This is a genomic window from Achromobacter sp. 10T422, from assembly GCF_056394065.1.
Map to the genome: position 1 here is coordinate 336,378 of NZ_JBFTHD010000007.1, position 112,215 is coordinate 448,592.

107 protein-coding genes, 3 tRNA genes and 1 riboswitch (2 of these 111 running past the window's edge) are annotated in these 112,215 nt (G+C 64.4%); of the genes, 57 read left to right on the plus strand and 53 right to left on the minus strand.

All coding sequences use genetic code 11. The features are described from left to right. From AC1DB0_RS20695 to AC1DB0_RS20715, 5 genes are all read left to right on the plus strand, one after another. Positions 1-144: the 3' portion of a S41 family peptidase gene (locus tag AC1DB0_RS20695; protein ID WP_054420611.1), read on the plus strand. It extends 1,302 nt beyond the left edge of the window; the window shows 144 of its 1,446 coding nt (coding positions 1,303-1,446); the start codon falls outside the window, past its left edge; it ends in the stop codon at positions 142-144. Further along, on the plus strand, positions 141-896 hold the full coding sequence (locus AC1DB0_RS20700; RefSeq protein ID WP_054420610.1) for a HesA/MoeB/ThiF family protein: 756 nt from the start codon (positions 141-143) through the stop codon (positions 894-896). Before AC1DB0_RS20695 ends, AC1DB0_RS20700 begins: the two co-directional genes overlap by 4 nt. A 140-nt stretch (positions 897-1,036) precedes the next feature. Further along, the gene (locus AC1DB0_RS20705; protein ID WP_175171754.1) at positions 1,037-2,233 is read left to right on the plus strand and encodes a GGDEF domain-containing protein; all 1,197 of its coding nucleotides are present in this window, start codon (positions 1,037-1,039) and stop codon (positions 2,231-2,233) included. Positions 2,234-2,313: 80 nt separating this feature from the next. Then, positions 2,314-3,033, plus strand: a complete 720-nt coding sequence (locus tag AC1DB0_RS20710) for a FadR/GntR family transcriptional regulator (protein ID WP_054420608.1) — start codon at positions 2,314-2,316, stop codon at positions 3,031-3,033. Next, entirely contained in the window at positions 3,030-4,442 is a 1,413-nt protein-coding gene (locus tag AC1DB0_RS20715; RefSeq protein ID WP_342068083.1) for an FAD-binding oxidoreductase, read from the plus strand. Before AC1DB0_RS20710 ends, AC1DB0_RS20715 begins: the two co-directional genes overlap by 4 nt. A gap of 1,050 nt (positions 4,443-5,492) precedes the next feature. On the opposite strand, the gene thiC is transcribed toward AC1DB0_RS20715, so the two are convergent. Beyond that, positions 5,493-7,406, minus strand: a complete 1,914-nt coding sequence (gene thiC / locus AC1DB0_RS20720; RefSeq protein ID WP_427949495.1) for a phosphomethylpyrimidine synthase ThiC — start codon at positions 7,404-7,406, stop codon at positions 5,493-5,495. A 412-nt stretch (positions 7,407-7,818) separates the two neighbouring features. Here thiC and AC1DB0_RS20725 point away from each other — a divergent pair, with 412 nt between their 5' ends. Then, on the plus strand, positions 7,819-8,376 hold the full coding sequence (locus AC1DB0_RS20725; RefSeq protein ID WP_054426919.1) for a SecDF P1 head subdomain-containing protein: 558 nt from the start codon (positions 7,819-7,821) through the stop codon (positions 8,374-8,376). 84 nt (positions 8,377-8,460) lie between these two features. Here the strand turns inward: AC1DB0_RS20725 and AC1DB0_RS20730 are convergent, their stop codons facing one another. Next, a complete protein-coding gene (locus AC1DB0_RS20730) occupies positions 8,461-9,558 on the minus strand; it encodes a M14 family metallopeptidase (protein ID WP_476757535.1) in 1,098 nt (365 codons plus the stop codon). Between the two features lie 76 nt (positions 9,559-9,634). Beyond that, positions 9,635-10,063: a helix-turn-helix domain-containing protein gene (locus AC1DB0_RS20735; protein WP_054426921.1), complete on the minus strand. Its 429-nt coding sequence runs from the start codon at positions 10,061-10,063 to the stop codon at positions 9,635-9,637. A 101-nt stretch (positions 10,064-10,164) separates the two neighbouring features. Here AC1DB0_RS20735 and AC1DB0_RS20740 point away from each other — a divergent pair, with 101 nt between their 5' ends. Further along, positions 10,165-10,914: a response regulator transcription factor gene (locus AC1DB0_RS20740; RefSeq protein ID WP_476757536.1), complete on the plus strand. Its 750-nt coding sequence runs from the start codon at positions 10,165-10,167 to the stop codon at positions 10,912-10,914. On the opposite strand, the gene proB is transcribed toward AC1DB0_RS20740, so the two are convergent. From proB to AC1DB0_RS20765, 5 genes are all read right to left on the minus strand, one after another. Continuing rightward, the gene (proB, locus tag AC1DB0_RS20745; RefSeq protein WP_054426925.1) at positions 10,840-11,976 is read right to left on the minus strand and encodes a glutamate 5-kinase; all 1,137 of its coding nucleotides are present in this window, start codon (positions 11,974-11,976) and stop codon (positions 10,840-10,842) included. The genes AC1DB0_RS20740 and proB overlap by 75 nt on opposite strands. Positions 11,977-12,031: 55 nt before the next feature. After that, positions 12,032-13,168, minus strand: coding sequence for a GTPase ObgE (gene obgE, locus AC1DB0_RS20750; RefSeq protein ID WP_054426927.1), 1,137 nt, complete (start codon positions 13,166-13,168; stop codon positions 12,032-12,034). 172 nt (positions 13,169-13,340) lie between these two features. After that, entirely contained in the window at positions 13,341-13,601 is a 261-nt protein-coding gene (rpmA, locus tag AC1DB0_RS20755; RefSeq protein ID WP_050445798.1) for a 50S ribosomal protein L27, read from the minus strand. A gap of 34 nt (positions 13,602-13,635) precedes the next feature. Then, a complete protein-coding gene (gene rplU, locus AC1DB0_RS20760) occupies positions 13,636-13,947 on the minus strand; it encodes a 50S ribosomal protein L21 (protein WP_006216228.1) in 312 nt (103 codons plus the stop codon). A 277-nt stretch (positions 13,948-14,224) separates the two neighbouring features. Next, a complete protein-coding gene (locus tag AC1DB0_RS20765) occupies positions 14,225-14,983 on the minus strand; it encodes an IclR family transcriptional regulator (protein WP_175172161.1) in 759 nt (252 codons plus the stop codon). Positions 14,984-15,105: 122 nt separating this feature from the next. On the opposite strand from AC1DB0_RS20765, the gene AC1DB0_RS20770 reads away from it, so the two are divergent. From AC1DB0_RS20770 to AC1DB0_RS20780, 3 genes are all read left to right on the plus strand, one after another. Continuing rightward, positions 15,106-16,281 (plus strand): fumarylacetoacetate hydrolase family protein, encoded by a 1,176-nt coding sequence (locus AC1DB0_RS20770; protein WP_346552904.1) that lies wholly within the window; start codon positions 15,106-15,108, stop codon positions 16,279-16,281. A 227-nt stretch (positions 16,282-16,508) separates the two neighbouring features. Then, positions 16,509-17,474 (plus strand): octaprenyl diphosphate synthase, encoded by a 966-nt coding sequence (gene ispB / locus AC1DB0_RS20775; protein WP_054426933.1) that lies wholly within the window; start codon positions 16,509-16,511, stop codon positions 17,472-17,474. Between the two features lie 243 nt (positions 17,475-17,717). Then, positions 17,718-17,794: transfer RNA gene (locus tag AC1DB0_RS20780), tRNA-Pro, on the plus strand. Positions 17,795-17,984: 190 nt separating this feature from the next. On the opposite strand, the gene AC1DB0_RS20785 is transcribed toward AC1DB0_RS20780, so the two are convergent. After that, positions 17,985-19,013 (minus strand): RNA methyltransferase, encoded by a 1,029-nt coding sequence (locus AC1DB0_RS20785; RefSeq protein ID WP_476757537.1) that lies wholly within the window; start codon positions 19,011-19,013, stop codon positions 17,985-17,987. Positions 19,014-19,082: 69 nt separating this feature from the next. Further along, positions 19,083-19,631: a DUF3455 domain-containing protein gene (locus AC1DB0_RS20790; protein WP_476757538.1), complete on the minus strand. Its 549-nt coding sequence runs from the start codon at positions 19,629-19,631 to the stop codon at positions 19,083-19,085. A gap of 341 nt (positions 19,632-19,972) precedes the next feature. Between AC1DB0_RS20790 and gad the strand changes: the two genes are divergently transcribed. From gad to AC1DB0_RS20810, 4 genes are read left to right on the plus strand one after another with little or no spacing between them, the layout of a single operon-like run. Further along, positions 19,973-21,373 carry a glutamate decarboxylase gene (gene gad, locus AC1DB0_RS20795; protein ID WP_342067088.1) on the plus strand — a complete coding sequence of 467 codons (1,401 nt, stop codon included), beginning with the start codon at positions 19,973-19,975 and terminating at the stop codon, positions 21,371-21,373. A 60-nt stretch (positions 21,374-21,433) separates the two neighbouring features. After that, positions 21,434-23,008 (plus strand): glutamine/gamma-aminobutyrate antiporter GadC, encoded by a 1,575-nt coding sequence (gene gadC / locus AC1DB0_RS20800; RefSeq protein ID WP_476757539.1) that lies wholly within the window; start codon positions 21,434-21,436, stop codon positions 23,006-23,008. A 56-nt stretch (positions 23,009-23,064) separates the two neighbouring features. Beyond that, positions 23,065-24,000, plus strand: coding sequence for a glutaminase A (glsA, locus tag AC1DB0_RS20805; protein ID WP_427948021.1), 936 nt, complete (start codon positions 23,065-23,067; stop codon positions 23,998-24,000). 30 nt (positions 24,001-24,030) lie between these two features. Then, complete coding sequence (locus AC1DB0_RS20810; protein WP_476757540.1) at positions 24,031-25,392, plus strand: MFS transporter; 1,362 nt, start codon at positions 24,031-24,033, stop codon at positions 25,390-25,392. Positions 25,393-25,477: 85 nt separating this feature from the next. On the opposite strand, the gene hdeA is transcribed toward AC1DB0_RS20810, so the two are convergent. The 7 genes from hdeA to AC1DB0_RS20845 form a co-directional block, all read right to left on the minus strand. Continuing rightward, complete coding sequence (gene hdeA, locus AC1DB0_RS20815; RefSeq protein WP_175172199.1) at positions 25,478-25,780, minus strand: acid-activated periplasmic chaperone HdeA; 303 nt, start codon at positions 25,778-25,780, stop codon at positions 25,478-25,480. Positions 25,781-26,016: 236 nt separating this feature from the next. After that, positions 26,017-26,415 carry a type II toxin-antitoxin system tRNA(fMet)-specific endonuclease VapC gene (vapC, locus tag AC1DB0_RS20820; protein WP_175171609.1) on the minus strand — a complete coding sequence of 133 codons (399 nt, stop codon included), beginning with the start codon at positions 26,413-26,415 and terminating at the stop codon, positions 26,017-26,019. Next, positions 26,415-26,645: a type II toxin-antitoxin system VapB family antitoxin gene (gene vapB / locus AC1DB0_RS20825; RefSeq protein WP_175171608.1), complete on the minus strand. Its 231-nt coding sequence runs from the start codon at positions 26,643-26,645 to the stop codon at positions 26,415-26,417. The genes vapC and vapB overlap by 1 nt, the downstream gene beginning before the upstream one ends. Positions 26,646-26,793: 148 nt before the next feature. After that, positions 26,794-27,294 (minus strand): ankyrin repeat domain-containing protein, encoded by a 501-nt coding sequence (locus AC1DB0_RS20830; protein WP_054426939.1) that lies wholly within the window; start codon positions 27,292-27,294, stop codon positions 26,794-26,796. Between the two features lie 206 nt (positions 27,295-27,500). Beyond that, entirely contained in the window at positions 27,501-29,600 is a 2,100-nt protein-coding gene (locus AC1DB0_RS20835; RefSeq protein WP_476757541.1) for a PhoX family protein, read from the minus strand. Positions 29,601-29,938: 338 nt separating this feature from the next. Further along, positions 29,939-31,147: an ABC transporter substrate-binding protein gene (locus tag AC1DB0_RS20840; RefSeq protein WP_476757542.1), complete on the minus strand. Its 1,209-nt coding sequence runs from the start codon at positions 31,145-31,147 to the stop codon at positions 29,939-29,941. A 76-nt stretch (positions 31,148-31,223) separates the two neighbouring features. Then, a complete protein-coding gene (locus tag AC1DB0_RS20845; RefSeq protein ID WP_441372245.1) occupies positions 31,224-31,955 on the minus strand; it encodes an enoyl-CoA hydratase/isomerase family protein in 732 nt (243 codons plus the stop codon). Positions 31,956-32,126: 171 nt separating this feature from the next. Between AC1DB0_RS20845 and AC1DB0_RS20850 the strand changes: the two genes are divergently transcribed. Beyond that, complete coding sequence (locus AC1DB0_RS20850) at positions 32,127-33,749, plus strand: AMP-binding protein (protein ID WP_346552886.1); 1,623 nt, start codon at positions 32,127-32,129, stop codon at positions 33,747-33,749. 48 nt (positions 33,750-33,797) lie between these two features. Here AC1DB0_RS20850 and AC1DB0_RS20855 read toward each other — a convergent pair whose 3' ends face one another. After that, complete coding sequence (locus tag AC1DB0_RS20855; RefSeq protein ID WP_054426947.1) at positions 33,798-34,439, minus strand: TetR/AcrR family transcriptional regulator; 642 nt, start codon at positions 34,437-34,439, stop codon at positions 33,798-33,800. Between the two features lie 213 nt (positions 34,440-34,652). Here AC1DB0_RS20855 and AC1DB0_RS20860 point away from each other — a divergent pair, with 213 nt between their 5' ends. From AC1DB0_RS20860 to AC1DB0_RS20880, 5 genes are read left to right on the plus strand one after another with little or no spacing between them, the layout of a single operon-like run. Further along, entirely contained in the window at positions 34,653-35,132 is a 480-nt protein-coding gene (locus tag AC1DB0_RS20860) for a MaoC family dehydratase (RefSeq protein ID WP_476757543.1), read from the plus strand. 5 nt (positions 35,133-35,137) lie between these two features. Next, on the plus strand, positions 35,138-36,013 hold the full coding sequence (locus AC1DB0_RS20865) for an SDR family NAD(P)-dependent oxidoreductase (protein ID WP_476757544.1): 876 nt from the start codon (positions 35,138-35,140) through the stop codon (positions 36,011-36,013). After that, positions 36,010-36,471: an acyl-CoA thioesterase gene (locus AC1DB0_RS20870; RefSeq protein ID WP_476757545.1), complete on the plus strand. Its 462-nt coding sequence runs from the start codon at positions 36,010-36,012 to the stop codon at positions 36,469-36,471. Before AC1DB0_RS20865 ends, AC1DB0_RS20870 begins: the two co-directional genes overlap by 4 nt. 20 nt (positions 36,472-36,491) lie before the next feature. Then, entirely contained in the window at positions 36,492-38,069 is a 1,578-nt protein-coding gene (locus AC1DB0_RS20875; RefSeq protein WP_476757546.1) for an aldehyde dehydrogenase family protein, read from the plus strand. A gap of 16 nt (positions 38,070-38,085) precedes the next feature. Further along, the gene (locus AC1DB0_RS20880; RefSeq protein ID WP_054426950.1) at positions 38,086-39,291 is read left to right on the plus strand and encodes an acetyl-CoA C-acyltransferase; all 1,206 of its coding nucleotides are present in this window, start codon (positions 38,086-38,088) and stop codon (positions 39,289-39,291) included. Positions 39,292-39,326: 35 nt separating this feature from the next. Here AC1DB0_RS20880 and AC1DB0_RS20885 read toward each other — a convergent pair whose 3' ends face one another. The 5 genes from AC1DB0_RS20885 to AC1DB0_RS20905 form a co-directional block, all read right to left on the minus strand. Beyond that, the gene (locus AC1DB0_RS20885; RefSeq protein ID WP_054426951.1) at positions 39,327-39,716 is read right to left on the minus strand and encodes a SecDF P1 head subdomain-containing protein; all 390 of its coding nucleotides are present in this window, start codon (positions 39,714-39,716) and stop codon (positions 39,327-39,329) included. Positions 39,717-39,777: 61 nt separating this feature from the next. Next, positions 39,778-41,304 (minus strand): caspase family protein, encoded by a 1,527-nt coding sequence (locus AC1DB0_RS20890; RefSeq protein WP_476757547.1) that lies wholly within the window; start codon positions 41,302-41,304, stop codon positions 39,778-39,780. A 47-nt stretch (positions 41,305-41,351) separates the two neighbouring features. Continuing rightward, positions 41,352-41,960, minus strand: coding sequence for an anti-sigma factor (locus AC1DB0_RS20895; protein WP_175171599.1), 609 nt, complete (start codon positions 41,958-41,960; stop codon positions 41,352-41,354). 2 nt (positions 41,961-41,962) lie between these two features. After that, positions 41,963-42,628 carry an RNA polymerase sigma factor gene (locus AC1DB0_RS20900; RefSeq protein ID WP_054426954.1) on the minus strand — a complete coding sequence of 222 codons (666 nt, stop codon included), beginning with the start codon at positions 42,626-42,628 and terminating at the stop codon, positions 41,963-41,965. A gap of 111 nt (positions 42,629-42,739) precedes the next feature. Continuing rightward, positions 42,740-43,330, minus strand: a complete 591-nt coding sequence (locus AC1DB0_RS20905) for a hypothetical protein (RefSeq protein ID WP_175171598.1) — start codon at positions 43,328-43,330, stop codon at positions 42,740-42,742. Between the two features lie 174 nt (positions 43,331-43,504). On the opposite strand from AC1DB0_RS20905, the gene AC1DB0_RS20910 reads away from it, so the two are divergent. The 14 genes from AC1DB0_RS20910 (at position 43,505) to AC1DB0_RS20975 (ending at position 58,279) form a co-directional block, all read left to right on the plus strand. Further along, positions 43,505-43,966 carry a hypothetical protein gene (locus AC1DB0_RS20910; RefSeq protein WP_054426956.1) on the plus strand — a complete coding sequence of 154 codons (462 nt, stop codon included), beginning with the start codon at positions 43,505-43,507 and terminating at the stop codon, positions 43,964-43,966. 202 nt (positions 43,967-44,168) lie between these two features. After that, the gene (locus AC1DB0_RS20915; RefSeq protein WP_054427086.1) at positions 44,169-45,065 is read left to right on the plus strand and encodes a hypothetical protein; all 897 of its coding nucleotides are present in this window, start codon (positions 44,169-44,171) and stop codon (positions 45,063-45,065) included. 1 nt (position 45,066) lies between these two features. Beyond that, positions 45,067-46,671, plus strand: coding sequence for a hypothetical protein (locus AC1DB0_RS20920; protein ID WP_175171596.1), 1,605 nt, complete (start codon positions 45,067-45,069; stop codon positions 46,669-46,671). Next, a complete protein-coding gene (locus AC1DB0_RS20925) occupies positions 46,661-47,638 on the plus strand; it encodes a glycerophosphodiester phosphodiesterase (protein ID WP_454669921.1) in 978 nt (325 codons plus the stop codon). Before AC1DB0_RS20920 ends, AC1DB0_RS20925 begins: the two co-directional genes overlap by 11 nt. 179 nt (positions 47,639-47,817) lie before the next feature. Beyond that, positions 47,818-48,267, plus strand: coding sequence for a hypothetical protein (locus tag AC1DB0_RS20930; protein ID WP_175171595.1), 450 nt, complete (start codon positions 47,818-47,820; stop codon positions 48,265-48,267). Between the two features lie 159 nt (positions 48,268-48,426). Continuing rightward, the gene (locus tag AC1DB0_RS20935; protein ID WP_476757548.1) at positions 48,427-49,332 is read left to right on the plus strand and encodes an amidohydrolase family protein; all 906 of its coding nucleotides are present in this window, start codon (positions 48,427-48,429) and stop codon (positions 49,330-49,332) included. Between the two features lie 32 nt (positions 49,333-49,364). After that, positions 49,365-50,594: an MFS transporter gene (locus AC1DB0_RS20940; protein ID WP_054426959.1), complete on the plus strand. Its 1,230-nt coding sequence runs from the start codon at positions 49,365-49,367 to the stop codon at positions 50,592-50,594. 144 nt (positions 50,595-50,738) lie between these two features. Continuing rightward, a complete protein-coding gene (gene otnC / locus AC1DB0_RS20945) occupies positions 50,739-51,377 on the plus strand; it encodes a 3-oxo-tetronate 4-phosphate decarboxylase (RefSeq protein ID WP_054426960.1) in 639 nt (212 codons plus the stop codon). A gap of 107 nt (positions 51,378-51,484) precedes the next feature. Continuing rightward, complete coding sequence (locus AC1DB0_RS20950; protein WP_054426961.1) at positions 51,485-52,816, plus strand: MFS transporter; 1,332 nt, start codon at positions 51,485-51,487, stop codon at positions 52,814-52,816. 25 nt (positions 52,817-52,841) lie between these two features. Continuing rightward, positions 52,842-53,627, plus strand: coding sequence for a 2-oxo-tetronate isomerase (otnI, locus tag AC1DB0_RS20955; RefSeq protein WP_054426962.1), 786 nt, complete (start codon positions 52,842-52,844; stop codon positions 53,625-53,627). A gap of 10 nt (positions 53,628-53,637) precedes the next feature. Next, positions 53,638-54,612, plus strand: coding sequence for a D-erythronate dehydrogenase (gene denD, locus AC1DB0_RS20960; RefSeq protein ID WP_054426963.1), 975 nt, complete (start codon positions 53,638-53,640; stop codon positions 54,610-54,612). Between the two features lie 43 nt (positions 54,613-54,655). Further along, entirely contained in the window at positions 54,656-55,564 is a 909-nt protein-coding gene (gene ltnD, locus AC1DB0_RS20965; RefSeq protein ID WP_342067070.1) for an L-threonate dehydrogenase, read from the plus strand. After that, positions 55,561-56,814 carry a 3-oxo-tetronate kinase gene (gene otnK, locus AC1DB0_RS20970; RefSeq protein ID WP_476757549.1) on the plus strand — a complete coding sequence of 418 codons (1,254 nt, stop codon included), beginning with the start codon at positions 55,561-55,563 and terminating at the stop codon, positions 56,812-56,814. The genes ltnD and otnK overlap by 4 nt, the downstream gene beginning before the upstream one ends. A 115-nt stretch (positions 56,815-56,929) precedes the next feature. Beyond that, entirely contained in the window at positions 56,930-58,279 is a 1,350-nt protein-coding gene (locus AC1DB0_RS20975) for an amino acid permease (protein WP_476757598.1), read from the plus strand. On the opposite strand, the gene AC1DB0_RS20980 is transcribed toward AC1DB0_RS20975, so the two are convergent. Continuing rightward, on the minus strand, positions 58,260-58,967 hold the full coding sequence (locus tag AC1DB0_RS20980) for a FadR/GntR family transcriptional regulator (protein ID WP_476757550.1): 708 nt from the start codon (positions 58,965-58,967) through the stop codon (positions 58,260-58,262). The genes AC1DB0_RS20975 and AC1DB0_RS20980 overlap by 20 nt on opposite strands. A gap of 42 nt (positions 58,968-59,009) precedes the next feature. Continuing rightward, positions 59,010-59,960: a LysR substrate-binding domain-containing protein gene (locus tag AC1DB0_RS20985; protein ID WP_175171588.1), complete on the minus strand. Its 951-nt coding sequence runs from the start codon at positions 59,958-59,960 to the stop codon at positions 59,010-59,012. A 236-nt stretch (positions 59,961-60,196) separates the two neighbouring features. Here AC1DB0_RS20985 and AC1DB0_RS20990 point away from each other — a divergent pair, with 236 nt between their 5' ends. The 9 genes from AC1DB0_RS20990 to AC1DB0_RS21030 all read left to right on the plus strand — a co-directional run bounded on the left by AC1DB0_RS20990 (position 60,197) and on the right by AC1DB0_RS21030 (position 70,823). Next, positions 60,197-61,573, plus strand: coding sequence for an MFS transporter (locus AC1DB0_RS20990; protein ID WP_476757551.1), 1,377 nt, complete (start codon positions 60,197-60,199; stop codon positions 61,571-61,573). Further along, the gene (locus AC1DB0_RS20995) at positions 61,570-62,667 is read left to right on the plus strand and encodes a M14 family metallopeptidase (RefSeq protein WP_476757552.1); all 1,098 of its coding nucleotides are present in this window, start codon (positions 61,570-61,572) and stop codon (positions 62,665-62,667) included. The genes AC1DB0_RS20990 and AC1DB0_RS20995 overlap by 4 nt, the downstream gene beginning before the upstream one ends. Before the next feature lie 264 nt (positions 62,668-62,931). Next, positions 62,932-63,795 (plus strand): ABC transporter permease, encoded by an 864-nt coding sequence (locus AC1DB0_RS21000; protein ID WP_054426971.1) that lies wholly within the window; start codon positions 62,932-62,934, stop codon positions 63,793-63,795. A gap of 3 nt (positions 63,796-63,798) precedes the next feature. Further along, positions 63,799-64,845: an ABC transporter ATP-binding protein gene (locus AC1DB0_RS21005; protein ID WP_441372259.1), complete on the plus strand. Its 1,047-nt coding sequence runs from the start codon at positions 63,799-63,801 to the stop codon at positions 64,843-64,845. Positions 64,846-64,853: 8 nt separating this feature from the next. Further along, positions 64,854-65,735 carry an ABC transporter permease gene (locus AC1DB0_RS21010; protein WP_054426973.1) on the plus strand — a complete coding sequence of 294 codons (882 nt, stop codon included), beginning with the start codon at positions 64,854-64,856 and terminating at the stop codon, positions 65,733-65,735. A 25-nt stretch (positions 65,736-65,760) separates the two neighbouring features. Continuing rightward, positions 65,761-67,008, plus strand: a complete 1,248-nt coding sequence (locus AC1DB0_RS21015; protein WP_476758730.1) for a metal-dependent hydrolase family protein — start codon at positions 65,761-65,763, stop codon at positions 67,006-67,008. A gap of 5 nt (positions 67,009-67,013) precedes the next feature. After that, the gene (locus AC1DB0_RS21020) at positions 67,014-68,684 is read left to right on the plus strand and encodes an amidohydrolase family protein (RefSeq protein ID WP_476757553.1); all 1,671 of its coding nucleotides are present in this window, start codon (positions 67,014-67,016) and stop codon (positions 68,682-68,684) included. Between the two features lies 1 nt (position 68,685). After that, the gene (locus AC1DB0_RS21025; protein WP_476757554.1) at positions 68,686-69,681 is read left to right on the plus strand and encodes a CobW family GTP-binding protein; all 996 of its coding nucleotides are present in this window, start codon (positions 68,686-68,688) and stop codon (positions 69,679-69,681) included. Positions 69,682-69,773: 92 nt separating this feature from the next. After that, complete coding sequence (locus AC1DB0_RS21030; RefSeq protein ID WP_441372262.1) at positions 69,774-70,823, plus strand: ABC transporter substrate-binding protein; 1,050 nt, start codon at positions 69,774-69,776, stop codon at positions 70,821-70,823. Between the two features lie 274 nt (positions 70,824-71,097). Here AC1DB0_RS21030 and AC1DB0_RS21035 read toward each other — a convergent pair whose 3' ends face one another. Continuing rightward, positions 71,098-71,577, minus strand: coding sequence for a VOC family protein (locus AC1DB0_RS21035; RefSeq protein ID WP_054426978.1), 480 nt, complete (start codon positions 71,575-71,577; stop codon positions 71,098-71,100). Positions 71,578-71,905: 328 nt separating this feature from the next. Here AC1DB0_RS21035 and AC1DB0_RS21040 point away from each other — a divergent pair, with 328 nt between their 5' ends. From AC1DB0_RS21040 to AC1DB0_RS21050, 3 genes are all read left to right on the plus strand, one after another. Then, on the plus strand, positions 71,906-73,918 hold the full coding sequence (locus tag AC1DB0_RS21040) for a TonB-dependent receptor domain-containing protein (protein ID WP_476757599.1): 2,013 nt from the start codon (positions 71,906-71,908) through the stop codon (positions 73,916-73,918). Positions 73,919-74,071: 153 nt separating this feature from the next. Continuing rightward, the gene (otnI, locus tag AC1DB0_RS21045) at positions 74,072-74,857 is read left to right on the plus strand and encodes a 2-oxo-tetronate isomerase (RefSeq protein WP_447982743.1); all 786 of its coding nucleotides are present in this window, start codon (positions 74,072-74,074) and stop codon (positions 74,855-74,857) included. A 36-nt stretch (positions 74,858-74,893) separates the two neighbouring features. Continuing rightward, entirely contained in the window at positions 74,894-75,913 is a 1,020-nt protein-coding gene (locus tag AC1DB0_RS21050) for a Bug family tripartite tricarboxylate transporter substrate binding protein (RefSeq protein ID WP_054426995.1), read from the plus strand. 175 nt (positions 75,914-76,088) lie between these two features. On the opposite strand, the gene AC1DB0_RS21055 is transcribed toward AC1DB0_RS21050, so the two are convergent. Continuing rightward, positions 76,089-77,027, minus strand: coding sequence for an EamA family transporter (locus AC1DB0_RS21055; protein ID WP_054426996.1), 939 nt, complete (start codon positions 77,025-77,027; stop codon positions 76,089-76,091). A 63-nt stretch (positions 77,028-77,090) separates the two neighbouring features. Further along, positions 77,091-77,735, minus strand: coding sequence for a LysE family translocator (locus AC1DB0_RS21060; RefSeq protein WP_082387239.1), 645 nt, complete (start codon positions 77,733-77,735; stop codon positions 77,091-77,093). A gap of 238 nt (positions 77,736-77,973) precedes the next feature. On the opposite strand from AC1DB0_RS21060, the gene AC1DB0_RS21065 reads away from it, so the two are divergent. Then, positions 77,974-78,438: an Lrp/AsnC family transcriptional regulator gene (locus tag AC1DB0_RS21065; protein ID WP_054426997.1), complete on the plus strand. Its 465-nt coding sequence runs from the start codon at positions 77,974-77,976 to the stop codon at positions 78,436-78,438. Positions 78,439-78,557: 119 nt separating this feature from the next. Here AC1DB0_RS21065 and AC1DB0_RS21070 read toward each other — a convergent pair whose 3' ends face one another. Next, positions 78,558-79,565 carry a Bug family tripartite tricarboxylate transporter substrate binding protein gene (locus tag AC1DB0_RS21070; protein ID WP_175171577.1) on the minus strand — a complete coding sequence of 336 codons (1,008 nt, stop codon included), beginning with the start codon at positions 79,563-79,565 and terminating at the stop codon, positions 78,558-78,560. A gap of 113 nt (positions 79,566-79,678) precedes the next feature. On the opposite strand from AC1DB0_RS21070, the gene AC1DB0_RS21075 reads away from it, so the two are divergent. Then, entirely contained in the window at positions 79,679-79,816 is a 138-nt protein-coding gene (locus AC1DB0_RS21075) for a hypothetical protein (RefSeq protein ID WP_476757555.1), read from the plus strand. Here the strand turns inward: AC1DB0_RS21075 and AC1DB0_RS21080 are convergent, their stop codons facing one another. Continuing rightward, entirely contained in the window at positions 79,817-80,740 is a 924-nt protein-coding gene (locus AC1DB0_RS21080) for a LysR family transcriptional regulator (protein ID WP_054426999.1), read from the minus strand. It abuts the gene before it with no gap. A gap of 151 nt (positions 80,741-80,891) precedes the next feature. On the opposite strand from AC1DB0_RS21080, the gene AC1DB0_RS21085 reads away from it, so the two are divergent. Continuing rightward, positions 80,892-82,064 (plus strand): M20 aminoacylase family protein, encoded by a 1,173-nt coding sequence (locus AC1DB0_RS21085; protein WP_447982742.1) that lies wholly within the window; start codon positions 80,892-80,894, stop codon positions 82,062-82,064. On the opposite strand, the gene AC1DB0_RS21090 is transcribed toward AC1DB0_RS21085, so the two are convergent. The 11 genes from AC1DB0_RS21090 to AC1DB0_RS21140 form a co-directional block, all read right to left on the minus strand. Beyond that, on the minus strand, positions 82,061-84,559 hold the full coding sequence (locus tag AC1DB0_RS21090; protein ID WP_476757556.1) for a mechanosensitive ion channel family protein: 2,499 nt from the start codon (positions 84,557-84,559) through the stop codon (positions 82,061-82,063). The genes AC1DB0_RS21085 and AC1DB0_RS21090 overlap by 4 nt on opposite strands. A gap of 45 nt (positions 84,560-84,604) precedes the next feature. Then, positions 84,605-85,384, minus strand: coding sequence for an SDR family oxidoreductase (locus AC1DB0_RS21095; RefSeq protein ID WP_175171574.1), 780 nt, complete (start codon positions 85,382-85,384; stop codon positions 84,605-84,607). Position 85,385: 1 nt separating this feature from the next. Further along, on the minus strand, positions 85,386-86,399 hold the full coding sequence (locus tag AC1DB0_RS21100; RefSeq protein WP_476757557.1) for an ABC transporter substrate-binding protein: 1,014 nt from the start codon (positions 86,397-86,399) through the stop codon (positions 85,386-85,388). A gap of 20 nt (positions 86,400-86,419) precedes the next feature. Beyond that, complete coding sequence (locus AC1DB0_RS21105; RefSeq protein ID WP_476757558.1) at positions 86,420-87,184, minus strand: ABC transporter permease; 765 nt, start codon at positions 87,182-87,184, stop codon at positions 86,420-86,422. Further along, positions 87,181-87,927 (minus strand): ABC transporter ATP-binding protein, encoded by a 747-nt coding sequence (locus AC1DB0_RS21110; protein ID WP_346552812.1) that lies wholly within the window; start codon positions 87,925-87,927, stop codon positions 87,181-87,183. Before AC1DB0_RS21110 ends, AC1DB0_RS21105 begins: the two co-directional genes overlap by 4 nt. A gap of 14 nt (positions 87,928-87,941) precedes the next feature. Then, the gene (locus tag AC1DB0_RS21115) at positions 87,942-89,402 is read right to left on the minus strand and encodes an acyl-CoA reductase (RefSeq protein ID WP_476757559.1); all 1,461 of its coding nucleotides are present in this window, start codon (positions 89,400-89,402) and stop codon (positions 87,942-87,944) included. Then, a complete protein-coding gene (locus tag AC1DB0_RS21120) occupies positions 89,399-90,481 on the minus strand; it encodes a LuxE/PaaK family acyltransferase (protein WP_476757560.1) in 1,083 nt (360 codons plus the stop codon). The genes AC1DB0_RS21115 and AC1DB0_RS21120 overlap by 4 nt, the downstream gene beginning before the upstream one ends. A 69-nt stretch (positions 90,482-90,550) precedes the next feature. After that, positions 90,551-90,642, minus strand: a riboswitch (TPP riboswitch). 30 nt (positions 90,643-90,672) lie between these two features. Next, complete coding sequence (locus AC1DB0_RS21125; protein ID WP_476757561.1) at positions 90,673-91,731, minus strand: nucleotidyl transferase AbiEii/AbiGii toxin family protein; 1,059 nt, start codon at positions 91,729-91,731, stop codon at positions 90,673-90,675. Then, the gene (locus AC1DB0_RS21130) at positions 91,728-92,390 is read right to left on the minus strand and encodes a DUF6088 family protein (protein ID WP_054427009.1); all 663 of its coding nucleotides are present in this window, start codon (positions 92,388-92,390) and stop codon (positions 91,728-91,730) included. Before AC1DB0_RS21130 ends, AC1DB0_RS21125 begins: the two co-directional genes overlap by 4 nt. Positions 92,391-92,627: 237 nt before the next feature. Then, positions 92,628-92,703, minus strand: a tRNA-Phe gene (locus AC1DB0_RS21135). 86 nt (positions 92,704-92,789) lie between these two features. After that, a tRNA-Phe gene (locus tag AC1DB0_RS21140) sits at positions 92,790-92,865 on the minus strand. Between the two features lie 294 nt (positions 92,866-93,159). Between AC1DB0_RS21140 and hemA the strand changes: the two genes are divergently transcribed. The 5 genes from hemA to AC1DB0_RS21165 all read left to right on the plus strand — a co-directional run bounded on the left by hemA (position 93,160) and on the right by AC1DB0_RS21165 (position 97,465). After that, on the plus strand, positions 93,160-94,434 hold the full coding sequence (hemA, locus tag AC1DB0_RS21145; RefSeq protein ID WP_342067054.1) for a glutamyl-tRNA reductase: 1,275 nt from the start codon (positions 93,160-93,162) through the stop codon (positions 94,432-94,434). An 84-nt stretch (positions 94,435-94,518) separates the two neighbouring features. Continuing rightward, complete coding sequence (gene prfA / locus AC1DB0_RS21150; RefSeq protein ID WP_054427011.1) at positions 94,519-95,601, plus strand: peptide chain release factor 1; 1,083 nt, start codon at positions 94,519-94,521, stop codon at positions 95,599-95,601. A gap of 10 nt (positions 95,602-95,611) precedes the next feature. After that, positions 95,612-96,439, plus strand: a complete 828-nt coding sequence (gene prmC, locus AC1DB0_RS21155; RefSeq protein WP_054427012.1) for a peptide chain release factor N(5)-glutamine methyltransferase — start codon at positions 95,612-95,614, stop codon at positions 96,437-96,439. A 128-nt stretch (positions 96,440-96,567) separates the two neighbouring features. Further along, positions 96,568-96,894, plus strand: a complete 327-nt coding sequence (gene grxD / locus AC1DB0_RS21160; protein WP_006227137.1) for a Grx4 family monothiol glutaredoxin — start codon at positions 96,568-96,570, stop codon at positions 96,892-96,894. A gap of 7 nt (positions 96,895-96,901) precedes the next feature. Then, the gene (locus AC1DB0_RS21165) at positions 96,902-97,465 is read left to right on the plus strand and encodes a UbiX family flavin prenyltransferase (RefSeq protein WP_006227138.1); all 564 of its coding nucleotides are present in this window, start codon (positions 96,902-96,904) and stop codon (positions 97,463-97,465) included. Between the two features lie 133 nt (positions 97,466-97,598). On the opposite strand, the gene AC1DB0_RS21170 is transcribed toward AC1DB0_RS21165, so the two are convergent. Continuing rightward, the gene (locus tag AC1DB0_RS21170) at positions 97,599-98,681 is read right to left on the minus strand and encodes a DUF6817 domain-containing protein (protein ID WP_476757562.1); all 1,083 of its coding nucleotides are present in this window, start codon (positions 98,679-98,681) and stop codon (positions 97,599-97,601) included. 172 nt (positions 98,682-98,853) lie between these two features. On the opposite strand from AC1DB0_RS21170, the gene AC1DB0_RS21175 reads away from it, so the two are divergent. Then, entirely contained in the window at positions 98,854-99,648 is a 795-nt protein-coding gene (locus tag AC1DB0_RS21175; RefSeq protein WP_175171564.1) for a MetQ/NlpA family ABC transporter substrate-binding protein, read from the plus strand. A 70-nt stretch (positions 99,649-99,718) separates the two neighbouring features. Here AC1DB0_RS21175 and AC1DB0_RS21180 read toward each other — a convergent pair whose 3' ends face one another. Genes AC1DB0_RS21180 through AC1DB0_RS21195 form a run of 4 tightly spaced genes read right to left on the minus strand, consistent with a single transcriptional unit; the run spans position 99,719 to position 103,854 of the window. After that, entirely contained in the window at positions 99,719-100,534 is an 816-nt protein-coding gene (locus AC1DB0_RS21180; RefSeq protein WP_175171563.1) for an SDR family NAD(P)-dependent oxidoreductase, read from the minus strand. Further along, the gene (locus AC1DB0_RS21185; RefSeq protein WP_054427016.1) at positions 100,531-101,322 is read right to left on the minus strand and encodes a citryl-CoA lyase; all 792 of its coding nucleotides are present in this window, start codon (positions 101,320-101,322) and stop codon (positions 100,531-100,533) included. The genes AC1DB0_RS21180 and AC1DB0_RS21185 overlap by 4 nt, the downstream gene beginning before the upstream one ends. After that, the gene (locus AC1DB0_RS21190) at positions 101,319-102,845 is read right to left on the minus strand and encodes a class I adenylate-forming enzyme family protein (RefSeq protein ID WP_476757563.1); all 1,527 of its coding nucleotides are present in this window, start codon (positions 102,843-102,845) and stop codon (positions 101,319-101,321) included. The genes AC1DB0_RS21185 and AC1DB0_RS21190 overlap by 4 nt, the downstream gene beginning before the upstream one ends. Before the next feature lie 16 nt (positions 102,846-102,861). Then, the gene (locus AC1DB0_RS21195; protein ID WP_476757564.1) at positions 102,862-103,854 is read right to left on the minus strand and encodes a Bug family tripartite tricarboxylate transporter substrate binding protein; all 993 of its coding nucleotides are present in this window, start codon (positions 103,852-103,854) and stop codon (positions 102,862-102,864) included. 103 nt (positions 103,855-103,957) lie between these two features. On the opposite strand from AC1DB0_RS21195, the gene AC1DB0_RS21200 reads away from it, so the two are divergent. Beyond that, positions 103,958-104,764, plus strand: a complete 807-nt coding sequence (locus tag AC1DB0_RS21200; RefSeq protein ID WP_054427019.1) for an IclR family transcriptional regulator — start codon at positions 103,958-103,960, stop codon at positions 104,762-104,764. On the opposite strand, the gene AC1DB0_RS21205 is transcribed toward AC1DB0_RS21200, so the two are convergent. From AC1DB0_RS21205 to AC1DB0_RS21220, 4 genes are all read right to left on the minus strand, one after another. Further along, positions 104,712-105,257, minus strand: a complete 546-nt coding sequence (locus AC1DB0_RS21205) for a DUF934 domain-containing protein (RefSeq protein WP_054427020.1) — start codon at positions 105,255-105,257, stop codon at positions 104,712-104,714. The two genes, AC1DB0_RS21200 and AC1DB0_RS21205, sit on opposite strands and share 53 nt — an antisense overlap. Next, a complete protein-coding gene (locus tag AC1DB0_RS21210) occupies positions 105,250-106,992 on the minus strand; it encodes a nitrite/sulfite reductase (RefSeq protein WP_054427021.1) in 1,743 nt (580 codons plus the stop codon). Before AC1DB0_RS21210 ends, AC1DB0_RS21205 begins: the two co-directional genes overlap by 8 nt. A 154-nt stretch (positions 106,993-107,146) precedes the next feature. Then, the gene (locus tag AC1DB0_RS21215; protein WP_054427022.1) at positions 107,147-107,338 is read right to left on the minus strand and encodes a DUF2970 domain-containing protein; all 192 of its coding nucleotides are present in this window, start codon (positions 107,336-107,338) and stop codon (positions 107,147-107,149) included. Positions 107,339-107,412: 74 nt separating this feature from the next. Further along, the gene (locus tag AC1DB0_RS21220; protein ID WP_054427023.1) at positions 107,413-108,348 is read right to left on the minus strand and encodes a LysR family transcriptional regulator; all 936 of its coding nucleotides are present in this window, start codon (positions 108,346-108,348) and stop codon (positions 107,413-107,415) included. Between the two features lie 254 nt (positions 108,349-108,602). On the opposite strand from AC1DB0_RS21220, the gene AC1DB0_RS21225 reads away from it, so the two are divergent. Further along, positions 108,603-109,940 carry a DUF3100 domain-containing protein gene (locus AC1DB0_RS21225; protein WP_054427024.1) on the plus strand — a complete coding sequence of 446 codons (1,338 nt, stop codon included), beginning with the start codon at positions 108,603-108,605 and terminating at the stop codon, positions 109,938-109,940. A 247-nt stretch (positions 109,941-110,187) separates the two neighbouring features. Here the strand turns inward: AC1DB0_RS21225 and AC1DB0_RS21230 are convergent, their stop codons facing one another. From AC1DB0_RS21230 to AC1DB0_RS21240, 3 genes are all read right to left on the minus strand, one after another. Then, positions 110,188-110,778 (minus strand): hypothetical protein, encoded by a 591-nt coding sequence (locus AC1DB0_RS21230; protein WP_476757565.1) that lies wholly within the window; start codon positions 110,776-110,778, stop codon positions 110,188-110,190. Positions 110,779-110,983: 205 nt separating this feature from the next. Next, positions 110,984-111,592: a glutathione S-transferase gene (locus AC1DB0_RS21235; RefSeq protein WP_476757566.1), complete on the minus strand. Its 609-nt coding sequence runs from the start codon at positions 111,590-111,592 to the stop codon at positions 110,984-110,986. Positions 111,593-111,665: 73 nt separating this feature from the next. Continuing rightward, positions 111,666-112,215, minus strand: the 3' portion of a protein-coding gene (locus AC1DB0_RS21240; protein ID WP_054427027.1) for a carbonic anhydrase. Its footprint extends 101 nt past the window's final position; only the last 550 of its 651 coding nucleotides appear in the window; its start codon lies off the right edge, out of view; it ends in the stop codon at positions 111,666-111,668.

Consider the following 112,215-nt stretch of genomic DNA (forward strand, 5'->3'; position numbering starts at 1 on the left):
CAAGCGCTGAACGTGCTGGCCGGCAAGCCGGTGCAGAAGGGTTCGGCGCGCGCTCAGGCCAAGGCTGACGCCAAGCCGGGCGGCGGCACGGCAACGCGCATGAAGATCACGCCGACCGGAGTCGAGCCCAGCAAGGACAAATGAACGACGAGCAACTGCTGCGCTACGCCCGCCACATCCTGCTGGACGAGCTAGGAATCGAAGGGCAGGAAAAACTGCTGGCGGCGCGTGTGCTCATCGTGGGGGCGGGTGGACTCGGTTCACCCGCTGCGCTCTACCTGGCCACGGCCGGCGTGGGCGACATCACGCTCGCTGACGACGACATCGTCGAACTCAGCAACCTGCAACGCCAGATTCTCCACACCACGGCCAGCGTCGGCCGGCCCAAGGCCGAGTCCGGGCGCGACATGCTGGCGGCGTTCAACCCGCAAGCGCAGGTCCACGCCCGTGTCGAGCGCCTGAAAGACCAAGCGCTTTCCGACGCCGTCGCCGCAGCGGACCTGGTGCTGGACTGCACCGACAACTTCACCACCCGCCACGCCATCAACCGCGCCTGCGTGCAACACCGCAAGCCGCTGGTCTCCGGCGCGGCCATCCGTTTTGACGGCCAGGTCAGCGTGTACGACCTGCGCGATGACAACGCGCCTTGTTACCACTGCCTGTTCCCGGAAGCCGACGACGTCGAAGAAGCCAATTGCGCCACGATGGGCGTGTTTGCGCCGGTGGTCGGCATCATCGGCAGCATGCAGGCCGCCGAGGCGCTGAAATTGCTGTCTGGCATTGGGGAAAGCCTGTCGGGCCGCTTGTTGTGGCTGGACGTGCGCACCATGCAATGGCGCAGCGTCAATGTCCAGCGCGACCCGGAATGCGAGGTCTGCGGCCACCGCGGGCAATAGGCAGGCGCGACCCGCCTCGTTTGTTGTTTCCCCTCATCTTGTGGCCGAATTGCCCTGCCGGACAATGTTAAAGCCTTGAAATACCTGCTATAACGCCCTCCAGCCTACAGAATTCGGGTGATGGCTTTGGACGTGACGGTGTGGATACAGGACTGAAATTCAGTTTGCCTAAGTGGCGCCTGACGCGCTGGCTGACGCATGCTGGTCAGGACACGCCTGCTGATATCCGCGCGGCGCTGATCGCCAGCCTGTTCGGCACGCTGCCCATTTTTGCGGGCGGCGTGATCAACACCTTGATGATTTCCGGCGTGGTCGCCTGGCGCCGGCCCGAGCCCCTCTATATTTCGTGGCTGGTGCTGGAAGTGGTGCTGGCCATCATCCGCGTCACCATCCTGCGGTCCGCGTTACGCGCTGCGCCCAAGGGCGGCAACACCCACACCGACATCTACATTCTGCTGGCCCTGCTGTGGGCGTTCAGCGTGGGCTACGGCGTTTTCATCACGTTCATCAACGGCGACTGGCTGGCGGCAACCTTGGCAGGCGTGTCGTGCGGGGCGATGGCCGGCGGTATCTGCTTTCGCAATTACGGTGCGCCACGGCTGGTCGGCGCAATGATCTTCCTGAGCCTGGGGCCGATGTGCCTGGGCGCCTTGTTCACCGGCGAATACGTCACTGCCATCGTCTTCGTGCAGATCCCGTTCTACCTGGTCAGCATGAGCATCGCCTCGCATCGGCTGAACCGCATCCTGGTGTCGACCATGCTGGCCGAGCGCGCCAGCGAACGCCGCGCCAGCGAAGATGCGCTGACGGGCCTGGCCAACCGCACCGGCTTGCAGGCGGCGCTGGAACGGGTCTGCGCCAGCGAGCGCGGGCACGACAGTGACGCCGCGCTGCTGTACATGGACATGGACGACTTCAAGCGCATCAACGATACCTACGGCCATGCCGCGGGCGATCAGGTGCTGACGACCACCGCCCAGCGCATGCGCGCCATGCTGCGCGTGGATGACGTGGCGGCCCGAATCGGCGGCGACGAATTCATCGTGCTGGTGACGGGCATCGACGCCACGGCCGCGTTGCGGCTCGGCGAACACTTGCTGCGCGATGCCTCGCAGCCAATCGCATTGGCGGATGGCACGCGCGTCTGCGTGGGGTTGTCGATCGGCATCTCGATCATTTCGGGCGCCAATCGCAGCCCGCAAGCAGCGTTGGACCTGGCCGACGCGGCGCTGTATCGCGCCAAGGCGCGCGGCGGCCGCTGCTGCGAAATCGTGGGGGGCAGCGAAGCCGAAGACGCTGCGATGGCGCGCGGCAACGGCGAACCCGCGACCGCCTGACGCGATCAAGCAACGTTATTGAATCCGGATTCTCATCAAAAGTTATCAGATAACCTGAAAAGTAGGCCTATAATCCGCCCATGTTGACCAAGAGCCTCACCCTGACCGAACAGGTCGCCCGCCAGATCGCCACGGATATCGCCGATGGCGTGCACGCCGTGGGCGTCAAACTTCCCCCTGGCCGCGTCCTGGCCGAGCAGTACGGCGTCAGCGCCGCCGTGATCCGCGAAGTGACCGAACGCTTGCGCGCCCAAGGGCTGATCCAAAGCCGCCAAGGCTCGGGCAGCACCGTGATATCCCGCACGGGCGCTCAAGGGTTTCAGGTGTCCAGCGGCCTCGCCGTTGACCGCGACAAGCTGGCCGACGTCTACGAATTGCGGATGGAACTTGAAGGCGGCGCGGCGGCGCTCGCCGCCGTGCGGCGCAACGCCGCCGACCTGAGCGCCATGGCGCAGGCGCTGGCAGACCTGGAGGCCCATCTTGAGCACCCCGAGCAGGGCGTGGAACACGACATCGCGTTCCACGTCGCCATTGCCACCGCCACGCACAACCGCACCTACCAAGACCTGTTGCAGTACCTGAACCTGCAGCTGAGGCTGGCCGTCAGCACCGCCCGGTCGAATAGCCGCCTGCAAGACGGCCTGACCGCGGCCGTGCATCAGGAGCACGTCGCAGTCTTTGAAGCGATTCGCGCACGCAATCCCGAACGGGCCCGCCAGGCGGCGGTGCGCCATTTGCAGCAGGCGGCCAGCCGCCTGCAACTTGATTCCCTCTTTCCCGCAGCCACGCAGACATCATGAGCGCATCCGATTTCACGCAACGCCTCACCCAAGCCCTGGGTCCCGACACCGTCTACACCGCCGAGGCGGACATCACGCCGTGGCTGTCCGACTGGCGCGGCCTGTACAACGGCCACGCGCAAGCCGTGGTGCGCCCGCGCAATACCGCAGAAGTCGCCGCTTGCCTGGCCTTGTGCCAGCAAGAGGGCGTGCCGGTGGTGCCGCGCGGTGGCAACACGGGCTTGTGCGGCGGCGCGACACCAGACAGCGGAACGAAGAACGTCGTGCTGAGCCTGGACCGCATGAACGCCGTGCGATCCATCGACACGGTCGCCAACACGATGGTTGCCGAAGCCGGCGCCATCCTTGGCAACCTGCGCCGCGCGGCGCAGGACGCCGGGCGCTTGTTGCCCTTGAGCCTGGCGGCGGAAGACTCCAGCCAGATCGGCGGCAACGTCGCCACGAACGCAGGCGGCGTGAACGTGGTGCGCTACGGCATGGCGCGTGAATTGGTGCTGGGCCTGGAAGCCGTGCTGCCCACGGGCGAAATCTTCAACGGCCTGCGCACGCTGCGCAAGGACAACACGGGCTACGACCTGAAGCAGTTGCTGATCGGCTCCGAAGGCACGCTGGGCGTGATCACCGCCGTGGCGCTGCGCTTGTTCCCGCGCACCGATGTCCGTTCCGTGGTGCTGACGGCCGTCGAGTCACCGGCGCAGGCGTTGCAGCTGTTCGAGATTCTGTTCGAACAATGCGGCGCGCGTCTGCAAGCGTTCGAGTACTTCTCGGGCGATTGCCTGGACCTGGTGCTGACGCATGCCGAGGGTGTGCAGGAGCCGTTTGATCAACGCTATCCCGCGTATGTGTTGGTAGAGCTGGCGGATACGGCGGATGAAGCGGGTCTGACGACGTTGCTGGAGAACGTGATTGGCACGGCGCTGGAACGCGGCCTGTGCCTGGACGCGGCGGTGTCGGCGTCGTTGTCGCAGTTGCAGACGTTGTGGAAGTTGCGCGAAGAAATTTCGGAAGCCCAACGTGCCGACGGCCCGCACCTGAAGCACGATGTGTCGCTGCCGATTGAACGCATTCCGGATTTCATGGTGTCGGCGGAAGCGCGCGTGCGCGCGCTGTACCCAGATATCCGCCCCTTCATCTTCGGTCACTTTGGCGACGGCAACCTGCACTACAACCTGTCCCGCCCGGCAGGCGCGGCACGCGACTGGGTAGCGGTGAACGGCGCGGCGATTACGGATGCGGTGTTGGACGAAGTGAATCGCTATGGCGGGAGTATTTCAGCGGAACACGGGATTGGGCAGCTGAAGCGCGAGCATTTCTTGCATAGCAAGGATGCCGTGGAGTTGAGGTTGATGCGGGAGATCAAGAAGGTGATGGACCCGGCGGGGATTATGAATCCTGGGAAGTTGTTGTAGGCGGGATTTTGTTGAGTGGTCGAGGGGCTTCGTGAGCTTGGTTTCTTGGGGCGGTCGGTTGATCTTCGTAGGTCGCCCATCGTCGCGGTGGCCCTGACTGCGCGCGCCCACGATTGCGGTCCGGAGCCTTCGCTCCGGACGTCCCCTTCGTCATCTTCGTCACCCGCCTTCGGCGGGTTCCTTCAGATTCCCTCGGGCGCATCGAGGTTGCGCGCAGTCAGGGCCACCGCGCCGACGGGCTGCCGTTGTCTTGGGTCGTGGCGATGCTAGGGGGTGCCTTAGTGTCGAGTGCTGCGGGGCCCGCCGAGTGGCGGCCGCGCGGGCGGCCTTACTCGGCATACGCATTGGTGGGCGTTTGCGCGGTAGTCGCTTTCGCGAATGTGCAGAGCGGTTTTCTAATGCTCCCGCCGCAGGATTTTGGGGGGTAAAGGGTGGCGCGCGGCGCGAACTGTCTTGCGCATGCCGACCCATTGCGCGCCACGCACTGGGGTTTAAGTGGCGGTCACCGTTCGTAGGATGGATGAAGCGCATTAATGCAGTCAGACTGCACTTCTTCATGAATGCAGTCTGACTGCATTTTTAAGGGCTTCAAGTCACGAAGAAGAACTCGAACATCGCTGCCACACGCGAAGCGAACAGCGTGACGACGTACCTCTACGCGTAAGCCCCCCAAGGCCGCCTGCGCGGCCGGCCGGGGGCGGGCCCCGCAAGATACTTCTCCACTCCCTCGCCGTGGAGAAGAACCCTAAGCACACCGTTCCCCCCAGCGGCCGAGAGATTGCCGCTGAACGAGTCCGGTGTGGCGGGGGCCTGGGGTGGGCGGGGCGTCGATAAGCCCGAGGGAATCTGAAGGAACCCGCCAACGGCGGGTGACGAAGATGACGACGGGGGGGGGGCGCCTAGGCAAGTCCGGAGCGAAGGCTCCGGACCGCAATCGTTGCCCCGCCCACCCCAGGCCCCCGCCACATCGGACGTCTAAAGAACCCAAGACTCCACGAACCAACACCCTCAACCCTTCACCCAAACCTCAACCACCCCACCCCAAAACCCTCACTGCCGCTGATAAACCTCAGCCCCTTTCCGAACAAACTCCACCGACTTCTCCTGCATGCCCTTTTGCAAGGCTTCCTTCTCACTCACGCCCTGCGCCGCCGCATAGTCCCGCACGTCCTGCGTGATCTTCATGCTGCAGAAATGCGGTCCGCACATCGAGCAGAAATGCGCCACCTTCATCGAGTCCTTCGGCAGGGTCTCGTCGTGGAATTCCTTCGCGGTATCCGGGTCCAGCCCCAGATTGAACTGATCATCCCAGCGGAACTCGAAGCGCGCCTTTGACAGCGCGTTGTCGCGAATCGCCGCGCCCGGATGGCCTTTCGCCAGGTCGGCCGCGTGCGCCGCAATCTTGTACGTGATGATCCCGTCCTTCACGTCCTTCTTGTTCGGCAAGCCCAAGTGCTCTTTCGGCGTCACATAACAGAGCATCGCCGTGCCGTACCAGCCGATCAGCGCGGCGCCGATGCCGGAGGTGATGTGGTCGTAGCCCGGTGCGATATCGGTGGTCAGGGGGCCCAGCGTATAGAACGGCGCCTCGTGGCAATGTTCCAGCTGCAGCTCCATGTTTTCCTTGATCATCTGCATCGGCACATGGCCAGGGCCTTCGATCATGACCTGCACATCATGCTTCCACGCCACCTGCGTCAGCTCGCCCAGCGTCTTCAGTTCAGCGAATTGCGCTTCGTCGTTGGCGTCATAGCCCGAGCCCGGACGCAAGCCGTCACCCAGCGAGAAGCTGACGTCATACGCCTTCATGATTTCGCAGATTTCTTCGAAGCGCTCGTACAGGAAGCTTTCCTTGTGATGCGCCAGGCACCACTTCGCCATGATCGAGCCGCCGCGCGACACGATGCCCGTCATGCGGTCGGCCGTCATCGGGATGAACGGCAGGCGCACGCCGGCATGGATCGTGAAGTAGTCCACGCCCTGTTCGGCCTGTTCGATCAGCGTGTCGCGGAAAATTTCCCACGTCAGGTCTTCGGCCTTGCCGTCCACCTTTTCCAGCGCCTGGTATATCGGCACCGTTCCAATCGGCACGGGTGAGTTGCGGATGATCCATTCGCGCGTCTCGTGGATGTGCTTGCCGGTGGACAAATCCATCACCGTGTCGCCGCCCCAGCGGATCGCCCACGTCATCTTTTCGACTTCTTCCCCAATGCCCGAGCTCACGGCCGAATTACCGATGTTGGCGTTGATCTTCACCAGGAAGTTGCGGCCGATGGCCATCGGTTCCACTTCGGGGTGATTGATGTTGGCGGGGATGATGGCGCGGCCGCGCGCGATTTCGTCGCGCACGAATTCCGGCGTGATGGCGGCGGGGATGGCCGCGCCGAACGATTGGCCGGGGTGCTGGCGCAGCAGGCGCTTCACCATCTTTTCGCCGTCGGGGCCGCTGTCTCGCAGCGTTTGCAGATAGTGCTCGCGGCGCAGGCTTTCGCGGATGGCCACGTATTCCATTTCGGGCGTGATGATGCCGCGGCGCGCATAGTGCATCTGCGACACGTTGGCGCCGGCCTTGGCGCGGCGCGGCGGGCGTTGCAGGTCAAAGCGCATGGCCGTCAGCTTGGGATCGGTCAGGCGTTCTTTGCCGTAGTCACTGGTCGGACCCGACAGCACTTCCGTGTCGCCGCGCTCTTCGATCCAGCCGCGGCGCAGCTCGGGCAGGCCGCGGCGGATGTCGATCTTGGCGTCGGGGTCGGTGTAGGGGCCGCTGCAGTCGTAGACCGTCAGGGGCGGGTTCTTTTCCCCGCCGAACATGGTCGGCGTGTCGTCCTGCTCGATTTCCCGAAACGGCACGCGGATGTCGGGGCGCGAGCCCGTCTCATACACGCGGCGCGATTTGGGCAGCGGTGCGACGGCCGCCGCGTCGACTTCGGCGGTGGCGGCCAGGAATTTGGGATTGGCATTCATGGAAAGCTCCAAGCGATTGGTTGGAGCCGATTGGGAATGGACTTCCGCCACGCGTGCGGGGACACGTGGCGGAAATACGGCTCCCAGCATCGGCATTATCCGTACTGGTACGAAGGGACTCTCTCAACACGTCCAGCCGAAAAGGCGGGACGAGTACCCCTGCGCGAAAGCGAAGTATAGAGCCTAGCGGGCCAGTCGCTTCAACGATGCGATGTTGCGTGGCGCCAGCGATGATCAACCTGCATGAAGCCATTCTTAAAGTGCTCGTCATCCAGAGCTGGTATTACTGCTTTACATTTGGATTCAGACTGCGGCGACACGGTCATGCAGGTTCTGTACACTTTTTCCAACCAAACGCTGGGCGGGCTACCGACTCGCCGGGCATAGCTAACTAAAGAAGAAGGAATCGAGCATGCAACTGACCCTACGCAAATTGGCGCCCGCCTTGGTTGTCGTGACGTTGGCGCTGGCGGGTTGCAAGACCGCCCCGACAAAGGCGCCCGGCGCCGCGGCCACGCCCGATGCCAGCCAGCAATCGACGCAACCGGCCACCGCTTCGTCGGTGGACTTCTATCTGGCGCAACAACAACCGGCCCCCGGCATGCGCGAAATCTCGCTGCCCGATGGCAAGCTCTACATGCAGGAAATGCCCGTGCTGACGCGTGCCGACCTGACCGACGCCGCCGCGCTGGTTGATCGTCAAGGCCAGAACTTCGTGGGTCTGCGTTTCTCGGAATCCGGCGCTCGCAAGCTGACTGAAATCAGCACCAAGAACGTCGGCAAGCGCCTGGCGCTGGTGATTGATCAGGAACTGGTTGCTGCCCCGAGCATCGCCGAACCGCTGAACCGTGGCGTGCTGGCATTTGGTGTGGCCTCGGCTCAAGCCGCTTCTGAAATCGCCGCCAAGATCCGTGGCGATGCCGCACCGGCTCCGGCCAACGGCGCACCGGCCCCCGCGCCGAAGCCCTGATCGCGACACGCTCCGGTTAAATATCCGCGCCCATCGGCGCGGATATTTTTTTGCGCGCGGCCAACGCAAGGCCAATGCAAATCTTCAGGCGGATAGCGGCGTGGCCAAGCCCGCCAGCGACGCCTCCATGACCCGCCGCGCCTGGATCAGCACATCGTGTTTCCAGGCGTCGGTCTCGATATAGAACGCGGCGCGCAGGTCGCGCTTGATGCGATGGCGCAAAGCGGCGGGGGCGTCGGGATGGTTGTGCAGCCATTGTTCGGCGCGCAGCGCATTCAATACCTTCAGGCCAGGCAGCGTGCCGTATTCCAGCGTCAGCCCGTTGTATTCGGCTTGTGGGCATTCTTCCATCGCTGCCATGTCCAACGTGCCGGGGAGTTCGCAGGACGTTGAGCTGCCTTCTTCGGCGCTGGTCACAGCAGGCCCCCACCAGCGCCGTGCTCGCGCCAATGATTCGGGGCCCGCAGGCGTGCCTTGATAGATGCATTCCGCGACGCCTTGCGCGCCCAGGCCGGTGTGCACATCAATCCACGCGATGCGGGCGCAGCGCCGGCCGTGTTCGCGCAAGAGGGCGCGTAGCGTCAGGTGGCTCCAGGTAGGCGCGCGGCCCGCATAGAACAGCCCGTTGGGGTCAACCTGCTGGCCGCCCGATACCGCGGCTTGCAGGGCGCTGCGGCCATGGCGCAGCGCGCGCCACGCCAGGCTCAACTCACTGCCCAGGCCCGGCGGGTGATTCCCATCAGGCACCAGCAGCGAAGCAATCGCAAGGTAGTGGCGGTCGTTTTCCAGGGGCTGCGAGAAGTCGCGAAAGTTGCGGTTCAGGTCTACGTTGTCGTGCGTGGCGCGGCGGTCCCAAGAGAAGCCGTAGGGGTTCAGTGCATGCAGGTAGAGCACGGCCAGATCGTCGCGCGTGCATTGCGCGTGCCAGCGCGCGTCGCGCAGCAGCGCGGTTTGCACGGCGGAGCCGCAATAGCCTTCGATGCCATGGCAGCCGCTGCTGATCACGAGCAGGTTCGGGGCGTCGGGCGCACCCTGCCGGGCGACATCCAGCGCCAGCGTTTCGCCGTCGCGTCCGGGCAGGGGATGGATGTGGTGTTGCACGGCCAGATCGCGTTCGGCGCACGCGTCCAGAAACTTGCGGCGCGCTTCTGCGTACTGGCTTGAAAAACTGCTCAAGTCCATGGCTCACGATTCCTGCAAGTCGCCGCGCGCCAATTGCGCGCGGGTGATCATGAGCTTACTCGCGCGGCAGGAAAAATCAGCCGATCTTGCGGCCGCGCGGTTTGACGGTGCGGCGCGCCTGCGCCGTTTCAATAAAGGTTTGCGTCAATGCTTCGAGCATGGCTCGGTCATCGGGGGTCAAGCCGTCGAATTGCGACGGCGCAATGTTGGGGAACGGCCATGGCGCTTGGGGGCGAGGGCGGCGGGCCACGCGTGGCATGGTCTCGGCAATGCCAGCCGGAGGCAAAGTATCAGACAGGTCGTAGCCTTCCATGGGCAATTCCATGGGACCCTTACCTGTCTCCAGCCATTCAAGCTCAATCTTCAGAATCTGCGCGAGCTTACGGGTTGATCGGCTGGAGTGCCGAAGGCCGTTTTCGTAACTGGCGATTGCACTTTGCGAGATTCGCGCGAGACGAGCGAGCGTCTTCTGCGTGTGACCACGCAGAAGACGGGCTTGCTTCAATCGGTCTGAAAATGTCTTCACGCGTCGATTGAAGCTTGCTCAGGATTTACTTTGGTGGTTATAAGCATTACCTGAGTGATAGTTTTGGGAGGCGCGGTCACATGCTTGAACGGGGCTATGTGTTGGTCGTGCAACTTGATGAAATGGCGAGCAATAATTTTGTCGCGGCCTTGCGAGAATTTCAATGGCAGGTCAGCGCCTGTGAATCGCCGGATGAGCTGCTGGATCGGTTGCGCACGCAAGATGTCGACGCGATGGTGCTGCGTGGGCAGGCAGAAGGGGTGCCGAAGCTGATTGCGGCGTTGCGCCGCGCAGCGCCTGATGCGGCAGTCGTGTGGCAGGCGCCAGCGGCCTCAGCGCGCGAACGGGTCGAGGCCCTGGAGGCGGGCGTGGATGCCTATAGTTCAGCCCGCATGGGGGCGCTGGAGTGGGACGCGTTGCTGCGCAATCTGCGCCGCCGCATGTTGCCGCCCGCCACCGATGGCCCAGCATGGCGTTTGCATGAACGGGTGCTATCCGGCCCCGACGGCGAGCGCCTGCCATTGACGCTGACCGAACGTGCCTTTTTTGTCCGCTTGTTGCGGGCGCCAGGCCATTGCCTGCGTCGTGATCGCTTCTTTCCGCGTAATCCGCAAGAGGGCGCGCGTAGCGTCGATGTGCTGGTCTCGCGGCTGCGCAGCAAGGCGCGCCGCTTTGACATCGAACTGCCGGTGCTGGCCGTGCGGGGGTGGGGCTACATTCTGCTGCAGCACACGCCCGCCGTGGCCAGCGCGGGTTCAGAGAACGACGAGGTTGTCCCGATGCATGAGCTCGGGTTCGGTCATGCTGCCCAGAATGCGGGCGATCTGTGACGACGGCTGACGCAGGATGCGCCGGGTATCCGCAGACGAATAGTTGATCAGGCCGCGGGCGCATTCGCGTCCCTGGCTGTCCACGCAGGCCACGACGTCGCCGCGTCCGAACTCGCCTTCGACATCGGTCACGCCAATGGGCAAGAGGCTCTTGCCCTCGCGCAGCAAGGCCTGCACCGCGCCGTCATCCAGAATCACGCGGCCACGAAGACGCAGGTGGTCGGCCAGCCATTGTTTGCGGGCAGACCATACGGGCAGCACGGCGCGCAGTTCGCTGCCGATGCATTCGCCCTGCGCCAGACGCGTCAGCACATTGCGTTCACGGCCCGAGGCGATGATGGTGTGCGCGCCGCTGTGCGCTGCGCGTTTGGCGGCCAGCACCTTGGTCAGCATGCCGCCGGTGCCAATGCCGCTGCCGGCGCCGCCCGCCATGGCTTCCAGCGCGGGGTCGCCTGCTTGCGCGTGCGACATGAATTTGGCGTCGGGGTTTTTGCGGGGGTCGGCTTCGTACAGGCCGCGCTGGTCGGTCAGGATGATCAGCGTGTCGGCTTCGATCAGGTTGGTGACCAGCGCGCCCAGCGTGTCGTTGTCGCCCAGCCGGATTTCATCGGTGACGACCGTGTCATTTTCATTCACGATCGGCACGACGCCCAAACGCAGCAGCGCAAACAGCGTGCTGCGGGCGTTCAGGTAGCGGTGGCGGTCGGCCAGGTCTTCGTGGGTGAGCAGGATCTGCGCGGTGCGCAGGCCGTATTCAGCGAAAGCCGCTTCATAGGCCTGGCACAGCCCCATCTGGCCCACGGCCGCGGCGGCTTGCAGTTCGTGCATGACGGACGGGCGCTTGCGCCAGCCCAGCCGCGCCATGCCTTCGGCAATGGCGCCGCTTGAGACCAGCACGATCTGCTTGCCCTGCTTGTGCAGGGCGGCGATCTGTGCGGCCCAGTGCGCCACGGCGGCGCGGTCCAGGCCACGGCCTTCGTTGGTGACCAGCGACGAGCCGACTTTGGCGACAAGACGCTGGGCGTTGGTGACGACGGAAACGGCGGGTGTTTCAGCAGACATGTTGGGCGCCGGCTGCGGCGAGAAAAGACGTAATCGTAAGGACTGCGATTATGGCTTATTCGTCGCTTGCGCGCGGCGCGGCGGGCTTGTCGGCATCCGAGCGCGTGTCGTCAAAGCGGGGGTCCGGCGCCACATAGGTGCCTTCGGCCTGGTCGCGCGACAGGTGTTCCTTTTCGCGCTCGGCGTCCAGGTAGTCTTGCAGCGCGTACAGCAGGTCTTGCGTGCCTTCGCCGGTCAGGCCGGAAATGGCGAACACAGGGCCCTTCCAGTCATACAGCTCCAGGAAGCGGCGCTTGGTGTCTTCGGGGTCCGGCACCATGTCCAGCTTGTTCAGCACCAGCCAGCGCGGCTTTTGAGCCAGTTCCGGGTCGTAGCGGCGCAGTTCTTCAACGATGGCGCGCGCGTCGACGACGGCTTGCTCGACCGGATCGGCGTCGGGGTCGGGCGTGGACACGTCAACCAGGTGCAGCAGAACCCGGGTGCGCGCCAGGTGACGCAGGAACAAGTGGCCCAGGCCCGCGCCTTCGGACGCGCCTTCGATCAGGCCGGGAATATCGGCCACGACGAAGCTGCGCGACGGCGACGTGCGCACGACGCCCAGGTTCGGGTGCAGCGTGGTGAACGGGTAGTCGGCGATCTTCGGCTTTGCATTCGAGATGCGGGTGATTAGCGTCGACTTGCCGGCGTTCGGCAGGCCCAGCAGGCCCACGTCCGCCAGCACCTTCAATTCCATGCGCAGGTAGCGGTGTTCGCCTTCCTTGCCGGGCGTCCACTGGCGGGGCGCGCGGTTCAAGCTGGATTTGAAGTGGATGTTGCCCATGCCGCCCTGGCCGCCTGCGGCCAGCACGACTTTCTGGTCGTGCGTGTCCATGTCGAACAGGACTTCGCCGGTTTCGGCGTCATGGATGACCGTGCCCACGGGCACGCGCAAGGTGATGTCGGGGGCGGCTGCGCCGTATTGGTCAGAGCCGCGGCCGTTTTCACCGCCCTTGGCGCGGTGCAGGCGCGCGTAGCGGAAGTCGATCAGCGTGTTGATGTTGCGATCGGCCACCGCATAGATGGTGCCGCCGCGTCCGCCGTCGCCGCCGTCCGGGCCGCCTTTGGGGATGAACTTTTCGCGGCGAAAGCTCGCCACGCCATTGCCGCCTTTACCGGCGACCACTTCAATGGTGGCTTCGTCTACGAATTTCATGGTGTTTGCGCGTGTAGTGGGTAATGGGGCAGGCGCCCAGGGGGCGCCGCCAGGAGGCATTGGAAAGCTTACTCGCCAATTGCCTTAAAACAAAAAAGCCCTGCCGCATGCGACAGGGCTTTTGCCGTTCGGCAACGCGGTACACCGCGTTGCGCTGACCGTGCTTGTCCGATTACTCGGCAGCGACGATCGAAACGGTTTGCTTGTTCAATGCGCCCTTGAAGCCGAATTGAACCTTGCCGTCGATCAGCGCGTACAGGGTGTGGTCCTTGCCCATGCCGACGTTCACGCCAGCGTGGAAGCGAGTACCGCGCTGACGCACGATGATCGAACCAGCGGGAATCAGTTCACCGCCGAAAGTCTTGACGCCCAGACGCTTTGATTCTGAGTCGCGTCCGTTTCGCGTAGAGCCGCCGCCCTTTTTCTGTGCCATGTTTAGCTCCTGCTAAGTGGTACCGAGTCGCGTCTTAAGCCGTGATGGCTTCGATGCGGATTTCGGTGTAGTTCTGACGGTGGCCCTGACGCTTCTGATAGTGCTTGCGACGGCGCATCTTGAAGATCTTGACCTTGTCGTGGCGGCCTTGCGCAAGAACCGTTGCCTTGACCACAGCGCCGGAGACGAGGGGCGTGCCAACTTTCAGTTGGTCGCCTTCGCCCACGGACAGCACTTGGTCCAGGGTGATTTCTTGCCCAATGTCTGCCGGTATCTGTTCTATCTTGAGTTTTTCGCCAGCGGCAACGCGATACTGCTTGCCACCGGTTTTTACGACCGCGTACATGGGGTGTTCCTTAAATAGGTAAATGGGTTTATTTGCGCGGGGTCCCAACCCTGCTGGGCGGGATGTCCGTTTCTGGAAAGATCGCATTCCTGTCTAGTCGCCAGAAGACTGGCAAGAAGGAAAGGACCCTAGCGCTTTACAGCACAGCTTCCAGACGGGTTACGCAAACAACCGACGTAATTCGGGCATTGCTGACCGAATCCGGGATATTAGCGCGAGGCTTTTCAAAAGTCAAAAAGCCGTTGCAGGGTAAGGGCTTAGGTGTGGCGCGCACGCTTCACGCCGGGGGAACCACCCGCCGAGCGATGTCGCGCGCCACCTGGCGGATGCCTTCCATCACGTCGCGGCGGTGGGCGTCGTCCAGCCGGTCGGTGGGGATCGATGTGCTGACCGCCACCCGTTTGCCCAGCGGGGTTAGGCCCACATAGGCGGCGTAGCAGACCAGGCCCGTCGCCACTTCCTCAAGGTCCTGCCCCAGCCCCATCTGCCGGACAAGATCCAGCTCCTGATTCAGCGCCTGGCGGGTGGCGAGCGTGCGGTCGGTGACGCGCGGCAGCTCGTCCGGCACGCAGGCGGCCAACTCGTCCGGTTGCAGGTTGGCCAATAACGCCTTGCCCAGCGCGCAGGCGTGGGCCGGCAGCCGCATGCCCAGTTCAGACACCAGCCGCACCGGGCGGCGCGCGTCTTCGCGGGCGATATAAACCACGTCGAACCCGTCCAGCACGGCCAGTTGCACGACTTCGTTGTGGCGGGCCACGAACTCGCTGGCGGCTTCATGAAACGCGGTTTGCAGGCCGTCATGGCGCAGATAGGCGAAGCCCAGCGCCATCAATTCGATGCCGATGATGTAGCCGCCGTCTTTGCGTTCGATCCAGCGGCGGTGCTCCAGGCAGTCCAGCAGCAGGTACAGCGTACTTTTTGCCAGTTGGCAGGCTTGGCCCAGTTCGGCCGCCTTGACCGGGGTGCGGCGGTTGGCGAGCACGCGCAGGATGTCGTGGGCGCGCCGGATGGCGGGGACGTCGTATTCAGTGGCCATCGATCTCTTGTGTCCAATATATTGGACTTAAATTCATAATGTTGGACATGATAAATGGATTCCCCTAGACTCGTCGCACATCATTTTGAATGCCGCACAGAAGGCATACAGCGAGGAGACAAATGAACGAAGCAAACACTCTGCCTTCCGACTTGACGCGGGCGTTGCTCGTGGGCCGGGTATGGCGTCCGGCGCCGGTCAACGGCCCCAGCGTGGTGGTGGTGCGTAACGGTGAAGTCTTCGACATCACCGCCGCGGCGCCCACCGTGTCCGACCTGCTGGATCGCCCTGATCGCGTGGCGTTCGCGGCAAGCGCCGAAGGAGAATCGCTGGGCGATGTACGGGCCTTGATGGCCGCCACCCTGCAAGGCGGCGGCGGGCTGCGCCTGCTGGCTCCCTGCGATCTGCAACCCATCAAGGCGGCGGGCGTCACGTTCGCCATCAGCCTTCTGGAACGCATGATCGAAGAAGAGGCGGGCGGCGACGCCAGCCGCGCTGACGAGATCCGCGTGCGGATGCAGGCGCTGATCGGGTCGGACCTGTCTCGCCTGCGCCCCGGCTCGCCCGAGGCGGCCAAGCTGAAGACCGAACTGGTTGACCGCGGCCAGTGGTCGCAATACCTGGAAGTGGGCATCGGCCCCGACGCCGAAGTCTTCTCCAAGACGCCCGCTATGGCGTCGGTGGGGTTTGGCGCGCAGATCGGCGTGCTGCCCGAATCCCAGTGGAACAACCCCGAACCCGAAATCGTGTTGGCGGTGGACAGCCGCGGCGAGGTCGTGGGCGCCACCTTGGGCAACGACGTCAACCTGCGCGACATCGAAGGCCGCAGCGCCTTGTTGCTGACCAAGGCCAAGGACAACAACGGCTCTTGCGCCATCGGCCCCTTCATCCGGCTGTTCGACGACGCCTTCACTATGGATAGCGTGCGCCAGGCGGATGTGTCCTTGCGCATCGAAGGCGCCGACGGCTTCGAGCTGGACGGCGTGAGCCATATGCGCGAAATCAGCCGCGACCCGCTCGACCTGGTGCGCCAGGCTTACGGCGCGCACCATCAATATCCCGACGGCTTCATGCTGTTCCTGGGCACGATGTTCTCTCCCAGCCAGGACCGCAAAGGCCCCGGCACCGGCTTCACGCACAAGCTGGGCGACCGCGTCGTCATCGCGTCCGATCGCATCGGCGCGCTGGTGAATGACGTGCAGCTGTCCACCGAGATTGCGCCCTGGACGTTCGGCGTGCGTGCGCTGTACGCCAACCTGGCCGAGCGCGGCGTGTTTCCGAAAGCGCCGGCGGCATAAGTCCAGGCCGCTGGAAGCCGGGCGGGGAACAGGGCGGGGAATAAGGGCGGGGAATAAGGCGGGGGCAGGCAGGCGAAGTGCCGGGGGATGCTAGCGTCCCGCCCCGGCGTCTTGCCCTGCGTCCCGCTTCTGAACACCCCGTATAATCGCTGGTCGAATCCCCCGCCGCTTCCGGCGGCCCAGCGGTAAGAGCCCCCATGCGGCTCGTTTCACTTGTCGGATACGTCTTGAATCTCCCCGCGCTTATTGCCCCCATTGCTGACGATATGAAGGCTGTCGACGCGGTCATCCGCGATCGGCTGAATTCGGATGTGGTTCTGATCCGCACGATTGGCGACTACATCATTGGCGCGGGCGGCAAGCGCATGCGCCCGGCCATGGTGCTGATGGTGGCGCGCGCGCTCGGTTACGAAGGCACGCATCACCAACTGCTGGCCGCCGTCGTGGAATTCATTCACACCGCCACCTTGCTGCACGACGATGTGGTGGACGAATCCGACTTGCGCCGTGGCCGCGAGACCGCCAACGCCGTCTTCGGCAACGCGGCCAGCGTGCTGGTTGGCGACTACCTGTATTCCCGTTCCTTCGAAATGATGGTGGAAGCCGACTCGATGCGCATCATGAGCATCCTGTCCGAAGCCACCACCGTCATCGCCGAAGGCGAAGTGCTGCAACTCCTGAACGTGCACGACCCGGACGTCTCGCAAGAGCGCTACCTGCAAGTCGTGCGCTACAAGACCGCCAAGCTGTTCGAAGCCGCCGCCCAAGTCGGCGCCGTGCTGGCGGGCGCCACCCCCGAACAGGAAGCCGCCGCCGCTGCCTACGGCCGCCACGTCGGCACCGCCTTCCAATTGGTGGACGACGTGCTGGACTACAGCGGCGACGCCGCCGCACTCGGCAAGAACGTGGGCGATGACCTGCGCGAAGGCAAGCCGACCCTGCCGCTGATCCGCGTGATGGAAGTGGGCACCCCGGAACAACAGCAATTGATCCGCGACGCCATCAAGACCGGCGACGCCGACTTCGCCGCCGTGGCTGCCGCTATCCAGGCAACCGACGCGTTGGAACACGCCCGTCAGGCCGCCGTGGCCGAAGCCGACCGTGCCCGCGAAGCCCTGTCGATCTACCCCGTTTCCCCTTTCCTGAATTCTCTGTTAGAATTCTGCGCTTTCGCGGTGAATAGAGATCGCTAACGCGAACTAGGGCTGAAAAGCCAGAGAGCGCACTGATTCAGGGTTTGGAAGTTCGGTTGAAAAACCCGATTTTCAAAAAAACTGAATTTAGGTTCTAATAGCGGTCGCTGTTGATTGGCAAGTTCATCAACAAAAGTCATCAGCGAAAGATGTTTGGTTGCACTGAGCGTAGCCGAGCAGGTAGTTAGAGTAGAAGTGCTCGGGGTAGCAATATCTCAGCAGTGATACTCCAGTAGTAAGACTCGGGGCGTAGCTCAGCCTGGTAGAGTACTGCGTTCGGGACGCAGGAGTCGGAGGTTCGAATCCTCTCGCCCCGACCACTTGATGTGGTCGAATTCTTGAAAGTGTTTCCCGACACTTTCAGCTGAAAGCCGGTATCGCGCAAGCGGGCCGGCTTTTTTGCGTTTGCGCTTCCATTGTTGAGTGCGGGCAACGTCCCAAAGGGAAGCGCCAAAGGGAAGGAAGCCCTAAACAGAAGCGCTAAACGGCTTCCCGTCTCCTCCCACCCGATCAGCGGCGCAGCTCGATCACTTGCTCGGCACCCACGGCCCGAGCCCGCAACTGGCCACAACCGCCTTCCACGTCCTGCCCCGCGCTGTTCCTTACCTTGGTCAGCACGCCGTGGCGGTGCAGGGTGCTGACAATCTCGCGGATGCGTTCGGTATCGGGTCGCTCGTAGTCATCTCCCTCCAGGCTATTGAAGGGAATGACGTTGAGCACGCCGAACTTGCCCTTGAGCAGGCGCGGGATCGCGTCGAGTTCGTCGTCACCGTCGTTGACGCCCTTGAGCAGCGTCCACTGGTACTGCACCGGGTAGCCGGTATCGCGGGCATAGGCTTCACCCAGCTCGACCAGTTCTTCCGGCGTGATGTGCGGCGCGCGTGGCAGCAGGTGCCGGCGCAGATCGGCCTTGGTCGTATGAAGCGATAGCGCCAGCGCGGGCTTCACGCGTTGCTGTGGCAAGGCCTCGAACACGCGCCGGTCACCGACGGTGGAGAAGACCAGGTTCTTGTGGCCGATGTTGCCTTCCGTGCCAAGCAGGTCGATGGCTTCGAGCACGTTGGCCAGATTGTGCGCCGGTTCGCCCATGCCCATGAAGACCACTTTCTTCACCGCGCGCAGACGCCGCGCCATCACAAACTGGGCAAGGATTTCCATGCTGGTGACCTGGCGGATCAGGCCGCTCTTGCCCGTCATGCAAAAAAGACAGCCCACCGCGCAGCCGACCTGGGTAGACACACAGAGCCCGTCGCGCGGCAGCAGCACGCTTTCCACCATCTGGCTGTCGGCCAGTGAAAGCAGCAGGCGCGAACCATCGTTGCCAGCGTGTTCGGCGTGGATGCGGGCAAGGCCGTCCAGTTCCATCGCCAGCGCGGGCAGCGCGTCACGCACCGCCAGCGGCAGGAAGTTGTCGAAGCGCCGCCGCCATGTGTCGCTGTCGAACGCTTGCCCGCTCAGCCAGGCGCGCACGACCCGGCCGCGATGAGCGGGCTGGGCGCCAAGGGCCGCAAGGCGTAGGTCGAAGTCTGAAAAGCGCATGGGGAGCGGATTTTACTCCGCCCGGTATGGGCGCTCGCGAAGCGGGGCCGGCCACGCACTTTGTGAAACCTAGTTTGGCTTCCAGAAAACGTAATTTGCCTGATACGCCACTTTGACTTGCTCGCCAACGTTCGAATTCGCGCACGGTGTTTGAGGAGGCGCTCCGCCTGCGCTGACGAGTCTTTGAATGTACGTGACGCCTGTCAGTACTCCCACGCCCACGGACGGATTGGCGAGGACCAATTGGTCATATAGCCGGTCGGCGCCGGCGTGCGCGCGCACGATTTCCATTCCCGTCAATGCCGACCCGTCAGCACTTTTCCAGGTTTCTGGCGGGCTGGTGTAGGTGCCACTGAGGCGTTCGCTTGAATTGCCTAGCGTGGCCGAGGCGGATTTGATTATCCAGGCAAGCTTGGCGCCATCCGTGCGGATGGTTTGGCACACATAGGTAATGTGCCCGTTCGCAGGCGCATTCCACGCGATTGAGTTATCTGCCGGCACCTGCATCAGTGCCGGCAAACTGTTATTTGCCACGGCGAGCGGCGCGAGCGTAACGAGCCCGACGGACAAGAGCAAGCCAATTGGCGGCTTGAGGAAGTGCGAATCACGCTTTTGCATGGGTGTCCTTCGATTATCAAACCGCCTGAAAGGGCGAAAAAATCATACACAGTTTAAGTTCATAATTTCGGAACTAAACTATTTGGAACGATTGTATTAAACAGACACAACAATTAGTAAAAATATTATCCAGCTTGCTTAGAATCTCTCTGTAATCTTCCTGTCAGCTCACGTAACTACTTACATTTCAGCTGTCGCGGCGCCCGCGTTGCACCGCCTACAGGATTAATCCCCAGCTCGGATACGGGGGATTGCATGACCGCACACCATCTTCAAATTTTCGGGTAGTTCGCTGCACTGTTTAGTGCTTGTTTCAACGAAGATCGCAAGAGAGGTAGACCATGCAAGATAAGCCGCCCGTTCCGGGCCTGTCCGATTCCCTCGATTCCCGTTTTGGCTCGGAAGTCATGGGGCACGTCGCGGAATCAAAGGTCTTTCCCAAAGGCCAGATGCGGGAAGACGTTGCATACCAGATCATCACCGACGAACTGTATCTTGACGGAAATGCACGTCAGAATCTGGCGACTTTTTGCCAGACTTGGGACGATGAAAACGTCCACAAGCTGATGGATCTGTCGATCAACAAAAACTGGATCGACAAGGAAGAATATCCGCAGTCGGCCGCCATCGATTTGCGCTGCGTGAACATGATGGCGGACCTCTGGAATGCCCCGACGCCCGCGAACGGCCAGGCGGTCGGCACCAACACCATTGGTTCGTCCGAGGCATGCATGCTGGGCGGAATGGCCATGAAGTGGCGCTGGCGCAAGCGTATGCAGGCCGCCGGCAAGCCTACCGACAAGCCCAATTTTGTTTGTGGTCCCGTGCAAGTGTGTTGGCACAAATTTGCGCGCTACTGGGATGTCGAGATCCGCGAAATCCCGATGGAGCCCGGCAAGCTGTTCATGGACCCCGAGCGCATGATCGCCGCCTGCGACGAAAACACCATTGGCGTCGTGCCCACGTTCGGCGTGACGTACACCGGCAACTACGAGTTTCCGCTGGCCCTGCACGAGGCGCTGGACAAGCTGCACAAGGACAAGGGCTGGGACATCGACATGCATATCGACGCCGCAAGCGGCGGCTTTCTTGCACCGTTTGTCGCGCCTGAAATCGTTTGGGACTTCCGCCTGCCCCGCGTGAAATCCATCAGCTCATCGGGTCACAAGTTCGGCCTGGCGCCGCTAGGCTGCGGCTGGGTCATCTGGCGCGACGCCGCGGCGCTGCCCAACGAACTTGTGTTCAACGTGGACTACCTGGGCGGGCAGGTGGGCACCTTCGCCATCAACTTTTCCCGGCCTGCGGGGCAAGTCATTGCCCAGTACTACGAATTTCTGCGCCTGGGCCGTGAAGGCTATACCAAAGTGCAGACCGCGCTTTATCAGGTCGCGTCTTACATCGCGCAAGAAGTCGCCAAGCTGGGGCCTTACGAGATGATCTGCAGCGGCGATCCGAAAGAGGGCATTCCCGCTGTGTGCTTCAAGATCAAGGAAGGCGCAAAGATCGGGTACACGCTGTACGACTTGTCCGAGCGCTTACGGCTTCGGGGATGGCAAGTGCCGGCATTCGCACTGAACGGGAAGATGTCTGACACCGTCGTGATGCGCATCATGTGCCGGCGCGGGTTCGAGATGGATTTCGCAGCGTTGCTGATCGAGGACATGAAGGGCGCACTGGCCTATCTGGCTGAGCACCCGTCCTTGCACGGCGTCGCCAGTGAAGAAGGGTTCAACCACACCTGAACGTGGTCTGACGCTTTCCCATCCGATCGTCAATAGATCTCCATTCTGGGGGAATGATCTATGCCTGACTCGCTTCCAAACAAAGCGGTGAGCAAGCCTTCGCTCAAAAAACTCGGAATCGGCACCGTCGCGATCATGAACATCGTCGCGGTGGTCAGCCTGCGTGGTTTGCCGGCAGAAGCCGAATACGGTTTGAGCTCCATCTTCTACTACCTCTTTGCTGCGGTATTTTTCCTGATTCCCGTCTCGCTGGTTGCAGCTGAACTGGCAACGGGATGGTCCGAGAAAGGCGGGATCTTCCGCTGGGTGGGCGAGGCCTTCGGGCCACGCCTGGCCTTCCTCGCCATGTTCATGTTGTGGGTCGAGGTCACCGTCTGGTTTCCTACCGCGCTCACGTTCGGGGCGGTATCGCTGGCGTTCATCGGGCCCGACCAGCGATGGGATGAAGCACTGTCCGCCAACAAGTACTTCATCCTGGCCATCGTGCTCGGCATCTATTGGCTAGCCACATTCATTGCGTTCCGTGGCGTGGAGACCTTTGCAAAGGTCTCCAAGTGGGGGGGGATAGTCGGCACCATCATTCCGGCGATTATCCTCATCGTGCTGGGGTTCTCGTATCTGTTTGCGGGCAACACGCCGCAAATCAAGTTGTCTTGGGGTGAGGTGATTCCCGACTTCACCAACTTTGACAACATCGTGCTGGCGGCAAGCATCTTCCTGTTCTATGCCGGCATGGAAATGAACGCCATCCACGTCCAGGAAGTCGATAACCCGAAACGCAACTACCCCATCGCCATCATGCTGTCGGCGGTAGGCACGGTGCTGATCTTCGTGTTGGGTACGCTGGCGATTGCGTTTGTCATCCCTCAATCAGACATCAACCTGACACAGAGTCTGCTGGTGGCCTACAACGACATGTTCAAGTGGGCTGGCGTGGCCTGGCTGGGACCCGTCGTCGCCGTGGCCTTGGCCATTGGGGTGCTTGCGGGTGTGGTGACCTGGGTGGCTGGCCCATCGTCCGGCTTGTTGGTGGTGGCCAAGGCGGGCTACTTGCCGCGGTGGTGGCAGCACACCAATGCGCACGGCATGGCCACGCACATCCTGTTGCTTCAAGCGGTCATCGTGAGCCTGTTGGCGACGCTGTTCGTGGTGCTGCCTTCGGTGCAGGCGGTGTACCAGATGCTGAGCCAGCTGACGGTCATCCTCTATCTGGTGATGTACCTGTTGATGTTCTCCGCGGCAATTTATCTGCGCCGCAGCCAGCCCGACCGTCCGCGGCCTTACCGCATACCGGGCGGGGACATGGGCATGTACATCATCGGTGGCGCCGGATTCGTCGGTTCGTTGCTGGCGTTCGTCTTCAGCTTCATTCCGCCCAGTCAGATCTCCGTGGGCAGCCCCTCGACGTACGTTGAAATACTGGTGGGCTTGACCGTCTTCTTCTGCATCATTCCGTTCTTGATCTACATGGTGCGCAAGCCCGGCTGGCGTGATGAGGACAGTGATTTTGCGCCGTTCACCTGGCAGGCAAAACAGGCCGTACCCAGCACAACGGTGACGGGTACGCCCGTGGCTACAAGCAGCGCTTCGCCTGCGGCAAGCGGCTCGGCCACCTCGCCTTCCTCCAGATCCTGATAAGCGAATCCGGGAAATCCGCTCAACGGATTTCCCGGTTATCGCCGGAGATTCTCATGGCTATTGATCTCAATACGCTGAAGGCGGCGGTTGATGCTGCCTACGCTCAACATCATGCGGCGCCGGGTGGCGCCAACGCTGACTACATTCCCTACCTGGCAAAGGTGCCGTCCGACCTGTCAGGCGTTGTGGTCGTGACCGTCGACGGCGACGTCTTCGCCGCTGGCGACACGGACTATCCGTTCGCCATCGAGTCAATTTCCAAAGTCTGCACGCTGGCGCTGGCCTTGGAGGATGTGGGGCCGGACGCGGTACAGGAAAAGATAGGCGCGGACCCTACCGGGCTACCGTTCAATTCAGTCATTGCATTGGAATTGCATGGCGACAAGCCTTTGTCTCCGTTGGTCAACGCCGGCGCGATGTCGACGACTAGCGTCATCAAGGCAAGTTCCGTTGAAGAACGCTGGACGCGCATCCTCGACATGCAGTCGCGGCTTGCCGGCGCAAAGCTCGAGATGTCGCACGACGTCAACCAATCCGAGCAAAGCACGAATTTCCACAATCGCGCGATTGCCTGGCTGCTGTTCTCGGCCGACGCCATGTACTGCGACCCCATGGAGGCGTGCGACGTCTATACGCGTCAGTGCTCAACGCTGGTATCCACCGTGCAGCTGGCGACGATGGGCGCCACGATTGCTGGCAAGGGCGTCAATCCCATCACCAAAGAACGTGTTCTTACGGCGGCCAATGCCCCATTTCTTCTGGCGGAAATGACCATGGAAGGCATGTACGGCAGCTCTGGCGATTGGGCCTATACGGTTGGCCTGCCGGCAAAGAGTGGCGTTGGGGGCGGCATTCTTGCCGTTGTGCCAGGCAAGATGGGAATCGCTGCGTTCTCGCCGCCTTTGGACCCCGTGGGCAACAGCGTCAGGGGGCAACTGATGGTGGCGGCTGTGGCGAAGGCGATGGGATACAACCTGTATGCCGCATGACCTGACCGCCGTGGGTGATCAAGGACGCCGATGACCCAAACGCCGCCCACCCCTCGGTTAAGCGCCAGCGAGAAACTGGTGGTCGCCGGCGCTGCGGCGGCGACGTATGTTGGCGCGTCAATGGGCGGGGCGGTGAGCCTCGCGCTGCCGCATATCGCTGCTGACCTGCACTTCACCGCCGCGCAAGTGCAGTGGATTATCTCGGGCTATCTGTTGGCGCGGATTGCCGGTTTGCGGCCCGGCGGCGCGCTGTGCGACCGCCTTGGCGCACGCCGGATTTTCCTGTTGAGCATGACGGGGTTCGCCGTCACGTCAATCTTTTGTTCGCTGGTCAGCTCGGAAGCGCTACTGATCGGCCTGCGCTTTGTTCAAGGCGCATTCGCCGCGTTATTGTCGCCATCCGCGCTCGTGCTGTTGCGCTCTCACACGCCGCCCAGCAAATTAGCGGCGGCAATGAGTATCTGGTCCGCCGCCGGGATGGCGGGCTTTGGCCTGTCACCCGTGTTGGGCGGCATGCTGTTGGATGCCTGGGGCTGGCGGTCCATCTTCTGGGTGACCGCGCTTGCCACGATTCCCATCGTCTTTGTCGGCTTCCGGATTCGTGAGAAGGCCGCGCCGCAAAGCACGGCACGCAAGCCTTCGATTCTGGGTGAGCTGGCGGTGGCCGCCATGCTTGCGGCGGTTGCGTATTTTGTAGGCCAGTATGACTGGGCCATGCTTTGCTATGCGCTGGCCGCCGCGCTCATCCTCTGGCTGCTTGTCAAACGCGAAGCCGCGTTGCGGCCAGACACGTGGATGCGTGGGTTTGCGATGGCGCCGCAGGTATGCGTGGGCGTGTTCACGTTCGCGGCTATCGTCGGTTCGATGCTGTGGGCATCCTATTTCATTCAGGTCGACTTGCGCCAAAGCGGGTTGGTATTTGGACTGGGCTGCCTGCCGATGGCGGCGGCCGGCTTTCTCGCGTGCTTCATCACGGAGCCGTTGCTCGCCTCCAAAAGATCCAACCTGACCTTCTTGCTCGCCGGACTTTCGATCCTTGGCTTAGGAAGCGTGGCCTACATCGCCGAGCGCAATGCGTCGCTTCCTTGGGCGATATCCGCACTTGCGTTTGCCGGCCTTTGCTACGGCTTTGCCAATGCCTCGGTCACGGCAGTCATCATGAGCATCTTCCCGGCGGAGCGATCCGGGGATGCCTCTTCCATTGCAACGCTATCCAAACAGTTCGGCCAGTTGCTGGGCATTACCGTGGTGGCGAAATTTCGCGACTTGTCAGGAAAAGCGGGGGGATCTGACCCTGCGTTGTTCTATTTCCTGTTGATGTGCGGCGTGGCGGTTGTGGTGTGTGCGGCGTTGCACGCAATGCAGGGGCGTCGATTGGTCATCCGCGCTTAAGCGCACAAAAAAGACCGCAAGAGCGGCCTATGCAGAGAGGTTTGGCCCCACCTGTCACGCAAGTTCCAGGTGAGGCCCGTAGCGATTACTGCTTATTCATGCCGACGAGTGCGTCGCGCAGTTTGATTTTCGGATTTTCAGTGCAGTGCTTAACCAAAAGCGGGGTCTTGGTGGTGATGCCTTCGACATTGAGAACGGCGTCTTCGGGCTTGCCCTTGTGGTTGAGGGCTTCAGCGTAGCTGACGACGATGGGCCGATAGCTTTCTTGGACGCCCAGGAAATCCTGGCAATCCCACAAGGCGAGTGGCTTCTTTGCATCGGCCGCAATGCTGGCCCCCGAAAAGGCCATCGAACCGATAAGGCCAATCATCAAAAGCTGCTTCTTCATGGTCGAGCTCCTAATCGTACTAAGGATGAGGGTAGCTTTGTAAATATAGTGAGCTTTAACTCACATTTGAAGATTACTTAATCGATGGGTGGCGGTCAACGAAGATTATCTTTTTTTAAATCAATTTCGACGAAATTTATTATTTAGAGATTATCTGATTGATATTCAATCGGACTGTTTAATCATGCGCGATTAATACAAAGAAAATGCGAAGGCTACGGGTTAATGGTTCGATGTCAGGTCCAATCTTCCAGACGCAGCCCTGGCACGCGAGCGAACTCACGCGTGTTGTTCGTGACAAGAATCAAACCCCGAGAACGCGCGTGCCCGGCAATCATTGCGTCATAAGGTCCGATAGGAGTCCCTGCTCGGGCCAGCTCTGCGCGTAGTTGCCCCGTGCTGTCTGCTGCGGCCAAGTCATAGTCAAGAACATCCAGTCGCGCCAGAAAGCCCTCAACAACGGCTTGATTGCGTGCAACAGCTGCCGATTTTTCGGCGCCATAGGCGAGTTCCATCGCAGTAATTGCGCTGACGCAGAGTTGCGCGTGTCGTTGGTTGAATGCCTGCCGAACCACGTCTGGCTTGTTCTTGATAGTGAAGATGCAGATGTTCGTGTCGAGCATGAACTTGAGCATTACAAGTCCTCGCGCCTTTGATCTGCGGGTTGATCGCGATCATTAGAAAAGTCCGGCGTCACTGAATCGCCGGCAAACCAGGTGTCCCAGGATTCCCCAGCGGGGACCAAGAGTCGCGCGCGGCCGACCGTCACAATATCCACGCGCGTGACGTCGTCAGGAAAAGCGGCTGCTTTAGGCAGCCGCACGGCCTGGCTGCGATTGCTCTTGAAGATGGAGCCTTGTTCCATGTTGATCTCCTGGGGATATACGTATGGGATATGCCATTGTACCGAATAAGTGCTTACCCCTCATGCCCCCGAGATTCAAAAACGGATCAGCTTTTGTTCGCCTCGAATGTAAATATCTGCATGTCGATCCAAGGCGCCGGCTTTCCGTTTACTCCCCCGGAAACGCAGGTTCGGCGCCTGCCTCTTCCAGAAGATCGGCAAGTTCTTCGGCGCCTTTTTCGGTAGCCCAGGCCCAGGCGTTCCAGCCTTCGTTGTCACGCAGGTCTGCTTGGGCGCCATGGGCGAGCAGCAGTTGCGCGATCTTCAGATTGCCGCGCGCCGCGGCAGCCATCAAGGGCGTGCCCCCGTCATCCATGACGGCGTCGACGTCGGCGCCTGCCTCCAGCAGCAAGGCGACCACGGCTTCGCGGTCCCAGCTTGCCGCTTGATGCAGGGCGGTCAGCCCGTGGCCGGCGCGGCTGGATAGGCTGGCGCCGTGCGCGAGCAGGACGCGGGCGGCATCGGCCGCGCCGTCTGTGGCGGCGCAGAACAGCGCGGTGCCGCCGAAGTCGTTGCGGGTGTTCACGGACGCGCCCAGCGCCAGCGCCTGTTCGATGGCCGCGGTGTCGTTCTTGCTTGCCGCGTGCAGGAGTTGTTGGTCTGGAGTCATAGGGGATGTAGATGTCAGGAAAACGGATAGGCGAACGATACACGGTGGTGCGTTACCACGGTGGCGTGTGACCCCGGCGCCAGGCGGCTGGCCCGGTTCGAATCGCGTGGCACAGATCGCGGCGGATCGCAGCGGAACCCCCGGCGCCGCGTCCAAAGAGAAGCCGCCTTGCGGCGGCTTCTCTTTCTGAACGGTGGCCGTGTGGGTTACACCCCGATCGGCCCGCCATCGGCGCGCTGGATCACCACCGTGGATGAACGCGGGCGAACGGTGCCCGTGCTTGCAACGGTGGCGTCATCCGTGCCGTACGCCGGCCAGTTCACCGGGTGCTGGATGTTCAGGAAGATGCTGGTGTAGTCCGGCGTGAAGGCGAAACCGGTAACTTCGGCTTCGTTGGGGCCAACGAAGAAGCGGCGCAGGTCGGCCTGGTTGGACGCGTTGATGGCCGGGCCGGTGCCGGTGCTGTCGGCCAGCGATCCGGGGATCACGGCCAGCATCTGGTCGTTGGTGGCGCGGGCCACGTCGTTGTTGCGGCCGCCATCAATGCCGTTGTCGGTTTGAATCCACAGGATGCCGCGGGGGTCGAAGCCCAGGCCGTCGGGGCTGGCCAGCTGGTTCAGCGTGGTCAGGCCCGAGCGGTTGGTGTCGGCGTTGGCGGCGGCATTCGAACCGAAGACGAAGATGTCCCACTCGAATTGGGTCGAGCCGGCTTCGTCGTGCCAGCGGATGATGTGGCCGTTGACGTTGTTCAGGCGCGGGTTGGGCGGGTTGGTGCCGCTGGTGGCGTTGCGGCTGCTGTTGTTCGTCAGCGTCAGATAGATGTCGCCGTTGGTCGGGTGCGTGGCCGTCCACTCGGGGCGGTCCATCGGGGTGGCGCCCACGAAGTCGGCGGCGCCGCGCGTGTTGATCAGGATGGCGTCCAGGCTGCCGAATTCATCGGCCAGCGTGCGTCCGCCCGTGCCCTTGGTGGCGCCAATCAACGGCAGCCATTCGCCCGTGCCGTCTTCGTTGAAGCGCGCAACGTAGAGCGTGCCCTTGTCCAGGTACTTGGCGCCCACGGCCAGGCGGTCGGTGCGCTCGGCGTCCTTCGGGTCCCACACGGCTTCGGACACGAAACGGTAGATGTATTCAAAGCGCGAATCGTCGCCGCTGTAGAAGGCCAGCGGCTTGCCGGCTTCGGGCTTGCTGTAGGCGCAGCCTTCGTGGGCGAAGCGGCCCATCGACGTGCGCTTGGTGGCGATGCTGGCGGGGTCGTGGGGGTCGATCTCAACCAGGTAGCCGAAGCCGTTGACTTCATTGCGCCAGTCTTGCGTGGCGCTGGCGCCCGTTTCCGTGACATTGAAACGCGCGAATTCGCCCAGCACTTCCGACGGATCGCCTTGCGCGGTTTCCCATTGGTAGCGGCCGGCGGGGCCTGCGGACACGCCCACGCGGAGCTGGTGCGCAGGGCGCGTGCCGGTGTTCACGAAGCAGGCCGCCCAGTTTTCTTCGGCGGTAATGTAGGTGCCCCATGGCGTGTAGCCGTTGCCGCAGTTGTTGTTGGTGCCGCGCACTTGCGTGCCGTTGGGCGAGAACGGCGTCTTGACCCAGTCGGTGCCGGCGATGGGGCCGGCAATTTTCATGGCGGTGGCCGACGTGAAGCGGCGGTTGAAGCGCGAATTGTTGACGATGTTCCAGCGGCCGTTCTCGCGGCGCACGTGGACGATGGCCACGCCGTGCGCGTTGATTTCCTTGCGCACTTCTTCGGCGGGGCGCTTGCCGGCAACCGCGGTCGGGCCGTTCGGGTGCAGCGCAGCCGGGTCGATGTATTCGTGGTTGATGGCGAGCAGGCCTTCGGTGGAGCTGCCTTCAATCGGGAAGAAGTGCATGCCGTCGTGATGCATGCCCATCGAGTTGAGCAGGTCGTTCGACGAGTTGTTGCCGTTCTGGTCCCAGGGCAGGGCGTTGTCGTTCAGCGGCGTGCCCCAAGGCGCGAACACGTGGGCGACGTAGCCGTTGGGCACGACGCAGCCGTCGGTCATCGAGTTGGGCAGCGATTCGAAACCCAGCTTCAGCGCGGCGGGCGGCTCGGTGCCGCCACCGGGCACTTCAGGCGGTTGCGTCGGCGGCGTGTCGCCGCCCGAGATGTCGTCATCGTCGTCGCTGCTGTTACAGCCCGCCAGGCCCAGTGTCGTCATGGTGGCGAAGGCGGCCGCCAGACCGCCACGCATCACCATGCGGCGCGACATGTTCTTTTCCAGAATGTCGCTGAACGGGCTGTTCTGGCTGGGGTTGCGGACGGTCTTGTCGGAAATGGATTTGCTCATTTGGATTCCTGGCTTGGGGGCTGTGCCTTGAAGGGACGAGCAATGCTAGAAGTCGCAAATGAAAGGTTAATGACAGTCAGCTGAATGCGTGGAAGATTTGACGATTAGATTAAGGGCGAAGGACGCGGCGCGCACGGCGCCAAGCGATGGTGCGCGCCAAGCAAAAGGCCGACACCGTTTGCACGAGCCGGCCTTTTGTTGGGCGCGCGAGCGAAAGGCTACTTCGCAGCCTCTAGCGTTGGGTGCGCGAGCGAAAGGTTACTTCGCAGCCACCAGCGTTGGGCGCGCGAGCGAAAGGTTGCTTCGCAGCCTCTAGCGTTGGGCGCGCGAGTGAAAGGTTACTTCGCAGCCACCAGCGGGCAGCCGCCCTGGTTCAGCGGGCGGAACGCGTTGTCGCCGGGGATGGTGCGCAGAATCTTGTAGTAGTCCCAGCGCGCTTTGGATTCCGACGGCTTCTTCACTTCGACCAGGTACATATCGTGCACCAGCCGGCCATCTTCGCGCAGATAGGCATTACGCGCGAACATGTCGTCGATCTTCATGTCGCGAATCTGCTTCATCACCGCATCGCCTTCCAGCTTGCCGCTTTCCTTCACGCCCTTCAGAAAGGTCAGCACCGACGAATACACGCCGGCTTGCGCCATCGTCGGCACGCGGCCCTTCATGCGTTCGGCGTAGCGCTTGCTCCAGTCGCGCGTGCGGTCGTCCATGTCCCAGTAAAAGCCGGTCGTCAGCACCAAGCCTTGCGCCTGGTCCAGCCCCACGCCATCGACATCCGTAATGAACATCAGCAGGCCGGCCAGCTTCTGGCCGCCTTTGATCAGGCCGAATTCATTGGCTTGCTTGATCGCCATGGTGGTGTCGCCCGACGAATTGGCCAGCGCCACGATCTCGGCTTTTGAGGCCTGGGCTTGCAGCAGGAACGACGAAAAATCGTTCGAGGCGCGGGGGTGTTTGACGGCGCCCAAGGTCTGCCCGCCCGCTTGCTTCACGGCGTTTTCCGTGTCGGCCTGCAAGGCGTGGCCGAACGCGTAGTCGGCCGTCAGGAAGTACCACTTCTTGATGCCGGATTCGGTCAGCGCACGGCCGGTGCCGTTGGCCAGTGCGTAGGTGTCGTAGGTCCATTGCGCGGTTGACGCCGAACACGCCTTGCCCGTCAGGTCCGACGTGCCGGCGGTGGACGCCAGGAACGCGATGTTGGCGGTGCGCGTGATCTCTTGCACGGCCAGCGCGACGGAAGACGTCGGCACATCCACGATGGCCTTCACGTTGTCCTGGTCGATCCAGCGGCGCGCGGTGGCCGAACCCACGTCCGCTTTGTTCTGGTGATCGCTGACGATGACTTCGATCTTGCGGCCCAGTACGGTTGGCCCGAAGTCCTCCACCGCCATGCGGGCGGCTTCCACCGAGCCCGGGCCAGACAGGTCGGCGTTCATGCCGGACAGGTCGGTCAGAACACCGATGCGGATGGGCTTGTCGGATTGCGCGTGCGCAGCCGGCAGCGCGAAGGCGCCGGCCACAAGCAGGGCGCTAAGCAGTGGTTTCATGTCTTTCCTCCAGGATGGGTGCCCGTTTTGATCGGGTCTGAATGGCGTATCTAAAAGTGGGAGCTACAAGGTGGCGCTACACCGCCGCAGCGGGGGACAGCAAATGGCACAACAGGAATTGATCGGTCTGCGCGTGCGCGTGTGGGCTCGCGTCGAATTGCGCGTCGATGGCGCGCTTGGTCAGGCGCAACGCCAGCGTCGGGCAGGCGGCGGCATCCCGCGCCAGTGCCGTCGCGGCGTGAACGACTTCGCCTTTGGGGGCGACGCCGTCAGCCAGGCCCCAGGCTTCAGCCGTGGCGGCATCCAGCTGCAAGTCCGTGAACAGCGCCCGCTTCGCGCGTGCCGGGCCGACCAGGCTGGCCAGGCGCGGCAGCCCGCCCCAGGCTAGCGGCAGCCCCAGGCGCACTTCCGGCAAACGCAGAAACGCATCGGCGCCCAGCACGCGCCAGTCGCACGCCAGCGCCAGCACCGCACCACCGCCCACCGCCGCGCCCTCGATGGCGGCGATGGTCACCTGCGGCAGTTCGCTCCAGGCGCGGCACAGCGCTTCGCCACGCGCCAGCGCGCGTTGCGTGGCCAAGGGGTCGCCCTGCTGCCAGAGCGCAGGGTCTTTCAGGTCGATGCCCGCGCTGAAGATGGCGGGCGTGCCTGTCAGCACCACGGCGCGGATGCGGTCATCGCGCGCCAGTTCGTGCGCGGCGTCGATCAACGCTTCGATAGCCGCCAGATTCAGCGCGTTCGCCTTGCCGCCGCGGTCGTAACGCACCACCGCCACGCCGTCATCGCGCTCGATTGAAACCATGCTCATCCGCTGTCCTTCAGGTTTGTTTCGTGGATATACTACCAAGTATGTTGAAAGTCGCAAGACTCCGCGGGGCGTCTGGCAGGGGGTGTGCGGGTAAGTCCGCATCTGCCCGCGCTGGATGGCGGCGGAAAAGTCATGAAAAATAAGCGAAATAACAAAGCGAGGAGACAGTTGATGAACGACGAGGCTCGGGCGGCCGTTCCCGACCGCCAGGCGTGCGTGTTGCGCTATCTGCTGGAAAGCCAGGCGAAAAAGATACCGGACAGAATCTTTGTCCGTTTCCATGGGGGACCTACTTGGACCTATGCCCAAACGCTGGCGCAGGTTCGCCGCCGCGCGGCCACGCTGCGTCGCGAAGGCGTCAAGCAGGGCGACCGCGTGCTGTGCTGGATGGGCAACGGCCCAGAGCTGCTGACCAACTGGTTCGCCATCAATTACCTGGGCGCGGTGTATGTGCCGCTGAACACCGCTTTGCGCGGCCGGCCGCTGGAACATGTGCTGGACAACGCGCAGGCGCAGCTGATGCTCGCGCACCGCGCGCTGGTCGGGCGTTTGCAGGATCTGTCGCCGGGGGCGCTTAGCCGCGTGCTGCTGACGGGTGAAGGGGAAGCTCCCCCTGCGGCGCCCGCGGGCGTTTCGTTTGCCGCGCTGGTGGATGCATCGGGCGAACCGGGGGCGGACTTGTTGGCCACCGAAACGCCCATCGAACCCTGGGATACCCAATCCATCATGTACACGTCCGGCACCACCGGGCTGTCCAAGGGCGTCGTCACGTCATACGTGCAGATCTACACCATGGGGCCGGACGCGTTTGACTGCATCACGCCGGATGACCGCTGCATGATCGCGGGCCCTATCTTCCATTGCGGCAGCACGCTGTACGTGTATGCGATGCTGGCCTATGGCGGGTCGATCGCCATGGTGCCGGAGTTCCGCACGGCCGAATTCTGGGACGCCATCCGCGACACCGAGAGCACGGTCGTCCTGCTGCTGGGCGTGATGGCGAATTTTTTGCTCAAGCAGCCGCCATCGCCGCGCGACCACGAGCACACCTTGAAGAAGGCGTTCATCGTGCCCTTCGGCGAAGACGCGCCGGCGTTCAAGACGCGCTTTGGCGTGGACTTGTACACGGTCTACAACATGACCGAAATCGCCAGTCCGTTAAGCGCGGGCCCCGGGCTCACCGAAGCCGGGCGCTGCGGCAAGCCCCGCCCCTGGTTTGAACTGCGCGTGGGCGACGCGCAAGACCGCGCGGTGCCAGACGGCCAGGTGGGCGAACTGCTGATCCGCTCGCATCGGCCCTGGGCGCTGTTCTCGGGCTACTACCGCAACCCCGAGGCCACCGCTGCGTCCATGCGCAACGGCTGGTTCCACACGGGCGACGCGTTCCGGCGCGACGAAGACGGCACGTTCTTTTTTGTGGACCGTCTGAAAGACGTCATCCGCCGGCGGGGCGAGAACATCTCGTCGTTCGAGCTGGAAGGAGAAATCTGCGCGCACCCTGCCGTGCGCGAAGCGGTTGCCGTGGCGGTCCCCAGTGAACATAGCGAAGACGAAGTGCTGGCGGTGGTGACGGCGGTGGACGGCGCGGAAATCGAACCTGGCGCGCTGGTGAACTGGCTGGCCGAACGCGTGCCGCATTACATGGTGCCGCGCTACGTGCGGGTGGTGGAAGAACTGCCGAAGACCGCCAGCGGCAAGCTGCAAAAGCATGTGCTGCGCAGCGAGGGGCTGGCCGATGGCACGTGGGACCGTGACGCGGCGGGGATACGGTTGCGTCGTGAGCGGCTGGCCTGAAACCGATGGCAAGCGGCGCGCTTCGACGAGAAGCGCGCCGTGTTGCCCTCAGCCGCGCGTGCCCAAGCCCGCGATGATGGTGTGCACCACCTTGCCCGCCAGGATCTCGCGGTCATCGCGCGTTTCGCCCAGGCGCGGGCGATACCACACGGCCAGCCAGTTGATGGCGCCCAGCGCCGCCTTCACCGCAACGGAAACGTCGTCAATAGCCAACGACCCATCTTCCACGCCTTCGTACGCCACGCGCTTGAACAGCGCTTCGAAGTCATCCCGGATGGTCATCAGTTCGGCCAGCGTCTGGCGCTGGGCCGGGGTGGTCGCGCCCAGGCGATGCATATGCACGCCTTGCACCACAACAGTCTCAAACGCCAGGTTCTCCATCATCGACAGCGCGTGGTGCTTGAGCATCAGCGCCAGCCGGTGGGCGGCCGTGCCTTTTTCCTTCATGACCGGGCGCACGGCTTCGAAGTTGCGCCGCATGCCTTCGCGGTGCACGTCGAAGAACAGATCGGTCTTGGACCGGTAGTAGTGGTAGACGCGGCCCTTGGTAGCCCCCAGCCGGCGGGCGACGTCGTCGATGCTGGATGCGTGGAACCCTTGCTCCATGAAGCATTCAGCCGCCGCGGTCAGCAGTTCAATGTTGCCCATGCCGTCATCGCGTGCAGCCGTCACCGTAGGTTCCCCCTTCATGCGCCTTCCTCCATCCATGCGTTACGGCAAAGCGCCAGTTTAGCCAATTGCCCGCCGATACATGGCCGAACCCCTGGCTTGAACGCGTGGTGGGGGGCGGCCTCGTCCGTGTGGCCGAATGGCTGTACAAATCAGAAAATCGAAGTTTATACTACTCGGTATGTTTTCAGCATTTCAGCCTGCCATCCCTTCGCTTTCGACTCCCAGCAGCCCATGACCACAGACCTTGTTCACGCTACCGCAAGCCCCCAAGCCCTGGCCGATCAGGTGTCGCAGGAAATCGGCGTATCGGAATGGGTGACCATTTCGCAGGCGCAGGTGGATCTGTTTGCCCACGCCACCGATGACCACCAGTTCATCCATGTGGACCCGGCGCGCGCCGCACGCGAAAGCGCCTTTGGCGGGCCCATCGCGCATGGCTTCCTGTCGCTATCGCTGTTGACGGCCTTGAGCCAGAAAGTGCTGCCCGGGTTCGAGGGCGCCATCGGCATCAACTACGGTTTCGACAAAGTCCGCTTCCTGACGCCAGTGCCGGTGGGCGCGCGCGTGCGGGGCCGCTTCGTGTTGAGCGAATTCACGCCGCGCAACGCGCGAGAATTCACGACCCGGTACGCCGTCACCGTCGAGATCGAGGGCGCCCCGCGCCCCGCGCTGGTGGCCGACTGGATCACCATGACCATTCTTCAAGGATGAACTCCATGAGCATTCGCTTCGATGAACGCGTCGCCATCGTGACGGGCGCCGGCCAAGGCCTGGGCCGCAGCCATGCGCTGCAACTGGCCGCGCGCGGCTGCCGGGTTGTGGTCAACGACTTTGGCGGCGCCGCACAAACCGTAGTGGACGAGATCGTGGCCGCAGGTGGCCAGGCCATTGCTGACGACGGCAACGTGTGCGACAGCGCCAACGTGGACGCCATGGTGGCGCGCGCCATGAACGCCTGGGGCCGCGTCGACATCCTGATCAACAACGCCGGCATCCTGCGCGACAAGACCTTCGCGAAGATGAGCGCCGATGACTTCAACGCCGTGATCGACGTGCACCTGCTGGGCTCGGCGAATTGCGCGCGCGCCGTGTGGCCGATCATGCGCGAGCAGCGCTACGGCCGCATCCTGATGACGACCTCCACGTCTGGCATGTACGGCAACTTTGGGCAGTCGAACTACGGTGCGGCGAAGGCGGGCGTTGTGGGCTTGATGAACGTGCTGCACCTGGAAGGGCAAAAGCACGGCATCCACGTCAACGCACTGGTGCCTACCGCCGCCACCCGCATGACGGCCGAGATGTTTGATGCCGATGCGCTGCTGGCGCTGGACCCGGCGTTCGTTACCCCCGCCGCTTTGTTCCTGGTGGGCGAGGGCGCGCCCAGCCGCACGGCGTTGCTGGCGGGCGCGGGCACCTACGCGCGCCTGGCCATCGTCGAAAGCGAGGGCATGTATTTCCCCGAAGGCGAACGCACGCCAGAGAACATCGCTGCGAATTTTGACGAGATCGCCAGCCTGTCCCGCCCCATCGAACCGCCCGAAGGCCTGGCGCATGTGGCGCGCATCTTGAAGCGCGCACAGGAGGCCGCATGAGCGAGCACGCCCAACCCCAACGCGCCGCGCCGCACGTGCGCGCCGACTATTCGCGCTTGCTGCCGATGACCACGCGGCTGCGCGATATCGACGTCTACGGCCACATGAATAACGTGGTCTACAACGAGTACTTTGATACGGCGGTCAACCAGACACTCGTCGAGCTGGGCGTGCTGGACCTGGAAAAGAGCGACGTGATTGGCCTGGTGGTGCACAGCCAGACGTCGTACTTCCGCCCGGTGTCATTCCCCGACCGTGTCGTGCTGGGCCTGCGCGTGGGCCGCCTGGGCCGCACCAGCGTGACGTATGAATTTGCGCTGTTCGGCGGCGACGACGACAGCGCCGCCGCCCAAGGCAGCTACACGCACGCCTATGTCGACCGCGCCAGCAGCCGGCCCGTCGAATTGCCGCCGGCCTTGCGGCGCGCGCTGGAACCGCTGGTGCGCGCCTCGGCCTGAACGCCGCTTCGGGAGCGACTGTGATCGACCACACCCTGCCTCGCGTCACGTACTCGAATATCCACACCGACTTTTCAGCGGTGCACAACGTGCTGGACCAGCGCCTGCCCGATTTCGAATCGCGCATGCTGGGCCTGGATTACCGCCATCGCTTCGATGGCCGCGCGGTGGCGGGCGAGCCGTTGCAGGAATCGTATTCGCCGATAGATCACTGGCTGCTGATCGGCCGCTTTCCCAGCGCGGGCGCAGACACCGTCGACCAGGCCATCGCCTGCGCCCGCCACGCGCAGCCGGCGTGGGCCGGGCAGGGCTGGACGGCGCGCATCGCCGTGTTGCGCCGTTTGGCGATGGTGCTGTCTGAACGCAAGTACGACTTTGCCATGGCGACGATGATCGAGATCGGCAAGTCGCGCATGGAAGCGCTGGGCGAAGCCGAAGAAGCGGTGGACCTGATCCGCTATTACTGCGATCAGGCCGAACGCAGCGACGGCTATCGCCAGCCGCTTGCGCGCGCCTTCGACAATGAAAGCACGCACGATGTGTTGCGCCCTTATGGCGTCTTCGCCGTGATTGCGCCCTTCAATTTTCCCTTGGCCTTGTCGGTGAACATGGTGTGCGCGGCCTTGCTGGCGGGCAATGCGGTCGTCTACAAACCGTCGCCCCGCGCCGCCTTGACGGGCGCGCTGCTGCTCAGCGCCTGCGATGCGGCGGGCGTGCCGCCGGGTTGCGTGAATGGCGTATTCGGTGGCGCACAGACCGGCGCGATGCTGGCGCATCACGCGGATGTGGACGGCTATGCCTTCACCGGCAGCCTGGAAGTGGGCATGGACTTGCTGCAAACCGTGGCCCAAGGCCGCCATGCGCGGCCCGTGATTGCCGAGATGGGCGGCAAGAACCCCACCTATGTCACGGCCAGCGCCGATCTGGATGTGGCCGTGCAAGGCGTTGTGCGATCGGCCTTTGGGCTGCAGGGGCAAAAGTGTTCGGCGGGCTCGAAGGTCTATGCGCACACGTCCGTGCACGACGCCTTCCTGGAACGGCTGTGCGCCGCGACCGAAGCCGTGTCCGTGGGCGACCCGCGCGACCGCAGCGTGTTCATGGGGCCGCTGATCGATGAAGCCGCCTGGCGGCGCTACCGCACGGCGTGCGAAGACGTCAGCGCCGCGGGCCGGCTGCTGGCCGGGGGGCGCCGATTGAGCGCGGGCGAACTGGCCTATGGCCACTACGTGCGTCCTGCGGTGGCGGCCGGGTTGCCCTCTGATCACCGTTTGAATCGCAAGGAACTCTTCCTGCCCTTCGTCTCCGTGCTGCCGTTTACCGATCTGCATGCCGCTATCGACGACGGCAACAACGTCGACTACGGCCTGACGGCGGGCTGCTACGCGCAAAAGCAGGACGAGATCGACCTGTTCCTGCATCGCGCCCAAGCCGGCGCGCTGTACGTGAACCGGGCCAGCGGCGCGACGACCGGCGCGTGGCCGGGCATCCAGACGTTTTGCGGCTGGAAGGGTTCAGGCATGACCGGCAAGGGCGGCCTGGGGCCGTACTACGTCGCCCAATTCGCACGTGAACAAAGCCACACCGTCTGGCATCGCTAAGTCACAGGACCCAATCATGAGAGAAGCCGTCATCGTTTCCACCGCGCGCACGCCGATTGGCCGCGCTTATCGCGGGGCGTTCAACGACACCACCGCGCCTGCCTTGGGCGGCCACGCGATTTCACATGCGGTGGCGCGCGCGGGCATTGCGCCCGGCGAGGTGGAAGATGTGATCCTGGGCGCGGCCCTGCAGCAAGGCACGACCCACATGAACGTGGCGCGCCAGGCGGCATTGCGCGCCGGCTTGCCCGCGCACGTGGCCGCCATGACGCTGGACCGCCAGTGCGCGTCCGGCTTGATGGCCATTGCCACGGCCGCGCGGCAAGTCACGCAGGAAGGTATGGACATCGTGGTGGCGGGCGGCCTGGAATCCATCTCGCTGGTGCAGAACGACACGATGAACCGCCACCGCTGGTTTGATGATGCGTTGATGCGCGAGCAACCCGAAATTTTCATGAGCATGCTGGAAACGGCCGAGATCGTGGCCAGCCGCTATGGCATTCCGCGCGCCGCGCAAGACGCCTACGCGCTGCGTTCGCAACAGCGCACCGCTGCGGCGCAAGCCGCGGGGCGTTTCGATGACGAGATCGTGCCGCTTGCCGCCGTGATGCAAGTGACTGACCGCGCCACGGGCCAGACGTCCACGCAAGCCGTGACCCTGGCGCGTGACGAAGGCAACCGCCCGGACACGTCGCTGGAAAGTCTGGCGAAGCTGCAACCGGTGTTCAAGAACGGCCAGCGGCTTCAGACCGGGGAACACATCACGGCGGGCAATTCGTCGCAGCTGTCCGATGGCGCGTCGGCCTGCGTGATCATGGACGCGGCCGAGGCGCGCCGGCGCGGACTTACGCCGTTGGGCACGTACCGAGGCATGGCGGTCGCCGGTTGCGGCCCCGAGGAAATGGGCATCGGCCCGGTGCTTGCGGTGCCGCGCTTGCTGGCGCGCCATGGCCTGAAGATCGACGATATCGGCTTGTGGGAGTTGAATGAAGCGTTTGCCTGCCAGGTGCTGTACTGCCGCGATCAGCTGGGCATTCCGGACGACCGCTTGAACGTGAACGGCGGCGCCATTGCCATTGGCCACCCCTACGGCATGTCAGGCGCGCGCATGGCAGGGCATGCGCTGATCGAAGGCCGCCGGCGCGGCGTGCGCTACGCGGTCGTCACGATGTGCGTGGGTGGCGGCATGGGCGCGGCGGGCTTGTTCGAAATCACGAACTGAACCCGCTGCCCGCCTGCCAGCGTTGACTGCAAGGGCTACTTGGCCGTGTTCTCGTCGTCCACGGTCAGGCCGCCGTCTTTCATGATGCCTTGCGCGATGTCTTCGGCGCTCTTGCCGGCAAAGCCGTGTTCGCCTGCCGTGATGCGAAAGCTGTCGCCTTCCAGCGGGCTTTGCAAGGTGGCGGACGTAAGCAGCACGCCATTCGAACGCAGCTGAATGCGTTTGCCCACGCGGTTGCGCGTGAAGTCGGCCAGGGCCTTTTGGCTTTCGGGTTTCAAGGCCACATCGACGACGCGGGCGCCGGTGTGCGGGTCGGCGCTGGGCGTGGCGCTGGCGGCTTGCAGGGTGACGGTTTCGGCGTGCGCGGCCAAGGGCAGCGACAGGGCCAGGGCGGCGGCGCAGGCCAGATGTTTCATCAAGGGCATGGCGGTTTCCTTTGGCGGGACAAGTGCTCCATCCTAGCCGAAGTGCGCCGCGCCGACGAATTCAGGGCCGGCCGGGCGCACGCATGACCGGCGCGCGCATCCATGGCATATCCGGCAGCCCCTGTATCTGCGGCATGCCCGGCGTGGGCATGCCCAGGGGGTTGAGCGCGGCGTCTTGCAGCACGGTCATCCATTCGCGCGGGTCCATCGGCTCACCCATGCGCGCGCGTACATCCAGCAGATCCAGCGCGGCGCGGCGGTGGCCGGCTTCCGCGGCTTCGCGGAACAGGCGTTCGGCCACGTTGTAGTTCTTGGGTACGCCCCGGCCCATGCCGGTCAGTTCGCCCAGGTACGTTTGCGCGGGTGCGAAGCCCTGGTCGGCGGCGCGTTGATACCAGCGGGCCGCCGCCTTGTAGTCCTGCTCGACGTGTTCGCCGTTTTCGGCGATGAGGCCCAGCGTGGTCATGGCGACGACGTCACCGGCCTTGGCGCGCGCTTGCAGCGAGGCCAGGCGGGGCTCGTCCAGGTACTTCGCGCCCCGTTCAATCTCGAATTCCCACGCGCTCATGCGCGCCTTGATCAAGTCGCGGCCCAGCGTGGGCGACGGCCCGCGGCCGGCTTGCCCGGGTTTGCCGCCCGGCACAGCGGGCGTCTGCCCGTCGGCCAGCGTCGTGAACGTGACTGTGCCGACGAGGCTGCTGGCGTAGTGCGGAATCTGGCGGTAAGCGGTGGCGACTTGCACGTCGCCCGTCAGCTGCTTGAAGAAGTTCTCGACCGGGGCGGAGGCGGGCAGGTCGTCCAAGCCCTGCGCGAAGTAATACGCGTAGGGGCTATGGCGCGGGCCGTCGTTGCCAAAGCCGTCTTCGGCCGTGGCGCCGGGCTGCGTGGAGAAGGCGATCAGTTCACCCCCCGCCGGCACGGTGTGGACCAGCCCGGCCGAAGACGCGCCACGCGTCAGGTTCGTGCGGCAGGCGTCCAGCACCATCAGACGCGCGCGCACGTTGGCGCGGCGCATCGCTTGCGATACCCGCTTCAGGCTCAGCGAGCTTTGCTGCGCGGTGCGGATGCGGACTTCGCCCAACGGCAACGCCAGGTCCACGCCAAACAGATAGTTCACGTCGTCCACCGCCACCGCATGGCCGGCGAAATACACCAGCGCAAGGTCGGCGCCCGTTGCGCGCGTGGCGAACTCGTCGACGGCGTCTTCCATTTGCGCCGTGGTCAGGTCGGTCAGCAGCGTGACGTCGAATTGCCGCTTGCGCAGCGACTCGGCAATCAAGCGCGCGTCGTTGACCGGGTTGACCAGCGCGTTGGCCGGCACCGCGTAGCGGGCGTTGCCGATGACAAGCGCGTAGCGATGCTTGGCGGCGATGGGTGTCGGCGCGGCTTTGGGAGCGGGTGTGGTCGCGGGTGTGGGCGAGGGTATGGGCGAGGGTTTGGTCGCGGGTATGGGCGAGGGTGTGGCCGCGGGTGTGGGCGAGTCTGCCCCGGCCGGGTTGGCCAATACGCCAGCATGCAGCGGCAACAACCCCGCGCCCAGCATGGCGGCAAGCAGCCGCCGGCGCGTCAAAGGCACAGAGGAAGGCATAGGCAAGGGCATCGCAACCGAAAGCGGATTCGTCTTCATGCCGGACCTCAGGGACGGGGGCAAACGCCGGCCGGGCCGGGGGTGGCGGACAGCACGCCCAGCGCGCGGGCGGCATCTTGCAACGAGGACTCGCGCGCGGCGCTCAGCACGTAGCGGCCATCGGCGTCGGGGCCGTCCACAATCGACACGTCGTACTGGGACAAGGTGTTGCGCAGCTGTTTGGCGCTCAGCGCGTCAGGCAGGTCCACGACAAGCCGTGGGCAGGAGCCGCCACCGCGCGTCAGCACGCCGTCCGGCGCGGCGACGTCAAGCGGAGCTTGTTGCACCACGATGACCGACAACATGATGGCCAGCGCCCAGCCCAACGGCATCAGCGGGCTGGCGGGCGTGGGCCACAGCCATTGCCACAGCCGGCGCGCGCGCGAAGGCGCGGCGGGGGCAGGCTGCGGGCGTTCGGCCAGCGCGCGCAGGAACGCGGAGTCGCGGTCGGCCTGACCGATTTCGTTGTGGGCCAGCTGGCGCGCCTGGGACAGCGTGCGCCATTCTTCGACTTCGGCGTGCAGCGCGGGGTCGCGCGCCATGTCGGCTTCGAAGGCGCGGCGGGCGTCGTCGTCGAGCTCGCCCGACAAATAGGACAGCACTCGGTCTTCAGACATGATCAGTCCATTCCTTTGCGCGTGCACTCGGCCACGAGCTTGCGTGCGGCATGCAGGCGGCTCTTGACGGTAGGCACGTGCAGGTCCTGCTGCTTGGCGATCTGCTCCATCGGGACTTCGTCCAGATACAGGAACATCGTGGCGCGCAGGGTATCGCTGAGTTTGTTCAGGCAGTCGCGCATGCGCTTGACGAGCGACAGATGCTCGTAGGCGTGCGCGGGGTCGGCAAAGGGCGACGGGTCGCCCACGTCTTCCGCGTCGTCGAAGGCAGTGTCGTCGGGCCCGCCGTCACCGTCCGCCCCGGTCCATCGCACTTCGTGCCGGGTGCGCCGATGCATCTGGATCAGCTCGTGCAGCGAACCCCGATACAGGTAGCCGCCGAGCTTGCTGACCGCGAGCTCATGCGCGGCCCAGCCGCCCGGCGGCTGGCCATGCTGGAAGCCTTCGTCCTTGAACGTGCGCGTTTGCAGGAACTTCATCAGCGCATTATTGAAGGCGTCCACCACGCCTTCCGGCGAGGTGTTGAAGAACTTCTTGCGCAGCTTCAGCGTGATGTGCTGCTCGGCTTTGTTGCGGAATTCCAGCGCGTAGCGCGGGTCGGCATGCATGATGCGCAGCAACGCGTCGACGTTGTTGATGACGTAGCGCTTGGGATCGAGCGTGTTCATGGTTCAGATTCTTGGTGTCGAACTGGACGCGGAACGTCAGCCCATCGGCGGAAAATGCCGCAGCCCTCCAGGGCGAGGGCTGCGGCACCTTAGCCGTGCAGGGGCGGAAAATCAAGCGCGGCGCCGAAGCACGGCGACGCCGCGGACGGTAAACGCAATGACGATCGCCAGCGACAGGTAGAAGCCAAAACCGAAGCTCATGCTGTTCCACAGGTTCGACGCCATGTCGCCCGCCAGGTTGCGGCTGGCGCGCGAATTGCCCATGAAACCGGCGAACTGGCGCGTGGCGTTCATCACTTCACGCACTTGCGAGACCACACCGGCCAACGCGATGAGCCACAACACGAGCGGGGCGAAATAGCCCAGACGGCCGGCGCGATGGTTCAACAGCGACGGCAGCAACGGGCCCACAACCGCCAGCAGCCACAGCAGCGCATAGATGCCGGCGCCCGAGCCTTGACCGGCCATTGCGCCCTGCACGTTGCCGCCATTCTGCAAGCGCAGCAGGTCATAGAAGCTCAAGCTGGCGTTCGACCCCATCATGCGCACGGAAATCACCGAGAACATCGTGGTGGCCAGCAGGAACAGGACGGCGCCCACGGCGTCGCCCCGGTTCACGCGCTGGACGAAGAGGGATGCCCAGCGGGCGCCGTGCGCCTTGGCCTGGGTCAGTACGTCGCGCGGCTCTTTCGCTTCTTGCATGGTCTTTCCTTGTTAGTGGTGGCGGGGTGCCTGTACCCCTAGCTATGCATGGCGGCGAAAAAGGTTCGATTTATTTTTCGATAAAAATTTTTCGAACCTTTTCGCGGCTGGCGCGTAGCAGGGGACAAGGGCGCGCAATTCCCGCCGCCAACCATCCACCCGGAGAGTCCAATCATGTCGAACCCCACCCCGCTTGCCGCCCTGTACCAGACCGTCGTGCAAGAAGAACTGGGCCTGGTCGCCCGCGTTGACGACGACGGCGACGTGCAGTTCCGTTATCCCGACCTGGGCACCATGTTCTTCAGCCTGAGCGAGTCGGACCCGGAATTCCTGCGCCTGGTCTACCCGAGCTTTGTCGACGCCGAGGAACTGGGCATGACCCGCGTTCAGCTGCTGGAAGTCATCAACGCGGTGAACAACCGCTGCAAGGCCGTCAAGCTGAGCCTGCAACAAGACCGTGGCGGCAAGGCCGGCCGCGTGTCGGCCTCGCTGGAAAGCTTTGTGGCCGCGCCTGACACCTTGCCCGCCGAAGCGCTGCTGCGCGCCATCGTGGCGCGTTGCGTGTCGGTCATCCGCCACAGCGCTGGCGAGTTGGTGAAAGACGCGCTAGAGCTCAAGCAAGCGGCCTCGCAATAAAGGCCAAACCGGCAAGGCGGAATTGAAACAGCCCTGGCCCTGCGCTGTAACTTTGCGATACATTGCAGGGCTTTGACGGAAATTGCGCCTTGCCGCCGCCGGATTTCCCGCCACCACGATGATGTCGATGCGCCTGCCCTTATCCCGTTCGTCTTTGTCTCCGCAGTTCTTTTCCCGTTCTCTGCTCCTGCGCCTTGCGACCATGCTGCTGTTGCTGGGGACGCTGAGCGCCTGCGCGGTCAAGACCAATTCGCGGGGCGGGCTGGTCTATGGCGTGGATACCGCCGCCTTGTTCGGCACCGAGATCGGCCAGTTCCCCTTGCAGGACGGGGGGCTGGGCACGCTGCGCCGCGAGGGCAAGAACTTCTCGGTCAAGCTGTCGGGCAACCAGCGCGTGGTGCCCTTGAACAATGTGGATTCGGCCCGCATCGCGCGTACAGAGAACGTGGGGCCGCGCACCGTTGTCGTCATCGAAACGCAGCGGCGTAACTGCGACTACCGCTACACCGTGCTGGCGATTGAAGGGTCCGACGTGTTGTCGTGGGACCTGGGCAACTGCCGCGACCGGCCCGCCGTGCTGGTGCAGGACGACCGCAGCGCGTTGACGTTCGACTTCCCGAAGGGCTCGGTCATCGAGCGTTTCGTCTACACGCAGGACGGCCGCATGCGCCGGGGCGACGTCAAGACCGTGGCGGGCATGAACCCGCGCGCAAAGCCCTTTGCCGACGAATCGTTGTATCCGCCGGGGTACATGGATTCGCTGCGCCTGTATGGGGTGTATCCGCCACCGGCCGCGCCCGCCGCGAAATCGGGCCGATCGGGCAAATCGGGAAAGCCTGGCAAGCCGGGAACGTCAACGCCATCTGCCGCGCCGTCGCGTTCGGCCACGCCCGATGCGCCTGCGCCGATGCAGACCAGCGCCCAATCCGCAGGCCGGGTCATTCCGCCGCCACCGCAACGCGTGCCGGGCGGCGACGCGCCAACGGCCGCCGCCACCGGTGCTGCCTCTTCCCGCAGCGCCAGCGCATCGCGCACGCCGGCCAAGCTGGATCTGCCTGACGAGGAAATCACCTCGACTCGCCTTGATCTGAGGGATTGACGTGCGCCAAGCTCAGATTCGCCAGATTCTTTTCCTGATCGTGCTGACGGTGATTTACCTCAGCTTTGAATTGGGATTCAACGCCCGCCTGCTGGACGTGGTGGGCAGCCGCGCCACGCCGCACGACATCGAAGAGCTCGAGTTCTTTGGCCGCACGCTGTCCGGCATCGCGGCCGCCCTGGTCGTGCTGCAACTGCTGCTGACTCGGCGCTTGCGCACAGGTGGCCAGCCGTCGTATCTGAAGATCGCCGTCGCCTGCGCCGTGACCGCGCTGCTGGTGTTCAGCGCCATCAAGCTGATTGTGAATGTGCTGGTCGATACGCGTGATGGCGACTTCCGCCGCATCGCCACGAATTCCGGCTTGCTGCAACGTTCGCTGGTCCAGGGCGATCTGCATCTGGACGGGCTGGTCGACGACGAGGTCTATGCGCGGCCCGAGGGCAAGGCGTTCCTGGCGGTGTTCCAGGTGCTGCTGTCCAACATCGAGAACCTGGACGAGAAGGTCGAGCCCAAGAAGCGCCAGGTCATCCGCACCGATCTGCAACGCCAGATGAAGACCTTCACGTTCGATGACCGCGAAGTCCGCATGACGGCGCCGGGCATTCGGGGCTATCACCAGGTCTACACCAGCGTGATGCAGTCGGTGGCTGACCGCTGGAAGAAATACGCGGGCGTGCCGGTTGCGTCCGATATCGGTCTGGCGCGCGAGCAGGACAGCGCCTGGAGCGATTACCGCCGCAACCTGTCGCGCCGCGGCTGGACGCCGGAAAACGTGCCTGCCCGCTATCAAGGCCGGGTCGTGCAGGACGTGCGCAAGCGCATTCCGGTGCCGGGCGACTGGCAGCCGCATGACCGCGCCACCTTCAATGCCGCGGTTGCGCAGCAGTATTGGAAGACGATGCGCAGCCGCACCGTGCATGTGGAAGGCGACGCCATTCCGCCGGGCCTGTCGTACGAGGATTTCGTGGGGCGCCCCGGCGTGCAGAAACTGTTGCGCCAAACCTTGATGGTGCCGGTCAACATGCCTGTCGCGTCGAACTACACGGATGCCGCCAGCTTCAAACGCCTGTACGACAGCATGCTGGACCGCGCGGTGGACGAAGCGATGCCGCGATTCTCGGCCACGAATGCCGACTTCGCACGCGGCGGCCAGCATTACAAGCTGGGTGAAGACGCGGCGCGCGCGGCCATAGTGCCGCCGGTGGCGTTGTTGTTCTCGCTGTTGGGTGCGGTGGGCCACTTCGCCAAGCTGCTGTACCTGATCGCGAAACTGGTGGTGTGGTGGCGCACGCCGGCCGGCCAGGAGCCGGGCCGCACCGCCACGCGCGCGGCCGGGCTGGCGCTGGTGTTGACGCTCGCCTGCGTGTGGACGGCGTTCTCGTTCATGCAGAACGGGGTGACCAAGAGCGAACTCTTTCAGCAGATGTCGCGGGTGGAATCCGGCCGCGATGATGAATCGATCGGCCAGGCGCTGCGCCGCCGCGTGCTGGCCAATGTGGCGCACGTGGTGGTGGTGGGCCAGGCCTACACCTATCCGTTCAACGAAACGGTGCGCACGCGCGTGTTGGGCGGCATCAAGTACGGATATCACGGCGATGCGAGCTAAGTACTTGCTTGCGGCGGTGCGAGCTAAGCATTGGCTTGCGGCGTTGCGGGCTAAGCGTTTTGCCGCGGCGTCGCGGGCCAAGCGCGTGATCGCGGTGGGGCTTGCCGCTGCGCTGCCGTGGTCGGGCGCAAGCGCCGCCTGCCTGGGCATGCAGGTGCACGCGCACCGTGGCGCGCCCACGCTGCCAGAGAATTCGCTGGCGTCGATCAGCGCGGCGTATGCGGGCGGCTGGGACGGTGTCGAGATCGACATGCAACGGCTGAAGGACGGCCGCTGGGTGCTGCATCACGACATGCTGACGGGCCGCACGGTGGGCGGCGTCGGGCGCAAGGCGGTGCTGCAACTGAGCAGCGCGGATTGGCGCGGGGCCAAACTGTTGGGGCAGGGCGGGGGTTCACCGCCGCCGTTCCTGGATGACGCGTTGCGCGTGGCGGCGGCGCAGCCCGCCAAGACGTTCAATGCGGAACTCAAGGTGGTGTATCGCGACTGCGCGCCAGTGGGGCAACTGGTGGCGGGCATGAAGCAGGCGCTGCCGCATGGCAACTGGATGATCACGTCGGCCTTTCCCGAGGCGCTGCGTTGCGTGCGCGGCACCGATCGCCAGGGCTATCTGGGCCTGATCGTCTTTGACCCGCGCCACGCGGAGTCGGTCAGCGCCAACCCGCTGGGCAAGTACGTGGCGCAACGCGCCACCGCGCCCAAGCTCACGCGGCAATGGCTGGCCAACCTGGCGGCCAATGTGGGCGCGCCCGTGGGCGTGCATGTGGACGCAATGACGCTGGCCGCCAACCCGCAACTGTTGCGCGACGCAGCGGCCCAATCGGTGCGCGTCTTCGTCTACGCGGTGGGCGGGGATGCGGCCTTGGCGCAGCAACTGCGGGCCACGAAGCAGCGCGAAGGCTATCTGCCGTCGGGCGTGATCATCGATGGCGACGCGCAGGCGTTTTGCCGGGCCATGGGTGGCTGAACGCGGCTGAATGCGGTTGAACGCGGTTGAACGCGGTTGAATGGGGTTGAACGCGGCTGAACGCGGTTGAACGGGACTGATCGGGGCTGAACGTCGCGGAATCTCGCCCTCGTGCGCGGCCGCCGTTTCCGCATAAACTGGGCGCCTTCTTCCCGCTACCCATTCGCAAGGAAACGCCCATGACTGCACGCGCCACCTGGTTCCTGTCCTGCATGCTGCTGGCGGGCGTCGCCCACGCCGGCTCCGCGCCGGCCGAACTGTCTTGCGTATCGGAAAGCGGCAACGTCGCGTTGAAAGGCGTCATCCCGTCGCCGTCGTCGGAAGACCTGAACGTGACCCTGCGTTATTTCGACGCGAATCTGGCGTTCACGTCGGACACGAATTCCAACAGCTATGTCGTGTCAGATTTCCCGCAATCGGTGTTCACGCTGTTGGTGCCCGCCGAGGGCGTCGCGCTGACGTTGTACGCGCTGCCGTCCAGCGTGGCGATTGAAAAGAAGGCCGATGGCGAAGTCGCCGGCACGTTCCAGGCCAAGCTGACGGCGCCCCGTCCGCGCTCGGCGGCGGGTGCGCAAACCAACAGCCCGCTCAAGGCGACGCTGACCTGCGAATACCACTACTCGATTTAAAGACCGCCTCCCCGGCCATGCCGGCGCGGCGGTTTTGCGTTGACCGCCCGGCGTCAGTCGCCGGGCTTCAGGCATAAGGAAAGTGCGTCTTGCCTCTATCGCGCAGGGCATGCCTGCTGGCATGATCATGTTGCGATTGAGAATCAAGGAGACAAACGCATGACCTCGACGCCCTCTGGCCTGCCTCAGCAGGAACCGCCCCTTTGCCTTGCGCCGCTGCCCGACATGGACGCGGCCACGTTCGATATTCCCGCAGGCGCTTGCGACACGCACGCGCACGTCATCGCCACCGACGCCACCGCCTATCCGCTGGTGCCAGAACGCAGCTACACGCCGCCGCCGGCTTCCGAATCCGCCTATCTGGCCATGCTGAAGCAAACCGGCATGTCGCGCGGTGTGCTGGTGCAGATCAGCGTTTACGGCACCGATAACCGCTACATGCTTGAGGTGCTGCGCCGTCATCCCGACCAGCTGCGCGGTATCGGCGTGGTCGCGCCCACCGTCACCGACGCCGAGCTTGAAGCCATGCATGCCGCGGGCGTACGCGGCTTGCGCATCAACGTGTTGTTTGGCGGCGGCATTGGCTTTGATGCAATGGAAACGCTGGCGCACCGCATTGCAGACTTTGGCTGGCACATGCAGTTTCTGTTGGACGCGCGCCAACTGCCCGAGCTGCTGCCGCGCATGCGCAAGCTGCCGGTGCCGGGCGTGGTCGACCACATGGGCCACATGCCGGTTGCCGAAGGCATTCACAGCGCCGGGTTCCAGGCCTTGCAGCATCTGGTGCAGGATCACGGCTGGTGGGTGAAGTTGTCGGGCGCGTATCGCATCAGCGAACGCTTCGATGATTTCAGCGATGTCGTGCCGTGGGCGCAAGCGCTGATCGACACCGCACCCGACCGCATGCTTTGGGGCAGCGACTGGCCGCACGTGCATCTGACGCGCATGGTCAACACGGGCCGATTGCGCAACCAGTTGGCGCTGTGGGCGCCCGATGCAGACACCCGCCACCGCATTCTGGTCAGCAATCCGGAACGCTTGTACGGCTTCGCGCCGTCGAAATAAGCCCCTAACAACAACAACGAACGAGGCAAATCATGCAGTGGTACAGAGAATTGAACAAAACCGAACGCCGCACGTTTATTGCGGCGTTTGGCGGATGGGCGATCGACGCGTTGGACTTCATGGTGTTCACCTTCGTGATCGCCACGCTGATGACGCTGTGGGGCATCGACAAGGGCCAGGCGGGCATGCTGGGTACGGTCACGCTGCTGTTCTCCGCCATTGGCGGATGGCTGGCCGGTATTCTGGCCGACCGTTACGGCCGCGTGCGCGTGCTGCAATACACCATCCTGTGGTTCTCGGCGTGCACCGTGGCCATTGGCTTTGCGCAGAGCTTCGAACAGCTGTTCGTGCTGCGCGCGTTGCAAGGCCTGGGCTTTGGCGGTGAATGGGCCGTGGGCTCGGTGCTGATGGGCGAAATCGTGCGCGCGGAGCATCGCGGCAAAGCGGTCGGCACCGTCCAAAGCGGCTGGGCCGTGGGCTGGGGCGCGGCGGCGGTGCTGTACACCGTGGCGTTCTCGGTGCTGCCGTCCGAATGGGCGTGGCGCAGCCTGTTCTGGATTGGCGTGCTGCCCGCCTTCCTGGTGCTGTACATCCGCAAGAACGTGCCTGAACCCGAAGTGTTCCAGCGTGCGCAGGCCAAGGTGCAGGCGGGTGAGGCGCGCGCCTCGTTCTGGACGATCTTCTCGCCCGCGCTGATCAAAACCACGGTCATCACCGCCATCCTGTGCACGGGCGTGCAAGGCGGCTATTACGCCATCACCACCTGGCTGCCGACCTACCTGAAGGTGGAGCGCCAGTTGTCGGTGCTGAACACCGGCGGGTACTTGATGGTCATCATCTTCGGCTCGTTCTGCGGCTACATCGCGGGCGCGTATCTGGCCGACCGCCTGGGCCGCCGTGCAAACCTGTTGATCTTCTCGGTGCTGTCCACCATCAGCGTCTACGCCTACACGCAGCTGCCGCTGACCGATCATCAGATGTTGTTCCTGGGCTTTCCGCTGGGCTTTGCGGCGTCGGGCATCTTCAGCGGCATCGGCGCTTATTTGACCGAGCTGTTCCCGTCCGGCGTGCGCGCATCGGGCCAAGGCTTCGCGTACAACTTCGGGCGCGGCATTGGCGCATTGTTCCCAAGCTTGGTGGGCTTTTTGAGCCAGACGCATGGGCTGGGCTGGGCCATCGGCGCGTTCGCCACGGGCGCGTATGCGGTGGTGATCGTGACCGCGTTGCTGCTGCCTGAAACCAAGGGGCGCGTGCTGGAATAAACGTCGTTCGTCATCTGGAATGCAGGTCAGGCCCGGGCAGCAGTCCGGGCCTTTTTTATGTCTGACTAGGGTTTACCCGGTATGACAGGCAAAGCCAAAATTTGTATGATGACCCGATAACTTTTACTCAAGAGACACATCATCATGCAGGCCGAAAACCGCGTCCGCGAAGAAATCTGCACCGTCGGCGCCAGCCTTTACAACCGCGGCTACACCGTTGGTGCAGCGGGCAATATCAGCGCCCGCCTGGATGACGGCTGGCTCATCACGCCCACCGATGCCTGCCTGGGCCGGCTAGATCCGGCCGAGTTGGCCAAGGTGGATCTGGACGGCAACTGGGTGTCGGGCGCCAAGCCGTCCAAGACGCTCGTGCTGCATCAAGGCATCTACCGCGCCAGCCCCGAGTCGCGCGGCATCATTCACACGCATTCCACGCATCTGGTTGCGTTGACGCTGGCGGGTGTGTGGCGGCCAGATGAAGTGCTGCCGCCCATCACGCCGTATCAGGTGATGAAGGTGGGCCGCATTCCGCTGATCGGCTATCGCCGGCCCGGCGACGCGCAAGCGGCGGCCGACGTGGCCGCGGTCGCAAGCCAGGTGCGCGGCGCGTTGTTCGAGCGGCTGGGCCCGGTGGTATGGGAACGTTCGGTCGCCCACGCCTCGTATGCGTTGGAAGAACTGGAAGAGACCGCGCGCTTGTGGCTGATGTCCAACCCGCGCCCCGCGCCGCTGTCCGCCGAAGCCATCGAAGACCTGCGCGTGACCTTCGGCGCGCGCTACTGATTTCGCCGTACTGACCACCCTCGAATTACTCCCCATACCCGTACAAAGCCGGCAGGCCGCCACGCCAACACGCGCGGACCCGCACGGCGCATCCCTGGAGACTTTTCATGCCCCCGATGGACTTGGCGTCGACCGCCGCACCCGCTGCGGCCTCACAGCCTGAATCCCGCGAGACCGCCCGCGCTTATGCCAAGGTGTTCTGGCGGCTCGTGCCGTTCTTGATGCTCTGCTATGTGATCGCCTATCTGGACCGCGTCAACGTCGGTTTCGCCAAGCTGCAAATGTCGCAAGACCTGGGTTTCAGCGAAACGGTTTTCGGGCTGGGCGCGGGCGTGTTCTTCATCGGCTACTTCCTCTTTGAAGTGCCCAGCAACCTGTTGATGCACCGCCTGGGCGCGCGTATATGGATTGCGCGCATCATGATCACGTGGGGCATCTTGTCGGGCATGTTCATGTTCGTCGAGACGCCCACCGGCTTCTACATCCTGCGCTTCCTGTTGGGTCTGGCTGAAGCGGGCTTCTACCCCGGCGTCATCCTGTACCTGACCTACTGGTATCCGGCGCATCGCCGCGCGAAGATCATTGCGCTATTCATGTCGGCGATTCCGGTGGCCGGCATCTTCGGCAACCCGCTGTCGGGCTGGATCATGGAAGCGTTTCACGGCACGCACGGCCTGCAAGGCTGGCAGTGGATGTTCCTGATTGAAGCCATTCCGGCGCTGCTCATCGGCGTCGTCACCGTCATGTATCTGGACAACGGCATCTCCAGCGCCAAGTGGCTCACCGCCGATGAAAAACAGATCCTGACCCGCGAGATCGAACAAGACCAGAAGCAGACCGGCACGCAAAAGCATTCGCTGCGTGCCGTGTTTGCGGACGCGCGCGTGTGGTGGATGTGCCTGATCTACTTTGCTTTCGTCGCCGGCCAGTACGGCCTGACGTTCTGGATGCCCACGCTGATCAAGTCCACGGGCGTGACCGGTGCATTCAACATCGGCCTGCTTAGCGCCATTCCGTTCCTGTGCGCCATCGTCGTGATGAACCTGCTGGGCCACTCGGCCGACAAGCGCCGCGAACGCCGCTGGCACCTGATCGTGCCGGCGCTGGCGGGCGCCGTGGGCTTTACCGCGGCGGCGTCCTTTGCCGACAACACAGTGATTTCGCTGATCTGCCTGTCGATGGCCGCCGCCGGCGTGCTGACGTGCGCGCCATTGTTCTGGTCCTTGCCCACCGCCTTCCTGTCTGGCACCGCCGCGGCCGCAGGCATCGCCATCGTCAACTCGGTTGGCAACCTGGCCGGCTTCGCCAGCCCCTACATGATCGGCTACCTGAAAGACGTCACCAGCTCTACCGCGTCCGGCATGTACGTGCTGGCCGCCGTGCTGGTGGTGGGCGCCATCGCGGTCTGGTTCACGCCAGCCAAGCTGGTCAACCGCTGAATCGCATTATTCATAAGGAATCGCCATGCCGCGCCTGGCCGCCAACCTCACCATGATGTACGCCGAACACGCCTTTCTGGACCGCTTCAAGGCGGCCGCCAGCGACGGGTTCCAAGGCGTGGAGTTTTTGTTTCCGTATGAGTTCGCGGCCGCGGACCTGAAGGCGCGCTTGCAAGACAACGGTCTGACGCAAGCGCTCTTCAATGCGCCGCCGGGCGACTGGGCGGCTGGCGAACGCGGCATTGCGTCCTTGCCCGGCCGCGAGGCCGAGTTCCAGCGCGGGCTGGATCAAGCGCTGGAATACGCCGCACAGCTGGGCAACCGCAGCCTGCACGTCATGGCGGGGCTGATTCGCGCTGACCAGGACCGCGCGGCGCATCGCGAGGTCTATCTGAAGAACCTGGCGCGCGCCGCCGCTGCCGCGGCATCCGCCGGCATCACCATCGTGATCGAACCCATCAACACGCGTGACATCCCCGGCTTCTTCCTGAACCGCCAAGACGACGCGCAAGCCATTTGCGCAGAGGTCGGCGCCGACAATCTGAAGGTGCAGTTCGACTGCTATCACTGCCAGATCGTCGAAGGCGATATCGCCGTGAAGTTGCAGCGCGACATCGCAGGCATCGGCCATATCCAGATCGCGGGCGTGCCAGACCGGCACGAACCTGATCTTGGCGAATTGCACTATCCGTATCTGTTTGAGCGCATCGACGCGTTGGGCTACACGGGCTGGATCGGCTGCGAATACCGGCCGCGCGCCGGCACCTCCGCCGGCCTGGGCTGGGCCCGTCCTTACCTACACAATCAATGAGCATCCCATCATGAAGATCCTGATCACCGGCGGCGCCGGATTCCTGGGCCAGCGGCTGGCCCGCAAACTGCTGGAGCAAGGCTCGCTGACGCTGGACGCCATCGGGCCGCAACCCATCACGCAGATCGATCTGCTGGATGTGGTCAAGACGGATGCCTTCACCGACCCGCGCGTGCACTCGCTGGTGGGCGATATCGCTGACCCCGCCGTGCTGCGCCAGGCCATCGACAAGAATACGCGCGCCATCTTCCATCTGGCAGCCATTGTCAGCGGGCAAGCCGAGGCGGATTTTGATCTGGGCATGCGCATCAACCTGGACGCCTCGCGCGCCTTGCTGGAAACATGCCGGGCGCTGGGTCACCAGCCGCGCGTCATCTTCACCAGCTCGGTGGCGGTGTACGGCGGCGCGTTGCCGGACACCGTGCAGGACGACACCGCGCTGAATCCGCAGTCGTCCTACGGCACGCAAAAGGCCATTGCCGAATTGCTGCTGGCCGACTACACGCGGCGCGGCTTTGTCGACGGCCGTGTGCTGCGCCTGCCTACCATCAGCGTGCGGCCGGGCCGCCCGAACGCCGCGGCGTCATCGTTTGCCAGCGGCATCATTCGCGAACCGTTGAACGGCGAACCCGCCGTGTGCCCCGTGGGCGCCGACACGCGCTTGTGGCTGTTGTCGCCGCGCGGCGCGATCCAGGCCTTGATTGCCGGTTGCGAATTGCCGGCAGAGGCTGTCGCTGACCGCGCACCGATCAACCTGCCCGGCGTATCCGTTTCTGTTGCCGAGATGGCGCAGGCGCTGCGCGAGGTGGCGGGCGACGCCGTGGCCGACCGCATTACGTGGCAACGCGACGAGCGCGTCGAACGCATCGTTGGCAGTTGGCCGGGCCGCTGGGACACCACGCGCGCGGCGCGTCTGGGCCTGGCGGGCGACAAGGACTTCGCCGACATCATCCGCGCCTACATGGCCGACGACCTGACGCGTTAAGCGCAGCGCTCGCGCCCCGACGATCTACCCGGACGAACCCAACATGAACTCTTCGCAATCGACTTCCCGCCGCGTTGGCGTCATTGGCCTGGGGGCCATGGGCGCGGGCATCGCGCAAAGCCTGCGCCGCGCGGGCCACGACGTACACGTCTACGACATCCGCGCCGAAGCGGCCGCCGCCTTTGCCGCGCAGGGCGGCGTGGCCTGCGCCACGCTGGCCGAACTGGCCGCCGCGTGCGACATCATCATCAGCGTGGTCGTCAACGCGCAGCAGACCGAAGCCGTGCTGTACGGCGATGGCGGCATTGCCGCGGCCCTGCGCCCCGGCGCGGTGTTCGTGATGTGCTCCACCGTGGACCCCAACTGGTCTGTCGCGCTGGAAGCGCGGCTGGCCGAGCAGGGCGTCCTGTATCTGGATGCGCCGATTTCGGGCGGCGCGGCCAAGGCGGCGTCGGGCCAGATGACCATGATGACGGCAGGCAGCGCGGCGGCGTACGACGCCTGCGGCGCGGTGCTGGAATCCATGGCGGGCAAGGTCTACCGCCTGGGCGACCGCGCGGGCGCGGGCAGCAAGGTCAAGATCATCAACCAGCTGCTGGCCGGCGTGCACATTGCGGCCGCCGCCGAGGCCATGGCGCTGGGCCTGCGCGAAGGCGTGGACGCCGACGCCTTGTACGAAGTCATCACGCACAGCGCGGGCAATAGCTGGATGTTCGAAAACCGCATGGCGCACGTGCTGGCGGGCGACTACACGCCGCTGTCCGCCGTGGACATCTTCGTGAAGGACCTGGGGCTGGTGCTGGACACCGCGCGCCACACCAAATTCCCGCTGCCGCTGGCGTCCACCGCGCATCAGATGTTCATGCAGGCGTCCACCGCCGGGCATGGCCGCGAAGACGATAGCGCCGTCATCAAGATATTTCCGGGCATCACGCTGCCGGAGGAAAAATGAGCATCAAACTGGGCTGTATTGCCGACGACTTCACGGGCGCCACCGACTTGGCCAACAACCTGGTGCGCGCGGGCATGCGCACGGTGCAGACCATCGGCATTCCCGGCGCACCGCTGCGCGATGACGCTGACGCGGTGGTCGTCGCGCTGAAGACGCGCACGTTGCCCGCCGACGAGGCCGTCGCGCAGTCGCTGGCGGCGTTGGAATGGCTGCAACAGCAGGGCGCCGAGCAAATCTACTTCAAGTACTGCTCCACGTTCGACAGCACGGCGCAGGGCAATATCGGCCCCGTGACCGATGCGCTGATGACGCGCCTGGGCACGGACTTCACCATCGCCACGCCCGCATTCCCCGACAACAAGCGCACGGTCTTCAAGGGCTATTTGTTCGCGGGCGATGTGCTGTTGAACGAATCGGGCATGCAGCATCATCCGCTGACACCGATGACGGACCCGAACCTGGTGCGCGTCTTGTCTGCGCAGACCTCACGCAAAGTCGGCCTGATCGATTACACCGTGGTGGCGGCGGGCGCTGACGCGATCCGCGCACGCATTCAAGCGTTGAAGGAAGACGGCGTCGAGATCGCCATCGTGGACGCCGTGTCGAACCAGGATTTGCTGACTCTGGGGCCGGCGCTGCGCGGCATGCCGTTGGTGACCGCGGGTTCGGGTGTGGCGATCGGGCTGCCGGGCAACTGGGGGCTGAGCGCCGCGCAGGCCGCGACGCAAACCCGTTCAGCGGGCTTGCAGGCCGTGGTGGCGGGCAGCTGCTCCACCGCGACCAACGGGCAAGTCGCCGCATTCATCGACAGCGGCCGGCCGGCCTACGCGCTGGACCCGATGCGCTTGGCGTCCAGCGATGACGTGGTGGCGGACGTGTTGGCATGGGCCGAGCCGCGCATGCAAGACGGCCCCGTGCTGGTCTATTCCACCGCGCAGCCGGATCAGGTCAAGGCCGCACAAGGGCAGTTGGGCGTGGAACGCGCGGGCGCAATGATCGAAGCGGCCATCGCGCGCATTGCGGTGGGCCTGGTCGAACGCGGCGTGCGCCAGTTGATCGTGGCCGGCGGGGAAACGTCGGGCGCAGTGGTGCAGGCGCTGGGCCTGGAGCAGATCGCCATTGGCGAACAGATCGACCCCGGCGTGCCGTGGTGCGCGGGCTACACGCCGGTGGCGAATGCGGACGTCAGCATCGCGCTGAAGTCGGGCAACTTCGGCACGCAGGACTTCTTCATCAAGGCGTTTCGCTGACGACGCGATTCCGCTATTCAGACAGGCAGGAGACAGGGCATTGTCCAGAAACCAGAACCACCCGACCACCCCGAAAAATACGCTTAAAGGCGGTTTGAAATCGCGCCACCTGACGATGATGTCCATCGCCGGGGTCATCGGGGCGGCGCTGTTCGTCGGCTCGGGCAAGCAGATCGCACTGGCTGGCCCGGCCGTCATCCTGGCCTACCTGGGTGGCGGCATTCTGGTCATTCTGGCGATGCGGATGCTGGGAGAAATGGCCGTTGCGCAGCCCGACACGGGTTCGTTTTCCACCTATGCGGACCGCGCTATCGGGCGGTGGGCGGGCTTCACCATCGGTTGGCTGTACTGGTATTTCTGGGCGTTTCTGATGGGCTGGGAAGCCTATGTGGCCGGGCAGATCCTGCACGGCTGGTTTCCGCAGGTGCCGGACTGGGGCTACGCGCTATTCATCACCGTGTCGCTCATCATCGTCAACTTCATGAACGTTCGAAACTACGGTGAATTTGAATTCTGGTTCGCGCTGATCAAGGTGATCGCCATCGTGGCGTTCCTGGTCATCGGCAGCCTGGCCGTGGTGCATCTGTGGCCTTGGGGTGAAGCGCGCGGCGTGTCGCAATTGACCGCGCAGGGCTTCATGCCCAATGGCGTCAAGTCGGTGGTGGTGGCCATGCTGGGCGTGATGTTCGCGTTCATTGGCGCGGAAATCGTTACGGTGGCCGCGGCCGAATCCGCCGACCCCGCCCGCGAAATCATCAAGACCACGCGGTCGGTGGTGTGGCGGATCTGCCTGTTCTATGTGGGCTCGATCTTCCTGATTGTGTGCCTGGTGCCGTACAACGACCCGTTGCTGTCGCAACCCACCCACGGCAGCTACAACGTGGCGCTGAGCAGGCTGGGCGTGCCGCATGCGCAGGCCATCGTCAACTTCATCGTGTTGACCTCGGTGTGCAGCTGCTTCAATTCCGCGTTGTACACGGCGTCGCGCATGCTGTATTCGCTGTCGCGGCGCGGCGACGCGCACCGCATCATGCAAGTGACGGGGCGGCGCACCGGCACGCCATATGTCGGGGTGCTGGTATCCAGCGTGTTCGCGTTCGTGGCGATCTGGATGATGGCGACGTCGAAGATGGATCTGTACGACGTGCTGATGCAGGCCACGGGCACCATTGCGTTGTTCGTGTATCTGGCGGTTGCGTTGTCGCAGCTGCGCATGCGCTACCGGTTGCAGGCGCAAGGCGTTGAACTGACGTTCAAGATGTGGCTGTTTCCGTGGCTGACCTATGCCGTCATTGTGTGCATCATCGCCGCGCTGATCACCATGGTGGTCGAAGGCACGTACCGCAACGAAGTCGCCTACACGTCATTGCTGGCGGGGGTGATCGTCGTGATGGGTCTGGTCGCGCAGCGCTGGGAAATCGGTACGCGCAGGCGCGGCTTGCAAGTCAGCGGTGCGCCCGGCTAAGCCGCTTGGCCGCATTCACCATGTGGATGCGGGCAGCTTCGCGGGCGCCTTCCATATCTTGGCGGCGGATGGCTTCAACGATGGCATTGTGCTCTTGCAGCACGTCGCGCATCAGGTCCGCGTGGCGCGCTTCGTTGCCGCGCGTCACGCGTGTGGCGGCTTCCAGAAACTGGCTGACAAAGGCCAGCGTCGTCAGAAAGTACGGGTTGCCCGTGGCGCGCGCGATGCTGCGATGAAACGCCACGTCTTCCTTCACGCCGTCGCCGCCATCGGCCACCGCTTGTGAAATCGCGGCGAGCGCCGCGTCGATCTCGGCCATGTCGCGCTTCTTGCGCATGGCGGCCGCCTGGGCGGCGATTTCGGTTTCCAGCGCGCGACGCAGGTCCACGATGTGCAGCACGGCGTCCAGCGAACTCAGGTCGGCGGCGTCGATGCGCAGCGCACGGTTGCCCGTCAAGCCGGTGACATAGACGCCGCTGCCTTGCCGCGCTTCAACGATGCCATCCTGCCGCAGCCGCGACACGGCTTCGCGGATGACGGTGCGGCTGACGCCGAACTGTTCCGCCAGCGCGGCTTCGGTGGGCAGCTTTTCGCCGGGCAGCACGCGGCCCTCGTCAATTTCGGCGAGCAGGCGCTTGGCGACCGTGTCGGTCAAGGTGGGCGGGGAGGGAAGTCGTGGAAACGCCATGGATGAGAACCGCAGAGTGTGGGCGACTGGCCGGAAGGGACGTCATCGGCGTGGCCCGGCGCCAATGATAACCGGTCTGTCGGCGGCCTTTGGACGCTTGCCCGCCGGACTGGAACGCGCCGCCATCAGGCAGTCGATAAAACATTGCGCCGCCGGTGTGGGCGGCGAATCGGCCCGCGTCAGAATCGATACGCGGGCGGCGGGCAGCTCGTGCGAGAGCGGCATCATGCGCAGGGGCCGGGGCATCAGTTGATGGTCGAACAAGGCGCGCACAAAGATGCCCAGCGCATCGCTTTCGGCCATGATGGCCAACGCAATGGCGATGGACTGGCACGGGATGACGTCGCGCGGCGGCGGCAAACCATGCGCGTCGAACGCCAGGCGCAGCAGGTTCGACGGCGCTTGGATATTGCCCGGCAGCAGCCACAGCGCGCCGTGCAGGTCGGCCAGGCTGCGCGCATGGCGCAAGGGGTGGCCGGCGCGTGCGCCAATCGCCATCGGCAGCGTGAACAGGGTGCGGCGCGCGAAGCCGTCTTCGATGTCGCCGTCGTACTCGGTTTGCACGAGCAGGTCGTAGCGGCCCGATTCCAGTTGCTCGTGGCTATAGGGCGGGGCGACTTCGTTGAACGACACGGCCACGCGCGGCATGCGCGCGCGAAACGCCATCAACGCGGCGGGCAGCGCGGTCAGCGCCGACGAACTGATGGCCAGATTCAACGTGCCGCCTTCGCCGTCCAGCATCTGGCCGATCTCTTCCTGCGCGCGCCGCGTCTCTTGCAGGATGATGACGGCGCGTTTGTACAGCGCTTCACCGTAAGTGGTGAGCTCGACCCCGCGTGCGCTGCGGCGCACGAGCTCCGCGCCGACGCTTTGCTCCAGGTCGCGCAGGCTGCGCGTGGCGGCGGGCTGGGTCACGAACAGGGCGCGCGCCGCGGCGCGGATGCTGCGGTGTTCGGCAATCAAGACAAAGGCGCGCAACTGGCGCAGGTTCATGGGCGAGGTCTCAAGACGGGGTCGGACGTAGCCGCAGCCGTGGCTGCGGCCAGAGATAGGGCCGGGTGGTGGACCACGGGTCAGCGAACTGGGGGGATATAAGAAAAAGGTTTCACTGGAACAAAAATACTGTCTTTTCCTTATCGTGCGCCATCCGTATATTCATCCAGTCAGGGCGGCCACAGCGTCCGGTTCACGGACCGGCCGCCCGGAAAAACGGACATCAAGGGGAAAACATGTCTATCGCCATTGCCGCCGCGCCTGGCCGGCAGGATTTGCATTCGAGCGCCATGCGCCGGCGCGTGATCGCCGGCACCACCATTGGCAACGCGCTGGAATTCTTCGACTTCACCGTCTTCACGTTCCTGATGCTGGTGATCGGGCCGCTGTTCTTTCCGGCCGCCTCGGGGTACGGCCAGCTGCTGCTCACCACCGCCACGTTCGGTGTGGGCTTTCTGATGCGCCCGGTGGGCGGCATGCTGATTGGTTCCTATGCTGACCGCCACGGCCGCCGCGCCGCCATGACCTTGACGTTGTGGCTGATGGGGCTGGGCTGTGCGCTGATTGCTGCCGCGCCCACGTACGCCCAGATGGGCGTCGCCGGCCCGGTGCTGATGGTGCTGGCGCGGCTGATTCAGGGCTTTGCCGCAGGCGGCGAAGTCGGTGCGTCCACCACCTTGCTGGTGGAGCACGCGCCCGCGGACAAGCGCGGGTTTTATTCCAGCTGGCAGTTCGGCAGCCAGTCGCTGGGCGTGATGCTGGGCGCGCTGACGGTGGCGCTGCTGACGGCGGCGCTCAGCAAGGAACAGATGCAGGCCTGGGGCTGGCGCGTGCCGTTCGTGATCGGCATTCTGACCGTGCCGGTGGGCGCGTACATCCGCCGCAATCTGGAAGAGACGCTGGAGCCTGCGAAAACCTCCACATCCTCGCAGAACCCGCACACTCCGCGCACCCCGCACCCCTCGGCGCCCTCGCCAGCCACGGCACAACACCAGCCGCTGCGTTTGGTCTTTGCCGAACACAAGGCGCAAATCGTCAAAGGCATTTTGCTGGTGATCGGCGGCATGGTGTGCGCGCAAATCATCGGCTTCTACATGCCGGCCTATGCCAATAAGGAATTGGGCCTGCCCGCCACCTCCACGCTGTTTGCCAGCGTGGTGCTGGGCGCCATCGGCTTTGTCATCGCGCCATTTGTCGGCATGCTGGCCGATCGCGTGGGGCGCAAGAAGGTCATCTTCTGGTCGCGCGCCGCCACGGTGTGCGCCTTGCTGCCGTGCTTTCAATGGCTGGTATCCGCACCCAGCACCGAACGGCTGATGACGGTGATTGCGCTGCTGGCCGTTCTGCTGGCGCTACAGACCGCACCCGTCATCACGATGTTGCCCGAACTCTTTCCCAAGGCCGTGCGCACGACGGGGATGTCGGTCGTGTATGGTCTGGGCATCTCGGTCTTTGGCGGCTTCGCCCAGTTCTTCGTGACCTGGCTGCTGCACGTCACCGGCAATCCCATGGCGCCTGCCTGGTACTTGATGGTGACGGTGACGCTTTCCACCGTGGTGCTGTTCTGGATTCAGGACCGCACCGGCCACGTCATCGATACGCAGGAGCCATGATGCCCAGCAGCACGAGTTACTTCCCCCGCAGCTACGCCGAGTCCCGCGACCGCTTCCTGGCCGACGCTGCGCGTTTGGGCGCCGCCGTCGAGTCCTACCCCATTTCGGACGTGGGCAGCGAGGGCGAAGCCCTGGCCACCGACGTGGCGCTGCTGGGCGCGCCGGACGCGCAACGGCTGCTGATCATGACGTCGGCGACGCACGGCGTGGAAGGGTTCTGCGGCGCGGGCTGCCAGTTTTCGCTGATGGATGACGCCGCGATGATCAAGCGCGCGGCACAAGCCGGCGTGGCTTTGCTGCTGGTGCACGCAGTGAATCCGTATGGCTTCTCGTGGATGGCGCGCACCGATGAAGGCAACGTCGACCTGAACCGCAACGCCCAGCCCTTTGACGGCACGCCGCTGCCCACAAACCCGGGCTATGCCGCGCTGCATCCGCTGCTGTTGCCCGCGGAATGGCCACCTTCCGAAAGCAACCAGCGCGACATCGCGCGCTACGTCGCCGAGCACGGGCAGCCCGCCTTCGCGCAGGCCGTGTCGCGTGGCCAGTACACGCACGCCGACGGGCTGTTCTACGGCGGCGCGCGCCCGGAGGCGTCGCTGTTGAACCTGCGCCGCATCCTGGAAACGCACGCAAGCCGCTACGCGCACATCGGCTGGATCGACGTGCATACCGGCTTGGGTCCGCGCGGCCACGGCGAAAAAATCTACGCAGGGCGGCGCAACGACGCGGAAGTCGCGCGCGCGCGGCAGTGGTGGGGCGCGGATATTGCGGTGCCGTATCAGGGCAGCTCGGCGTCGGTGGACATCACCGGGCATCTGGCCGGCTTGATCTATCAAGCGTGCCCCGATGCCTCGCCCACGCTGATGGCGCTGGAATACGGCACGGTGCCGTTCGATGACATCGTGCTGGCGCTGCGCGGCCGCAACTGGCTGCGGGCGAATCCCGATGCGCCGCCTGCATTGCGGCGCGACATCCTGCAAGCCACGCAAGACGCGTTCTATTGCCACGCGTATGACTGGCACGGCATGGTGCTGGGGCAAAGCCGGGTCGCGGTGCTGCAAGCGTTGTGCGGCTTGGAAGCGGCGAAGTAACGCCCGTGTTTTGATCGCGCAGCAACCCGGTTCAACAACCCGGTTCAACACCCCGGGTTGCACCTATCTAAGGTGCTGCACTGCGGCAGGTTGCACCTGTTTTCGCTTGATTTCAGGGATTACCCGCGAGTTGCAAAGCGCGTGGGTTATCCCTAGTTGAGCCGAGCAGCAACCCATAGATATGCTTCGGTTAACCAAGTGAACCGAAGAGTTCCAGGAGGAGTTTCAAACCGAGCCGGCACCTCGCTGACAAGGAATCTGGATTTGCATAGCGCGCCTCCTTTGGACCCGGCCGTTGCGGCCACCCGGGTTACGCCCATCCGCGTGATCCCGTGGGCAACGTGGCTGCACCGGGTCTTCGTCGTCCTGATGTATGCGTTCATGCTCTGCCCCATCGTGCTGGTGGTTTGGCTGAGCTTCTTCAAGGACGCCATCCTCTACTTCCCCCCGTCCGGCTACACGCTGTCCTGGTACGTGAAAGCGTGGCAGAACCCCGCGTTCGCCAATGGTTTTCTGTTCAGCCTGCAAGTGTCGCTGGTGGCCGCCGCCATTGGCGTCGTGATGGGCGTGCTGGCCGCCGTCGGCATCGCGCGCTACCGCTTCCAGGGCAGCAAGGGCGTCAATACGCTGCTGTTGTCGCCGCTGCTGATTCCCGGCATCGTGGCGGGCGTGGGCATCTACCTGTTCTACCTGCGCGCTGAAGAGGTGCTGGACCAAGACATCATCGGCACCTTTGGCGGGCTCGTCATTGCGCACGTCTGCCTGACGATTCCCTGGACCGTGCGTTTGGTCACGGCCGGCATGGCCGGGCTGGACGGCTCCATCGAGGAAGCCGCGCGCAACCTGGGGGCAAGCGCACCGGTGGCCTTTCTGCGTGTGACCTTGCCCATGCTGCGCCCGTCGATTGTGGCCGCGGCGCTGTTCAGTTTCGTGGTGTCGTTCGAAAACCTGGAGCTGTCGCTGTCGCTGGTGGGGCCGGGCCGCACCACGCTGCCGATCGCCATCATGCAGTACCTGGAATTCAATCTGGACCCGACCATCGCTTCGGTGGCATCGGTGCAAATCTTGCTGTTGGGGATCATCATGCTTGTGACCGACCGCTACGTGAAACTCAGTCAGGTGGTGTAAGAAATGGCGAAGGTCTCAATCGAGAATATCCGCAAGCAATTCGGCTCGGCGGTGGCGGTATCCGACTTTTCCCTGGAGATCGCGGAAGGCGAGCTGGTGACGTTCCTGGGCCCCAGCGGCTGCGGCAAGACCACCACGCTGCGCATGATCGCCGGCTTCATCACCCCCACCGCAGGCCGCATCCGCATTGGCGACACCGACGTCACCCGGCTGCCCGTGCACAAGCGCGATACCGGCATGGTGTTCCAGCGCTATGCGCTGTTTCCCCACATGACGGTGGCCGAGAACGTGGCCTTCGGGCTGGAGATGCACAAGGTGCCCAAGGCCGATCGCGACGCCAAGATCCGCCGCGTGCTGGACATGGTGCGCATGACCGAACTGCGTGACCGCTATCCGCGCCAGCTGTCCGGCGGCCAGCAACAGCGTGTGGCGATTGCGCGCGCGCTGGCAATCGAACCCAAAGTCTTTTTGCTTGACGAGCCCTTGTCCAACCTGGACGCCAAGCTGCGGCTGGAAGTGCGCGAAGAGATCCGATCCTTGCAGCAGCGTCTTGGCCTGACAACCGTGTTCGTCACGCACGACCAGGAAGAAGCGCTGGCCATCGCCGACCGCATGGCCATCATGCATGACGGCATCGTGCAGCAGGTGGGCGCACCCGACACGCTGTACGAGCGCCCCGCCAATCTTTTCGTGGCCGACTTCCTGGGCAAGATGAACGTCTTCACGGGCCGGGGCCAGGCCGACAACCAGTTTCACACCGACGCGGGCCAGCGTATCGCCACGCCGGGCGGCGCGGGGGCAACGCACGTGGGCGTGCGGCCGGAACGCGTGCGGCTGTCCGAGCAGCCTTCGGGCGGCAACGCCTTGGCGGGCGTGGTGGAATCGTCGTTGTATCTGGGATCGGTGCTGGAAGTGCGCGTGCAGCTGGAAGGCGGCAACCGCATGATCAGCCAGGTCGTCAATGGTGGCGCAAGCCGCGCGCAACCGGCGCCGGGCGCGCGCGTGTACGCGTGCTTCGAGCCCGAAGACTGCGTGGCCTTCACGCAATAGGAGCCGCCATGACGACTGCAACACAAGACGGGCGGCCCAGCCGGTGGCTGGGGCCGGGGCTGGCGTTTCCAGCGTCGCTGGTGGTGCTGGTGATCATCCTGGTCCCCATTCTGCAACTGGCGCGCTACAGCTTCAATCATTTCGATCCGGCGGAGCTGATGCAAACCGCCTTCACCTTCGAAAACTACGCCAAGTTTTTCGGCGACCCGTACTACCGCGATATCTTCTTCACGACGCTCTGGGTGGCCGCGCTGTGCACCGTGCTGGCGCTGGTGCTGGGCTTTCCGGTGGCGTACTTCCTGGCGCGCACGCAAAGCAAATACAAGAGCCTGTTCGTGATTCTGCTGGTGTTCCCGCTGATGGTGGGCAACGTGGTGCGTGCGGCGGGCTGGATGGTGGCGCTGGGCAACGCGGGCGTGGTGAACGCGGTGTTGTTGGGGCTGGGGCTGGTGGATAAACCCATCACGCTGATGTACACGCCCACGGCGGTTGTCATCGGCACTACCGCCGTCGTCATGCCCTACCTGATCCTCACCTTGCAAAGCGTGCTGGAAGGCATGGACCTGTCGGTAGAAGAAGCCGCCCGCAACGTCGGCGCGAATTTCTTCACGACGTTTCGCCGCATTGTGCTGCCCATTGCCGCGCCCGGCGTGGCGGCGGGCACGATGCTGGTGTTCATCTTGTGCATGAACGCTTACGCCACGCCAGTGCTGCTGGGCGGCTCCGGCCTGACGATGATGGCGCCCGCGCTCTATGACCAGATCACGCGCGCATCGAACTGGCCGTTTGGCGCGGCGCTGGCCGTCATTCTGGTCTGCGGCACGCTGGTCATTGCACTGATTTCGAATTGGCTGATTCATCGGCGCTACATCAAGACCATGGCGTCTTGACCCGACTCCCCCTCAAGGAATATTCATGGCATCCGTATTGTTCAAGAACGCGAACCTGCTTGATCCCTTGCAGGCCGACCTGCTGGAAGGCCACCACGTGCTGGTCGAGGACGGCGTCATCAAGGAAGTGTCAGACAAGCCCATTACCAGCGCGTCCGCGCAGGTCATCGACGCGGCGGGCCGCACGCTCATGCCCGGCCTGATCGATCTGCACGTACACGTGCTGGCCACGCAGCTGAACCTGAGCACGCAAGGCGTGTTGCCCGACGCGCTGGTGATGATGCGCGCCGTGCCCATCATGGCGGCGATGCTGCGCCGGGGTTTCACCACCGTGCGTGACGCGGGCGGCGCGGGCTGGGGCCTGAAGTGCGCCGTCAACGAAGGCACGGTGAAGGGGCCGCGCCTGTTCATCTCGGGCCGCGCCATCAGCCAGACGGGCGGCCATGGCGACCCGCGTCCCCGTTCCGACCATCTGCGTCCGATGAGCTTCTGCGGCTGCTGCTTCCGCGCGGGCGACATCGGCCGCGTGGCCGACGGCATCGACGACGTGCGCAAAGCCGTGCGCCAGGAACTGCAAATGGGCGCGGACCAGATCAAGATGATGGCCTCGGGTGGCGTCGCATCGCCCACCGACCCCATCGCGTCCTATGGCTATTCGGAAGAAGAAAATCGCGTCATCGTCGAAGAAGCCGCCAGCCGTCAGACTTACGTGATGGCGCACTCTTACACCGCCGACGCCATCGAACGCGCCATCCGCAACGGCGTGCGCACGATTGAACACGGCAATCTGGTGGATGAGCGCGTGGCGCGCTTCATGGCCGAGAAGGGCGCGTTTGTCGTGCCCACGCTGGTGACCTACGAAGCCCTGGCCAACGAAGGCGCCGACTACGGCCTGCCGCCCGACTCGGTCGCAAAGATCGCCACGGTGCGCACCGCGGGCCTGCATTCGCTGGAAATCTACAAGAAGGCGGGCGTGAAGATCGGCTATGGCTCGGACTTGCTCGGCCCGTCGCAACGCCTGCAAAGCGATGAGTTCCGCATTCGCAACGAAGTCTTGTCCGCGCAGGAAGTCATTCAGTGCGCCACAACAACTGCGGCCGAAGTGCTGAACCAGGTCGGCCAGCTGGGCCGCATTCAGCCGGGCGCCTTGGCGGACGTGCTGCTGGTGGACGGCAACCCGTACCGCGACTTGTCCTGCCTGTTGGGGCAGGGCGAACATCTGGCGCTGATCATGAAGGGCGGCGTCATCGAACATAACGGGCTGGGGGTGTAAGCGCCATGAGCGATCCCACGTTTTCACAGTCGGAAGTCGGTGAGGAATCCCGCGACGTCAACGCCGCCAAGGGCTGGCATCCGCCGACGGCGCCGGTGTCGCGCGACCGCGGGCTGGGGCCGTTTCCCCGGCTGATCCTGCGCGGCGCGACGATCATCGATGGCACGGGCGCTCCGCCTTGGGGGCCGGTCGACATCGTGATCGAAAACGAACGCATCACCGCACTGGTCAACGTGGGTACGCCGCACAAGGCCATCGACCCCAAACGCCGCCCGGGTCCGGGCGACCACGAAATCGATTGCCACGGCAAGTTCGTCACCCCCGGTTTTGTGGATGCGCACGCGCACATCGGCACGCCGTATCACGCCATGAGCGGCATCGTGCCGCCCGCCGACTACATCTACAAACTGTGGCTGGCGCACGGCGTGACCACGGTGCGCGAGATGGGCGCGATGGGCGGGCTGGGCTGGACGCTGGAGCAGCGCGAGCTTTCCGCCGCCAACAAGATCGCCGCGCCGCGCATGATCGTGCATAGCGTATTCCCCGCCGTGAACGACCGCGTCAAAACCATCCACACGCCGGAGCAGGGCCGCGAATGGGTGCGCAAGCTGGCCGCGCGCGGCGCCGACGGTATCAAGTTCTTTGGGGCGCCGCCCGCCATCATGGAAGCCGCGCTGGACGAAGCCGCGCAACAGGGCCTGCGCTCGGGCTGCCACCATGCGCAGATGGCCGTCACACGCGTGAACGCGTTGAAGTCCGCGCGCTGGGGGCTGACCAGTTCCGAACACTATTACGGCCTGCCCGAAGCGTTGTTCGAAGACCGCGTGGTGCAGTCCTTTCCCACCGACTACAACTACAGCGACGAGTACTACCGCTTCGCCGTCGCCGGCCAGACCTTCATGCAGGCCGCCCAACCGGGCTCGGCCAAGTGGCGCCAGGTCATGGACCAATTCCTGGAACTCGGCCACACCTTCGTCCCCACCTTCAACATCTACGACGCCAACCGCGACCTGATGCGCGCGCGCCGCGCCGACTGGCACGACGACTACACGTGGAAGGCGGTGTGGAAGTACTTCCAGCCGCAGCGCGGCGGGCACGGCGCGTACTGGTATCGCTGGAGCACCACCAACGAGATCGAGTGGAAGCAGAACTACCGCTTGTGGATGCAATTCATCAACGAATACAAAAACCTGGGCGGCCGCGTATGCGCCGGCAGCGATTCCGGTTTCATCTTCCAGATTTACGGCTTTGGCTTTGTGCGTGAACTGGAACTGCTGCAAGAGGCCGGCTTCCACCCCATTGAAGTGCTGCGCGCGGCCACGTCGCAAAGCGCCGCGTTGCTGGGCATTGATGACGACACCGGCTCCATCGACGTGCAAAAGTGCGCCGACCTGCTGATTCACGATCAAAACCCGCTGACCGATTTCAAGCTGCTGTTCGGCACCGGCGCCATGCGCCTGAACGACGACACGGCCAAGGTTGAATGGCAGCGCTGCCTGCGCACCACCATCAAGTCGGGCGTGGTGTACGACACCGCCGAGCTGCTGGCGGACGTGCGCAAGATGGTCAAGGACAGCTGGGCGGAAGACCCCGATGGCGAGCGTCCTCCCGTTGGTGGGTCACCCGGTGGTTCGCTTGCCGGTTCACCCTGCGACAGCGCCGACGAGGCCGCTTGATATGGCCGTCGACCTGTTCCTCTTGTGCGGTTTTCTGGGCAGCGGCAAGACCACGCTGCTGGTGGATTACCTGCGCGATCCGTCGTCGCGCGATACGGGCGTGATCGTCAACGAGGCGGGTGAGATTGGTGTGGACGGCGCCATCGTCGCCAATGACAGCGACAACGTGCCGATGACGCTGATGGCCAACGGCTGCGTGTGCTGCTCGTTGCGCAGCGACCTGGTCTATACCTTGAGCGCCTTGCTGGACGCGCCGCGCCCCGAAGGCGCGGGGCCATTGCAGCGCGTGATCCTGGAATGCAGCGGCCTATCGCGGCCCGGCCCCATCATTGCGTCGCTGGCCGATCCTGAACTGGCCAGCCGGGGGCTGCGGCTGACGGTCGTCTGCACCGATGATTGCGCGCGCGATCCCGATGCGCTGGCCGAGATGGACGAGGCCATGGCGCAGTTCGGCGCGGCGCATCGCATCGTGCTGACGAAGACCGATCTTTTACCGGCCTTCGCGCTTGAAGGCCGCGCCGCGCGCGCTGCCGCGTTGAACCCGCTGGCGCTTGTCATCGCCGACCCTGACCGCAGCCGTGCCGTGCAAGCCGCTTTCGCGCCGTCGCAAGGCGTGGCGGACCTGGCGGGGCTGGCCGCGCGCATGCTGATCGCGGGTGGCTCCGGCAAAGGCGCTGGCCACACCGCCGCGCACCCCCGCATCCGCGTCATGGCGGCGCGCGCCCGCGAGGGCATCAGCTGGACGGACTTTTCAGAATGGCTGGATAACCTGGCCGGCTTGTGCGGCGAACGCCTCCTGCGGGTGAAAGCCGTGGTACGCGTGACCGAATGCGCCGAGCCCATCCTGATCCAGTCGGTGGGCACCACCTTCAGCGCGCCGCAGCGGTTGACGCGTCAACCCGATGCGCGCGATGCCATCATCGTCATCGCGCGCGATATCGAGGTGCACGACATCCGCGCGTCCGCGCCCGATGCGCCGGTCGAGATGCTGGCCTGAATTTTTTTAGAAACCCGGGCGCGCGGCGGGCACAGCCGCCTGCGCACCCGCACCGTAGCAAGTCGTCAGTCCCCCTTCGATACGAGGTTGTTATGCAAGAGAAAAACCTGACTCGCCGTGGCTTCATCAAGACCGCCTCTGGCCTGGCGCTGGCACCTGCGCTGGGCTGGGTGCCGGGCATGGCGCACGCCGCTGAAAAAGAACTCGTCGTGGGCACGTGGGGCGGCGATTACCAAAACCTGCTGCAACAGATCATCAACCCCATCGTCGAGAAAAAGGGCGTGAAGGTCGTGTACGACACCGGCAACGCGGTGGGCCGCGTCACCAAGCTGCGCGCCGAGAAGAACTCGCGTCGCGGCAGCATGGACGTGGCGCTGCTGGGCGAAGTCGACATGTACGACGCCGAACGCTCCGGCACGCTGGAACCCATCGATGTAAAGAAGTTGCCGAATCTGGCGCACGCCATTGCCGCGCTGAAAACGCCGTACTCGATTCCGCACATCTTCAGCGCGATGACGCTCGTCTACAACACCGAAAAATTCCCCACGCCGCCTGATTCGCTGGAAGTGCTGCTGGACCCGAAGTGGAAGGGCCAGGTGGGCTTCTCCGACATTCTGTACCTGTACAACGCCGTCTTCGTCGGCCTGGGCGCGGGTGGCGACACCAAGACGTTTGATGGCGGCAAGCGCTTCCTGGCGAAGCTAAAGCCCAACGCGCCGCGCATCTATCCGTCCAACGAGGCCGTGGCGTCGGCATTCAAATCCGGCGAAATCGCCATCGCCTGCATGTGGAAAGCCCGCGCCCTGCAATGGAAAGACAGCGGCCTGCCGCTGGGCTTTGTGATCCCGAAGGAAGGCTCGGTGCCGGTGTCGTTCGAAGCGGGTGTGGCCAAGAACAGCCGCAACAAGGACGCGGCCTGGGAATACCTGAACGCCATGCTCGACCCGCAAGGCCAGATCGGCTTCGCCGAAAAAATGGGCTACGCGCCAACCGTGACCAACGCAACGCTGCCGGAAAACCTGAAGCGCGTGGGCTTCACCGAAGCCGAAGTGAAGCTCTTGCATGCCTACGACCTGAAGGGCCTGACCGAAGGCAAAGCCGACATGCTGGAATTCTGGAACAAGGAATTCAAGGCGGGTTGATGAGCTAGGCGGATTGATTCTGGCGGATTGATTCAGGCTGGGCGGATTGATTCAGACTGCATTTTTTTGGGTGTCAGACTGCAATTGTTCGAGAGTTGACTCAGACTGCATTTTTTCCATTTTTTAAGGTGTCAGACTGCAATTCTTATGCACGTATGCTGCGAAATTGCAGTCTGATTCCAATGAAAAATAGCAGTCGAAAAATTGGAGTCAGACTCCAATAAAAAATTGCAGTCTGACTCCAGATAAACGTGTAGCTCCTGCCGCGCGCCGATCAGCCCCGGCGCGCCGCCTCGATCTTCGCGACGTCGATCTTGCCCATCGTCATCATGGCTTCGAAGACGCGCTTGGCGGCCGCGCGGTCAGCGCCCGTGTACGCCTCGGTCAGCACACGCGGCGTGATCTGCCACGACAAGCCCCACTTATCCTTGCACCAGCCACAATCACTTTCCTGGCCGCCGTTCTCGACAATGGCGTTCCACAAGCGGTCGGTCTCTGCTTGATCGTCGGTGGCGACCTGAAATGAAAACGACTCGTTGTGCTGAAACGCCGGACCGCCATTCAGGCCCAGACACGGTATGCCCATCACGGTGAATTGCACCGTCAGCACTTCGCCTTCCTTGCCTGAGGGATAGTCGGACGGCGCTTTGTGAACCGCGTCCACGGAGCTATTGGGGAACGTCTTCGCGTAAAACTGCGCGGCCTCCAGCGCGGTGCCATCGAACCAGAGGCAAATCGTGTTCTTGGGAATCATCGGGGGTCTCCTCGTGAGTTACCCGCCGTCGCCGACGCCCGAACAACCGGCGCAAATCGCGTAAACGGGTTTTCGTATTGACGAGGATACCCGCTTCAATTCGCGATATCTGCGTCGTCAAAGCTCGGTTTCAAATGTCACGCTTTTGCCGAAAGCCCCTTGCGATAATGATGAAATGTTATATCATTCGTCAGCGATTTGTAATGATATAACATCCGAGAGAACGTAGATGAAAGGCAAGAAGCTGGGGTTCAACAAGGGAAGCCGCAACGTGACGGGGGGCCGCAAGCCGCGTGGGGGCAGTCTGAAACCGCTGGTCTGCTCGTTGATGCTGATTGCGCCGGTGGCGCAGGCCGAGACGGAAACCGATCCGCAACGGGCGAAAACGCTGGCGCCCATTACCGTGTCCGCCAATCCCTTGGGGTTGGACTTGAACAGCACCACGCTGCCCGCTTCTGTGTTGGAGGGCGACGCGCTGATTGAGCAGCGCACTGGCACGCTGGGTGAAACCCTGAAGAATCTGCCGGGCGTGAATAGCGACACATTTGGCGGCGGCGCAAGCCGACCGGTGATCCGGGGTCAAAGCGCACCGCGCGTGAAGGTGCTGTCTGATGGGTCCGAAGTGATGGACGCTTCCAGCATTTCCCCTGATCACGCGGTGACGGTGGAACCGCTGCTGGCCGAGCGCATTGAAGTGCTGCGCGGCCCCGCGACCTTGCTCTACGGCGGCGGCGCGATTGGTGGCGTGGTGAACGTGGTGGACAAGAAGATTCCGACCGCGGTGCCGGAAAAGGGCATCGAGGCCGAAGCCGAATTGCGCGGCGCGACGGGCACCAAGGAACGTTCAGGCGCGGTGGGCATCACGGCGGGCGAAGGTCAGTTCGCCGTGCGCGTTGAAGGCATGAAGCGGCGCACCAGCGATTACGACGTGCCCGATTGGCCGGGCGGCAAGCTTGAAGGCTCGTACAGCGAATCCACGCAGGGCTCCGTCGGCATGTCGTGGATCACCCCGCGCGGTTACGTCGGCCTGGCGTTCACGCATCTGGAAAGCAAGTACGGCTTGCCGGGACACAACCACGAATACGAAGGCTGCCACCCGCACGGCACGCACCTGCATTGCGGCGGCCACGACCATGATCACGAAGAAGAAGGCCACGACCACGATCATGATCACGAACACGGCGGCGCGCCGTACGTGAAGCTGCGCAGCAACCGCCTGGATCTGCGCGCCGAATATCAAGACCCGTTCGCCGGCTTTGAAAAGATCCGCGTGCGCGGTGGCCTGACTGACTATCAGCACGACGAGATCGAAGGCGGCGAAGTTGGCACGCGCTTCAAGAACAAGGGCTACGACCTGCGCGTGGAATTGCAGCACAAGCCGATCGCCGGCTGGCGCGGCGTGGTGGGTTTGCAGAACGCCTACAGCGATTTTCGCGCCGAAGGCGAAGAGGCCTTTTTGCCGCGCAGCCGCACGCGTTCGAACGGCTTGTTCGTGCTCGAGGAATATCAGCTGAACGACTGGCGTTTTGAAGTGGGCGCGCGTCAGGACTGGCAGCGCATTTCACCGGAAGGCGGCGCGCCGCGCAGCAGCTTGTCTGGCACGTCCTTGTCGGCCGCAGCCATCTGGGACTTCGCGCCGCAGTACTCGGTGGCGCTGTCGCTGTCGCGTTCGCAACGCCTGCCCAACGCGCAAGAGCTTTACGCTGATGGCGTACACCTGGCCACCAACACCTACGAACTCGGCAACGCCGACCTGGGCCGTGAAACGTCACACAACATTGACCTGACCTTGCGCAAGCATTCGGGCGACACCACGTTCTCGGCCAGCGTGTTCCACAACCGCGTGAAGAACTATATCTACGCCAATACGCTGGACCGCTACGAAGACTTCCGCCTGATCGAATACACGCAACGCGACGCAGAATTCACGGGCGTGGAAGGCGAGCTTCGCCACCAGTTCACCCCGGTGTTCTCGGCCGCCGTGTTCGGCGACTACGTGCGCGGCAAGCTGACGGGCGGCGACGGCAACTTGCCGCGCATTCCGGCAGCGCGCGCGGGTGTGCGCGGGAATGTGAAGTGGGATCAATGGTCGGGCGGTGTGGAATACGCACGCGTGTTCTCGCAAAAAGACATCGCATCGTATGAAGACAGCACGCCGGGCTACAACCTGGTCAACGCCGTGGTCGCTTACCGCGGCCGCTACGGCGAGACGGGCTACGAAGTCTATCTGCGCGGCACCAACCTGCTGAACAAACTGGCCTACAACCACGCGTCGTTTATCTCATCGGTGGCGCCGCTGCCCGGCCGCAGCGTGATGCTGGGCGTGCGACTGACGTACTGACAAGGGTAGGGCGTGGCGGCAAGACGCGACGCCTGCAAGAACCACGCCGGGGCCTTTGTGCCCCGGCGTTTTTATTGTTGCGCCGCGCCATGATCCTGGACCGCGCGGCGGTGTGCTAAGTTGCCGGGATGCCGCCCGGTACGGAGCCCCGCCATGCTGAAATTCGCCGCCAATCTGTCGATGATGTATCAGGAACACGCGTTCCTGGACCGCTATGCCGCCGCCGCCTCTGACGGCTATACCGGTGTGGAATGCATGTTCCCGTATGAAGAACCCGCCGCCTTCGTGCGTGAACGCATGGACGCGGCCGGCGTGTCGCAGGTGCTGTTCAACGCGCCGCCGGGCGTGGCAAGCCAGGGTGATCGCGGGCTGGCCGCATTGCCGGGACGGCAGTCGGAATTTCGCGCGGGCGTTGAGCAGGCGCTGGCGTACGCCACCACGCTGTCCTGCTCGAATGTTCACGTGATGGCGGGCATTGCGCCCGCTGATGCCTCGCGCCAGACCTTGCTGGATTGCTACTACGAGAATCTGGACTGGGCCGCGCGCCAGGCGCGGACGGTGGGCGTCACAGTTCTGATCGAACCCATCAACACCCGCGACATCCCCGGATATTTCCTGAACCGCCAAGACGATGCGCATGCGATCGTGCAGGCGGTGAACGCGTCCAATCTGAAAGTGCAGATGGACCTTTATCATTGCCAGATCGTCGAGGGCGATGTCACCACCAAGCTGCGGGAATATTTGCCGACCGGCCGCGTCGGGCATTTGCAGATTGCGGGTGTGCCGCTGCGTCAGGAACCGGATCGCGGCGAACTCGATTACGGCTGGGTATTCAGCGTGCTGCGCGAGCTGGAATACGCCGGTTGGATCGGCTGCGAATACCGGCCGGCCGGTTCCACCTCGGCCGGTTTGCGATGGCTGAACGCCGCGCGCGCCTGATGCGGTTCATCAAAAAATAAGTCCAGGAAATCTGACATGACCCGAAGTTTGTTGCCGCGCGTTGCGGCGCTTGCGTTGTCCCGTGCCTTGTCTCGCACGGTGTCTCGCGCCTTGATGGCCGTTGCGTTGACGGGCGCCGCCGCGGCCGCCTGCGCGGCGGAATATCCCGATCATCCCATCCGTTGGTTGGTGCCGTTCAGTGCGGGCGGTGGCAGCGATATCGCCACCCGCATCGTCGCCAAGCATGTGGGCGAATCGCTGGGGCAGCCGATCGTCGTTGAAAACCGTCCCGGTGCGGCCACCATCGTCGCGGCCCAAGAGACCGCGCGCGCCGCGCCCGATGGCTACACGCTGATGACGGCGGGCATGAGCACGCTGGCGCTGAACCCGTGGCTGTACAAGCAGCTGCCGTACGCCGCGGGCCGAGATTTCACGCCGGTCTCGACGCTGGTGTCCTTGCCGATCGTGCTGGTGACGTCCCCGGGTTCCGACCTGACTGATCTGCCCGCCGTCATGCACTATCTGCGCAGCGCGCAGCCGGGCAGTTATGCGTCGCTGGGCGTGGGCAGCCCGCATCATCTGGCGATGGAATTGTTCCTGGAATCCATTGGCGGCCGCGCCACCGCGATTCCGTACAAGGGCACGCCGCCCGCGTTGCAGGATGTGGCTTCGGGGGTCGTGCCGCTGATGATGGCCGACTTGGCCGCCGCGCGTCCGCTGATTCAGGCGGGCAAGCTGCGTGCGATTGCGGTGCCCGCCGCAAAGCGCTCCGCGCAGTTACCCGACGTGCCGACGTTCGCCGAAGCGGGCGGGCACACGTTTGAAGCTGCGGCGTGGCAAGCCGTCGTGGCGCCGGCCGGTACGCCCGCACCCATCGTCGACAAGCTCAGCCGTGCGATTGTTGCCGCGTTGAAGTCGCCCGATGTGGTCAAGCAGCTGACCCTGCAAGGCATGGAACCCACGGGCAGCACGCCACGGGAATTCGCGGCGTTCACGCGCGAGGAATACGAGCGCTGGGGCGCGGTGATCCGCCATAAGGGCATTTCGGCGGAGTAACGCCAGGCCTGGTTGGCAAGTGGCGCTGGCGCGATATCCAGACGCGCAACCCCGGCGCCTAGTCCGGCAGTTAAGCCAAGCCGTCAAACCCCGGCGCCTAGTCCGGCAGTTAAGGCAAGCCGTCAAACCCCGGCGCCTGGTCCAGCGATCAAGCCAAGCCGTCAGACCCCGGCGCTTAATCCCGCGCCGTCGCGCCTGCGCGTTTCTTCCCGCGTTGCGCCGACGCCGCGCGCTTTTTTCCACGCTGCGCCGTTGCCGCGCAACCGGCCGATGCAATGACGATGCCGCAGATGGCCAGCCATTGCGTCTGGCTCAGATGTTCGTTCAACACGATGACGCCGGCCAGCGCGCCCATCGCGGGTTCCATGCTGAGCAGCACGCCAAACGTTTTTTGCGGCAAGCGCCGCAACGCCACCATTTCCAGCGAGTACGGCAGCGCGCTGGACAGGATGCCCACGCCGATGCCGGCCAAAATCAGCTTCGGGTCCAGCAAGGCCATGCCCGCATGCGCCGCGCCGACGGGCAGCGCGACCATGGCGGCCGCCAGCAGGCCCAGCGATGTCGCCTGGCCGCCGTGCACATTGCCGGCCATCTTGCCAAAGATGATGTACAGCGCCCAACACACCGCGGCAGCCAAGGCATAGGCAATGCCAGTGGGGTCCAGGTCATGGACGGATTGGCCGGTGGGAATCAGCAGCACCAAGCCGGCCAGCGCACAGGCGATCCACAAGAAGTCGATCGCGCGCCGCGATAGCACCACCGCCAACGTCAGCGGCCCGGTGAATTCGATGGCGATGGCCACCCCCAGCGGCAGCGTTTGCAACGCCATATAGAAGAGCAGGTTCATGCATGCCAGCGTCACCCCGTACAGCGCGATCTTGCCGGCGTTTTGACGGGTCAGCGGGAACCGCCACGGGCGCCAGAACGCAATCAGGATGATGGCGCCGATGACGATGCGATACGCCGTCGTGCCTTGCGCACCCACTTCGGGGAACAGCGACTTGGCAAACGACGTGCCGATGCACAAAGACGCCATCGCGCCGATCAGCGACAGCGTGGGGAGCAGGGTGGAGGCCGAGGCGTTTTGCCCGGAGTTCAAGGTGGCGGCGGTCATGGAAGCGGGGTGAAGCTCAAAACGTTGGGGCGGTGCAACGATCAAATGGGCGTTGCCCAGTGATCAGGGGATGGGGTTCGCGGCCGTGGAGTAAAGCACATACAGCGCTAGGCCGAGCATGATGGCGCCCAGCAGGCCTTGCTGCATCCGCAAAAACCACGGATTGCGCCCGACCCAACCCCGGATGCGCGACGCGCCGTAGGCAAAGCAACTGCCGTACGGCAGGCTCAGCACCTTCATGGTGACGCCCAGCACCAGCATCTGAATCCACACCGGCCCGTTGTCCGGCGTGGTGAACTGCGGCAGGAAGGCGATCATGAACAGCAGCACCTTCGGGTTCAGCAGGTTCGTCATGAAGCCTTGCCAGAAGGCGTCGCGCGCATCGCCGGGGCGGGCCGACAACGACACGTCGGCCGACTGCGCGCAGCGAATGATGGCTTTCACGCCCAGGTAACCCAGGTACAGGCCGCCCGCCGCCTTGATGCCCACGAACAGCGTCGGAAAGGCTTGCAGCACCGACGCCAGCCCCAGCACCACGGCCGGCACCTGGATGAAACCGGCCGCCACGTTGCCGAGCACGCTGTGGAAAGCCGGGCGGAACCCTTGGGTCATGCCCCGCGACAGCGTCAGCGCCATGTCGGGGCCGGGCGTGAGTTTAAGCGCCGCGTCGGCGGCGAGGAAAAGCAGGAACAACTGGAGTGACGGCATTGCGGGATACGGCTGGAAATCCCGCAGCGCGGGGGGTGGGTTCCCAGTGTAAGCAAGCGGCTTGATGAATTCCTGCGTCCGGAGGGGGCGAAATGAAGTTTCCCGTCGAAATGGGGCCGGGTTGCGTCGCGGCCAGGATTAGAATCTGCCGGTGACCGCATTTGCCGGCGTTTCGCCGGAACTTTGCCCCCCATTTGGCTTCGCCTCTGGCCTGATTCCCCTGCGTTCCGAGACCCTCATGGAACTAGACGACTTCGACCTTCAGATCTTGCAAAGCCTGCAAGAAGACAACCAGCGCACCAGCCAGGACGTCGCCCAGCGCGTGAACCTGTCGCCCGTGTCGTGCCTGCGCCGGATGAAGCGGCTGCGTGAAGCCAAGGTGGTGACGGCCGACGTGTCGGTCGTGGACCCCGCCGCGGTGGGGCGCGGAATCATGATGGTGGTGCTGGTGTCGCTGGAGAGCGAGCGCGCCGACAAGCTGGACCTCTTCAAGCGCGCCATGCAGGGCGCGCCGGAAATCATGCAGTGCCTGTCGGTCACGGGCGAAGTCGATTTTGTGCTGACCCTGACCATGGCCGACATGGCGGAATACGAAGTCTTCGCGCAACGCCACTTCTGGGGCAACCCCAACGTCAAACGGTTTTCGACGCTGGTGGTGATGAACCGCGTGAAGAACGGGCTGACCGTTCCGGTGCCGGTTTAACCATTGCAGGGCTACGCGGTCTGGCATTCCCTGCGGGACGCATCGCGTTTGAGCGGATCGACGGCGTTGGCCTGACGAGGCCCCCGCCGATGTTTCGGCAGGGACAGGCCGCGCAGCCGCTACATCGGTTTCAGCCCCAGCGCCTGGATCATTTCCTGATACTTGGCCACCTGCGCCACGGCGTAGGCGTCGGCATCCTGCTGGCTCATCGGTTGCAGCAGCAAGCGCCCTTCGGCCTCCATGCGCGTGCGTAGCTCGGGCTGCTCCAGCGCATAACCGACGGCGCGGCGCAGGGTGTCGACTTCGGGCGCAGGCGTGTCCTGGCGCACGTAGTAGCCGCCCGCAATCGTGTAGACGAAATCGGGAATGGTCTTGCTGCGCGAGATGAGCGGCAGCGTTGCCAACGGGGCGGGCAGGGTGTCGGAGAAGCTGGTCAGGATTTTCAGCTGCCCTTGCGCCGCCATGCCTTCCATGGCTTGCTGGTACGGCAGGACGGCGAAATCCACCTGGCGGCCGATCAGGTCTTGCAGCGCGGGCGCTGCGCCCCGATACGGCACGTGCAAAAATTCTGCGCCGACGCGGCGGCCCAGGTACTCGGTCATGATGTGGTACAGCGAGCCCACGCCCACGCTGCCGAAGGTCAGCGGCTTGGCGCCCGGGCGCTTGGCGTAGGCGATGAACGCGTCGACGTCGTCCACCGGCAGGTCTGCGCGCGCGAGCAGCACGATAGTGGCTTCGCTGATGGGTTGCGTCAGCCGGAAGTCTTCGGGTTTGTAATGCGCCGCCGCATTCAGGAAGGGGCTCAGGATGATTTCATTGGCGGAGCCATGCAGGAACGTGTAGCCGTCAGGCGCGCTGGTCAAGACGCGGCGCGCGCCCAGCATGCCCGCGCCGCCGCCCACGTTTTCCACCACCACTTGTTGCTTGAGCGCATGGGCGATGTGCACGCCGAACTGCCGCGCGGACGCGTCGCTGGCGCCACCGGCGGGATAGGGAACGATCAGGCTCAGCGGCTTCTTTGCGGGGTAGTCCGCGGCCTGCGCCAGCGACGCGGCGCTGAACGCGGAAATGCATAACACGCCTAGCGCGGCGGCCCGGGCGAGGAGGGGCGGTAGGGTCCAACGCATGCTGCTTCTCCCTTGTCATTGCTGTTGTGAAGCAGCCGGATATCGTGACTGCTGCATGCAGTCTAGGCAGCGGCGTTTGCCCGCATCAATGACGCGGCGCAGGTTGGATCATTGTGAAAACCGCAACGATGGAGGCGCAAAACTCGTCCAAACCCGCCCTCAAACCCACCATCAACCTCACCATCAACCTCACCATCAACCTCACCATCAACCCCGCCCTCAAACCCGCCATCCCCCCCCATCAACCCTGATCAGGCCCGCCGGGATTCCAGCGCGGGAAATGTCTTCAGGATATGGCGCAGCATGCTGGCCGTGGCCGGCGGCAGATGGCGGCCCGCCAGGCTGATCACATGCGTGCGGCTGTTGTTAAGAATGGGGTTGGCCAGCGGCAGCGACACCATCTGGCGAAACTGCGCGCCCTTCAACGGCATCGACAACGGGTTCACCACATAGCCTAATCCTTGGCTGGCGAATTCCCACAGGATCTTGAACGAGTTCGTCAGCAGCGCGGGCTTGAGCTTGACGTTCTCATCCAGCTCGGCGGCCTGGATGTGCTGGCGCACGCCGAACGATTCGTCCATCGCGGCCCAGCCGTAAGGCGCCAGGTCCGACAGGCGCAAGGCCCGGCGCGATCGCGCCAGCGGATGGTCTTTGTGTACATGCACGCGCATCGGCGCGGGGCGCGAATAATGCGAACGCAGCCGCACGTCGTTAGGGGGCTGGAACGCCAGGGCGATCTGCGCGCGTTCCTCGACGATGCACCGCACGGTTTCATTGGTGCCGGCCACGTGGATGCTGTAGGTGATGTCCGGGTGCTTGCGCACGAACGTCAGCAGCACGGGTTCCAGCAGCATGTCGACAAAGCCTTCGCCCAGCGCCAGCTCCACATGGCCGCGCGTGGCGCTTTTCAAGTTGTTGACCTCGGCCTGGAAGGACTCGTTCAGATCTTGCTGGCGGCGCGCAAACAGCGCTACCAGCCGCCCCGCATCCGTGGGCACCACGCCGCGGCCACGGCGTTCCAAGAGCGTCAGCCCGGTGTCTGCCTCCAGGCGGGCGATGGCGCGGCTGATGGCGGAGGGGTCGGTGTTCAGCTGATCGGCGGCGGCGCGCAAGGTGCCGGTCTCGATCACTTGCAGCAGGCACAAGGTGCGCTTGAATTCCAGGACATCGTCCATGACGGGGTTCCTTGCCGTGGTCGTGGCGTGGGATTGAATCGTTGCAAAAACCGCATCGATAAGGCGTGATCATTGCTATCGGCTTTGTACCCGCGCCTGTCTATAGTCGATAGGCGTATTTCCCCCAAGCCCGCCCTACGGAGACACCGCCATGGCCATCGTCGAATCGCCCGTCAGCCCGGAATTGCTGCGCCTTATGCGCGAATGGCGCCGCGACCTGCACGCCCATCCCGAGACCGCCTTCTGTGAATTTCGCACCGCCGACGTGGTGGCGCGCGAGCTGGAGCGGGCTGGCGCCACGGTGCATCGCGGCTTGGGGCGCACGGGCGTGGTCGGCACGCTGACGCGCGGCGACGGGCCCGTCATTGGACTGCGCGCGGACATGGACGCACTCGACATGCAGGAATTGGGCGATGCGTCGCACCGCTCAACCATCCCCGGCAAGATGCACGGCTGCGGCCACGACGGCCATACCGCGATGCTGCTGGGCGCGGCCCGCCATCTGGCGGCCGACCCGGCGTGGCGCGGCACCTTGCACCTGATCTTCCAGCCCGCCGAAGAACACGCGGGCGGAGGGCTCGCCATGGTGCAGGACGGGCTGTTTGATCAGTTCCCGTGCGACGCCGTGTTCGCGCTGCATAACTCGCCCAATCTGCCCTTCGGCACGGTGTCCACGCGCGTGGGTACGGTGATGGCCAACTGCGACACCTATGAAATCAACGTCACCGGCAAGGGTTGCCACGCGGCCCAGCCCGAGCATGGCGTGGACCCCATCGTGGCCGCGGCGCAGCTTGTTTCGGCCATGCAGACCATCGTCAGCCGCAACGTAAAACCGACCGATTCGTTGGCGTTGAGCCTGACGCAGATTCACGCGGGCGACACCTGGAACGTGGTGCCTAACAGCGTGATGTTGCGCGGCAGCTGCCGCACGCTGACCGCCGCCACGCGCGACCTGGCCGAGCGCCGCTTGCGTGAGGTGTGCGCGGGGGTGGCGTTGACGTCGGGCGCCGCGATCGACGTGCAGGTGTTTCGCGGCTATCCGGCATGCGTCAACACGGAAGCCGAGGTAGCGCTGGCCGCTCGCGCCGCCGCGCGCGTGGTGGGTGAAGACAAGGTGGATACGGCTTGCACGCCGCGCATGGGGTCGGAAGATTTCGCGTACATGCTGGAGCAGCGTCCGGGCGCGTACGTGTTCATTGGCGCGGCGCGTCCGGGGCAAGACAACCCGCCTGTGCATAACCCGTACTACGACTTCAACGACGATATCTTGCCGTTGGGCGCGCACTACTGGGTGGAACTGGTGAAGGCGGCGATGCCGGTCTAACGCGCGGGGGTGTCGGACTCGGGTGCGTTGGAACCGGGCGCGCCGGTTCTGCGTCCGACGCCTAGCGCGGCGCTGGCTTCATCCGACACCGTGCGCAGATGCAGATCGCGCTGCGGAAATGCGATCTCGATGCCGGCCTGGCGCAGCGCGTCGTACATGCGCGCCATCAAGTCGCTACGGATGTTGATCCAATTGTCGAAGTCGTGGGTCCAGGCGCGAATGCTGAAGTCCATCGTACTGGCGCCAAAGCCCATGAACAGCACCGTGGGCGCCGGTTCGGTGACGACGCCGGCCGTTTCCCGGGCCACGGCATCCAGCACGTCGATCGCCCGGGTGGGCTCGGTGCCGTAGGCCAGGCCGATACTGACTTCGATGCGGCGGCTGCGGTCCAGCAGCGTCCAGTTGGTCAGCTTTTCGGACAGCAGTGTGCCGTTGGGCACGATGACATCGGCGCCTTCGAAGGTCTTGATCCGGGTGGCGCGCATGCCGATGTCGCGAACCTGTCCGGACGTACCGCTGATTTCCACCACGTCGCCAGGCTGTATCGGACGTTCGAACATCAGGATCAAGCCGGACACGAAGTTGTTCACGACGCCTTGCAGGCCGAAACCGATGCCCACGCCCAGCGCGCCGAACACGATGGTTAACTGGCTGGTCTCAAAGCCCGCTGCCGACAGCGCGATGCCCAGGCCCAGCAGCAGCACCAGGTAGTACGAAAGCGACGCGATGCTGTTGCCCACGCCGCGCGGCAGCGCCATGCGCGTGAGCACCTCGTCGCGCAGGATCAGGCGGATGGTGCGTGCGGCCCAGAATGCAATCACCACGGAAATCAGAAAGAGCAGCACGTTGCCCAGGCTGATGGACACTTCGCCCACGGTCAGGGTGTAGGACAGTATCTGGGTGGCGTATGCATAGGTGGCGCGCAGGATGCGGAATCGGTCCATCGCGTAGACCGCCCAGCCGACGACGGCCGCGAAGGTCAGCAGGCGGATCAGCAACTGCACCAGCGGCGGCGCATGTTCGCGCGCCAGCCGAAAACGCGATATGCCTTGGCGCGCCAACAGCACTTGCACCAGGGTGATGATGACGGTGACGCCGGCGTAGAGCACCAACCCGAAGTAGCCGCAACCGATGACGGCGCTGGTCAACATTTCCGCCAACGAGACATTGCCGAACAGGTTGGACGCCAGCGACACGCATAGCAACGCAACCGCGACCCAGGCAATGCCGCGCAGCATACCCGCCAGGCGGGTGGGAGCGGGCGACTGGGGTTGGCGCCGGCCGCGCCGCAGCAACCACAGGATGGCGGCCAGCGACACCGCGGTCAGCGCCACGGTGGACAGGCGGTAGAACAAGGTGTTGGCCAAGAACAAAAAGCCCAGCCGCTCCGCCAGGAACAGGGCGGTGATGGCGTAGGGCCACAGGTCCAGTTGCCGGCGCGCAGAAGGCGGCAGCAAACGCAGCACCGGCGCCGCCGCCAGCACCAGCGCCACTTGCTGCACCATCAGCGGCGCATCGGGTTCCAACGCCAGCACGGCCAGCATCGACAGCAGCAGCCAGGTGGACAACGGGCGGCCCAGGACGCCCGCCGCGGTTTCACTCATGACGCCCGCGCGGATCGCGTCGCGGCTCTTCCGGGCCAGCCATAGCATCAGCACCAGCAGCGCGATCTGAATCACATGCAGCGCGCGTTGGTTGCCACTGCCCGACGCGCTGTATTCGCGCGCGAAGCGGGCTTCGATGTCGACGCCCGTGTGCAGCAAGGCCATGGTGTCTTCGCTTGTATCTTGCGTCTTGCCCAGATCCCAGAGCGGCGGTGAATCCACGCGCATCAGGCGCGCGTCGATGTCGTTGATGGCTTCGGCCACGGAGCGCTGGCCCGCCTTGATGCGTTCTTCGACGGCGTTGGCGCGTTGTTCAAGGTCGGCCTGTCGCGACAGCGGGCCGGACAGCGCCTGCGCGGCGCCCGTCAACTGCGCCAGAACGGCATCTACGCGGTCGGCCAGCGCGGGCGGCAGACTGGCGGCGAAGGCTGAACTTTTGATGGCCTGCCAGGCATCGCGGCGGCGCAGCAGTTCGGCCGCATCGCTGGCGTACCAGGCGGTGGCCTGGCGCAGATCCGCCTGCCAGCGCGCCAGCCGGCGAGCGTCAAAGATCCAATGCCGCTCCAGGCTCTCGACCCGCATGATGGGCAGGGTGCGAAGTTGGGCCGGTTGAAATTCGTAGAGCTTTTCGTCGGCGGACTTGGCGATTGCTTCCAGTAGCGGGCCGAGCTTGGCGTCGGGGTCGGCGGTGGCGACGCGCTGCAACACGCCTTCGGCGTAGCGCGTGTCGCTGTCGGCGCGCAGCGGAATGTCGCCCATCTGAATGGCGGCGAGCGGGGGGGCGGTTGTTGGGGGGGGCGGGTCGGCCAGCGCGAGCCGTGCCTGGGCCAGGCTCAACAAGCCAAGGATCAATCCGAACAGGCAGGCGAAAATTCGTGCTCGGACGCGCATGGGGCGGCTCCGGGGGAATGCTGCGAAGCTGGGGGGCTACCCACTCTAGCGCATCACCAGTCCGCCGTCCACGAACAGGACTTGCCCCGTCATGAAGCTGCTCCAGCCGGACGCCAGGAACAGCACGGGGCCGGCCACGTCTTCCGGCTGGGCGATGCGGCGCAACGGCGTGGCGGCAATCAATTGTTCGCGGAAGGCTTCCTGCGTGCCGCCGCTGGCTTCGGTGGGGTACACCAGACCCGGCGCGACGCAGTTCACCCGGATGCCGAAGGGGCCCAGTTCCGCTGCCAGGTTGCGGCTGAACGCCACCAGCGCGGCCTTCGCGGTGGTGTAGTCGTGATACGGCACGACCGGATGTTCAACCAGGTTGCTGACGATGTTGACGATGCACCCTTGCGCGCGTTGCTTGAAATGCGGCAGCGCCGCGCGGCAGACGTTGAACGCCGCACCGACCGAGCCGTCGAATTGCGACTGGTACTGCTGCCATGACAGATCATCGAACGCCGTGCGCGTGCGCGGATCAAACGCGTAATGGCGCAGGGCGTTGTTGACGACGATATCCAGCCGGCCGGCGTCCTGCACAATGCCGTCAACCAGGGCTTGCACGGCGTCCGCCGACCCCACGTCGGCCTGCACGGCCCAGGCGTCGCCGCCCGCGGCCACGCACTGCGCAACGACGGCGTTGGCGGCTTCGGTGTTGCTCAGGTAGTTGACGACGACGGTCGCGCCTTCCCGCGCAAAGCTGCGCGCGATCTCGGCGCCGATGCCCCGGCTGGCGCCGGTTACCAGCACCACCTTGCCTGCAAACTTCAGGGCGGCGGTCATGTCAGGCTCCGGGCAACAGGCTGGCGTCGACGACGGCGGCGACATCGATGGGGTGCTGAATCAAACCCAGCGCGCGGTAGGCGTCAGCGGCCTTCTGCAACAGATCCAGATCAAACGCGCCCAGCGGCCGGCCGGCAGGCGATATTGACGCGGCATTGCGCAGCCGGATCACGTCCAGGTTGATGCTGCGGTCGGTGCCGTCGATGGCGCGTTTGCCGGCCAGCGTGGCGGCTTCTTCCGGCTGGGCGATCATCCACGCGGCGCTGTCGCGATACGCCTTGAGGAACGCGCGCAGCAGCGGCTGCTTTTGCTGATAAACCGATTCGCGCACCACGAACAGGTCGCTGGATACGTTGAGGGTGTCGCGCACTTCCATCACGTTGACCTCCCCCAGGCCACGGCGGCGGCCGACCAGCAGGCCGGTGTCGGTGGCGGCAGTGGCGTCGACCTGACCCTGCAACAGCGGCGCAAAGTTCAGCACGCCGGTCACGACGATTTCAACGTCGGCTTCGGTCAGGCCGGCTTGATGCAGCATCACCAGCAGATTCTGGCGCGTGCCGCTTGCCAGGCTGTAGACGCCGATGCGTTTGCCTTTCAGGTCCGCGGGCCGCGTGATGTTCGCCGACTTCAGCGACACCACGTTGAAAACGTTCTGCGGATAAATGTCGTAGATGGCGCGCAGCTTCTCGCCCTTGTCCAGCGCCATGAAGAAAGAGCCGGGGTCGGTGAAGGCCACGTCAGCCTGGCCGCTAAGAATATTGCGGATGGCGTCGCCGCCGCCCGCGCCCGGCAGGTAGACGAGGTTCACGCCCTGCGCCTTGAAGAAGCCCTTGTCAGGTTCGATCAGCAGGTTCGTGATTTCGCTGATGGGCTTGCTCCAGCCGGCCAGCGTGACCGTGCCGGTGGCAGGGTCGGCTTGCTTGCTTTGGGCGCGCGCCGCCACGGGCACGAGCGACGTGGCGGCAAGGCCGGCGGCGGCCGTCAACAACGCGCGGCGGGTAGGGGACGGGAGCATGGGTAAGGTCCTGATAGGGGTCATGATTGATCTGCGTAGGGGCGCAGCAGGCGGCGTTCGAGCAGCAGCGTGGCTTGGTAGCCCAGCAGGCCGATGGCGGCAATGGCGGTGAGCGCGGCGAACATCAGCGGCGTGTCCATCATGCCTTGCGCGGCGATGATGACGGCGCCCAGGCCGCGGCTGGCGCCAATGAATTCGCCGACGACGGCGCCCACCAGCGCCAGCACCAACGCCACGCGCAGGCCGGCCAGGATGCCGGGCAGGCCTGCGGGCAGCTTCAGCCGCAGCAAAGTCTGTGCGCGTGATGCGCCCAGCATGCGAAACAGTTGCAGCCGGTTGGGGTCCACCTGGCGCAAACTGGTAAGCGTGTTTTCCATCAACGGAAAGAAGCAGATCAGCGCGGTCATGACGATGGTGGGCGCCATGCCAAAGCCGAACCACAACACAAAAAGCGGCGCGAGGGCCAGCTTGGGAACCACCTGGCTGACGATGACGTAGGGCTTGAACACGCGGTCCAGCAGGGCGGATTCAGCCAGCGCCACCCCCATCGCCAGGCCGGCGGCGCTGCCCAGCGCCAGGCCCAGCAGCATCTCGGCCAGCGTCGCGCCGATGTGCGGCCAGAGGTAGCCGGTGGCAAGACTCGTCCACAGCGTCTTCGCAACGGCCGAGGGGGCGGGCAGCACCAGTGCCGAGATACCGGCCTGCCGCACGGTGACTTCCCATGCGCCCACCAGCAACACCAGCAGCGCCAACGACAGCAGGCGGGAGGAGATGGCGGGCTTCATGCGCGCGCTCCGTTCATGAATTCAAATACCTGCGCGCAATAGGCGTTGAACGCGGCGCCGTGGCGCATCGACTGCGTGCGCGGCGCGGGCAGGCCGATCGGCAGGTCGGCAGCCATGCGGCCTTGGTGCATGACGGCGACGCGGTCGCCCAGATACACGGCTTCGCTGATGTCGTGCGTGACGAACAGCACGGTCGTCTTGCGCAGGCGGCACAGCCGCATCAAGTCGTCTTGCAGCTCGCCGCGCGTAATGGCGTCCAGCGCCGCGAAGGGCTCGTCGAGCAGCAGCAGCGCGGGCTCAAGAATCAGCGCGCGCGCCAGCGCCACGCGGCTTTGCTGGCCGCCAGACAGTTGGCGGGGATAGCGCTGTGCGTAGTCGGACAAGCCCAGCATCGCAAGCAGGGCATGCGCGCGTTCGATGTCTTCAGGCAGGGGCCGGCGTTGCAATGACACGGGCAGCAGCACGTTGTCGATGACGCGGCGCCATTCCAGCAACGTCGGCGCCTGAAACACATAGCCCAGTTGCGGGCCGGGCGTGGCGGGCGTGCCGTCCCACAGCTGGACGCGGCCCGACTGCGGGGCCAGCAGGCCCGCGGCGAGCTTGAGCAGCGTCGTCTTGCCGCAACCGCTGCGCCCCACCAGGCAATGCACACCACCGGCCTCCAGCCGCCAGTCGACGCCATCCACAATGGGCGGCCGGCCGGGGTAGGTGTACACCACCTGTTCAAGGTTCAGAAAAGGCATGGCCCGGTCCGCGCTCATGGCTCGTAGGGGGCGAACGGGTCGGCGGCGGTTTCGGCGGACTGTTCAATTTCCGTCATGCGCACGAGGTCCAGCAGATTGAAGCGGCCGTCGTGATGCCAGCCCGCTTCGGGCATGCTCATCGAGCCGATGGCGCTGATGCGGGTGACGCCCGCTGCGCCCAGTTGCTCGGCCAGCCGGTACAGTTCTTCGGGCGTCGCCGCGACGCCCGCCGTTTGCAGATAGTCGTGATGGGTGGCCACGAGCGGCGCAACATCGTCCAGCGTGTCGATGCCCGCCACCACGATGCTGCGTTGCAGGGCGGTCGGCATCAGAGGCTGCGCCGCGTCGGCATAGGCGACGCTCCACGCCGTGTCGGGGTCGCCGATCAGCGCGTTGGCGCCGTCCGCAGGCAGTTGCCATTCGATCGACTGCCGCCACTTCGCCACGGCAGCGGATTCTTCCAGGTCCATCGCGCGCCGGGGAAAGCGGCGTTGCAGATTCGACAGTTCGCCCGCCAGATAGCTGGCGAATTGGCGCGGCGACACCCGGCCGCCGCGCTGCACGTAAAACACATGCGGGGAATAACAACCCTGCTGGTCATAACGCATGACATCCCACGCCGCGCGGCGCGCCAGCGCAGGGGCTTTCTGTGCATCCAGCGCCATTGCGCTGACAACGCCAAAGCCCAGCTTGTGGCCGTGCGCCAGAAAGCGTGTCGTGACCGGCAGGCGGCGCTGGATGGCGTGCAGCGCGTCGTTGCCGCCATAGGCGACCACGGTATCGGCCTGTGCATACAGCGCCGACGCGTCGTCATCGCCCGCGCCACGCCACCAGACGACCGCCATGCAGTCAGCCAGCGGCGGGTGCACGTCGGCCAGCAAACGCGCGAACCAGCCGGCGAAGAGCGGCTCGGCGCTAGGCAGTTTTCCGATGTTGCCGGCCTTCACCAGTAGGCCGCAGATCAAGCTCCACAACGCGAGTGCGGGCACGTTGCCGGCCCAGCTGTGCACCAGTAGTTGCGGGCCGTATGCGCGCACGGCGCCGCCTTTGATCGCAGGCTGGAAGCTGTCCAGCACCTGGGGGTTGGCGAAGTCTTCGGCCACAAAACGATGCAGCTGCGGGGCGCGGAATGTCTTTAGAAAACCGGTGAGCCCCAGACGAACCATGTCGGCGTCGTAGCCGGTCACGACCGGCAGCAGCGTATCGGCCTGGCGGCGCAGCGGGTCGTTCGGGTCGAGCAGGCGGCCGATGGCGCGGTCGATGATGGTGATGATTTCCGACACCGTCATCGTCTTCAGATGCTGCGCGCTGGCGCGTTTGACGCGCTGGGCAAGCGCTTGCATCTGCGCGGCCGTCAGCACCGGCACGGCGACGTCCACGCGTTGCCCGTCCTGCTCGAACGGCAGCGTATGCCATTGGACATCAGCCGAGGCGAGCCCCGGCAGGTATCCCGCCTCGACCCGTTGCACGTTCATGATCGCGCCGACTGAATGAACTCTTCGACCGCCAGCGAGCAGCCCTTGGCCTGCGCGCCTTCGGCCCGGCCCAGCAGCAGGAAGCCGCCCTCGGCGGGTTCGCCCACGTCTTCCGTCAGGATGGTGTTGACCGAATTGAAGTTGCCCAAGTCGCAATGCGCGAGGATGCCGCGTTCGCCCGCCGGCACGGTGCGGCCCGTGGCGGGGTCCACCAGCCGCGACCGAATCCAGTGCGGCCCCGATTTCACCGACGGCACGGCGGCGTTGCCGTTGTCGTAGAACTGCGTGCTGAGTTCGGTCATGCCGTACATGTTGATGCACAGCGAACGCGGCACGCCCAGCAGCGCAGAGAGCTCCGCATAGAACGTGTCCAGCGGCAGCTCGCGCGACTGGCCCTTGTAGCCGCCCGTATCCAGAATGCGGCTGCCCGGCGGCAGGCGGAACTTGCGGCCTTCGCGGCGCAAGGCGTCAATCACATGCACGAAGCTGAAGCTTGCGCCCAGCAGCGCATAAGGCTCGCCGCTGCGCTCGGCGTCTTCCAGCTGGCGCCACAAACCGTCAAGATCAATGCCCTGCGGCGACATGAAATAGCGGCTGCCTTCGCTGCCAAAGGCGGATTTGGCCAGCGCCAGATAATGCGCCAGCGACGAATTCGGCATCGCCACTTCGTCCGGAAACAAGATGCCCATCGGCAGTCGCGCCGTGCCTTGCATGACGCGGGCCGCGAAGTTGCGCGTCATGGACAGGTCGTAGACGGCCAGATGCGGATGGAAGTGCCGCCCGCGCATGTCGGCGCGCGTCGTGCCGCTGGTCATGAACACGCGCTCGTCGGGCCGCGCGGGTTCACAGCGCAACTCCATCGCCTTGAACGCGTCAATCGGCACGGCCGGAATATCGCTCCACGTCTTCACATTGCGCACGGTTGCGCCACGGCGCTGGCAGAAGCTGCGGTAGGGTGCGCTGGCCCCATATTGATAGGCAAAAAGCCGCAGCGCGAGCTGATCAAACTGCTCGTCGGTGCAGCCGTCCTGGGCGATGAATTCGAGTAGGTCCGCGACCGGCGGTGCGACGTTGTTCATGGGCGTTCGATGATTCCTGTACAGGGAAGCTCCGAAGCCCGCCTGCGCAAGCGGCGCAAAGGCGCGGCAGGTCAAGGCGAATGCTCTTCTTACGCCGGCATGAACCGGGTCAAGTTCGCGGGTCTGATTCTCAGCACTGGCGTGCACCCCGGAGCAGAGGCAATGTTAACCCGCAATGGGGTGGGGGCCACTTACTTCTGTAAAGGTGTGCCGGACGTGTTGAGACGTCGCTCTAAGTCAGCCACTGCCTGGAGCACATCGTTCACCTCGGGAAGCGGCCCAAAGATCATGCCGCCCATCGCCTCGTAATCACGAATGAGCGCATCGCGCATGGTGGCGGATGGCGCCAGTGTGAAGGTGTTGTGCGCTGCGGTGTCCAGGCCCAGGTCCGTGCCGCCGAAGAATAGACGGGCGTGCTGTGCGCAGTCTTGGGCCAGGGAGCGATTGTCTTGCCATGCCGCTGCTTCCGGGTGGTGCAGCAGGCGGTAGACGTCGTAGTAGTGCCGCGATACGCGCTGCCCGCCCTGTCGCAATTGCCCCCGGCGATCTTGCCATTGACGCAGGCCATGCAGGATGATGATTTTGTCCCAGAAGGTCCGTTCGGGGGTAACGGTGGTGATGTTGTTGACGGCCATGTCGAGACCGGGGAGGTCCTCTGCGGCGTAGCAAGTCACGGTGGCGACAACGTGCGGGTCCAGCGCCGATTTGGCGCCGGCTTCGATCTTCACGGCAGCACGGACGTAGTCGTCAGATGCTGCCGTCACGGAGGGATACCAAAACAGCAACGTCTGGTGGTCGGGATCATCGGAATCCAGTTCCAGTCGGAAGCGATGTGGGGGGAGAGTGCGGGCGGCAATCTCGTGCAAGCCCAGGGCCATGTCTTCGGCAATATATCGCTGACACGCCGCGCGGATGCGGTTGAGCGAAATTCGCCGCTGCTTGCCACTGAGGGCGTTCAGGTGCGCCACCTCCGCAGGTTCGCCGATATCTTCGCGGAAGACCGTAATGTCGATGTCCTCGGAAAACCGTGAGATCAGACCGAAAGCCTTGGAGAGCGACGTTCCGCCCTTGAATAACAACCTTGGCCCGCCTGCGGGCAGGCCATTGAACAGGGCATCCAACGCCCAGCACACCCAGAAATCTTTCTCCACATTTTGCACCGCCGTGCCCAGGCGGGCGGCGGTTGTCAGGAACAGGCCACGCCGCTCGTCATCACCGGCCAGGATAACGGCGTTGAAACTCGGATTCATTTCCTCTCCGCTGGATCGGACGCGTCCGTTTGCGGATCGCAACCGGGTAGTTTTCTGACGAGGTTCTGCATCCACGCAGGGAGCACGTGAAACCCCGCCCGTAGATCCTGGCGAATGGAATCGCCCTGTGCCGGGTCGGCGAGCAGTTTCGCCAGCCGATTGACGATGCGCGCTTGATCGCTTTCCAGCGTGTCCTTGAGCCAGTACAGCGCCTGCACGACGCGCATGGCCGGGCGTCCTGCCCAGTACAGGCGGCTCGGAGCTGTCATCTTGAATTTGATTGTCAGGTTTTCCAGCCGGATGGCGCGGCGACGAGCGTCCGTGTGGATCGTGACCAGAGAGGGTACGGCGTCCGTCAGCCCCAGATCGTTGGCGGCTGTGATGCCGTCAACGAGCATGCGTAGTTGATCGCGGCGGGCGAGGGCGGCCACGACTGCACGGTAGTCCGGGGCAGTGACCTTTTTGGTCAGGCTGTTCACCCTCGGCTGGTCGTACAGGCCGCGTTCGAGACGTCGGAGGCGCCCGGCCGTGACGAGACGCTGTAGCGCCTTGTCGACGGCATCGCGACTCCCGAGGTGGGAAAAATCGGTCGGGACCCACACATTGTCGGAAGCGCTTCCTTCGATATGGGCAAGAATCTTCGTCTTCAAATCGTTCATCAAGCACCTCCTGTCCGACGTTTGTAGGCTTGTTTCGGGCAGGGTGTCCAGTATTTGTATGCATTTTTCGGACGGATTTACCGAGAGACGGCATTCGAAGGGGACGGACAAAGCCGGGCTTCAGACGCGCGGAAACATTCGGGATATCAATCAGGGTGTAGAGCGCGGGGGGTATTGCGCATCAAGCCGTGAGTTCTAAATATTTTTGGCTTGTTGCAGGCGTACTGAAGGGGAGGTTGGTGGCCTGGGGCGGAATCGAACCACCGACACAAGGATTTTCAATCCTCTGCTCTACCGACTGAGCTACCAGGCCAACACGTACGCTTTGCAAAAAGCCCAGCGCGGCGGCTGGGCTTTTTTTGGGATTTGATATTGCTACCGCAATCCCAATAATTCTTTTGGTGGCCTGGGGCGGAATCGAACCACCGACACAAGGATTTTCAATCCTCTGCTCTACCGACTGAGCTACCAGGCCAACGAAGTCCGCAACTATACACAATTTTTTCTGCCTGTGCCAGCCAAGTAGAAAAAATCGCGACAATTTCTGGTTAAGGGGCCAGAGCCAAAGTGTTGGGTGAATGGCACGCCAGGGTGCGACGCAGGGTCGCGGACGGGGCGTGAATTGGCCTGGGGATAACCCGCAGGGGTATAATCTTCGACAGTTCGCTGTTACGTTTCCGGAAAATTCCCGGCCTGGGTTCCGCCCCGGTTCCTCAAGGTGGCCCTGACGTAACGCCTTGTTCTTAGTGGCAGTTCTTAACGCTAACTCATGTCGGTAGCTGTCCTTGCCTTCGGTCTGAATCACACGTCCGCGCCGGTTTCGGTTCGCGAACGCGTGTCTATGCCCGTCGATCTGGTCAAGCCCGCGCTGGAAGGTCTGCGTTCGGCATTCGGCGGTTCCGTCCGCGAAGCCGCCATCCTGTCCACCTGTAATCGCACCGAGATCTATTGCGCGGCTGACGGCCATGTCGCTGATCAACTGCCCGCCTGGCTGGCTGAACACAACCGCCTGGACGCCGGCACGCTGCGCCCGCACCTGTACCGCCATCATCAAGACGACGCCGTTCGTCACGCGTTCCGCGTGGCCAGCGGCCTGGATTCCATGGTGCTGGGCGAAACCCAGATCGTGGGCCAGATGAAAGACGCCGTGCGCGCTGCGGGCGAAGCCGGGTCGTTGGGCACCTTGCTGCATCAGATGTTCCAGCGCACGTTCTCGGTCGCCAAGGAAGTGCGGTCGCAAACCGCGATCGGCGCGCAGTCGGTGTCCATGGCCGCCGCCGCCGTGCGCCTGGCCGAACGCGTGTTCGGCAATTTGGACCAGGCCCGCACGCTGTTCATCGGCGCGGGCGAAATGATCGAACTTTGCGCCACGCACTTCGCCGCCCAACGTCCGCGCAGCATGGTCGTGGCCAACCGCACGGCCGAGCGCGCTGAAATTCTGGCCAACCGGTTCTCGGCCAGCACGATGAAACTGTCTGACCTGACAGACCGCCTGTCCGAGTTCGACGTCATCGTTTCCTGTACGGCAAGCTCCTTGCCCATCCTCGGTCTGGGGATGGTGGAAAGGGCCACGCGCCTGCGCCGTCACCGCCCAATGGTCATGATTGATCTGGCCGTGCCGCGCGACATCGAACCCGAAGTCGGCCGCCTGGACGACGTCTATCTGTATTCGGTGGATGATCTGGGCCGCCTGGTGCAGACCGGCACCGACGCGCGCCGCGCGGCCGTGGTGCAAGCCGAAGCCATCATCGAAACCCGCGTCCAGGGCTTCATGCACTGGATGCAATCCCGCGAAGTGGTGCCCGTCATCCGCGACCTGCATCAGGCCGCCGAAGACGTCCGCGCCGCCGAACTCGAACGCGCGCGCCGCATGCTGGCGCGTGGCGAATCGCCCGAAGCCGTGCTGGAACAACTGGCCCACGGCCTGACGCAAAAATATCTGCACGGCCCGCTGGCGGCGTTGAACCGCAGCGAAGGCGACGAGCGCAAGCAGCTGCTTGCGTGGATGCCGCGCCTGTTCCCCGGCCGCGACTCCCGCCGTTAGCGAATCTGTCCCACGTCCCGCCTCCTGGCGGGCGTTCGTCTTGTGGGCGCCCGCTATTCCTGTTTTCTCTTTGGTCATTCCCCCATGAAATCTTCCATGCGTAGCCGGCTGGAGCATCTGTGTCACCGCCTGACCGAGGTGGACGCGTTGCTCGCCCAACCGGAAACCGCGTCCGATATGGACCGTTTCCGCAAGCTCTCGCGCGAACGCGCCGAGCTGGAACCCGTGGTCGAGGCCTTCACCGCGTTTGCCCGAACCGAGGAAGACCTGGCGACGGCGCAGGAAATGCTGTCGGACCCCGACATGAAGGCGATGGCCGAAGACGAGATCAAGTCGGGCCGCGGCAAGCTGGAAAGCCTGGAAAGCGCGTTGCAGCTGTTGCTGCTGCCGCGTGACCCCAACGATGGCCGCAGCGTGTTCCTGGAAATCCGCGCGGGCACGGGCGGCGACGAAAGCGCGCTGTTCTCCGGCGACCTGCTGCGCATGTATTCACGCTATGCGGAAACGCGTGGCTGGCGCGTTGAGCTGATGTCGGAAAGCGCATCGGAACTGGGCGGCTACAAGGAAGTGATTGCGCGTATCGATGGCGATGGCGCCTATGGCCGCCTGAAGTTCGAGTCCGGCGCGCACCGCGTGCAGCGCGTGCCGGCGACCGAAGCGCAGGGCCGCATCCATACGTCGGCCTGCACCGTGGCGATCATGGCGGAAGCCGACGAGATGTCGGAGATCGTCATCAATGCGAATGACCTGCGCATCGACACGTTCCGCGCCAGCGGCGCGGGCGGCCAGCACATCAACAAGACCGATTCGGCCGTGCGTATCACGCACTTGCCGACGGGCCTGGTGGTGGAATGCCAGGACGACCGCTCGCAGCATCGCAACAAGGACAAGGCCATGCAGGTGCTGGCCGCGCGCCTGAAAGACAAAGAAACGCGCGAACGGCAAAGCAAGGAAGCCGCCGAGCGCAAGAGCCTGATCGGCACGGGTGACCGCTCCGAGCGCATTCGCACGTATAACTTCCCGCAGGGCCGCGTGACGGATCACCGCATCAACCTGACGCTGTATAAGCTGCAGCAGATCATGGAAGGCGATCTCGAAGAACTGACCGGCGCGCTGATTGCCGAGCATCAGGCCGAGCAGCTGGCGGCGCTGGGCGACGACATCTGAGCCCCTGCCCATGACCACGCCCCAGCTGAAAAGCCTGCTGCTCGACACGCGCCTGCCGCGTCTGGAAGTGCGCATGCTGCTTGAGCACGTGCTGCAAAAGCCGCGTGCGTGGCTGCTGGCGCACGACACGGACCCGTTGGCGCCTGACGTTGCCGCCGCCTACGAGGCCCTGCTTGCGCGCCGCCTGGCGGGCGAGCCGATGGCGTATCTGTTGGGCCATCGCGAATTCATGGGCCACCCATTTCGCGTGACGCCCGACGTGCTCATCCCGCGTCCCGACACGGAAGTGCTGGTGGAAACCGCGCTGGAATGCGTGGCCGGTATTGCCGGCCCTGCCGTGCTGGACCTGGGTACGGGCAGCGGCGCCATTGCGATCTCGATCGCGCTTGCGCGCCGCGATGCGCGGGTGATGGCCTCCGACATCAGCGCCGCTGCGTTGAAAGTGGCGGCCGCCAACGCGTGGGAGCTCACCGCGTCAGTGCGGTTTGTGGAAGGCAGCTGGTATGACGCCGTGCCGGCCGGCGAAGGCTTTGACCTGATCGTGTCGAACCCGCCCTATGTGGCCAGCGACGACCCCCATCTGGACCAAGGCGACCTGCGTTTCGAGCCGCGCGGCGCGCTGACCGATGGCGCGGGCGGCCTGGAAGACCTGGGCCGCATCGTGGCGGGCGCAAGCCGGCATCTGAAGCCGGGCGGCGCGTTGTGGATGGAGCATGGCTGGGACCAGGCGCAGGCGGTACGGGATTTGCTGACCGCAGCCGGGTTCGATGACGTGCACAGCCGCCAGGACCTGGCGGGTATCGAACGCATTTCCGGCGGACGTTACCCGCGCCGCTAGGCCGGTTGTTACAGAATCCCGCGGCTGAAATCCCGGCAAAGTCCGGCGGCGCGCCCGGGTAATTCGGGCGGTTTTTCCGGCTGTACCTATAATTGCCCTATTCCGTTATGCCTGTCGAAGAGACCACCATGAGCGACGTTCAAGAATTCATCCGCGAAACCGTGACCCAGCACCCCGTCGTGCTGTTCATGAAGGGCACCGCCCAATTCCCGCAATGCGGCTTTTCCGGCAAGGCCATTCAGATCCTGAAGGGCTGTGGCGTGAAGAAGCTGGTCACCGTCAATGTGCTGGAAGACGACGAAGTCCGCCAGGGCATCAAGGAATTCTCCAGCTGGCCGACCATCCCCCAACTGTACGTGGCGGGCGAATTCATCGGCGGCTCGGACATCATGAACGAGATGAATGAATCCGGCGAACTGAAGACGCTGCTGGAGCAATCCGGCGCAACGGCTTAACGCCTCGATGCGTCGGCTTGTTATCGGCATCACCGGCGCCACTGGCGCGCTCTACGCGGTGCGCATGCTGCAAGCATTGCGCGGCGTGGACGATGTGGAGACGCATCTGGTGGTGTCGGCTTCGGGCGTGCTGAACATCAAGCACGAGCTGGACGTTAGCCGCCACGACATCTACGCGCTGGCCGACCACGTGCATTCGGTGCGCGACGTGGGCGCCACGCTGGCCAGCGGCGCGTTCCAGACCGCAGGCATGGTGATCGTGCCGTGTTCGATGCGCACGCTGGCGGCCGTGGCCCATGGCTTGTCGGATAACCTCATCACGCGCGCGGCCGACGTCACCTTGAAGGAACGCCGCCGCCTGGTGCTGATGGTGCGCGAAACGCCCTTCAACCTGGCGCACTTGCGCAACATGACGGCCGTAACCGAAATGGGCGGCATCGTGTTTCCGCCGCTGCCGGCGTTTTATCACCGCCCGGCGTCCATCGAAGAAATGGTGGACCACACGGTCGCACGCGTGTTGGAACTCTTCGACATCGTCGTGCCGGGCCCGCACTGGGAAGGCATGAAGTAGCGCGCCTGGCCAGGCAGTCCAGCCAGTCAGTCAGCTAGGCAGCCAGCTAGGCAGCCAGCTAGGCAGTCAGCCAGCCAGCCCGAAATACAAACAGCCCCGCATGCGGGGCTGTTTGCATGGGCAGGACGTTGGCCTATTCCACCAGCCCCAACCCATTCAATGCCGCCAGGTTTTCCGGCCATTGGCGCGCGCGGGCGTTTTGCAATTCGATGCGCGCCCAGGCCATCCAGCCCGCCCATTCAATGCGCTTGTCCCACGCCGTGCCCCACGCTTGCAACGCGGCAAGCCCGGCGGCGGCGTGCTGTTCTGCGGCGTCGAAATCGCCCGTGGTCAGCGCCAGTTGCGCCAGCAGCAAGCGCGGTTCGCCGACCCAGGGGTTGTGCGCTACGGCGGCTTCCAGCAGATGGCGCGCGCTATCCATTTCCGTCAACGGATGCATGCGCGTGATGACTTGCCAGTACAGCGCGCTGGCCGCCGCTTCGTCACGCGGGCTGAGCGTGGCGCGGCATTGGTCGAACGCGGGCGGGATGGGGATGCCGGTATCGGCCGATATGGGCGACGAAGGCGACAAGGGCGCCAACAGGTGCGACAACATCGACAGGATATTCGACGGCGGTTTCAGCGGCCCCGGCCACAACGACGACGCCCAGTTCGTCTTCAAGTCGCGGCGCTGTTGCTGCGGATACCCCGCGAAGATCTCGTCTTGCCAGCTGTGCCATTGCTCGCCGATGTCGGCGGCGGACACCACGATGAACGCGGCAACCTGGCGCGGCGTCAGCGTGAAGACCTGTCCGTCCGTGCCCTCAAGCGTCATGCCTTCGATGCCCGTGCCTTGCCCCGCCAGCACGGCCTGCACAAACTTCGTGCGCGGCATTGCGCAGAACAGGCTGACCCATTCTTCGGCTTCTTCGCCCAGCACCTCGCGCAAGGTCGAGCGTTCGCGCTCGCGGTCGAACAAGGTCAGGTCCACGTATTCGTTGCCGTAAACGCTGTGGAACAGGCCCAGCAGGCGCACTTCGCGCGGCTGGTTCCACAGCGTCAGCGTGCGGTACACGCCCAGCAGGTGATGCTTGAAGGTGCCGGCCTTGTGCCAGTCTTCTCCGGCGCTGCGGGCGAACAGCAAGTCCAGCAGCGCGGGCAGGTCGGCGTCGACGGCGGCGTAGTGGTCAGCGAGCAGGGCGCGCGCATGCGGATGGAGTTCGGGGGATGTGGACATGGCATGAAGGCGTGTGATTGAAAGCAGCCGCTATTGTGTCCGCATGACGCGGGCTTGTCATGGCGCAGCGCTTATATCGTTTTGCACATATCAATATGAATATTCATCGCTTCCAGTTTTGTAGGGCGGTCAATAGAATCGCGGGTCATTCTTCCTACTCTAGAGATGTCTCATGCGCCTTCGTCATTCCTTGGTTGTTTTCGCCGCCGTGCTCGGATTCGCCAGCACCCAAGCCATGGCGCAGGACGCCGAATTGAAGGTGGGCGTGACCGTCGGCCCGCACGCGCAAATTGGTGAAGTGGTGCAACAGGTTGCCGCCAAGCAGGGCCTGAAAGTGAAGCTGATCGAATTCAGCGATTTCATTCAGCCCAACGCCGCGCTGGACGCCAAGGAACTGGACCTGAACATCTACCAGCACAAGCCTTTCCTGGATTCGCAGAACAAGGCGCGTGGCTACAAGCTGGTGCCGGTGGCGACTGCGGTGGTGCAGCAAATGGGCATCTATTCCAAGCGATTGAAGTCGCTGGATGATTTGCCGCAAGGCGGCAAGGTCGCCATTCCCAATGACCCGACCAACGGCGCCCGCGCGCTGCTGGTGTTGCAGGCGGCCAAGCTGATCAAACTGAAAGACGGCGTGACGGTGACGGCGTCGTTGTTCGATGTGGTCGAGAACCCGAAGAAACTGAAGTTCATCGAAATCGAAGCCGCGCAATTGCCGCATTCGCTGTCGGACGTGGACGCGGCGGCGGTGAATTCGGCCTACGCCATCCCGGCCGGCCTGTCGCCCGCCAAGGACGCGCTGGCGCTGGAAAGCAAGGACGCGCCGTTTGCCGCCGTGGTGATCGCCGCGCGCGAAGACAACAAGAACGACCCGCGCATTGCGCGCTTCATCAAGGCGTATCAGTCGGACGAAGTGAAGGCGTTTGTGGCCAAGCAGTTCCCGGGGGCGTATTCGACGTCTTGGTAAGGCAGTAGCAGCGCCGCCCGCCTTCCAAACGCGGCGCCTGCAACGGGCGCCGCGCGGCAGGTGAGGGCGGTCAGGCGTACTTTCCGGTCAGCCCGCCATCCACGACCAGCTCTGTGCCGGTGATGTAAGACGCATCGTCGGATGCCAGGAACGCCACGGCGCGGGCGACTTCCCACGGCGTGCCCATCCGGCCCATCGGCACTTGCCGGTCGCGCGCGGCCAGCGCCGCCTGCAAATCGTCAGGGTCGAACATGCGCGCCACGTTTTGCGCCACGCGCGGCGTATCAATCAGCCCGGGGATCACGGTATTCACGCGGATGCCATCGGCGGCATATTGCTGCGCCGCCATGCGCGCGAAGTGAATGACGGCGGCCTTGCTGACGCTATAGGCCAGGTGGGGATAACCGGTGTACCGAATGCCCGCGATGGACGACACCGTGACGATGGCGCCGCCGCCCTGTTGACGCATCACGGGCACCAGCAAGCGCGTGGCGATCAGCAGGCTGGTCACGTTCACTTGCTGGATGCGATCCCAATCTTCCAGGGAAATATCTTCCGGCCCGCCCACCTTGCCGATGCCCGCGTTGGCTTGCAGGATGTCGATGCGGCCGTAGCGGCGCAGCGCGGTGTCCACCGCCGCCTGCATGGCTTCCGGGTCGGCCACGTCCGCCTGCACCGGCAAGGCGCTGCCGCCGGCTTGCTCGACTTCGTGAGCCGCATCTTGCGCGGCGGCCAGGTTGGCGTCCAGCGCGACAATCGCCGCGCCTTGTTGCGCCAGTGTCACGCAGCTGGCCTTGCCAATGCTCCACCCGGTGGCCGACGCGCCCGCGCCGGCCACCAGCGCCACCTTGCCCGCCAATCGCGCATCGCTGCCGGCCGCCGTCATGCGGATTCTCCGTCCTCTTGCTGATGCGTTTTGCCCTTGCCGACATAAGGGATGGCGTGGTCGATGGTTTCCCAGATGTAGCGGCCAGACGGGCTCTGCTGTTCTTCCGCCACGTGCGACACCAGGCCGGCGGCGCGCGATATCACGGCAAAGCCGCGCATCAGATTGGTTGGCACGCCGATCTCGCTCAGGAGCGCCGCTACCGCACCTGTGGCGTTGATGGTGATGTGCTTGCCATAGGTTTCATCGACGGCGGCCGCCAGCAGGCGCAACGCTTTCAGGGATGCGCCTTCCAGGTCGGGCTCGGCTTCGGCCAGCGCCAGCAGCTTGATCGAGCGGGGGTCGTCGGGCTTGTGCAAATGGTGGCCGAAGCCGGGCAGGGCCTGCCGCTGTTCGCGGAACTCGCGCGCGATGGCCAGCGCTTCGGCGCGCCCGTCCGGCGCCTGTTTGATGCGGTCGAGCAGGCGTGAGCAATTTTCCATGGTGCCGACAAACTGGCTGCCCACCGCCATCAACCCCGAGGCCACCGCGCCTTGCAGGTTTTCGGGGGCGCTCATGTAGATCAGGCGCGTGGCGATGGCGCTGGGCGTCATGCCGTGTTCCATCAACGTGACCAGCACCGCGTCCACGATGCGCATGTCCACGGGCCGCGCATCGCGCCCAAGGATCTGCATGATCATGACTTCGGTGAAGGTCTTCTTGCCGATCAGGTCATCCACCAGGTCGACGTCGCGGTACGACATACCAGTCAAATGATGGGCGCAGAGGCGGGTCTCGGGGGTGTTCATGGCGTCTCCTTTTGTGCGGCGTCGCGCACGGCATTCTTCAAGACCTTGCCGACGCTTGAGCGCGGCAGGCTGTCATGGATATGAAATTGCTTGGGCGTGGCGACCGGGCCCAGCAGCGCGCGCACGTGGGCTTTCAGTGCATCGGCATCGGCCTGCGCGCCGGGGTGGAACTGCACGGCGGCGTGGACCGCTTCGCCCCATTTGTCATCCGGCAGGCCGAACACCGAGCATTCGTACACGGCGGGGTGTGACGACAGCGCGTTTTCGACATCGACCGGGTAGACGTTGAAGCCGCCGGTGATGATGACGTCGCGCAGCCGGTCCTTCAGAAAGAGATAGCCGCGCGCATCGATCAGGCCCGTGTCGCCGGTGTGCAGCCAGCCGTCGACAAGCGTTTCGGCGGTTTTCTCCGGCAGGCGCCAATAGCCCGTCATCGTCAGGTCGCCCTGCACCACCACTTCGCCGATCTCGCCGCGCGGCAGCAGCGTGCCGTCGGGCGCCATGATGGCCACGTCGGACAGCCACGTTGGACGCCCGACCGACGCGCGGTTGCGCGGGTCGTTCAGGTCTGCCGGGCGCAGCACTGTAGCGATTTGCGGCGCTTCGGTCTGCCCATAGGTCGTGCCCAGCACGGGTCCGAAAAATTCGCGTGCGCGGTCGATTTTTTCAGGCGGCATCGGCGCGCCACCGTAGATCAGGTTGCGCAGCTTGGGAAAGTCGGCGCGCGACACGCCATCCTGCGCCATGATCATGTAAATCAGCGTGGGCGGCATGAAGCTGAGCGTGCCGCCCCGTTCCCGGAAGGCCGCGGTGATGGTGGCTGGAGTGACGCTGTCCAGCAGCAGGTGCGCACCGCCACTGGCCAGCACGGGCAATACATACGTGCCGGTGCCGTGCGTGATGGGCGCGGACACCACATAACGGTCGTCGCGCGTCAGCGCCCAGCTGGATATTTGATTGATGATGCCCGCGTTCCACGCGCGGTAGGGCTGCATCACGCCTTTGGGCAGGCCCGTCGTGCCGCCCGTGAACTTGATGGCTTGCGTGGCATCGCGGGACAGCGCGTGGCGCGTGGGCTCGCGTCCGGCGTACTGCCGCAGCAGCGCGTTCAGGCGCAGGCCGGTGCCTGACCCGCCGTCCCCGTCATCCCCATCATCAAGATGGATGCGCACGCCATCCCCCATGGGCGTCAGCGGGGCGCCGGCCGGGTCGACGATGACGATGGACGGCGTGGTGGCATCCAGGATGCGCCCGATTTCCCGCGCGGTGCTGCGGTAGTTGAGCGGCACCCAGATTTTTCCGCTGGCCAGCACGGCAAGCAGCGCCAGAATGTGCCGCGCGGAATTGCCCGCACAGATGGCCACGCGCGTCTGCGGTTCGGGGTCCAGAGCTTGAAGGGCGGCCGCCAAGGCCCGGGTGCTGGCGGCCAGCTCGGCGTAGGTGATCACGCCTTCCGGGCCGTCCAGCGCAACGCGTTCGGGATACTGCTCCGCCGCGCGGAAAAAGAAATCGATCGGGTACACCTTGTGCTCCTGGAAACTAGTTCGCCTTGATGTCGGCGCGTTTGACGACGGCGGCCCATTTGTCTATTTCGCTGTCGATCTTCTTCGCGAAGGTCTCGGGCGTGTTGGGCGTGGCGGGGGCATAAAAGCCGGCCTGCTGGTACGACGCCTGCAATGCCGGACTGGCAAGCGCCTGGTTCAACGCTTCATTCAGGCGTGCGATGACGGCTTGCGGCGTGCCGGCGGGCGCCACCAGGCCGAACCACGATTCCACGTCAAACCCCGGCAAACCGGATTCGGCCAGCGTGGGCACGTCGGGGGTGGACGGCAGACGCTTCGGCGACGTGACGCCAATGGCGCGCAGCTTGCCGGCCTGCACATGCGGCAACGAAGAAGGCAGGTTGTCGAACATGGAATCGACCTGGCCGCCCAGCAAGTCGGCCACGGCCGGGCCGCTGCCGCGGTAAGGCACGTGCAGGATGTCGGTGCCCGTTTCCATCTTGAACAGCTCGCACGACAGGTGAATGGACGAGCCGCTGCCCGATGACGCGCAGGTCAATTTGCCGGGATGCGCGCGGGCATAGGCGATGTATTCCTGCACGGTTTTGACCGGCAGTTTGGGGTTGACGACCAGAATGTTCGGAATGGTCGCCACCATGCCAACTGGCTTGAAGTCTTTGACGAAGTTGTAGTTCAGCTGGCTGTACAGGCTGCGGTTGATCGTGTTGGCGATGGACCCCATGTACAGCGTGTAGCCGTCAGGCGCCGCGCGCGACACGATCTCGGCGCCGATATTGCTGTTGGCGCCCGTCTTGTTTTCAACGACGAAGGTCTGGCCCAGCGTTTCCGATAGCGATTTGGCCATCAGACGCGCGACGATGTCGGTGGCGCCGCCCGCTGCGTAGCCCACCACCAGGGTCACGGGCCGATCGGGATAGGGTTTGGCGGCCAGTACTGGGGCGCTGGCGGCCAGCGCGCTGCCAAGCGTTACCGCAACGGCGGCCAAGCGCCTTGTCAATGCAGTCTTCATGTTTGTCTCCGTCCTGTTTTGTCTAATATTTGGACAGATCTTTGTCTGCCCGATTTCATATTGGGCTTTGATACAGGCGTCAGCAACGCAGGGTGTCCAAAATATGAACAAACCGGAATCGGAGTCCTCGGGGCCTGTGGTCTTGCGCCGCGGGCTGCGGGTGTTGGGGGTGCTGCGCCAGGCCGGGGCGGGCGGTATGCACGTGGCCGACATTGCGCGCGCCGCGGCCATGCAGCGATCTACCGCGTATCGGTATCTGGAGGTGTTGGTGCAGGAAGGCTATGCGTTGCGCGAGTCCGCGGCGCCTCGGTGGCGGATTGCGGAACTGGGCGTGATGATGGCGGGCGACCCGCATGCGCAAGCGGTGCGCGGCTTGCGTCCGGTGCTGCGCCAGATCAGCGACGTGACCGGGGATTCGGCCTTTCTCATTTGCCGGGCGGCGAACGATTCGCTATGCCTGCATCGCGAAGTGGGCAATTACCCGGTGCAGGTGCTGGCGGTAACGGTGGGGCATCGTCAGCCCTTGGGAGTGGGGGCGGCGGGCTTGGCGCTGTTGGCGGCCTTGCCGCCGGCCGAGGCCGACGAAGTGGTGACCCAGAACGAGCAGGCGTTGCGCGCCTATGGCGGCATGACCGGCGTGCAGATGCGGCGCCTGGTCGAGAACACGCGTGACCGGGGCTGGTCGGTGGTGGGCAACGCCGCGGTGCCCGGGGTGTTGGGCGTGGGCGTTGCCGTGTGCGATGCAAACGGTTATCCGCGCTTGGCGGTCAGCGTATCCAGCCTGATCGACCGGATGCAGGCCCCGCGCCAGCGCAGCATTGCGGAGCTGATCCGCAATCAGCTGGCGCAGGACGAGGTCAAGCCGCAGCCGGCGTCGGCGCGCGGTACGTCTTCTGGTAATGCACCGTGAACGTCTGGAACGCGGCCAGCGCCTTCTTGGGATCGTGGCCGGGCTTCACCAGAAAGCTGTTGAAGCCGACGCGCGCCTGATAGTGGATGGTGTCGATCATCACATCACCCACCGCGCGCAGCTCGCCCGTCCATTGGTACTGCGTGCGCAGCAGCTGCGCCAGCGAGTAGCCACGGCCGTCGGTGTAGACGGGGAAGTCCACGGCGATGAAGGCGATGCCAGCGGGGTTCAGTGTGCCATCGGGCTCGGCCAGATCACGCAGGTCGGCGTCGGCGCCCAGCAGCACGGCCACCGGATGCTGATGGCGGCGCAGCGTGGCGCGAGAGGTTTTCCAGATGGACAGCGGCACAACCCAGCCGGGCTCGTCGCTTGGCACCTGGCCTTCGGCGGCCACTTCGGGTTCAGGCACAAACGGGCGCGAGGTATCGGCTTGCAGTTGGCCGTCGCGAATCAGGTGCGGGCCAGGGGCGTCGTGGGCGTAGAGGTCAGACATGAGCGGGCTCGGCGCTTTGTGCGGGTTTGGCGAAGGCGGGGTCAGCGTAGACGTCTTGTTTGAAGGGGTCGATGCCAACGCGGTCCACCACGTCGATGAAGCGTTCGATTTCGCTGTCGCGCAAACCGAGATAGGTGCGGATCAGGCGGTCGACCACACCCGGGACTTGGTCGCGGGCGAACGACGGGCCGATGATGCGTCCAACGGCCGCGCCGCCACCGCGCGTGGATTCCAGATCGGGCAGGGGCTTCGCGCCACCGTTCTGGCGGCCGCCCAGCGTGACCTGATACCACTCTTCGCCGGCCTTATCGACACCCAGGATGCCGATGTGCCCCACGTGGTGGTGGCCACAGGAGTTGATGCAGCCCGAGATGTTCAGGTCGAGTTCGCCGATTTCGAACAGGTAGTCCAGGTCGTCGAATTGGCGCTGGATGGCTTCGGCCACGGGGATGGAGACGGCGTTGGCCAGCGCGCAGAAGTCTCCGCCCGGACAGGCGATGATGTTGGTCAGCAGGCCGACGTTGGGCGTGGCCAGGTTCAGCGCTTCCAGCTTCTGCCAGAGCTCGTGCAGACGGGCGCGGCGCACGTCGGCCAGAATCAGGTTCTGCTCGTGCGACACGCGCAGCTCGCCGAAACCGTAGGCGTCGGCCAGGTCGGCCACGGCGTCCATCTGGTCGGCGGTGATGTCGCCCGGCGGCACGCCGGTGGGCTTGAGCGAGACGGTGACGGCGGCGTAGCCCGCGACCTTGTGCGCGTGCACGTTGGTGCGCAGCCAGCGCGCAAAGCGCTTGTCATTGGCCGCCAGCGCGTCGGTGTTGTCGGCGTCGGTGGCGGCGGCCGCCTCGTATTGCGGCCAGACGAAGCGGGCCTTGATGCTGTCGACGAATTCCTGGGTGATGGTGTCAGGGCCGCCCTTGATGAGCTGCCACTGTTCATCGACCTGCTGCGCATAGACTTCGGGCGTCAGGTCCTTGACCAGGATCTTGATGCGCGCCTTGTACTTGTTGTCGCGGCGGCCGTGCAGGTTGTAGACGCGCAGCGCGGCCTGCATGTAAGTCAGCAGGTCTTGCCATTCGACAAACGGGTTGATCAGCTTGCCGACGATGGGCGTGCGGCCCATGCCGCCGCCGACCCACACGCGAAAGCCCAGCTTGCCGTCGCGCTCAACGGCTTGCAGGCCGATGTCGTGCACGCCCACGGCCGCGCGGTCTTGCACGGCGCCGCTGACGGCGATCTTGAACTTGCGCGGCAGGAAGGCGAATTCGGGATGCAGTGTGGACCACTGGCGGATGATTTCGCACCACACCAGCGGGTCGACAAGTTCGTCCGGCGCGACGCCAGCGAAGTGGTCGGTGGTGGTGTTGCGGATGCAGTTGCCGCTGGTCTGGATGGCGTGCATCTGAACGGTGGCGAGCTCCGCCAGGATGTCCGGCACGTCTTCCAGGCGGGGCCAATTGAACTGGATGTTCTGGCGCGTGCTGAAGTGGCCATAACCGCGGTCCCACTTGCGCGCAATGTGCGCCAGCGTGCGCAGTTGGCGCGAGGCCAGCATGCCGTAGGGAATGGCCACGCGCAGCATCGGCGCGTGGCGTTGGATGTACAGGCCGTTCTGCAGGCGCAGAACGCGGAATTCATCTTCGGTGAGCTGGCCATCGAGGAAGCGGCGCGTCTGATCGGCAAACTGCGCGACTCGCTGCTCGACAAGCTGCTGGTCGACGGGGTCATACACGTACATGTCTACTGCCCTTGAAGTCTTCTCGGTCTGAGCCCTTTGCGTCCGTCGCGAGGCGGCGGGAAAAGGGGATTCATAACCGTAACAGGCAGCAGATATCAGCGTCTAAGTCATTCTGGTAATAAGGAAATAAGGCCTCGGCGCAGGGGCCGTAGCGTCACAACGCGGCGTTGACCGCCCAGCGTGCGACCAGCACCAGAACAATCACCAACACCGTGGCCATCAGCAGCCCCGTCGCGATCAACGGACCGGGTTTGTTGTTGGCGATGTCGGCGTCATAACCGCGGCCGCGCCGCACGCCGAAAAAGCCCCAGAGCACGGAGCGGACCGTGCGCAGGAAACTAAGCATATGCGCCTCCTGGCGGATGATGGGAACTGGCACTGTAGGCGTTGCTGCGCGACCCAAACAGATGCAGATCCGCGTCAAGCGACCAGATCAGATGCAGGCGCCGCAGGTGTGCCGATGCCGCGCACAATGTGTTCCAGCAATTCCCGCGCGGCGGGCGAAATGTGGCGGCCGGCGCGGCTCAGCACGTGCAGGCTGCCCTGGTTCAGGATCGGGTTGGCCAGCGGCAGGCTGGCCAGACGCTGGGCGCGCATGTCGGCGGTGACGGCGATGGGCGGCGTCAGCGCGTAGCCGATGCCGGTTGCCGCGAATTGCCACAGCGCCTTGAACGACGACGTCGTCAGCACGTTGCGCAGCCGCACTTGTTCGCTGATCTCGGCGGCCTGGATGTGTTGCCGCACGCCAAACCCTTCCTGCATCGACGCGCCGGGATAATCCGCCAGGTCCGTCAGCAGCAGGGGGCGGCCCAGCCGCGTCAGCGGATGGTCCTGGCGCACGATGGCGCGTATGGGTTCCGGGCGGGAATAGTGCGTGCGCAGGCGGGCGTCGGTGGGCGGCTGGAACACCAGTCCTATATAGGCACGGTCATCCACAATGCGCTGCACGATCTCGGACGTGCGGGCGACATCAATGTCCAGCGTGACCTCGGGGTGATTGCGCCAGTACTCGGGCAGCACGCGGTCAAACATCAGTTCGACAAAGCCTTCGCCCAGCACCAGATCAATATGGCCGCGTTCCGCTTTGCGCAGGCTGTCGATTTCCGAGAAAAAGCTTTCCTGGATGTTCTGCTGCCGCTTCACATAGCGCGCCAGGATGTGGCCGGCGTCGGTCGGCACCACGCCGCGTCCGCGCCGTTCGAACAGCGCCATGCCGCAGTCGCGCTCCAGTGCGGCAATGGCGCGGCTGACGGCGGACGGGTCCATGTCCAGCACTTCGGCGGCGCCGCGCACCGAGCCGCGGCTCATGACCTGCATGAAGTAATGGGTGCGGCGAGCGTCGAGTTTTTCGTCCATGGCGGGGCTCTGTCAGTCTGAGTGCGGCGGGAGATCCACAGTGCGTTCCTAGGGTTTACCCGTAAAATACGGCATCTCTTGCAAAATTTTCCCAGGAAAAGGCTGTGCGTTGCATTTTACGCAACGCTAATGCGCAGGTGGTGTCATGGTTGCCCCGAAGGCCCCCAGGCGAAAATCGCGCCTGCTGCCTCGGCGCGGCCGCTCTGCGATGCCGCGCCCTACGAAAACTTATTCACGTTCATCAGGGGAATTCGATGTCTCACGCCAGCATGAGTCTGGCCGCGCCTTCCATGTCGCTAGCCGCGCGCGTCCGCATGCTTGCCGCCATTTTGTTGGTGGTGGTCATTTCGGAAGCGATCGGCAGCGTCACCTTCGCGGTAGGCCCGGGCAAGATCGTTCTGCAACCGATGCTGTGGGCGATCTTCATCGGCGCCATCGTGGCCGCCTTTGGCCAACGGCTGCCGGAAGGCGCGGGCATCGACAAGGCCATGCAGACCCGCATCAGCGGCTATCTGCAATACGCGTTGCTGCCGTTCCTGGCCAAGCTGGGCCTGATGGTGGGCGGCGCGCTGCCGCAGGTGCGTGAAGCCGGCTGGGCGCTGGTGTTCCAGGAATTCGGCCACTTCTTTGGCACGATGGCCATTGGCCTGCCGCTGGCGCTGCTGCTGGGCATCAAGCGCGAAGCGATTGGCGCGACGTTCTCGGTGGGCCGCGAGCCCAGCCTGGCGATCATCGGCGAACGCTATGGCATGAATTCGCCGGAAGGCCGTGGCGTGATGGCCGAGTACATCACCGGCACCGTGATCGGCGCGCTGTTCGTGGCGCTGATGGCCGGCTTCATCACCAGCCTGAACATCTTCGATCCGCGTTCGCTCGCCATGGGCGCCGGCGTGGGCTCGGGCAGCATGATGGCCGCTGGCGTGGGCGCAATTGCGTCCCAGCAGACGCCGGAAATGGCGCACCAGGTGGCCGCGCTGGCCGCCGCCGCCAACCTGCTGACGACGGTGGTTGGCGTGTACTTCACGCTGTTCATCTCGCTGCCGACGACCATCTTCCTGTACGGCAAGCTGGAACCCGTGCTGGGCCGCTTCTCGCGCAGCAAGTCCGACGAAGCCGTGGTCGACAACAGCGTGTCGGAAGACGTGCCGGCGCATAACTCCAAATTGGGTTTTGGCGACCGCCTGACCGCCTATGTCATCTGCGGCCTGTTCGCGCTGGTGGGCAACCGCCTGGGCTACAACGTGCCGTTCATGGACGCGCTGCCGGGCATGGGCATCATCATTTCGCTGGTTGTGCTGACTGATCTGATCCTGCGCGTTGTGCCCAAGCTGCCGGCCGTGTTCGTGCTGTCGCTGATTGCGATGACCGCAGGCTGCCCGGGCGTGCTGCCGTACTCGGACCAGATCATTGCGCTGGTCGGCAAGGTCAACTTCCTGCCGTTCACGACGGTGATCCTGGCCATGGCCGGCCTGTCGATCCTGAAAGACCTGCCTGCCTTCCGCAAGCTGGGCTGGAAGATCGTGGTGGTGTCGCTAGCCGCCAACGCAGGCACGTTCCTGGGCGCTACGATGATCGCGGAATTCTTCCACTGATCCCGTTGCGTGTAAGCACTGCTGAGTAAAAAAGCCGCCTGCAAAATAGGCGGCTTTCTTTTGTGCGGACCGGTTGTGTGAACGGGTTGGGTGCACGGGTTGGGTGCACGGGTTGTGTGAACGGGTTGTGCGAACGGGTTGTGTGCACGGGTTGTGCGAACGGGTTGTGCGAACGGGTTGCGCGACTCGTTTACGCGAACACGTTGCGCGATCTGCGCGGACAAACCCTTTGCAGCGGCCTGCCGCGTTAAGGCGTGAAGCCGGGCCGGTAGCGGGCGTTGTCGGTGACGTTTTCGGTGGGGCCGATGTTGGCGACTGCCGGGACGGCAACGGCGGCCGTCTTCACGGCCACAGCGGTTTGCAGTTCCTGCACTTGCGGGTTGCCCATCGCAACGCGATAGGGCTGCAACGGCGTCAGGCCTTCGATGGTGCCCAGGTCGTTGGCGCTGCCGGCGCGCTGAGCCGCCGGGTCGGGCAGGGCGGTGTAGTTGTCCACCGCGCGGCGCAGGCGCATATCGGCGTATTGGTCACGCAAAGCATCCAGATTGGGCAGTGGCGCCGGGGCAGGCAAATGCGGCGCGGCGGCGCCAGCGCGTGCGTGCTGGGCGATGACGCCAAAGGAGTTCGGCGTATTCCGCGCATCCGCCTCGCGGTTGCGGGCAATGCGCTGGGCTTCCCACGCGGCTTGCGCTTGCGCGCTGCGTTGGGCGTCGCGGACGGCGGCGTTCTTCGCCAGCCGTTCGGCTTCCCAGGTGGGGCGGGTATCGTCCACCAGCGGCACGCGCGCCGGGTAGGGCGCGGTAACGCGGGGGATGGGGGAGATCGCAGTCACGTTCATCCGTGCTCCCTGAGTGAGTGGGCCAGGACCTTTACATTGGTCCGGCCCGGGGCCGACGAGTTCAAAATTTACCGCGTTGCGGGCGCGGCGTCGTGTCAGCCCCTTGCACTAGGCGTCAAGGCGTAACCGGGAGCCAGGCGTGATTGAACGCCAAGGCGTGACCCGGATGCGTCAGACCGGCGGCAGCGTCGACTGCATCGACGCGTCAGACCGGCGGCAGCGTCGATTGCATCGACGGGCGTGCGTTGAAGGTCTTGAACCATGCGGCAACGCCGGGGTGCGTGCTGCGCCAGTCGTAGCTGGCGTAACGGAAGTCCAGATAGCCCAGCGCGCAGCCGATGGCGATGGTGCCGATGTCCACGCGGCCGTCCAGGCGGGCCACGTCTTTTTCCAGCTGCGCCAGGGCGTCGTGCGCCTTGCTCATCTGGCCGTCGACCCAGTCGGCCCAGCGCAGTGCTTCGGGGCGCAGGGCGGTTTCGTAGCGGGCCAGCAGCGCGGCGTCCATGACGCCGTCGCCCAGGGCTTGATCCGCCAGCGCCTGCCAACGGGCGCGGCCGCTGGCGGGGAACAGGCTGCCCCCGCCAATGTCATTCAGGTATTCGCAGATGACGCGGCTGTCGTACAGCACCTGGCCGTCGTCCGTGATCAAGGTGGGCACCTTGCCCAGCGGGTTGCTGGGGATGATGCTCTTGTCGCGGGCGACGGGGCCAGCGGCGCTGGGCAGTTGCTCAAGGCGTTCCGTCAGCCCCAGTTCGTGGGCAATGACCATGCATTTGCGCACGAAGGGTGAAGACGGCGAGAAAAACAATTTCATATCGGTCCTTGTCGGTGGCCAGGCAGTCTGGGAAGAAAGCGAAAAGCAGCCGCAAGCGTACCGGATATGCGCCTTATTCGGTGATGCCGGTTTCCAGGCAGGGATTGAATTCGCCCGTGTCCGGATCGCGCAGGAACAGCACGCCGGTGGCCACGCCGAAGTACGTGCCGTGCAATTCCAGTTCGCCATTTTCGACACGGCGGCGGATGGACGGGAACGTCATCAGGTTGTTCAGGCTGTGTTCGACCACGGCCAGTTCCAGGCGCTTGAGCTTGGTCTGGCGGTCGCCCGTGCCGGGACCCAGGCGTTCGGCCATGGGTTCAATTTGCGACATCCATTTGCCGATGAAGTCGCCCTTGGACAGCGGCTTGGCGTCGTCGAAGAACGAGCGGATGCCGCCGCAGGACGCGTGGCCCAGTACGACGATGTGTTTGACGTTCAGGCCGTTGACCGCGAACTCGATCGCGGCGCTGGTGCCGTGATAGGACGATTCGGAATCCGGCTCACAGGGCGGCACCAGGTTGGCGACGTTACGCACCACAAACATCTCGCCCGGTCCGGCGTCAAAGATCACTTCAGGCGACACGCGAGAATCGCAGCAGCCAATGAGCAGGATTTCCGGG

Coding starts and splice junctions, on each gene's coding strand:
- AC1DB0_RS20700 (WP_054420610.1), top strand. CDS start 141: ATGAACGACGAGCAACTGCTGCGCTACGCCCGCCACATCCTGCTGGAC.
- AC1DB0_RS20710 (WP_054420608.1), top strand. CDS start 2,314: ATGTTGACCAAGAGCCTCACCCTGACCGAACAGGTCGCCCGCCAGATC.
- AC1DB0_RS20715 (WP_342068083.1), top strand. CDS start 3,030: ATGAGCGCATCCGATTTCACGCAACGCCTCACCCAAGCCCTGGGTCCC.
- thiC (WP_427949495.1), bottom strand. CDS start 7,406: ATGAATGCCAATCCCAAATTCCTGGCCGCCACCGCCGAAGTCGACGCG.
- AC1DB0_RS20725 (WP_054426919.1), top strand. CDS start 7,819: ATGCAACTGACCCTACGCAAATTGGCGCCCGCCTTGGTTGTCGTGACG.
- AC1DB0_RS20730 (WP_476757535.1), bottom strand. CDS start 9,558: ATGGACTTGAGCAGTTTTTCAAGCCAGTACGCAGAAGCGCGCCGCAAG.
- AC1DB0_RS20740 (WP_476757536.1), top strand. CDS start 10,165: ATGCTTGAACGGGGCTATGTGTTGGTCGTGCAACTTGATGAAATGGCG.
- proB (WP_054426925.1), bottom strand. CDS start 11,976: ATGTCTGCTGAAACACCCGCCGTTTCCGTCGTCACCAACGCCCAGCGT.
- obgE (WP_054426927.1), bottom strand. CDS start 13,168: ATGAAATTCGTAGACGAAGCCACCATTGAAGTGGTCGCCGGTAAAGGC.
- rpmA (WP_050445798.1), bottom strand. CDS start 13,601: ATGGCACAGAAAAAGGGCGGCGGCTCTACGCGAAACGGACGCGACTCA.
- rplU (WP_006216228.1), bottom strand. CDS start 13,947: ATGTACGCGGTCGTAAAAACCGGTGGCAAGCAGTATCGCGTTGCCGCT.
- AC1DB0_RS20765 (WP_175172161.1), bottom strand. CDS start 14,983: ATGGCCACTGAATACGACGTCCCCGCCATCCGGCGCGCCCACGACATC.
- AC1DB0_RS20770 (WP_346552904.1), top strand. CDS start 15,106: ATGAACGAAGCAAACACTCTGCCTTCCGACTTGACGCGGGCGTTGCTC.
- AC1DB0_RS20785 (WP_476757537.1), bottom strand. CDS start 19,013: ATGCGCTTTTCAGACTTCGACCTACGCCTTGCGGCCCTTGGCGCCCAG.
- AC1DB0_RS20790 (WP_476757538.1), bottom strand. CDS start 19,631: ATGCAAAAGCGTGATTCGCACTTCCTCAAGCCGCCAATTGGCTTGCTC.
- gad (WP_342067088.1), top strand. CDS start 19,973: ATGCAAGATAAGCCGCCCGTTCCGGGCCTGTCCGATTCCCTCGATTCC.
- gadC (WP_476757539.1), top strand. CDS start 21,434: ATGCCTGACTCGCTTCCAAACAAAGCGGTGAGCAAGCCTTCGCTCAAA.
- glsA (WP_427948021.1), top strand. CDS start 23,065: ATGGCTATTGATCTCAATACGCTGAAGGCGGCGGTTGATGCTGCCTAC.
- AC1DB0_RS20810 (WP_476757540.1), top strand. CDS start 24,031: ATGACCCAAACGCCGCCCACCCCTCGGTTAAGCGCCAGCGAGAAACTG.
- hdeA (WP_175172199.1), bottom strand. CDS start 25,780: ATGAAGAAGCAGCTTTTGATGATTGGCCTTATCGGTTCGATGGCCTTT.
- vapC (WP_175171609.1), bottom strand. CDS start 26,415: ATGCTCAAGTTCATGCTCGACACGAACATCTGCATCTTCACTATCAAG.
- vapB (WP_175171608.1), bottom strand. CDS start 26,645: ATGGAACAAGGCTCCATCTTCAAGAGCAATCGCAGCCAGGCCGTGCGG.
- AC1DB0_RS20830 (WP_054426939.1), bottom strand. CDS start 27,294: ATGACTCCAGACCAACAACTCCTGCACGCGGCAAGCAAGAACGACACC.
- AC1DB0_RS20835 (WP_476757541.1), bottom strand. CDS start 29,600: ATGAGCAAATCCATTTCCGACAAGACCGTCCGCAACCCCAGCCAGAAC.
- AC1DB0_RS20840 (WP_476757542.1), bottom strand. CDS start 31,147: ATGAAACCACTGCTTAGCGCCCTGCTTGTGGCCGGCGCCTTCGCGCTG.
- AC1DB0_RS20845 (WP_441372245.1), bottom strand. CDS start 31,955: ATGAGCATGGTTTCAATCGAGCGCGATGACGGCGTGGCGGTGGTGCGT.
- AC1DB0_RS20850 (WP_346552886.1), top strand. CDS start 32,127: ATGAACGACGAGGCTCGGGCGGCCGTTCCCGACCGCCAGGCGTGCGTG.
- AC1DB0_RS20855 (WP_054426947.1), bottom strand. CDS start 34,439: ATGAAGGGGGAACCTACGGTGACGGCTGCACGCGATGACGGCATGGGC.
- AC1DB0_RS20860 (WP_476757543.1), top strand. CDS start 34,653: ATGACCACAGACCTTGTTCACGCTACCGCAAGCCCCCAAGCCCTGGCC.
- AC1DB0_RS20865 (WP_476757544.1), top strand. CDS start 35,138: ATGAGCATTCGCTTCGATGAACGCGTCGCCATCGTGACGGGCGCCGGC.
- AC1DB0_RS20870 (WP_476757545.1), top strand. CDS start 36,010: ATGAGCGAGCACGCCCAACCCCAACGCGCCGCGCCGCACGTGCGCGCC.
- AC1DB0_RS20880 (WP_054426950.1), top strand. CDS start 38,086: ATGAGAGAAGCCGTCATCGTTTCCACCGCGCGCACGCCGATTGGCCGC.
- AC1DB0_RS20885 (WP_054426951.1), bottom strand. CDS start 39,716: ATGCCCTTGATGAAACATCTGGCCTGCGCCGCCGCCCTGGCCCTGTCG.
- AC1DB0_RS20890 (WP_476757547.1), bottom strand. CDS start 41,304: ATGCCTTCCTCTGTGCCTTTGACGCGCCGGCGGCTGCTTGCCGCCATG.
- AC1DB0_RS20895 (WP_175171599.1), bottom strand. CDS start 41,960: ATGTCTGAAGACCGAGTGCTGTCCTATTTGTCGGGCGAGCTCGACGAC.
- AC1DB0_RS20900 (WP_054426954.1), bottom strand. CDS start 42,628: ATGAACACGCTCGATCCCAAGCGCTACGTCATCAACAACGTCGACGCG.
- AC1DB0_RS20905 (WP_175171598.1), bottom strand. CDS start 43,330: ATGCAAGAAGCGAAAGAGCCGCGCGACGTACTGACCCAGGCCAAGGCG.
- AC1DB0_RS20910 (WP_054426956.1), top strand. CDS start 43,505: ATGTCGAACCCCACCCCGCTTGCCGCCCTGTACCAGACCGTCGTGCAA.
- AC1DB0_RS20915 (WP_054427086.1), top strand. CDS start 44,169: ATGCTGCTGTTGCTGGGGACGCTGAGCGCCTGCGCGGTCAAGACCAAT.
- AC1DB0_RS20925 (WP_454669921.1), top strand. CDS start 46,661: ATGCGAGCTAAGTACTTGCTTGCGGCGGTGCGAGCTAAGCATTGGCTT.
- AC1DB0_RS20930 (WP_175171595.1), top strand. CDS start 47,818: ATGACTGCACGCGCCACCTGGTTCCTGTCCTGCATGCTGCTGGCGGGC.
- AC1DB0_RS20935 (WP_476757548.1), top strand. CDS start 48,427: ATGACCTCGACGCCCTCTGGCCTGCCTCAGCAGGAACCGCCCCTTTGC.
- AC1DB0_RS20940 (WP_054426959.1), top strand. CDS start 49,365: ATGCAGTGGTACAGAGAATTGAACAAAACCGAACGCCGCACGTTTATT.
- otnC (WP_054426960.1), top strand. CDS start 50,739: ATGCAGGCCGAAAACCGCGTCCGCGAAGAAATCTGCACCGTCGGCGCC.
- AC1DB0_RS20950 (WP_054426961.1), top strand. CDS start 51,485: ATGCCCCCGATGGACTTGGCGTCGACCGCCGCACCCGCTGCGGCCTCA.
- otnI (WP_054426962.1), top strand. CDS start 52,842: ATGCCGCGCCTGGCCGCCAACCTCACCATGATGTACGCCGAACACGCC.
- denD (WP_054426963.1), top strand. CDS start 53,638: ATGAAGATCCTGATCACCGGCGGCGCCGGATTCCTGGGCCAGCGGCTG.
- ltnD (WP_342067070.1), top strand. CDS start 54,656: ATGAACTCTTCGCAATCGACTTCCCGCCGCGTTGGCGTCATTGGCCTG.
- otnK (WP_476757549.1), top strand. CDS start 55,561: ATGAGCATCAAACTGGGCTGTATTGCCGACGACTTCACGGGCGCCACC.
- AC1DB0_RS20975 (WP_476757598.1), top strand. CDS start 56,930: ATGATGTCCATCGCCGGGGTCATCGGGGCGGCGCTGTTCGTCGGCTCG.
- AC1DB0_RS20980 (WP_476757550.1), bottom strand. CDS start 58,967: ATGGCGTTTCCACGACTTCCCTCCCCGCCCACCTTGACCGACACGGTC.
- AC1DB0_RS20985 (WP_175171588.1), bottom strand. CDS start 59,960: ATGAACCTGCGCCAGTTGCGCGCCTTTGTCTTGATTGCCGAACACCGC.
- AC1DB0_RS20990 (WP_476757551.1), top strand. CDS start 60,197: ATGTCTATCGCCATTGCCGCCGCGCCTGGCCGGCAGGATTTGCATTCG.
- AC1DB0_RS20995 (WP_476757552.1), top strand. CDS start 61,570: ATGATGCCCAGCAGCACGAGTTACTTCCCCCGCAGCTACGCCGAGTCC.
- AC1DB0_RS21005 (WP_441372259.1), top strand. CDS start 63,799: ATGGCGAAGGTCTCAATCGAGAATATCCGCAAGCAATTCGGCTCGGCG.
- AC1DB0_RS21010 (WP_054426973.1), top strand. CDS start 64,854: ATGACGACTGCAACACAAGACGGGCGGCCCAGCCGGTGGCTGGGGCCG.
- AC1DB0_RS21015 (WP_476758730.1), top strand. CDS start 65,761: ATGGCATCCGTATTGTTCAAGAACGCGAACCTGCTTGATCCCTTGCAG.
- AC1DB0_RS21020 (WP_476757553.1), top strand. CDS start 67,014: ATGAGCGATCCCACGTTTTCACAGTCGGAAGTCGGTGAGGAATCCCGC.
- AC1DB0_RS21025 (WP_476757554.1), top strand. CDS start 68,686: ATGGCCGTCGACCTGTTCCTCTTGTGCGGTTTTCTGGGCAGCGGCAAG.
- AC1DB0_RS21030 (WP_441372262.1), top strand. CDS start 69,774: ATGCAAGAGAAAAACCTGACTCGCCGTGGCTTCATCAAGACCGCCTCT.
- AC1DB0_RS21035 (WP_054426978.1), bottom strand. CDS start 71,577: ATGATTCCCAAGAACACGATTTGCCTCTGGTTCGATGGCACCGCGCTG.
- AC1DB0_RS21040 (WP_476757599.1), top strand. CDS start 71,906: ATGCTGATTGCGCCGGTGGCGCAGGCCGAGACGGAAACCGATCCGCAA.
- otnI (WP_447982743.1), top strand. CDS start 74,072: ATGCTGAAATTCGCCGCCAATCTGTCGATGATGTATCAGGAACACGCG.
- AC1DB0_RS21050 (WP_054426995.1), top strand. CDS start 74,894: ATGACCCGAAGTTTGTTGCCGCGCGTTGCGGCGCTTGCGTTGTCCCGT.
- AC1DB0_RS21055 (WP_054426996.1), bottom strand. CDS start 77,027: ATGACCGCCGCCACCTTGAACTCCGGGCAAAACGCCTCGGCCTCCACC.
- AC1DB0_RS21060 (WP_082387239.1), bottom strand. CDS start 77,735: ATGCCGTCACTCCAGTTGTTCCTGCTTTTCCTCGCCGCCGACGCGGCG.
- AC1DB0_RS21065 (WP_054426997.1), top strand. CDS start 77,974: ATGGAACTAGACGACTTCGACCTTCAGATCTTGCAAAGCCTGCAAGAA.
- AC1DB0_RS21070 (WP_175171577.1), bottom strand. CDS start 79,565: ATGCGTTGGACCCTACCGCCCCTCCTCGCCCGGGCCGCCGCGCTAGGC.
- AC1DB0_RS21080 (WP_054426999.1), bottom strand. CDS start 80,740: ATGGACGATGTCCTGGAATTCAAGCGCACCTTGTGCCTGCTGCAAGTG.
- AC1DB0_RS21085 (WP_447982742.1), top strand. CDS start 80,892: ATGGCCATCGTCGAATCGCCCGTCAGCCCGGAATTGCTGCGCCTTATG.
- AC1DB0_RS21090 (WP_476757556.1), bottom strand. CDS start 84,559: ATGCGCGTCCGAGCACGAATTTTCGCCTGCCTGTTCGGATTGATCCTT.
- AC1DB0_RS21095 (WP_175171574.1), bottom strand. CDS start 85,384: ATGACCGCCGCCCTGAAGTTTGCAGGCAAGGTGGTGCTGGTAACCGGC.
- AC1DB0_RS21100 (WP_476757557.1), bottom strand. CDS start 86,399: ATGCTCCCGTCCCCTACCCGCCGCGCGTTGTTGACGGCCGCCGCCGGC.
- AC1DB0_RS21105 (WP_476757558.1), bottom strand. CDS start 87,184: ATGAAGCCCGCCATCTCCTCCCGCCTGCTGTCGTTGGCGCTGCTGGTG.
- AC1DB0_RS21110 (WP_346552812.1), bottom strand. CDS start 87,927: ATGCCTTTTCTGAACCTTGAACAGGTGGTGTACACCTACCCCGGCCGG.
- AC1DB0_RS21115 (WP_476757559.1), bottom strand. CDS start 89,402: ATGAACGTGCAACGGGTCGAGGCGGGATACCTGCCGGGGCTCGCCTCG.
- AC1DB0_RS21120 (WP_476757560.1), bottom strand. CDS start 90,481: ATGAACAACGTCGCACCGCCGGTCGCGGACCTACTCGAATTCATCGCC.
- AC1DB0_RS21125 (WP_476757561.1), bottom strand. CDS start 91,731: ATGAATCCGAGTTTCAACGCCGTTATCCTGGCCGGTGATGACGAGCGG.
- AC1DB0_RS21130 (WP_054427009.1), bottom strand. CDS start 92,390: ATGAACGATTTGAAGACGAAGATTCTTGCCCATATCGAAGGAAGCGCT.
- hemA (WP_342067054.1), top strand. CDS start 93,160: ATGTCGGTAGCTGTCCTTGCCTTCGGTCTGAATCACACGTCCGCGCCG.
- prfA (WP_054427011.1), top strand. CDS start 94,519: ATGAAATCTTCCATGCGTAGCCGGCTGGAGCATCTGTGTCACCGCCTG.
- prmC (WP_054427012.1), top strand. CDS start 95,612: ATGACCACGCCCCAGCTGAAAAGCCTGCTGCTCGACACGCGCCTGCCG.
- grxD (WP_006227137.1), top strand. CDS start 96,568: ATGAGCGACGTTCAAGAATTCATCCGCGAAACCGTGACCCAGCACCCC.
- AC1DB0_RS21165 (WP_006227138.1), top strand. CDS start 96,902: ATGCGTCGGCTTGTTATCGGCATCACCGGCGCCACTGGCGCGCTCTAC.
- AC1DB0_RS21170 (WP_476757562.1), bottom strand. CDS start 98,681: ATGTCCACATCCCCCGAACTCCATCCGCATGCGCGCGCCCTGCTCGCT.
- AC1DB0_RS21175 (WP_175171564.1), top strand. CDS start 98,854: ATGCGCCTTCGTCATTCCTTGGTTGTTTTCGCCGCCGTGCTCGGATTC.
- AC1DB0_RS21180 (WP_175171563.1), bottom strand. CDS start 100,534: ATGACGGCGGCCGGCAGCGATGCGCGATTGGCGGGCAAGGTGGCGCTG.
- AC1DB0_RS21185 (WP_054427016.1), bottom strand. CDS start 101,322: ATGAACACCCCCGAGACCCGCCTCTGCGCCCATCATTTGACTGGTATG.
- AC1DB0_RS21195 (WP_476757564.1), bottom strand. CDS start 103,854: ATGAAGACTGCATTGACAAGGCGCTTGGCCGCCGTTGCGGTAACGCTT.
- AC1DB0_RS21200 (WP_054427019.1), top strand. CDS start 103,958: ATGAACAAACCGGAATCGGAGTCCTCGGGGCCTGTGGTCTTGCGCCGC.
- AC1DB0_RS21205 (WP_054427020.1), bottom strand. CDS start 105,257: ATGTCTGACCTCTACGCCCACGACGCCCCTGGCCCGCACCTGATTCGC.
- AC1DB0_RS21210 (WP_054427021.1), bottom strand. CDS start 106,992: ATGTACGTGTATGACCCCGTCGACCAGCAGCTTGTCGAGCAGCGAGTC.
- AC1DB0_RS21215 (WP_054427022.1), bottom strand. CDS start 107,338: ATGCTTAGTTTCCTGCGCACGGTCCGCTCCGTGCTCTGGGGCTTTTTC.
- AC1DB0_RS21220 (WP_054427023.1), bottom strand. CDS start 108,348: ATGGACGAAAAACTCGACGCTCGCCGCACCCATTACTTCATGCAGGTC.
- AC1DB0_RS21225 (WP_054427024.1), top strand. CDS start 108,603: ATGTCTCACGCCAGCATGAGTCTGGCCGCGCCTTCCATGTCGCTAGCC.
- AC1DB0_RS21230 (WP_476757565.1), bottom strand. CDS start 110,778: ATGAACGTGACTGCGATCTCCCCCATCCCCCGCGTTACCGCGCCCTAC.
- AC1DB0_RS21235 (WP_476757566.1), bottom strand. CDS start 111,592: ATGAAATTGTTTTTCTCGCCGTCTTCACCCTTCGTGCGCAAATGCATG.